The 115,343-nt window shown below is 45.2% G+C and carries 105 protein-coding genes and 3 pseudogenes (2 of these 108 running past the window's edge); 60 read left to right on the plus strand and 48 right to left on the minus strand.

Translation table 11 applies throughout. The features are described 5' to 3' along the window. Positions 1–1,031 carry the 5' portion of a carbohydrate porin gene (locus NL644_RS06800; RefSeq protein WP_167427859.1) on the minus strand. The gene continues 343 nt to the left of window position 1, outside the view, so only the first 1,031 of its 1,374 coding nucleotides appear in the window; the start codon lies at positions 1,029–1,031; its stop codon lies off the left edge, out of view. A gap of 584 nt (positions 1,032–1,615) precedes the next feature. Next, on the minus strand, positions 1,616–1,756 hold the full coding sequence (locus NL644_RS06810) for a hypothetical protein (RefSeq protein WP_181869518.1): 141 nt from the start codon (positions 1,754–1,756) through the stop codon (positions 1,616–1,618). Between the two features lie 208 nt (positions 1,757–1,964). Between NL644_RS06810 and NL644_RS06815 the strand changes: the two genes are divergently transcribed. After that, on the plus strand, positions 1,965–2,309 hold the full coding sequence (locus NL644_RS06815) for a hypothetical protein (protein WP_053809279.1): 345 nt from the start codon (positions 1,965–1,967) through the stop codon (positions 2,307–2,309). A gap of 109 nt (positions 2,310–2,418) precedes the next feature. Here the strand turns inward: NL644_RS06815 and NL644_RS06820 are convergent, their stop codons facing one another. The 5 genes and pseudogenes from NL644_RS06820 to NL644_RS06840 form a co-directional block, all read right to left on the minus strand. Then, positions 2,419–2,760, minus strand: a complete 342-nt coding sequence (locus NL644_RS06820; RefSeq protein ID WP_253658209.1) for a hypothetical protein — start codon at positions 2,758–2,760, stop codon at positions 2,419–2,421. Positions 2,761–3,087: 327 nt separating this feature from the next. Further along, positions 3,088–3,807: pseudogene (locus NL644_RS06825) on the minus strand (beta-ketoacyl-ACP reductase). A 300-nt stretch (positions 3,808–4,107) separates the two neighbouring features. Then, entirely contained in the window at positions 4,108–4,902 is a 795-nt protein-coding gene (locus NL644_RS06830) for a metal ABC transporter permease (protein WP_053809276.1), read from the minus strand. Positions 4,903–4,905: 3 nt separating this feature from the next. Continuing rightward, positions 4,906–5,832, minus strand: a complete 927-nt coding sequence (locus tag NL644_RS06835) for a zinc ABC transporter substrate-binding protein (protein WP_114323398.1) — start codon at positions 5,830–5,832, stop codon at positions 4,906–4,908. Beyond that, on the minus strand, positions 5,822–6,964 hold the full coding sequence (locus NL644_RS06840) for a hypothetical protein (protein ID WP_114323399.1): 1,143 nt from the start codon (positions 6,962–6,964) through the stop codon (positions 5,822–5,824). Before NL644_RS06840 ends, NL644_RS06835 begins: the two co-directional genes overlap by 11 nt. A 206-nt stretch (positions 6,965–7,170) precedes the next feature. Here NL644_RS06840 and NL644_RS06845 point away from each other — a divergent pair, with 206 nt between their 5' ends. Continuing rightward, positions 7,171–7,842: a cupin domain-containing protein gene (locus tag NL644_RS06845; protein ID WP_147269929.1), complete on the plus strand. Its 672-nt coding sequence runs from the start codon at positions 7,171–7,173 to the stop codon at positions 7,840–7,842. 73 nt (positions 7,843–7,915) lie between these two features. Here NL644_RS06845 and NL644_RS06850 read toward each other — a convergent pair whose 3' ends face one another. Beyond that, positions 7,916–8,155 carry a YdcH family protein gene (locus NL644_RS06850; protein WP_005392770.1) on the minus strand — a complete coding sequence of 80 codons (240 nt, stop codon included), beginning with the start codon at positions 8,153–8,155 and terminating at the stop codon, positions 7,916–7,918. A gap of 232 nt (positions 8,156–8,387) precedes the next feature. Here NL644_RS06850 and NL644_RS06855 point away from each other — a divergent pair, with 232 nt between their 5' ends. Next, positions 8,388–9,425, plus strand: a complete 1,038-nt coding sequence (locus tag NL644_RS06855; protein ID WP_253658210.1) for a DUF4382 domain-containing protein — start codon at positions 8,388–8,390, stop codon at positions 9,423–9,425. 114 nt (positions 9,426–9,539) lie between these two features. On the opposite strand, the gene NL644_RS06860 is transcribed toward NL644_RS06855, so the two are convergent. Continuing rightward, positions 9,540–10,409: a GyrI-like domain-containing protein gene (locus NL644_RS06860; RefSeq protein WP_006741415.1), complete on the minus strand. Its 870-nt coding sequence runs from the start codon at positions 10,407–10,409 to the stop codon at positions 9,540–9,542. Positions 10,410–10,534: 125 nt separating this feature from the next. Here NL644_RS06860 and NL644_RS06865 point away from each other — a divergent pair, with 125 nt between their 5' ends. Then, positions 10,535–11,683, plus strand: a complete 1,149-nt coding sequence (locus NL644_RS06865) for a PLP-dependent aminotransferase family protein (protein ID WP_253658211.1) — start codon at positions 10,535–10,537, stop codon at positions 11,681–11,683. Between the two features lie 412 nt (positions 11,684–12,095). Further along, positions 12,096–13,124 (plus strand): hypothetical protein, encoded by a 1,029-nt coding sequence (locus NL644_RS06870; RefSeq protein WP_253658212.1) that lies wholly within the window; start codon positions 12,096–12,098, stop codon positions 13,122–13,124. Between the two features lie 106 nt (positions 13,125–13,230). Here the strand turns inward: NL644_RS06870 and NL644_RS06875 are convergent, their stop codons facing one another. Beyond that, positions 13,231–13,557 (minus strand): DUF4156 domain-containing protein, encoded by a 327-nt coding sequence (locus NL644_RS06875; protein WP_025592803.1) that lies wholly within the window; start codon positions 13,555–13,557, stop codon positions 13,231–13,233. Between the two features lie 195 nt (positions 13,558–13,752). Between NL644_RS06875 and NL644_RS06880 the strand changes: the two genes are divergently transcribed. Further along, positions 13,753–14,463, plus strand: a complete 711-nt coding sequence (locus NL644_RS06880; RefSeq protein WP_253658213.1) for a lipoate--protein ligase — start codon at positions 13,753–13,755, stop codon at positions 14,461–14,463. A 63-nt stretch (positions 14,464–14,526) separates the two neighbouring features. On the opposite strand, the gene NL644_RS06885 is transcribed toward NL644_RS06880, so the two are convergent. Genes NL644_RS06885 through NL644_RS06895 form a run of 3 tightly spaced genes read right to left on the minus strand, consistent with a single transcriptional unit; the run spans position 14,527 to position 18,224 of the window. After that, positions 14,527–15,564, minus strand: a complete 1,038-nt coding sequence (locus NL644_RS06885; RefSeq protein ID WP_253658214.1) for an HlyD family secretion protein — start codon at positions 15,562–15,564, stop codon at positions 14,527–14,529. A 1-nt stretch (position 15,565) separates the two neighbouring features. Next, positions 15,566–16,882 (minus strand): glycosyltransferase, encoded by a 1,317-nt coding sequence (locus NL644_RS06890; protein ID WP_172605941.1) that lies wholly within the window; start codon positions 16,880–16,882, stop codon positions 15,566–15,568. After that, on the minus strand, positions 16,869–18,224 hold the full coding sequence (locus NL644_RS06895; protein WP_253658215.1) for a diguanylate cyclase: 1,356 nt from the start codon (positions 18,222–18,224) through the stop codon (positions 16,869–16,871). The genes NL644_RS06890 and NL644_RS06895 overlap by 14 nt, the downstream gene beginning before the upstream one ends. Positions 18,225–18,942: 718 nt before the next feature. Between NL644_RS06895 and NL644_RS06900 the strand changes: the two genes are divergently transcribed. Continuing rightward, a complete protein-coding gene (locus NL644_RS06900; protein WP_253658216.1) occupies positions 18,943–20,511 on the plus strand; it encodes a DEAD/DEAH box helicase in 1,569 nt (522 codons plus the stop codon). A gap of 105 nt (positions 20,512–20,616) precedes the next feature. On the opposite strand, the gene NL644_RS06905 is transcribed toward NL644_RS06900, so the two are convergent. Then, positions 20,617–23,496 (minus strand): amylo-alpha-1,6-glucosidase, encoded by a 2,880-nt coding sequence (locus NL644_RS06905; RefSeq protein ID WP_253658217.1) that lies wholly within the window; start codon positions 23,494–23,496, stop codon positions 20,617–20,619. 220 nt (positions 23,497–23,716) lie between these two features. Between NL644_RS06905 and NL644_RS06910 the strand changes: the two genes are divergently transcribed. Next, the gene (locus tag NL644_RS06910) at positions 23,717–24,628 is read left to right on the plus strand and encodes a LysR family transcriptional regulator (RefSeq protein ID WP_253658218.1); all 912 of its coding nucleotides are present in this window, start codon (positions 23,717–23,719) and stop codon (positions 24,626–24,628) included. Here the strand turns inward: NL644_RS06910 and NL644_RS06915 are convergent. Beyond that, on the minus strand, positions 24,581–25,516 hold the full coding sequence (locus tag NL644_RS06915) for a LysR family transcriptional regulator (protein ID WP_150917013.1): 936 nt from the start codon (positions 25,514–25,516) through the stop codon (positions 24,581–24,583). The two genes, NL644_RS06910 and NL644_RS06915, sit on opposite strands and share 48 nt — an antisense overlap. Positions 25,517–25,732: 216 nt before the next feature. Here NL644_RS06915 and grxB point away from each other — a divergent pair, with 216 nt between their 5' ends. Next, entirely contained in the window at positions 25,733–26,362 is a 630-nt protein-coding gene (gene grxB / locus NL644_RS06920) for a glutaredoxin 2 (RefSeq protein WP_114323411.1), read from the plus strand. Between the two features lie 10 nt (positions 26,363–26,372). After that, positions 26,373–27,497, plus strand: coding sequence for an alkene reductase (locus NL644_RS06925; protein ID WP_005387029.1), 1,125 nt, complete (start codon positions 26,373–26,375; stop codon positions 27,495–27,497). An 83-nt stretch (positions 27,498–27,580) separates the two neighbouring features. On the opposite strand, the gene NL644_RS06930 is transcribed toward NL644_RS06925, so the two are convergent. From NL644_RS06930 to NL644_RS06940, 3 genes are read right to left on the minus strand one after another with little or no spacing between them, the layout of a single operon-like run. Then, a complete protein-coding gene (locus NL644_RS06930) occupies positions 27,581–28,639 on the minus strand; it encodes a zinc-binding dehydrogenase (RefSeq protein WP_253658219.1) in 1,059 nt (352 codons plus the stop codon). 4 nt (positions 28,640–28,643) lie between these two features. Further along, a complete protein-coding gene (locus tag NL644_RS06935) occupies positions 28,644–29,156 on the minus strand; it encodes a 2,4'-dihydroxyacetophenone dioxygenase family protein (RefSeq protein ID WP_005479856.1) in 513 nt (170 codons plus the stop codon). Positions 29,157–29,196: 40 nt separating this feature from the next. Then, positions 29,197–29,958 (minus strand): SDR family NAD(P)-dependent oxidoreductase, encoded by a 762-nt coding sequence (locus NL644_RS06940; protein WP_114323413.1) that lies wholly within the window; start codon positions 29,956–29,958, stop codon positions 29,197–29,199. A 131-nt stretch (positions 29,959–30,089) separates the two neighbouring features. Here NL644_RS06940 and NL644_RS06945 point away from each other — a divergent pair, with 131 nt between their 5' ends. Continuing rightward, positions 30,090–31,091 (plus strand): AraC family transcriptional regulator, encoded by a 1,002-nt coding sequence (locus NL644_RS06945; protein WP_114323414.1) that lies wholly within the window; start codon positions 30,090–30,092, stop codon positions 31,089–31,091. 63 nt (positions 31,092–31,154) lie between these two features. Here the strand turns inward: NL644_RS06945 and NL644_RS06950 are convergent, their stop codons facing one another. From NL644_RS06950 to NL644_RS06960, 3 genes are all read right to left on the minus strand, one after another. Further along, positions 31,155–32,432, minus strand: coding sequence for a TRAP transporter large permease (locus tag NL644_RS06950; RefSeq protein WP_005392736.1), 1,278 nt, complete (start codon positions 32,430–32,432; stop codon positions 31,155–31,157). Then, the gene (locus NL644_RS06955) at positions 32,429–32,986 is read right to left on the minus strand and encodes a TRAP transporter small permease (protein ID WP_047008059.1); all 558 of its coding nucleotides are present in this window, start codon (positions 32,984–32,986) and stop codon (positions 32,429–32,431) included. Before NL644_RS06955 ends, NL644_RS06950 begins: the two co-directional genes overlap by 4 nt. A gap of 132 nt (positions 32,987–33,118) precedes the next feature. Then, positions 33,119–34,552, minus strand: coding sequence for a PLP-dependent aminotransferase family protein (locus NL644_RS06960; RefSeq protein WP_104973447.1), 1,434 nt, complete (start codon positions 34,550–34,552; stop codon positions 33,119–33,121). Between the two features lie 273 nt (positions 34,553–34,825). Here NL644_RS06960 and doeA point away from each other — a divergent pair, with 273 nt between their 5' ends. From doeA to NL644_RS07010, 10 genes are all read left to right on the plus strand, one after another. Continuing rightward, entirely contained in the window at positions 34,826–36,013 is a 1,188-nt protein-coding gene (gene doeA / locus NL644_RS06965) for an ectoine hydrolase DoeA (RefSeq protein WP_005392731.1), read from the plus strand. A gap of 54 nt (positions 36,014–36,067) precedes the next feature. Continuing rightward, positions 36,068–37,075, plus strand: a complete 1,008-nt coding sequence (doeB, locus tag NL644_RS06970) for a N(2)-acetyl-L-2,4-diaminobutanoate deacetylase DoeB (protein ID WP_006741395.1) — start codon at positions 36,068–36,070, stop codon at positions 37,073–37,075. Between the two features lie 332 nt (positions 37,076–37,407). After that, positions 37,408–38,421, plus strand: coding sequence for a TRAP transporter substrate-binding protein DctP (dctP, locus tag NL644_RS06975; protein WP_005392727.1), 1,014 nt, complete (start codon positions 37,408–37,410; stop codon positions 38,419–38,421). A gap of 103 nt (positions 38,422–38,524) precedes the next feature. Continuing rightward, positions 38,525–39,004 (plus strand): Lrp/AsnC family transcriptional regulator, encoded by a 480-nt coding sequence (locus NL644_RS06980; protein ID WP_006741393.1) that lies wholly within the window; start codon positions 38,525–38,527, stop codon positions 39,002–39,004. A gap of 155 nt (positions 39,005–39,159) precedes the next feature. Further along, positions 39,160–40,680 carry an NAD-dependent succinate-semialdehyde dehydrogenase gene (locus NL644_RS06985; RefSeq protein WP_114323415.1) on the plus strand — a complete coding sequence of 507 codons (1,521 nt, stop codon included), beginning with the start codon at positions 39,160–39,162 and terminating at the stop codon, positions 40,678–40,680. Between the two features lie 41 nt (positions 40,681–40,721). Further along, positions 40,722–42,128, plus strand: coding sequence for an aspartate aminotransferase family protein (locus tag NL644_RS06990; RefSeq protein WP_053808062.1), 1,407 nt, complete (start codon positions 40,722–40,724; stop codon positions 42,126–42,128). 86 nt (positions 42,129–42,214) lie between these two features. Continuing rightward, a complete protein-coding gene (gene eutB, locus NL644_RS06995; protein ID WP_114323416.1) occupies positions 42,215–43,189 on the plus strand; it encodes a hydroxyectoine utilization dehydratase EutB in 975 nt (324 codons plus the stop codon). A gap of 14 nt (positions 43,190–43,203) precedes the next feature. Then, positions 43,204–44,163, plus strand: a complete 960-nt coding sequence (locus NL644_RS07000) for a cyclodeaminase (RefSeq protein WP_253658220.1) — start codon at positions 43,204–43,206, stop codon at positions 44,161–44,163. 56 nt (positions 44,164–44,219) lie between these two features. Further along, on the plus strand, positions 44,220–44,996 hold the full coding sequence (locus NL644_RS07005) for an Asp/Glu racemase (protein WP_114323418.1): 777 nt from the start codon (positions 44,220–44,222) through the stop codon (positions 44,994–44,996). Between the two features lie 47 nt (positions 44,997–45,043). Continuing rightward, the gene (locus tag NL644_RS07010; protein WP_006741387.1) at positions 45,044–45,565 is read left to right on the plus strand and encodes a DUF2058 domain-containing protein; all 522 of its coding nucleotides are present in this window, start codon (positions 45,044–45,046) and stop codon (positions 45,563–45,565) included. 95 nt (positions 45,566–45,660) lie between these two features. On the opposite strand, the gene NL644_RS07015 is transcribed toward NL644_RS07010, so the two are convergent. From NL644_RS07015 to NL644_RS07025, 3 genes are all read right to left on the minus strand, one after another. Then, positions 45,661–46,275, minus strand: a complete 615-nt coding sequence (locus tag NL644_RS07015) for a LysE family translocator (RefSeq protein ID WP_114323419.1) — start codon at positions 46,273–46,275, stop codon at positions 45,661–45,663. Positions 46,276–46,353: 78 nt separating this feature from the next. Next, positions 46,354–46,746, minus strand: coding sequence for a ribosome recycling factor family protein (locus NL644_RS07020; RefSeq protein ID WP_048624767.1), 393 nt, complete (start codon positions 46,744–46,746; stop codon positions 46,354–46,356). Positions 46,747–46,749: 3 nt separating this feature from the next. Then, on the minus strand, positions 46,750–47,619 hold the full coding sequence (locus tag NL644_RS07025; RefSeq protein ID WP_237284855.1) for a LysR family transcriptional regulator: 870 nt from the start codon (positions 47,617–47,619) through the stop codon (positions 46,750–46,752). Positions 47,620–47,724: 105 nt separating this feature from the next. On the opposite strand from NL644_RS07025, the gene NL644_RS07030 reads away from it, so the two are divergent. Beyond that, positions 47,725–48,981 (plus strand): adenylosuccinate synthase, encoded by a 1,257-nt coding sequence (locus NL644_RS07030; RefSeq protein ID WP_253658221.1) that lies wholly within the window; start codon positions 47,725–47,727, stop codon positions 48,979–48,981. Positions 48,982–49,352: 371 nt separating this feature from the next. After that, positions 49,353–50,417 carry an L-asparaginase 2 gene (gene ansB, locus NL644_RS07035; protein ID WP_161446258.1) on the plus strand — a complete coding sequence of 355 codons (1,065 nt, stop codon included), beginning with the start codon at positions 49,353–49,355 and terminating at the stop codon, positions 50,415–50,417. Between the two features lie 84 nt (positions 50,418–50,501). Here ansB and NL644_RS07040 read toward each other — a convergent pair whose 3' ends face one another. Beyond that, positions 50,502–51,338, minus strand: a complete 837-nt coding sequence (locus tag NL644_RS07040; RefSeq protein WP_005392709.1) for a pyruvate, water dikinase regulatory protein — start codon at positions 51,336–51,338, stop codon at positions 50,502–50,504. Between the two features lie 251 nt (positions 51,339–51,589). Between NL644_RS07040 and ppsA the strand changes: the two genes are divergently transcribed. The 4 genes from ppsA to tyrS all read left to right on the plus strand — a co-directional run bounded on the left by ppsA (position 51,590) and on the right by tyrS (position 57,253). Further along, a complete protein-coding gene (ppsA, locus tag NL644_RS07045) occupies positions 51,590–53,962 on the plus strand; it encodes a phosphoenolpyruvate synthase (protein ID WP_006741382.1) in 2,373 nt (790 codons plus the stop codon). A 170-nt stretch (positions 53,963–54,132) separates the two neighbouring features. Next, complete coding sequence (locus NL644_RS07050) at positions 54,133–54,912, plus strand: lipoprotein (RefSeq protein WP_005392707.1); 780 nt, start codon at positions 54,133–54,135, stop codon at positions 54,910–54,912. Positions 54,913–55,105: 193 nt separating this feature from the next. Beyond that, entirely contained in the window at positions 55,106–55,912 is an 807-nt protein-coding gene (locus tag NL644_RS07055) for a response regulator transcription factor (RefSeq protein WP_046876144.1), read from the plus strand. An 81-nt stretch (positions 55,913–55,993) separates the two neighbouring features. Then, positions 55,994–57,253 carry a tyrosine--tRNA ligase gene (gene tyrS, locus NL644_RS07060; protein WP_253658222.1) on the plus strand — a complete coding sequence of 420 codons (1,260 nt, stop codon included), beginning with the start codon at positions 55,994–55,996 and terminating at the stop codon, positions 57,251–57,253. A gap of 78 nt (positions 57,254–57,331) precedes the next feature. Here the strand turns inward: tyrS and NL644_RS07065 are convergent, their stop codons facing one another. Continuing rightward, positions 57,332–57,691, minus strand: a complete 360-nt coding sequence (locus NL644_RS07065; protein WP_181869521.1) for a DUF6559 family protein — start codon at positions 57,689–57,691, stop codon at positions 57,332–57,334. Between the two features lie 112 nt (positions 57,692–57,803). On the opposite strand from NL644_RS07065, the gene NL644_RS07070 reads away from it, so the two are divergent. The 5 genes from NL644_RS07070 (at position 57,804) to NL644_RS07090 (ending at position 64,884) form a co-directional block, all read left to right on the plus strand. Further along, complete coding sequence (locus NL644_RS07070; RefSeq protein WP_005392703.1) at positions 57,804–58,685, plus strand: LysR family transcriptional regulator; 882 nt, start codon at positions 57,804–57,806, stop codon at positions 58,683–58,685. A 104-nt stretch (positions 58,686–58,789) separates the two neighbouring features. Continuing rightward, entirely contained in the window at positions 58,790–59,872 is a 1,083-nt protein-coding gene (locus tag NL644_RS07075; protein WP_181869522.1) for an efflux RND transporter periplasmic adaptor subunit, read from the plus strand. A 10-nt stretch (positions 59,873–59,882) separates the two neighbouring features. Further along, positions 59,883–62,945 carry an efflux RND transporter permease subunit gene (locus NL644_RS07080; RefSeq protein WP_114323424.1) on the plus strand — a complete coding sequence of 1,021 codons (3,063 nt, stop codon included), beginning with the start codon at positions 59,883–59,885 and terminating at the stop codon, positions 62,943–62,945. Beyond that, positions 62,942–64,444: an efflux transporter outer membrane subunit gene (locus NL644_RS07085; protein ID WP_114323425.1), complete on the plus strand. Its 1,503-nt coding sequence runs from the start codon at positions 62,942–62,944 to the stop codon at positions 64,442–64,444. The genes NL644_RS07080 and NL644_RS07085 overlap by 4 nt, the downstream gene beginning before the upstream one ends. A 185-nt stretch (positions 64,445–64,629) precedes the next feature. Beyond that, complete coding sequence (locus NL644_RS07090; protein ID WP_046875806.1) at positions 64,630–64,884, plus strand: hypothetical protein; 255 nt, start codon at positions 64,630–64,632, stop codon at positions 64,882–64,884. Between the two features lie 101 nt (positions 64,885–64,985). Here the strand turns inward: NL644_RS07090 and NL644_RS07095 are convergent, their stop codons facing one another. Then, a complete protein-coding gene (locus NL644_RS07095) occupies positions 64,986–67,394 on the minus strand; it encodes a glycoside hydrolase family 2 protein (protein ID WP_114323521.1) in 2,409 nt (802 codons plus the stop codon). Between the two features lie 304 nt (positions 67,395–67,698). Here NL644_RS07095 and NL644_RS07100 point away from each other — a divergent pair, with 304 nt between their 5' ends. Then, positions 67,699–69,285 carry a BCCT family transporter gene (locus NL644_RS07100; protein WP_005392697.1) on the plus strand — a complete coding sequence of 529 codons (1,587 nt, stop codon included), beginning with the start codon at positions 67,699–67,701 and terminating at the stop codon, positions 69,283–69,285. Between the two features lie 62 nt (positions 69,286–69,347). Here the strand turns inward: NL644_RS07100 and NL644_RS07105 are convergent, their stop codons facing one another. Continuing rightward, positions 69,348–70,076, minus strand: coding sequence for a UTRA domain-containing protein (locus NL644_RS07105; RefSeq protein ID WP_085569182.1), 729 nt, complete (start codon positions 70,074–70,076; stop codon positions 69,348–69,350). Between the two features lie 210 nt (positions 70,077–70,286). Here NL644_RS07105 and NL644_RS07110 point away from each other — a divergent pair, with 210 nt between their 5' ends. Genes NL644_RS07110 through NL644_RS07135 form a run of 6 tightly spaced genes read left to right on the plus strand, consistent with a single transcriptional unit; the run spans position 70,287 to position 75,547 of the window. Continuing rightward, a complete protein-coding gene (locus tag NL644_RS07110) occupies positions 70,287–71,354 on the plus strand; it encodes an ABC transporter substrate-binding protein (RefSeq protein WP_104970226.1) in 1,068 nt (355 codons plus the stop codon). Between the two features lie 12 nt (positions 71,355–71,366). After that, positions 71,367–72,191 carry an alkaline phosphatase family protein gene (locus tag NL644_RS07115; protein ID WP_114323426.1) on the plus strand — a complete coding sequence of 275 codons (825 nt, stop codon included), beginning with the start codon at positions 71,367–71,369 and terminating at the stop codon, positions 72,189–72,191. Next, positions 72,188–73,078 (plus strand): ABC transporter permease subunit, encoded by an 891-nt coding sequence (locus NL644_RS07120; RefSeq protein ID WP_114323427.1) that lies wholly within the window; start codon positions 72,188–72,190, stop codon positions 73,076–73,078. The genes NL644_RS07115 and NL644_RS07120 overlap by 4 nt, the downstream gene beginning before the upstream one ends. Positions 73,079–73,080: 2 nt before the next feature. Continuing rightward, the gene (locus NL644_RS07125) at positions 73,081–73,869 is read left to right on the plus strand and encodes an ABC transporter permease (protein WP_114323428.1); all 789 of its coding nucleotides are present in this window, start codon (positions 73,081–73,083) and stop codon (positions 73,867–73,869) included. Next, positions 73,866–74,885 (plus strand): ABC transporter ATP-binding protein, encoded by a 1,020-nt coding sequence (locus NL644_RS07130; protein WP_005373862.1) that lies wholly within the window; start codon positions 73,866–73,868, stop codon positions 74,883–74,885. Before NL644_RS07125 ends, NL644_RS07130 begins: the two co-directional genes overlap by 4 nt. A 2-nt stretch (positions 74,886–74,887) precedes the next feature. Beyond that, on the plus strand, positions 74,888–75,547 hold the full coding sequence (locus tag NL644_RS07135; protein ID WP_253658223.1) for an HAD family phosphatase: 660 nt from the start codon (positions 74,888–74,890) through the stop codon (positions 75,545–75,547). A 514-nt stretch (positions 75,548–76,061) separates the two neighbouring features. Here the strand turns inward: NL644_RS07135 and NL644_RS07140 are convergent. From NL644_RS07140 to NL644_RS07160, 5 genes are all read right to left on the minus strand, one after another. Beyond that, positions 76,062–76,910: a hypothetical protein gene (locus tag NL644_RS07140; protein WP_048624752.1), complete on the minus strand. Its 849-nt coding sequence runs from the start codon at positions 76,908–76,910 to the stop codon at positions 76,062–76,064. A gap of 4 nt (positions 76,911–76,914) precedes the next feature. After that, positions 76,915–78,135: a hypothetical protein gene (locus NL644_RS07145; protein WP_114323430.1), complete on the minus strand. Its 1,221-nt coding sequence runs from the start codon at positions 78,133–78,135 to the stop codon at positions 76,915–76,917. Between the two features lie 338 nt (positions 78,136–78,473). Then, positions 78,474–78,740, minus strand: coding sequence for a hypothetical protein (locus tag NL644_RS07150; RefSeq protein ID WP_046873807.1), 267 nt, complete (start codon positions 78,738–78,740; stop codon positions 78,474–78,476). Between the two features lie 342 nt (positions 78,741–79,082). Beyond that, positions 79,083–82,235, minus strand: a complete 3,153-nt coding sequence (locus NL644_RS07155; RefSeq protein WP_046873808.1) for an efflux RND transporter permease subunit — start codon at positions 82,233–82,235, stop codon at positions 79,083–79,085. A 13-nt stretch (positions 82,236–82,248) separates the two neighbouring features. Then, positions 82,249–83,406 (minus strand): efflux RND transporter periplasmic adaptor subunit, encoded by a 1,158-nt coding sequence (locus NL644_RS07160; RefSeq protein WP_006741362.1) that lies wholly within the window; start codon positions 83,404–83,406, stop codon positions 82,249–82,251. A 518-nt stretch (positions 83,407–83,924) separates the two neighbouring features. Here NL644_RS07160 and NL644_RS07165 point away from each other — a divergent pair. Both NL644_RS07165 and NL644_RS07170 read left to right on the plus strand, forming a co-directional pair. Next, entirely contained in the window at positions 83,925–85,442 is a 1,518-nt protein-coding gene (locus NL644_RS07165; protein ID WP_046873810.1) for a phospholipase D family protein, read from the plus strand. 89 nt (positions 85,443–85,531) lie between these two features. Continuing rightward, complete coding sequence (locus tag NL644_RS07170) at positions 85,532–86,119, plus strand: bifunctional 2-polyprenyl-6-hydroxyphenol methylase/3-demethylubiquinol 3-O-methyltransferase UbiG (RefSeq protein WP_253658224.1); 588 nt, start codon at positions 85,532–85,534, stop codon at positions 86,117–86,119. Positions 86,120–86,152: 33 nt separating this feature from the next. On the opposite strand, the pseudogene NL644_RS07175 reads toward NL644_RS07170, so the two are convergent. Next, positions 86,153–86,437, minus strand: a pseudogene (locus NL644_RS07175) (ASCH domain-containing protein); the annotation flags it as partial. A gap of 200 nt (positions 86,438–86,637) precedes the next feature. Here NL644_RS07175 and NL644_RS07180 point away from each other — a divergent pair. Both NL644_RS07180 and NL644_RS07185 read left to right on the plus strand, forming a co-directional pair. Next, positions 86,638–87,483 carry a tetratricopeptide repeat protein gene (locus NL644_RS07180; protein ID WP_005392681.1) on the plus strand — a complete coding sequence of 282 codons (846 nt, stop codon included), beginning with the start codon at positions 86,638–86,640 and terminating at the stop codon, positions 87,481–87,483. Positions 87,484–87,496: 13 nt separating this feature from the next. After that, positions 87,497–87,892 (plus strand): DUF2391 family protein, encoded by a 396-nt coding sequence (locus NL644_RS07185; RefSeq protein ID WP_005373896.1) that lies wholly within the window; start codon positions 87,497–87,499, stop codon positions 87,890–87,892. 9 nt (positions 87,893–87,901) lie between these two features. Here NL644_RS07185 and soxR read toward each other — a convergent pair whose 3' ends face one another. Beyond that, positions 87,902–88,333 (minus strand): redox-sensitive transcriptional activator SoxR, encoded by a 432-nt coding sequence (gene soxR / locus NL644_RS07190; protein WP_005392679.1) that lies wholly within the window; start codon positions 88,331–88,333, stop codon positions 87,902–87,904. 201 nt (positions 88,334–88,534) lie between these two features. Here soxR and NL644_RS07195 point away from each other — a divergent pair, with 201 nt between their 5' ends. The 5 genes from NL644_RS07195 to fusA all read left to right on the plus strand — a co-directional run bounded on the left by NL644_RS07195 (position 88,535) and on the right by fusA (position 95,248). Further along, positions 88,535–89,743 (plus strand): MFS transporter, encoded by a 1,209-nt coding sequence (locus NL644_RS07195; protein WP_253658225.1) that lies wholly within the window; start codon positions 88,535–88,537, stop codon positions 89,741–89,743. Between the two features lie 156 nt (positions 89,744–89,899). Then, positions 89,900–90,781: a LysR family transcriptional regulator gene (locus tag NL644_RS07200; protein WP_253658226.1), complete on the plus strand. Its 882-nt coding sequence runs from the start codon at positions 89,900–89,902 to the stop codon at positions 90,779–90,781. Positions 90,782–90,882: 101 nt separating this feature from the next. Continuing rightward, positions 90,883–91,887, plus strand: coding sequence for an N-acetyltransferase DgcN (gene dgcN, locus NL644_RS07205; RefSeq protein WP_253658308.1), 1,005 nt, complete (start codon positions 90,883–90,885; stop codon positions 91,885–91,887). A gap of 50 nt (positions 91,888–91,937) precedes the next feature. Then, on the plus strand, positions 91,938–92,930 hold the full coding sequence (dgcA, locus tag NL644_RS07210; protein WP_253658227.1) for an N-acetyl-D-Glu racemase DgcA: 993 nt from the start codon (positions 91,938–91,940) through the stop codon (positions 92,928–92,930). Positions 92,931–93,223: 293 nt separating this feature from the next. Next, positions 93,224–95,248, plus strand: a complete 2,025-nt coding sequence (fusA, locus tag NL644_RS07215) for an elongation factor G (RefSeq protein ID WP_253658228.1) — start codon at positions 93,224–93,226, stop codon at positions 95,246–95,248. A gap of 75 nt (positions 95,249–95,323) precedes the next feature. Here fusA and NL644_RS07220 read toward each other — a convergent pair whose 3' ends face one another. Next, the gene (locus NL644_RS07220; protein ID WP_053808086.1) at positions 95,324–95,518 is read right to left on the minus strand and encodes a hypothetical protein; all 195 of its coding nucleotides are present in this window, start codon (positions 95,516–95,518) and stop codon (positions 95,324–95,326) included. 210 nt (positions 95,519–95,728) lie between these two features. On the opposite strand from NL644_RS07220, the gene NL644_RS07225 reads away from it, so the two are divergent. Continuing rightward, positions 95,729–96,523, plus strand: coding sequence for a phosphotransferase (locus NL644_RS07225; RefSeq protein ID WP_005392672.1), 795 nt, complete (start codon positions 95,729–95,731; stop codon positions 96,521–96,523). Here the strand turns inward: NL644_RS07225 and nqrM are convergent. From nqrM to NL644_RS07240, 3 genes are read right to left on the minus strand one after another with little or no spacing between them, the layout of a single operon-like run. Beyond that, positions 96,501–96,710, minus strand: coding sequence for a (Na+)-NQR maturation NqrM (nqrM, locus tag NL644_RS07230; RefSeq protein WP_005392671.1), 210 nt, complete (start codon positions 96,708–96,710; stop codon positions 96,501–96,503). The genes NL644_RS07225 and nqrM overlap by 23 nt on opposite strands. A gap of 1 nt (position 96,711) precedes the next feature. Beyond that, positions 96,712–97,227, minus strand: a complete 516-nt coding sequence (locus NL644_RS07235; protein ID WP_114323438.1) for a NifB/NifX family molybdenum-iron cluster-binding protein — start codon at positions 97,225–97,227, stop codon at positions 96,712–96,714. Beyond that, the gene (locus NL644_RS07240; protein WP_114323523.1) at positions 97,224–97,514 is read right to left on the minus strand and encodes a DUF134 domain-containing protein; all 291 of its coding nucleotides are present in this window, start codon (positions 97,512–97,514) and stop codon (positions 97,224–97,226) included. The genes NL644_RS07235 and NL644_RS07240 overlap by 4 nt, the downstream gene beginning before the upstream one ends. 502 nt (positions 97,515–98,016) lie before the next feature. Between NL644_RS07240 and NL644_RS07245 the strand changes: the two genes are divergently transcribed. The 4 genes from NL644_RS07245 (at position 98,017) to ompV (ending at position 101,935) form a co-directional block, all read left to right on the plus strand. Continuing rightward, positions 98,017–98,916, plus strand: coding sequence for a proline/glycine betaine ABC transporter permease (locus NL644_RS07245; RefSeq protein ID WP_046873819.1), 900 nt, complete (start codon positions 98,017–98,019; stop codon positions 98,914–98,916). Next, positions 98,909–100,138 carry a glycine betaine/L-proline ABC transporter ATP-binding protein gene (locus tag NL644_RS07250; RefSeq protein WP_243328053.1) on the plus strand — a complete coding sequence of 410 codons (1,230 nt, stop codon included), beginning with the start codon at positions 98,909–98,911 and terminating at the stop codon, positions 100,136–100,138. Before NL644_RS07245 ends, NL644_RS07250 begins: the two co-directional genes overlap by 8 nt. Positions 100,139–100,394: 256 nt before the next feature. Then, the gene (locus NL644_RS07255; protein WP_046873821.1) at positions 100,395–100,931 is read left to right on the plus strand and encodes a copper resistance protein NlpE; all 537 of its coding nucleotides are present in this window, start codon (positions 100,395–100,397) and stop codon (positions 100,929–100,931) included. A 227-nt stretch (positions 100,932–101,158) separates the two neighbouring features. Beyond that, positions 101,159–101,935 (plus strand): outer membrane protein OmpV, encoded by a 777-nt coding sequence (gene ompV, locus NL644_RS07260; RefSeq protein ID WP_005392665.1) that lies wholly within the window; start codon positions 101,159–101,161, stop codon positions 101,933–101,935. Between the two features lie 75 nt (positions 101,936–102,010). On the opposite strand, the gene NL644_RS07265 is transcribed toward ompV, so the two are convergent. The 3 genes from NL644_RS07265 to NL644_RS07275 all read right to left on the minus strand — a co-directional run bounded on the left by NL644_RS07265 (position 102,011) and on the right by NL644_RS07275 (position 105,517). Next, positions 102,011–103,678: an ABC transporter substrate-binding protein gene (locus NL644_RS07265; protein ID WP_199804215.1), complete on the minus strand. Its 1,668-nt coding sequence runs from the start codon at positions 103,676–103,678 to the stop codon at positions 102,011–102,013. Positions 103,679–103,837: 159 nt separating this feature from the next. Next, complete coding sequence (locus NL644_RS07270; protein WP_005373936.1) at positions 103,838–104,452, minus strand: outer membrane beta-barrel protein; 615 nt, start codon at positions 104,450–104,452, stop codon at positions 103,838–103,840. 180 nt (positions 104,453–104,632) lie between these two features. After that, positions 104,633–105,517, minus strand: coding sequence for a LysR family transcriptional regulator (locus NL644_RS07275; RefSeq protein WP_005392662.1), 885 nt, complete (start codon positions 105,515–105,517; stop codon positions 104,633–104,635). A gap of 94 nt (positions 105,518–105,611) precedes the next feature. Here NL644_RS07275 and NL644_RS07280 point away from each other — a divergent pair, with 94 nt between their 5' ends. Continuing rightward, a complete protein-coding gene (locus tag NL644_RS07280; RefSeq protein WP_005392661.1) occupies positions 105,612–106,508 on the plus strand; it encodes a DMT family transporter in 897 nt (298 codons plus the stop codon). Positions 106,509–106,570: 62 nt separating this feature from the next. On the opposite strand, the gene NL644_RS07285 is transcribed toward NL644_RS07280, so the two are convergent. The 4 genes from NL644_RS07285 to pncB all read right to left on the minus strand — a co-directional run bounded on the left by NL644_RS07285 (position 106,571) and on the right by pncB (position 110,260). Beyond that, positions 106,571–107,350, minus strand: coding sequence for a methyltransferase domain-containing protein (locus NL644_RS07285; RefSeq protein ID WP_114323442.1), 780 nt, complete (start codon positions 107,348–107,350; stop codon positions 106,571–106,573). Positions 107,351–107,520: 170 nt separating this feature from the next. Continuing rightward, positions 107,521–108,039, minus strand: coding sequence for a glycine zipper 2TM domain-containing protein (locus NL644_RS07290; protein ID WP_005392659.1), 519 nt, complete (start codon positions 108,037–108,039; stop codon positions 107,521–107,523). Positions 108,040–108,253: 214 nt separating this feature from the next. Then, positions 108,254–108,613, minus strand: coding sequence for a hypothetical protein (locus NL644_RS07295; protein WP_005373947.1), 360 nt, complete (start codon positions 108,611–108,613; stop codon positions 108,254–108,256). 336 nt (positions 108,614–108,949) lie between these two features. Continuing rightward, on the minus strand, positions 108,950–110,260 hold the full coding sequence (gene pncB / locus NL644_RS07300) for a nicotinate phosphoribosyltransferase (protein WP_114323524.1): 1,311 nt from the start codon (positions 110,258–110,260) through the stop codon (positions 108,950–108,952). 299 nt (positions 110,261–110,559) lie between these two features. Here pncB and NL644_RS07305 point away from each other — a divergent pair, with 299 nt between their 5' ends. Genes NL644_RS07305 through NL644_RS07315 form a run of 3 tightly spaced genes read left to right on the plus strand, consistent with a single transcriptional unit; the run spans position 110,560 to position 112,360 of the window. Continuing rightward, positions 110,560–111,285 carry an NUDIX domain-containing protein gene (locus NL644_RS07305; RefSeq protein WP_005373953.1) on the plus strand — a complete coding sequence of 242 codons (726 nt, stop codon included), beginning with the start codon at positions 110,560–110,562 and terminating at the stop codon, positions 111,283–111,285. 33 nt (positions 111,286–111,318) lie between these two features. After that, positions 111,319–111,972 (plus strand): isochorismatase family protein, encoded by a 654-nt coding sequence (locus NL644_RS07310; RefSeq protein WP_114323443.1) that lies wholly within the window; start codon positions 111,319–111,321, stop codon positions 111,970–111,972. A 31-nt stretch (positions 111,973–112,003) separates the two neighbouring features. Further along, positions 112,004–112,360: a VOC family protein gene (locus NL644_RS07315; RefSeq protein ID WP_114323444.1), complete on the plus strand. Its 357-nt coding sequence runs from the start codon at positions 112,004–112,006 to the stop codon at positions 112,358–112,360. Between the two features lie 3 nt (positions 112,361–112,363). Here the strand turns inward: NL644_RS07315 and NL644_RS07320 are convergent, their stop codons facing one another. Both NL644_RS07320 and NL644_RS07325 read right to left on the minus strand, forming a co-directional pair. Next, on the minus strand, positions 112,364–113,104 hold the full coding sequence (locus NL644_RS07320) for a DNA-binding transcriptional regulator YciT (RefSeq protein ID WP_006741337.1): 741 nt from the start codon (positions 113,102–113,104) through the stop codon (positions 112,364–112,366). Between the two features lie 91 nt (positions 113,105–113,195). Then, positions 113,196–113,626, minus strand: a pseudogene (locus tag NL644_RS07325) (VOC family protein). A 193-nt stretch (positions 113,627–113,819) separates the two neighbouring features. On the opposite strand from NL644_RS07325, the gene NL644_RS07330 reads away from it, so the two are divergent. The 3 genes from NL644_RS07330 to NL644_RS07340 form a co-directional block, all read left to right on the plus strand. Beyond that, positions 113,820–114,293: a peptide-methionine (S)-S-oxide reductase gene (locus NL644_RS07330; protein ID WP_147269930.1), complete on the plus strand. Its 474-nt coding sequence runs from the start codon at positions 113,820–113,822 to the stop codon at positions 114,291–114,293. Between the two features lie 300 nt (positions 114,294–114,593). Then, positions 114,594–115,034, plus strand: a complete 441-nt coding sequence (locus tag NL644_RS07335) for a PTS sugar transporter subunit IIA (protein WP_005436338.1) — start codon at positions 114,594–114,596, stop codon at positions 115,032–115,034. Positions 115,035–115,045: 11 nt separating this feature from the next. Further along, positions 115,046–115,343, plus strand: partial view of a fructose-specific PTS transporter subunit EIIC gene (locus tag NL644_RS07340; RefSeq protein WP_114323446.1) — the 5' portion only. It continues 1,103 nt past the right edge of the window; 298 of the gene's 1,401 nt are visible here — the first part of the coding sequence; the start codon lies at positions 115,046–115,048; its stop codon lies off the right edge, out of view.

Here is a 115,343-nt window from a genome sequence, read left to right on the forward strand (position 1 = left end):
AAGCGATCTTGGCTGTGTTCTGCTAGCAACGCAGGTGCTACACGCCAGTTGTCGCCGATGCGTGTTACACCATAACTGAACAAACGTACGGCTTTTGCGTCTTCTAGCAAATCACCGTTTGAACCAATGCCTTTAAGTTCCGCACCCAGTCCATCACCCATCAAAATACCAGTTTTAGAGAAGCCTTCACTCATGCCAAAGAAGGTATCGCCATGGTAGGCAAACATCGCATGTAAACCTTTGTCCGCTGCACCTTCTACGCGATCATTGTTATCAGCAGACGTCATGCCGCTCAGCATCAATTGCCAATTACCAAAGCGGTTGTTCATTGTCGCGATATAGTTTTCAACATCCGTTGACGAGCTATCAATCTCACCAAAATCACGACCATAGATCGAGAAGTTTGCTTGCCACGAATCACTCATTTGGACGTCATACACGCCAGCACCAGTACCAGATAAGAAAACGATATCCGAGTCAAAGAAGTGAATGTCAAAGTTATCACGGTCAAATCGTTTACCTGCCCAAAACGTTGCGTCAGCAAACGCACTTGATTCAGAGAACATGCTCAACTTGTTTAGCTCAGCATATACCTGACGAACGTTTAATTGACTCTCGCTCGCCGTCCATTCGTTATTGGTTTCCGTACTATCTGCCAACATGATTCGGAACAAAGCGCTGGAGCCATCATCTGCAAAGCGTTTGTGAATAAGGTTTGCTTCCACATAATGATCATCCTCAACCCCTAATCGTCCAATTGGAGCGCCAATAGCACCAGCTGCCGTCATGTAAGGACCAGTACCCACTGCACCATTCAGATCATCATTAATGAGCAGCCCGGAACGAGCGTAGCCATGAAACTCAAAGCTTGAGGCTTTCTCATTTGCTTCTGTGGATACTTTTTCTGTCTGTTCAAGTCTCTGTTCTAATTCATTAATTCGCTTTTCAAGAGCGTCAACATCTGTTGTTGCGAATGCAGGTGCAGTAACCAGCCCAAGCGCTACTGCCATCGTCAAAGTGTGTAGTTTCATTTCCATAGTCTCACGTAAATTTATACTTAGGTTATTTGCAAACGTTCCCAAGAAAAATTGCAAACTTATGGTGACTTTAAATGTCCATCTAAAGCCTGAATTTCAGAGCGCTCAGATACAGAGCGTCTCTACCACTTTTGTCAATGGGGCGATAATATATAAAATTTTCGGGAACGTTACCGCAAGGAAGCGAATTTGTTACTTGTATCACGTTCAATTGTGTTACTTACATAAAAATCATTAACCAGCGCACAGTTAAATTATTCGTTCTAGCGGAATTAGTTTGAAGATATCAGGTTGTGAATGGGAATTTGATGTTCGCTTGAGGGAATGATAATCACTCACTTCCCCAATCTACTTGGTGACGACGCACCTCTAGAAGATCAGCGGCTAAGCTTGAAAGTGACTAAGAGCGAAGCGGATCTCGATACCTTGGTTCAAACGACATAAAAGGCTTTTAACGCCCTGTTGAGGTGATCAACGCAATACTGATGCTGCCGCATAACACCTCAACCACTAAAACCAATGTATAGTGAAAATGCCACGCGTTGCAAATCACTCTAAATGCTTTGTTATGTGCTAATTTAATGCAACCACTTGTTATTTAGTACCTTATAACTTGAACTAATTAGTAGCATTGTTGGTGGCATTGTGCTGTCTGTAGGTACAGGAAAAATCACATCGTATACCGCAACTTCTACTGGCTCCATTTGGTTTGCCTTCATGTAATCTTCAGCGGCCCCGTCTTCAACCTCTTTACGATCGTTAGAGTCAAACGCCCTAACGTGAAGAAACTTCTCTTACTCTACTAAGGTCTTTGAAACATCTTTCTTTATTGAATACTCCAACAAGACTGCCGTTTCAATCAATTTTTCTCTCTAAAACAACGTGTTAAAATAGCTGATTATACAACGCATTAATTATGGGGATGAAATGAAAATATTTGTTATTCTGGGTTTAATTGCAGTAGCGTTCTACTTTTACACCAGTGGCGATGAAGACAAAATTAATAATCTTAGATCTGTAGAGTTCAGCGCCAAAAATAGGATTCTGACGATAGCAATAGATGATGATAGAGACTTGCAAACAAAAATCAGAGTGGACGATAAAATAGAAGAAGCTGTGCTCCTTAATCAGGTGATAGATAAAGGCAAGTCAATCTACGCCGACGGTAACTATCTTTACCAAGGCCGATGCCAACACGTTCAATTAGAATGGCAAAAAGGTGAGTTGTTCTTACCGAAATACTACAAGGTACTTTTGAATGAAACCTGTTAAAAAAGTTAGTGTTAACACACCCACTTTTTCCTAGTTTGTTAACCAAAGATATATGCTGTTGTCAGAGGGCTTTGATATGACTGATTTGCTAGGTAAGTTAGCGTAGGATTCAGAACATCATTTGGTTCTCAATTTCTTGCATGGCAATAGCGCGGCCAACTTCGAGAATCCATCGAATCATGCTCGTTGGACCACCGCCAACTGCGTACTCTAGACTAGCGTTAAAAAACGCTTCTAGAAGGCTCAAAGCTTCGAATACCTTAAGAGCACCCTCATACATGTGATAGTAAGTATAAGCTACTTCATCGGTAAATCTAAAGCCTGAAGGCGGTCTAAATATAGTACAGTTGTTGCCATAAATATTACGATTCCCGATCTTACGGAATAGCTCCATAAGGCGCAAAAACTCTGCATCTGCCTCTTCACCTGAAACTGAGCTCTTAGCTTTCACCATCTCTACTTTTCAGCAAAGCTAATACTAATACCAATCACATCATCGTATTTCAGATAGGTCATTTTTAACGGTTTTAAAAACTTCTTCGAGCATTTTTATTCCTTATTTTTTTGGGTTAAGTTGTTCTAGAAAGTTAAAAACAATTACGTCGAGATTTGTAACAAGCGCTGTCTGTATATACAGTAATTTTATAAAGAAAGTTGCGATAAAACGAGCTAAATTGGAATGGGGCAAAAACGCGCCAGCAGCGCAATTAACGTTACCCAACAAAACGCCCTTCACATAAGTAAAGGGCGTTTGTTATTTGATGTTTTGATTAGCGAGTTATAACACCAACCCACCATCAATCTTGAGCACTTGTCCGGTTATAAACGCACTTTTATCAGACGCTAGAAACGCAACGCCATTCGCAATGTCTTGCGCCGAGCCCATGCGTCCCAGAGGCGTTTTACTTTCCATCATTTAAATGACTTTTTCAGGCAAGCTCTTTGTCATGTCGGTAGCGATGAAACCTGGAGCAACACAGTTGACTCGGATTTGAGCGCCTTTTCTTGCTAACTCTTTCGCCCAGCCTTTGCTCATCGCTATCACGCCACCTTTACTCGCGCCATAATTACTTTGACCAATATTGCCATCCGTTCCCACGATAGACGAAATACTGACAATACTGCCTGCGCCTTGCTCTAGCATGACAGGTGCAACGCGCTGGGTGAGTAAAAACACCGCTTTTAGGTTCACGTCGATAACGCTGTCCCAGTCTTGCTCTAACATGTCTGGCAGCAGTGCATCTCTCGTTATCCCGGCGTTGTTGACCAGAACATCAATGCGTTGATGTTTCGCGACGATGCGGTCGACCACTTCACTTACCGCTGCGGCCTCACAGAGATTCACTTGATAACTTGAAAGGTTTGGCGACTGACTCCACTCCACAGGCGAGATATCTAGTCCCACGACGTGGAATCCATCTTCGAGTAATTGCTCGCAAATGGCCTGCCCTATACCGCGAGCAGCCCCTGTAACGACGGCGACTTTTTCGTCTTTCATCTTGGTCTTCCTTAAATGTTGAGAGTACAAATTCGCTTGTATCCCTAGCGTTTTTTGTTTTTATGCCTAGTCGCGCTACAGCTGCGCTTCTCATACGCTGGGTCTTTTATATCTTATAAAAACTATAGAAACAGTCTGGGAGTCGGATATGAACGAATCAAGGCAACTTGATGACTATGGCAAGATCAACTTAAGAAAGTGTGTTGGAAGGAGCAAAGTTACACGATTGGAGGACTTGGATAGAAAAGTATTGATCTGATGACTCAAATACTACTTCATCAGACCAATATTACTTGTCTCTTAATCTCTTACAAAAGCTGGTTTTGTTATTTTCACCAGAAAAGGTTGAAGCAAAAGATTAAACAACATTCCAGTAATAAACAGGGTGATCACAATACTCGCACCACTTGGTAAGTCGTAGCGAGCCGATGCGGCAATACCCGATAAAATCCCAACAATACCGATGCTGATACTGGCGACAAAGAATCGAGTTCCCTTCAATGCTGCCGCACATAAAGCTGGAATAACCAACAAAGCAAATTCTAAATAAATGCCGGTTAACTTGACCGTAATGGGCATCAGGATAGCAAAGATCAGATAAAAACCACTACCACACATAAACGCAGGTTTTAACCAAACCAATAGCAACATCGCAGCGGTAATGAGTGCCAAAGGCCAAACGTCTGCCCAAGTCGCCCATAACAGTTGCCCATTAAGAATGCCTTGAATAAAGTCTCCGCCGTGTGGGTCTTTGCTCACCAGCAGGATCGCCAGCGATGCAGACACCACAAACAAGCTGCCAATCATGGGCTCTAAATGTTGCTGGTATCGTTTCTCCATTAAGGCAATCAAACCGCAAAGCATCAAAGACATAACCCAAGGGCCAATCATTTCACCAAAGAATGAGCCTGAGAACAGCGCGTATTGGCTCAACCAGTAGTGGCTTAGTGCGGCCCCCAATGCCGCAACTTGCGCCACCGCCAAATCTATAAAGATGATCTGACGATTAAGAACTTGTTGCCCCAGAACGATGTTGCCAACTAACGCAATTAAGCCACACAAAACCGCAGGTAAAAGCCATGCATAATCTGCCATGACTTAGATCTTCACTGGAACGGGTGGCACTAACACATCCAGTAAATCATCAATGACCTGATCGTACATCTCATCCAAGCTTTCACCCTCAGAAACGGTCAATGGCAGTTGAATCACAGGTTTGTCAGTATGCTCCTGCAACCAGTTCGCTGGACGCTGATCCTGATGAGAGGAGTAAACAATCGCATCAAAACTGTCGGCATCTAACTTGGTAAGTGATTGCAGGTGAGATGTGGTCGGTGAAATGCCCGGTTTAGGTTCGAGATCGGCAATCTGCTTCATTCCGAGCCAATCGTACAAATAACGATACGTCGCGTGATAACCGACAACTTGCTTACCCTTTAAAGCCGCGCCTTTCTCATTCCATTCATTGAGCTTTTTTTGCCACTGCGCGCGAAACTTCATACCATTCACTTGGTAACTTTGCGCGTTGTCGGGATCAATCGCTTTTAAGCGCTCAGTTACTTTACGAGATAATGGAATCATGTCATTTGCCGCAAATTGAACATGTGGGTTTCCGTGCGCATGAATGTCCCCCATGCTGCGGTCAACATGATCATGAGAGTCCAACATACGCACGAAATCGGTCGCATAAATCATGCTTTGAGCACCATTTTGAACGGCACTATTGCCACTTCGATTTTGAAGCATCGGCAACCAACCTACCTCCAACTCAGCGCCAGAGCACATCGCCATGTCAGCTTGGCGCATCTTGGCAATTAAAGACGGACGAGCTTGAACATAATGCGGATCTTGCTTAGCCGTGGTTGCTGAGTAAATGGTGGCGTTTGGGGCATGACTTTCAAGAAAAGCTTTCCATTCAGGCTCACAAACGAAAATGTTGAGAGCCAAAGCAGGCGAAGAGATGATGGCAGATCCCGCCGCCATCATCACTAAACTGCATTTACTTATCGCAAGTTTAGAACGCATGTGCACCGTGCGCTCCAAATGTCATCACGTATTGCAGAGTAAACACGTTGTCTGTTTCGCTGTCTTGGTTATCAATGCGAGTGTATTGCGCACGGATCGTACCGAAATGAGAAGAATCCCATGCGATCATCGCATCCATCTCTTTATCATTCAGTGCTGTGAAATGCATATGATCGCCGTGTGCGTGGCCATCATAGCTTTCTGCTTCGCCGTAACGTAGGCCTGTAGACCAGCTTGGGTTGAAGCGATAAACGCCCGAAACATAGTATGCGCTTAAGTTGTCTGGTGACTCTGCATCGTTCTTGTATTTGCTGTCTACTACACCGTCTAACAACATGTATTCCGCAGATAGCGTGAAGTTGCTGTACTTGTAGTTACCATCTGGTGCCCACTTCCACACAAAATCTGCGCCGTATAGGTTCGCACCCGTTACAGCCGCAGCGTGGCTGTGGTCATGTTCTTCTTCGTGACCATGACCATGGTCGTGATCTTCGAATTCTTTAACTTTGCCATTTTCGTTACGCAGGTAACTTAAACCAAACTGCCAACTTGAAGATTCAGAGAAATCATTACCAAGCTTCATCGTTGTCGTGTAAACACCAACTTTAGAGCCATCTTCAACAGAAGACATCTTGTTGCCGCTTAATGCTTCTACACCAAACTTCACGTAAAGATCGGTTGGCAGAACGATGTTTGCGCGTACACCGTCATCATAGTAATGCGAACCAAGGAAAGTACGGTAAGCAATTGGGCGTTCAACGAAACTGTCAGTGTGCATGTGTTGATTGTTGAGGTAACCGAAGTCAGATAGGAATCGGCCTGCGCGCACGTTTACACCGTATGGCAATGCCAAAGTTTCGATGAATACTTCTTCAAGCTCTAATTCTGTCTCATCGCCATGACTTTCAAGAACAGCGGTCAACGCACCGTGAAACTTATCGTCAATATTTGATGATAAGTTCAATTCCGTATGGCCTAGGCCAAAGCCTTCTTCGCGCTCAGAATTATGACGTTGACCATCTTGGTAGTAGCCATCAACAACAACACCAATCTGTGGGTTCGATAATGTATCGGCAAAAACAGGGGACGCAAAAATGCTACCGATCGCGAGAGAAACCAATTTCTTATTCACTACTTCTTTCCTTTTGTTATGTTATAACATTTAATTTGCGATGTTATAATATAACAATTATCATTACACAAGCAGAAATTTAACTCGGTTCCGACTGCTAGCTCGTATTCAATCCCTGATTTTGACTATCAACAAGTGAATCAATTGATGTTTTTTATACGTATACTATTGAGAGTCAATCATTAGATAAGTAATGGAATTTCAGTATGTTGAATATGGATTTCTCGAAAAGAATCGTGATAGAAACAGGTGAACAGGAGTGGATCGCCAGCCCTTCCAAAGGCGTGTGGCGTAAACCTTTGGAAAGAGAAGCCAAAGAATCAGGGCACACCACCAGCGTAGTGAAGTATGAGCCAAACTCGCACTTTTCGACTCATCCTCATCCTCACGGAGAAGAAATATTAGTGCTCGAAGGAGTGTTCTCTGACGAACATGGTGACTACCCTGCTGGAACCTACTTGCGTAACCCTCCTGGAAGTCAACATGCGCCCTATAGCAAAGAAGGCTGTGTGATTTTAGTTAAACTAAATCAATTCAATTCTGATGATCTTGAAACAGTTCGCATCAACACGAACAAAGCGAATTGGTCACCTGGCATTGGTGGGCTGAAAGTCATGCCATTGCATGATTTTGAGCATGAACATGTCGCATTGGTTAAATGGCCGAAAGGCGAGAAGTTTCAAGCACACCGTCACTTTGGTGGTGAAGAAATTTTTGTGTTATCGGGGGAATTTAAAGACGAGCTAGGAACCTATCCTCCCTACTCTTGGATACGCAGTCCACATATGAGTGAGCACTTTCCTTTTGTAGAGCAAGAAACGATCATTTGGGTAAAAACAGGCCACCTTCCACTCCAAGCTCCTGCTCAGCAACCCTAATGTTGGAATACTTGGCATCGTCCCTTGAAACTAAAATCGGCTCGTAGATTACGAGCCGATGATCATTGCGTCGCTAAGAGCCCATAATTCTCGAGTGGAGCCAATCTTTGAGCTCAGCTCGATTATGTTTTAACACGTTCATTTCGTGATCATCAATCGGGCTTCCTTGCAGTTCTAGTACGCGGATTTCCTTATCTAAAGCATTGTAGTTTTTAACGGTTTCAGCAAATGATGCATCGTTTTCGGCAAGCTGAGTAATGGTATCCAAATGTTCTGGGAATTCATGAGTTAATGAGTGATTTTCACCTAACATAGAGACCTCTTGGCTAGAGTTATTGATGTATATCTCCGCTCATTTTTTGAGCGACACATTCTTAACCATAGCACTTCATTGAGCACAATATCGTCGATTTGAGCACACTTTTACTGAACGTCTTAATGATGGTTCATCGCTGTTTTCGACCCGGTAACTCCGCTCGTTGTTATTCTGTATTTTGTCAATAATAAGCTACATTTAATACACTTCTCATAAAAAGGTACATCTAATGAACAGCATGAAAATTGGCCTAATCAGTGCATCAATAGCCGTTGCACTTATTGGCTGTAATTCAGACAGTGACTCTGTCAGTACAATGACTCCTGTTACTTTGTCTGTATCAGATGCCCCTATTGATGACGTATCAGAACTGGTGATCACATATAACAAAGTTGCATTTCTTCCTCTGGATGGTGGCACACCACAAGTATTCGATGTGTATAAAACAGACGAAGAAGGCAATTTGGTCGACGAAGATGGTAACCCCCTTCCCGAAGGTGAAGATCCACTCCCACTAAGTGTTAACTTACTCAATTTCCAAGGCAGTGACGCGCAGGAATTGGTGGATGATGAACTGATACCAACTGGTAATTATAAACTCTGCGTGTTTGCTAATGATGGCGATCATCCAAACTACCCATCGTATGTGATTGACGAAGCGACAGGAAATCAAATCCCACTGACCGTCAAAGGTGATGGTGCTTGCCCACAAGGTGTCGGAAAGGATCCTGACTCTGGAGTACTGTTCTTTAACAACACCTTTGCAGTCAACCCTGACAATAATGAGTTCGTAGTTGAATTTGATCTGCGCCGTGGCTTAAAAGACGGAACAGGCCAAAACGAAGGCTACAGCATTCAACGCACCTCCGTCACTTTAATTAACACGGTCACAACGGGGGAGATTCAGGGTGATGTCGCAACATTGACCTATCAAAGCTGCGAAACGGATACCCCAAGCGCAAATGGATATGCGCACGCGGTCTACTTATATCAAGGAAATATCGCTGAAGAAAACATGGGGCCATTTGCCGGCGCAGAAGGCCAAGCAATGCCAATCGCAGCAGCGAACGTGGTTCAAGACGTTGATGATGCAAATTACGAGTACGAATTCGGTTTTGTAGAACCTGGTACTTACTCGGTCGGCTATACCTGTACGGCAAATGACGATTCTGAAGAAGGTATTGTCGCTGGCGAAAATTTCAGCATTTATCAATCAACTAGCGGACTTAACGTATCCGTTGGTACTGATACAGATGCAAACTTTTAAGATCCTCTAGAAATGGCAGAGTCAGCACAAGCTCTGCCTTTTCTTCATAGCGTTCTTGGTCAGCTCTTTGCTCACCACAAATCGACTCACAAGATAATACGTTCGTTTTCATCCTTAGAAGAAGCTAATGGGCAGATAGAAATCCAGCTCAAACGCCTCATCATGGCTGAGAAAATGATTTTTATGATAATGGACGTAAGCTGGTGTAGAACGCTGTTTAAAGCCAGAGTTAGGCAACCACTTCTCTAGTACCATACTCAGTTGAGGAAGAAGCTCACCATATACTCCCGTTAAGCGAAAGACGGCATGCAAACCACCCGGAATCGTCATTTGATTCACGACGCCGCGCACTTTGAGCGGCGTATCAATTGCCATACAAGCCACATAACGACACTTGTCGAGTTCGACCCAAGCAGGGTTGGAGTGATGCAAACCATATTGAACCGAAAAGTCCCGATTCTCAGAACTTGCCCACGCCTTCAAAATCAGCCACGCATTGCGAATGGAACGGCTATAACCCTCATGTCGCACATACGCCGCAAAGCGTTGTGGGACCTCCATAATTTTGGGTTCTGGCAACTCGCGTTTCGCAACCCGATGATAACCCGCAGCCACTTCCGGATCTTTTAGATACGGCTTTTCTGCGACTTGTAAATCATGCTTTCGCCATGCACCAGGAGACATAGCGAACGTTGCTTTAAACGCTCGGCTAAAAGAAGATACCGAGCTAAAGCCGCACTTGTTAGCAATGTCTAACACCGATGAGCTGGTATCAAACATCAGTTGATTGGCGGCGTATTCCATTCTTGTACGGCGGATATATTGATGGATAGACTCCCCTACCACGTCTTTAAAAATACGATGGAAGTGTTGTTCAGAATAGGCTGCTACATCTGCTAGCTCTTTAGCCGATAACTCTCTGCTAATGTCCTGATGAATGTAAAACAGCACGTCATTGATTCTGGAAACTTGTTGATGGCTCACGGAGTAAACTTTCGCTCAAATAGCATAAATGGACATATTTAACAGCATAAATGGACACACCAAGATTGGCAATTTACCTATACTATTTCTGACATAAAAAAAGACAATTACGAGAAGCACAGCACATGGAAATAGCACAGTCATTACAACAAACTAAGTCATCCTACATTCGAGAGATCCTCGCAGCAGCGAGCGATAAGAACGTCATTTCTCTTGCGGGTGGCTTACCGGACGAAAAAACCTTCCCGATCGACTTAATGAAACCGACGCTCGAAAACCTCGCGAACATGCCAGAGGTGTTTCAATACGGCGCAACAGCAGGCTACGCACCGCTACTTAACTTTTTGACCGATTATTACCAGCTGCCAGAATCTCATTTGGCGATGATCACAACGGGCTCTCAGCAAGGGCTAGATTTGATTGCGCGTGCGTACGTGAATCCGGACGATAAAGTGGTGATGGAAGCGCCAAGCTACCTTGGTGCTATGCAAGTATTCGGTTTAGTGCAAGCCAACATCGTGACCGTTTCGCAAACCGAGTGTGGCCCAAACCTTGAAGAACTCGAGCAATGTTTTGCCACGCAGCAACCAAAAATGTTCTACGCCGTACCTGATTTTCACAACCCAACGGGCGTATGCTGGGCGCTAGAGACTCGCCAAAAAGTTGCCGAGCTTTGTATCCAATACGACGTTGCATTCATTGAAGACGCACCATACCGAGAGCTGCGTTTTTCTGGTGAAGCACTGCCGCTGGTTTCGGATTTCTGCCCGCAGCACTCCATCGTGTTGCGCTCTTTCTCCAAAATCGCCTCACCAGGCTTGCGTATTGGTGTGGTAACGGGCAAACGCAGTTACCTTGAGCCACTCATCAAAATCAAACAAGGTGCCGATCTGCACTCTAGTATTCCAATGCAAGCTTTGCTGCATGGTCTACTGCAACATGACAACTTCGAAACGCACATTTCAACCATCTGTGCGCTTTACAAATCGCGTTACGATGTCATGTTTACTGAGCTGCAAAAACAGCTGCCGGAAAGTTGCGTACTCAAACCTGTCGATGGTGGTATGTTTGTCTGGGTAGAAATTCCAGAATGTGACACGTTCGAACTTGCGAAGACCCTTCTCGCAAACTGGGTTGCTGTAGTGCCAAGCCCGGTATTTTATCCGGAAGGTTCAAAGGTAAAAGCCGCTCTGCGTCTTAACTATACCAATGCCACACCAGAAGAACTGACGACTGCTGTCACTCGACTTGCGGATGTACTCAACGCTTTGTAATTAAGCGCATGCGTTAGAATCTGCCTTTGAGATTCGAAAAAGTCTCAAAGGCAGCATCAAAAAAGTTCCCCAAAAAAATTTATATTTTTCTCTCAAATCAACTCTCTACAGTAAGTGCCTGTTTTCTCTTGATCCTCTCACTCATATAAAAATGAGAACCTAATCACGTATTTGATGGTTAGAAAAGTTACGTCTATCTTTCAAACAAAAGACATCAACTTCGCAGCATTAATGTTCTCAATTTCAGACACTTTACTCAGTCGTGGCTTAGCGATTGAGAAAACGACTAGAAAGCATCTGCGGGCATACCCACTACGAAGGATTGACCAGAACCATTCTGAATGTCGCGAGCCAGTCTTTTGATTGGCAATTACGTCAGTGAATCGCACCAAATGACAGAGGGGTTATCAGGATGAACACTCGAACCACGACAGGACTCGTCACCACTGGCTGGTCCGTTATCTTTTCACTTTTTACCGCATTCGCCGCGTATGCGAATACGTCTCCAAACTGTAGTGATGTTTTAGCGGGCAACACAACTGCCGTATCGCAAAAAATGGTGGTTTTACTGGGCGAAGACATCACTAAATCCAACCGCATCACCACAGTGATTCCAGCCGAAAACAATCCATTTGTGACCGAAGCACTGGTCTCGGTTTCCAACGATGTGTCACCCAATGGACGTTTGCCACAAAAGACATTGGAAGAGATCAGAAAAGTACGCTCAGATTTAGAAAAAGCCGCACAGGAAGTGAGTCGATTACAAGGTACTTTTGAAGTCGCATTTGTTAGCTTGATTGATGGTTACTGCCAGTTCTCGAACCACGAACTTACTCAGCATGCCAAAATCGACTTTGACCATTTGGAAGGTCTCACGTTGTATTCAATCCCCGCTTTGTTAGCAATGGTGGATCAATCCTACGCCATGGCAGAAAATAGAATTGCTAGCGAGCAGGAACAGTTAAGCAACATCGAGAAAGAACAACAGAGACAGAAACAGCAAGCCAGTGCTGCCGCAGCAGCTCGTTACCAAGACGGTAACGTGTTGGTGAAAGTCGAGAATTTTGATGGCTCTAATGTGACGTTTTCCGTCACTAACGTCGGTTCACAAGGTTCATTACAGCCAAACTTCAACACGTTTAATGCCTATCGCACCGAAAGCGGAGAGCTAGTGTATAAATCGGAGTCTTTGTTGAACTTAGCAGATACTGCGGGTAACACGCTTGAAACCATGGGGATCGCAGAGCTCTCATCACGAGGGGGAAACAACTTGTCAATCTCTCCGGGTGAAACCCGAAAATTCGTCACCAGTATCGCTTCAGAAGTCGCACCACACACACAGTTAAGCTTGGAGTTCCCGGCCAAAGTATTAAATACCGAACAGGACTTCACGCTGTCGTTTTCTGACACGACGGCAGTGGCTACAGCGAACGTAAATTAACTGAAAAGCGCTCATCACAACGCGCACAGACGTAAACTTGTTGTTTGGCAACAAGCTCAAAGACAGGCACATTTCGCCTGTCTTTTCTTTCGGAAAAGTAAAATTATCACTGTTTGCACTTATAAGCATTAGCAAACATAGTAACCGATGTGGAGAAGTCCAACGGCTCATATAAATACAATGTATCTGCGCCCAAATCTGCCGCTTTGATGCGCATTTGGTTTAACGTACCCCAAACCATGTCTTTATCTGCGTGCAGCCAATAATCATAAAAGTGCCCTTCCGAGCCAATTACCGTTCCCATTAGCTCGCAGTTTTCAATCGCATTCACGTTGTCCCAAAGCACTTGGACTTGCTCAGATTCTTGGGTCGGGAACGTCACACATCCCGTCAATGATGCCGCTAACGCAAGACACATCACTCGCTTTTTCATAGTCATATCGCCTAAAAATTATTTAGATGGCGGATTTTATGAATTGCTTATGTGATGACCAACAAAATATTTCTATCGCCCCTTTAAATAGAAATAATGGAAGCGAAGAAAACTCTAAAGGCAGCGTATACCGCTAGTAATCACATGGCATCTAAGATAAAACAGTAGCGATAATATACGGATGAGGGATAGAGTTTGGTTTCTAAAAATAAGCTAATTCGCTATACGGCTACGGAAGTCGCTGATGCATTTGAAAAAGAAGATGAGCTCATTAAACAAGTTCAGTCCAACCAACTCTCGCAAGTGCTATTACTTTGGCAAGTAAAAAGCCAGACGCTCGTGCTTCCCGCAGGTAAAAAGTGGCCTATTTCTAACGAGTTAGAACATGCGTTAAATGCGTCTGGCTGGAAACTCTTTTCCCGTAAAACTGGTGGTGCCCCCGTCCCTCAAGTACCGGGTATTATTAATCTATCCCACATCTATCACTGGCCAGACGGTGAGCCTTACGACATCAAGAAAGCGTATCTCGATTTGTGTGCGATATTAACGGTTTTCTTTAAACAGCTCGGCGTGAAAGTGGATGTTCATGCTACGCCTTATTCCTACTGCGATGGCGAGTACAACCTCAACATTGGCGGGCAAAAAGTCGTGGGAACCGCGCAGCGTGTTTTACTTAAAAAAGGCGGCGGACAAGTGGTATTGTCACAAGCATGCATTCTGATTGATGCCGACGTCGAGAAGATTGTCGAACCAGTACGAATGTGTAATCAGCTTTGTGGTCACAGCGATGATATTCGTGGCGATGTCCACACACCGCTCTTCAATCATATACCCGACCGCCTCTCGATAGATTCACTCTTTCAGCAACTGACTAGCGCGTTTTTAATGCATGCTAAAGGCGACTAAAGGCGCGTTAACAACCAAAAAAGAAAAGGAGCTTTCGCTCCTTTCCTACTCAATCAACCAACGTTAAAAGCGAACTTCCACTTCGACCCCTTCAATCCATCGACTTTTTTCCAACGGCTCATCAAAGCTCAGTGTGACTTTTAAATAGGCTGGCTGCCCTTCAAATGGGCTTTGAAGTTCTGAAGGCAATTTGTTCACAACCTCAACTGGCTTCGATACCGTCGCTCTAAACTTTCGACCATCAGGAAATACGACTTTTGCTTTGGTTTCCATATTACTGTATTCGAGGTATTTAGGATTTAGAAAAGCCGTAATTTCAGGTGTCACGTTGCGAGCAATCGTGAGCAATGGCGTATTTTCCGATACATTTTGCCCCTCATGCACATGAATATCGAGTACACGACCGTTCATCGGGGAACGGAAGGTGAGATCTTCTTGTTGAGCACGCTTTACTACCAGCTCACGCATTAAAGAACGATACTCTTGTGTCACTGGACCAGCTAACTCTAACTCTTCCAAGTTACGCATCGCATCCACATAAGCAATTTTCTGACTGCTTAACTGATTGCTCAGTGAGTTATTCACACTCACAATAGCGGCGTAATCCACCTCAGACACTTGCCCTTTCTTTCTGTAAAGGTCGTATTTTTTCTGAATATCACGGACCTTCTTCAAGCCTTCAGCTGAGCTTTCAATAGCACTTTTGTATAGCTCATCAGTACTTTGCACCTGATTTTTAGACAGTTTCACCAGCTCATCTTTAATGAAATCAATCTCTTTATTCAACGCATTATCTTTTAACAACAGCAGCGCTTGATCCTGATTCACTTCCGTACCGACATTCACAGGCACTGGCCCAACAATGGCAGAGCGAGTTGCCGTCACCGTAAGTGGATGTGACGTGATAATGGCAGGCGCCGTCACTAACACTTGCGTTCTAAACAAGTAATAAGCCATAAACAAAAGCGGACTGATTACAATCGCTAAAATCAAGTACCAACGGAGACGATAACCGCCACGCTTTGCCTGTCCGTAGACGACTTTCATCCCGTTCTCAGACTGCGGTTTGTTTTTCTTATCTAAGTGAAAGTTAACTTTCATACTAAAACTTTTTACCTCGCTTCAATACCCACCAAGGTGCCATACTCGACTCTTCATGACTTCTCCTCACAACTTCATTAACCATTGAGAAAGCGGTAATCAAACGCATGAAAAACTGGTAGACAGGGTAAAGAAATAACCATTTCGCTGACTTCAAATCCTCTTTCTTTCTCTCTGATACAAGCCCAATGTAGACAACAAAAATCAGAGCAGATAAGAAGAGGTAGACAAAATAGAGCATTAGCATCAACGCCAATACAAATTTAAGTGGATAGACAATCACCATGTACACGCTAAATATCACCACAAGCAGCGGCAATAAAACGTTTTGAATCACGCCATAAGCCAAAGTGAATAAAAAGTTCCCCCAACCAAGTAGCCGTGGAGACAACCCTTCATTGTGTTTACGCAAAAACAAAAACAATAAATCGCCATCCCAACGCAGCCGCTGCAATACCAAACCTTTCAACGTATCTGGCACATCAGTATGGCCGATGGAGTGCGTCGAAAAAGCCAATTTATTATCAGGGTAACGACGTTTGTATTGCTTCAAGCGCATGGTTAAGTCGAGATCTTCTGCAGTATGCGTATCCCAGCCCCCCACTTGCTTAAGCAGGTTCTTCCGAAACGCTCCGAAGGCGCCAGAAATGTTATTGAGCACTCCCCATGTCGCCATCCCCGTTTTACCGGCTTGCATCGACAGCATGTACTCCAAGGATTGCATTTTGGTCAACAAGTTGGCGTTATGGTTGCGAACTCTTAATGCACCGCCGCTCGCAATCACATTTTTATCCGCAAACTGTTTCATCATGGTGAAGACCATGTCGTTATCGAATGACGTATCTCCATCCACGTTAATGACGATTTCACCACTAGCCATTGATAAGCCGGCATTCAGTGTTGATACTCGGCCTCCTCGTTGCCATTTTGGCAACACGCGCACTTTACGATTACGAACGCCTGCATGCCTTTTCTCACCATTTAACGCGGCTTGATAGGTATCTTGGTTTTGTACCGCCCCATCAACCACAGCAAGTACTTCAATATGACCTGGGTAAACTTGCTCAACTAACGTATCGATAGTGATCCCAATCGCGTCACCTTCACCATAACAAGTAATAACGAAACTCACTGAAGGGAACTGTTTTAATTCTGGATCTTCTTGCGCATATGACCAACGAAATATCCCTGTTAGCACCAGCAAATATAGAGGTAGCTCGATAATGATCATGACGGGAAACAGCAATAGCCATAACTCTTCATTGTGAAGTAGCATGCCTCGAAGATAGTCGAGCAGAACGAGACTATCTTGCAGCATAAATCTCACCCATCAGCGATTCCATCCAAACAGAAACACCGTCTTCGATGATCGGATCGGGCAGGTCCCAAGCAAAGACATCCAACTCAAACTCTTCGTCTTCAACAAGCTCACCCAGATCCGATAATTTTTGCTGTAAAATGGACAGGCTCGCGTTGGTCGTATTTGGCATTAGGACAAGCAACACATCCTGTTTGTACTGACAACAGATATCGGTATCTCTAAACAAGCCGCTAAGACGACGCGTCAGTTGATCCATCAATGAGAACAATTTTGCATCGCCATATTGCTTACCGTATTCATCGATCGTCGGTAAATGCAGTCCAAGTAGAAGGTGCTGTTCTTTGTGTCTCAGCGCGACTTTATTTAACCATGCAAGCAAATTTTGGAAAAAGCTGACTTCCACTTTGCCTTTGATCGAGAGCTCAGGAGCTTGAATGGACTTGCCGTGTTGGAAAATGTATTCACCCACTTCACCAAGTCGATATTGGTAAATTTTCCGGACAACAAGCTCTTCGACTTTGATCTTTGAGTCACAACTTAAACATTGACTGATCGTCGCCGCTTCAACAAATAAACTGGAGCAACTATTACAAACGTGGTTTTCAAGCGGGCGATCATAATCAACGCCGATATGGCGCAGCTGAGTCAAACATTTGGGGCACTCGAGCTTTCCACGGCGCTGAAAGCTGTGTTGTTCACCAACATGGCCACAAGTGAAACAGTGCAAAGAGCTTTGAGAGTCGATATCGATGCTGCTGCAATCCGGGCACACCTCTACATAATTCAAGTGTCCGCTGTTGCAATGAGAACAAACACGAATTCTATCGATCAGCACTTCCGCTTCTAATACTCCGCGACCTTGCTCTGAGAGCACGTATCGATAAGTCGAATAAATATCAGGAAACAACATATCTATGATTGGGTACGAATAAACCGACATAGACTCTAAACTTTTTAAAGCAGTCACTCTTCGCTGACGATTGACCCCAAGCCAACCAATCAAAGGATCTAACACTTCCGGTTCATCAATGGCATCGAGCTTGCTCTGAATGGATCGCCAAATTTTTATTGATTCTCTAGCTTCAAAGACACCGTCGGTAACGCATCGAGAATAAGGGGTTTCCACGGAGACATAAACCGCCCAAGACCAACGCCCTTTCTCCTGATAAAACGCTTTCAGAGCAGTATCTATTTGGTGTGGATCTTGATAAGCAATACACACCATGCCACCGAGTCCCGTTGCCACCTCATCAATATGATTAACCAAAACCATATCTTCAGCTAACTCACTGACAGGCTGTTCACCAACCCAGTAGAAATTGTTATTTATTGACGACATTTTATTAGTTCTCACAACCACAAAATTAATTCATAACATCAGAAATATAGAACTTGCAGTAACAAAGCACTCTAGGTAGACAAGCCTTGCCACCGTTAAATACAACAATAGAACAAATATTTAGAGAGCTTTAACTCAGGCAGTAAAAGCAGAAAGATCTCTGAATAAAGTGTGAAGGAGGCCGTGAGTAGAGAAATCGGATAGCAAAGCGCATAGTACAACCTTTTGTTAGCAAGCTGGGATAATAGTGCGATTTGATGCTGAATGAGATCCTTGCATTCACATCAAGCTCATTGTTTTATATCAGTCGATTCCTTTCTGCTCAGCATTTAACCATACCGTTATGTGTCAAATCTGAGACTTGGTAATACTTTACTAACTAATTTCCATTAAAATTGAGTGGCAAAACACTGAATAACATTCAATCATTCTGATTATTTATCAAACAAGTATCTTTAAGCCGTTTGAGTGATTAATAATCACCATTTGTCTCGCTGTTTTTTCCGAAAGAACACGTAACACATTCAAACTACAGAATGAATCTACGTCACTTTTCTATGCTCTTTTTTGTTCAAAAAAGAAATGAGATCCAGTTCAAATATTTATCCATAACAGAATTAGTTGAAGCCAGCGCGTAAAAGCCTCAGAATGTCGCACTTTTCGTACCGATTTGTTTTCGGCGCGTTGTTATCTAACTCTACAATTGAGAATCATACATATGGGTTTTACCTCTTTAGGTCTATCTGCTCCAATCCTTAAAGCTATTCAAGAAAAAGGCTACGACACCCCTTCGCCAATTCAGGCAAAAGCAATTCCTGCTATTTTGGAAGGGAAAGACGTAATGGCAGCAGCGCAGACTGGTACAGGTAAAACTGCAGGCTTTACGCTACCGATTCTTAAGCGTTTATCGAATGGCCCTCGCGTTCGTGCTAACCAAGTTCGTGCACTTATCCTGACGCCAACGCGTGAACTTGCGGCTCAGGTGCAAGAAAACGTGTTTATGTACGGCCGTCATCTTCCACTAAGCAGTGCGGTTGTTTTTGGTGGTGTGAAGATCAACCCGCAAATGCTGCGTCTTCGCAAAGGTGCGGATGTGTTGGTTGCGACACCAGGCCGCCTGATGGATTTGTACAACCAAAATGCAGTGAAGTTCGACCAACTGGAAGTGCTAGTACTGGACGAAGCAGACCGCATGCTGGATATGGGCTTTATCCGTGACATTCGTAAGATCCTAGCACTACTACCAAAACAACGTCAGAACCTACTGTTCTCGGCGACTTTCTCGGATGAAATCCGCGACCTTGCGAAAGGCTTGGTGAACAACCCGGTTGAGATTTCCGTTAACCCGGCAAACTCGACGGCGAGAACGGTTGAGCAAAGCATCTACCCAGCAGACGTGAAGAAGAAAGCACCGATGTTGGTTAAATTGATCAAAGACGGCGATTGGAAGCAAGTGCTGGTGTTTACGAAAACGAAACACGGCGCAAACCGTCTGGCGAAGTTCCTGATCGAACAAAATCTACCTGCTGCTGCCATCCACGGCAACAAGAGCCAAGGCGCGCGTACCAAAGCACTGGCGGATTTTAAATCGGGTGAAATTCGTGTGTTGGTCGCGACGGACATTGCTGCGCGCGGTATCGATATTCCTCAATTACCACAAGTGGTGAACTTTGAGCTACCTAAAGTGGCAGAAGACTACGTTCACCGTATTGGTCGTACTGGCCGCGCGGGCGAAGTAGGTAAAGCGATTTCACTTGTATGTGCGCTAGAAGCATCTGAGTTGTTTGCGATTGAACGTTTGATTAAAGAAGTGCTACCACGTAAAGAGTTGGAAGGTTTTGCGCCAACCAATGTAGTGCCAGAATCCAAACTGGATACTCGTCCAATCAAACCGAAAAAACCTAAGAAGCCGAAAAAACCAAAAGCGCCAAATGCTGCGGGTGAAAACGCTCCAGCAACCGAAAAGAAAGCAGGCAATGGTGCAAACAAACCTAAACGTCGCTTCAACGGTGGTAACAACGGCAACAAAAACAGCACCAATCAAGGTGGTGCGGGCAAGCCTAAAGGCAACCGTGAAGGCCAAGGTCGTACAAACAGTAAACCAGATGACCGCAAACCTAACGGCAACAAGCCAAATGGCAATAAACCGAATGGAAATAAACCAAACGGTAGTAAGAGTGGCAACGCTGGTAAACCGTCAGGTAACCGCAAGCCAAACAATGCTAGGCCTGCAGGAAACAAACCGTCAGGTCAGCGCCGTAAGCCTCGTCCGCAAACTGCAAACTAACCTGTAAACGGCCTCCGATAGCAAATACAACAAAGCCGCTGATAATCTCAGCGGCTTTGTTTTTCTTAGAACACAGTTTTTAGAACGCAGCTTTGTTAAAACAGCCTACATTAAAGGTGTGATTCGAATATCTGCGATTTGAGCTTCGTTCTTTTCACCCTCAATACCACCAGCGTAGATGTAGGTTTCATTCGATGTGAGGTAACTCATATTGAAGTGGTCCTTCAGCGCGATCTGATAGGTTTTCCCCTGCTCCAACGCCACTTCAATTGGCGTTGAGTAACGCATACCTTGGTTTTCACCAATATGGCCCATCTGCAAGTAACCTTGACCAACCACTTTACCTGCATCATCCAATACCTCTAACAATTTCACGGTGTTCGTAATGCCAGTATTAAGTTGCCCTAGGTTATTGTTGTACCAAGCATCGAACTGGTAAGTGCCCGTTACAGGAGCTGTAAACGACTCTGCACCCTTTACGATGCCACTGTCTTTGCTCACCGTAACCACTGAGACATTGTCTTTGAGTGGCTGATATTCGCCAGCAAGTTTGATGCGGCTCTCTTCACCGACACAAACTGGTTGGCTTGGGTTAGAACGGAAGCCTTTATCGTTAATGCTTTCAGCCAAATAACAAGCAAAACCTGTTGGCGTATCGGAATAAGATTGAGCAATCACGTTCTTTTGAATCAGCTCGCCATTGCGATACAAGTTCACGTTGTACTTGCTCGTCACGTCAATCGAAACCGAATTATCAACGCTTTTTACTACCAGTTTTGGCTCTTGCGGAGAATAAACGCGGCTGTCTTCACTCACATACGGTTTCACACCAGAAACTAAAGTAATGCTGCTATCTACATTCACAAGCGCGCCCAGTGTCACGTGGAAATGCCCCTCTTCGTCCATCGTGACATTTTCAACTGGGTAGTAGCCTGTTTCATCTTTGCTTACTTCAGGCAAGTCAATCGTTACCGAGTAGTTCTTTCCTTTGAAGGCAAAGTTTTCCAACGTGATTTGTTCAGACTGAGCCAACAAGTTATTGCGCACCCAACTTGTGATAAATGGCTTCACTTCCAACTTACCTGTTTCGGTATGGATGCCAAATAGGGTCTCTACCACCATGTTCAAGTAGCCACCCACAGACCAAAGCTGACGCTGAGAGTTAATCACTGGGCCATCCAAGCTTGGATCTTCACCATGATCACTATGGATGATGAATGACTTACCAGAAAGCCACTCTAAGTTTTCCATGTTGGATAAATTGGTCGCTGTACCACGAACCAACGATTGAATGGCATTGTTCGCCGCTGCCACGTTTTGTGTTTGATGCGCGGCGCGCAAGCTGTACGCGGTAACAAATGGCCAAATTGCGCGGTTATGGTACACAGGCACGTCCGGTTGTTGAGGGAAGTAAACCGGCACGCCAAACTCACTGTGTGGGTAATTGGCCATGATTTGTTTCGCCTGCGCATCACTTGCCACACCACTGATGATCGCAAGCGCTTCGCCCAACATGTCGTATTTGTCGACCGCGATGTCTTTGCCATTGTCAAACAAATAGCTTACGTACATACCGCGTTCGGCATTCCAAAACTGCTCGTTGATAGCGTTTTTTAACTGCTCAGCCCAATCGGTGTATTTGACCGCGTTGGTTGAATCGTACTTCTCTGCCAACTTAGCCGCGAGCTGAATCGCGCGGTAGTGAACCACGTTTGTCGATAACGCTTTGCTGCTACCAATCGCATTGACATCGTTTGGCGTCCACGTTGAATACGTTTGCTCACGCCAATCGAGGAATGATTGCTCACCAGTGTATAAACCAGATTTCGCATCAAAAGCCGCCAGGCGATCGGCTTCAAGTGTATTACTGATAGCTTTATATGCGCGCTCAGCAAACTGGTTGTACTCTTCTCCATCCAATGCCGAAAGTAAGCGTTCTGCACCAAGCGCCCAAGTCGTGCGGTCGGTACTGATTGGCCAGCTACCGCCAGTGCCCGTGTCTTGCACAATCTGCTCGCCATCGTATTGCTGATCGGTCGTATCGCGGAAAGCGGACAATTTGAAATTCAAACCATTTTGCACGCGAGTTGGATTCATCAATGCAAGCGAAAGGTCTGCTGCGTACGCCAAATCACGCGTCCATACGTAATGCCACTTCGCGCCCGTCTCAAAAACTTCCGCTTTGATTGGGTTGTTGTAGTTGTAATTGCCGTCTTTGATTTCAGAAACGGCAAGCTGGTCTAGCTCTTTCATCGTCAACGCAAACAACGCGTCAAACGCGACATCACCCGACACCACTCGCGGCCCTGTTTGCTCATTAATCACTAAGCCTTGGTCGAGCGCATCACGCAATTCTGTCGTCGTTGAAATACCAAATTCACGCAGCTCAGCTTTAGGATCTTTCACCGAGAAAATCACGGTATCACTCGAGTCATCGTAATTGGCGAACAGTTTCACTTCTTTGCTCTGATGTCCTTCATGCACCATTGCAGGGTCGAGAATCGCATCAGAGTAGTATTTTTCCGCTTCTTCTTGCGTTGCTTTCGTCACAGTCATTGTCGCGCGACTTTCATTGGCAAAGCTCACAGAAAACTTGTAATACCCTTTGTCTTCAAACGTGATCTCAGAGTTACAATCATCATTCATACACGCTTCATTCGTGTCTGGTTTTGGCAGGTACTCCTGAGCTTTATCGAACGCCGCGGGCTCCTCAAAATAGGTGTATTGGATCTGCCAACCCGGATCAGCAATCTTGAACTGATTGCTACCTCGAGCGACGCGCAGTACGGTTTCGTACTCGTTATTACCCAAATAGTTTAGCTTGGCGTGCTCTGCCGTGCCCCAATCCCCATTTAAACCACGTAAATACAAGTCGGCTGAAATAATTGGTTTGTCGACCGGCACAGGCGCATCAGAGGAATCTGACCCACACCCAGCAAGACCAATACAAGACGCGACAGCAAGCGCAATAAAACTCGGTTTCATGTTCATCCCTTAGATTGTTGTTTTGGCGACAGTCTAAAGAACACCCTTTTGAGGGGAAAATAGGAAGTCAGGAGCGAGCTATAGATAACATCTATACGTCAAACCCCAACAGTGATGTAGATCTATGAAATGCGCATAATTTCAATCAAATGAGATTACAGATTTGTGATTTATAAATGAAATTGTGCAAAATACCCCTCGTTCTTAGAGGGGAAAGAAAATGGACAAATCTCTGCAGCAATTTTTACTGGTTGCACGCTGCCAAAGCATCAGCGCTGCGGCAAGAATGGCAGGGTTAAGCCAGCCAACGGTAACAAGCAATTTAAAGAAGCTGGAAGAGAATCTCGGCGTGACGCTGTTTGAACGTCATCCTAATGGCATGGTGTTGACCGAATACGGACGCATCCTCTATCGCCATAGCAACGCGATGCAGCATGAATACAACCAAATGATGCAAAGCATTGATGAACGGAAACAGTACCAAGTCGGAAAAATTAAAATGGGTACTGGCGATGCGTGGTGGCCGCTGTTCGTCAAACAAGCACTCAATGACCATCTGACCAAGCAGCCATCGGCATCTACGCACGTCGAACTTGGCAATCACTTAGGCTTGATGGATTCATTAATCAACGAACAGATTGAATTCTTCATCGGCCACGAGATTGTCGGCTTGTCGTCTAAATGCGATGTTACGTTTATTCCGCTATTTCAAACGGTTGATGCCTATTTTGTTTCCCCAAACCACCCACTTCTAGGGAAAACCGTCACCGAAGAAATGCTGCACGAATACCCCGCTCTTTCGGTCACTTATGACGCAAAGAAATTCGCTCACGTCATCGATAACCCAATCCCAAAACAAAATGAACGCGAAAGGCAGCAACTGGATGACCGACCGACTTACGAAGTGGATTCTCTGCTCGCCAGCATTGATGTACTGAAAGAAAGCGTCGCGGTGATGTCTTATACCCGCCATCTGCAACCGTATTTGGAATCCTTTGGCTTACGATGCTTAACCATGGAAAACGAACCAAACCCTGGCACCGTCGGGATTTATCGCCACCGCCGAGAAACCTCGGAATCGCATCTAGATCTGATTGCTGGTATCACTCAGCGCGCTAAATTGCTCAACTAGAAAGTCCAAAAACAGGCGAACTCTTTTCGGTTGATATTGGCGGCTTTGATAAATGACATGCAAATCCGCTTCAGCGCCTTGCGAAAAGGCGCTGAAGTTTTTCATATACCCATCCAAAACCGTTACTAAACGTTGTTGTTTTAGGTCTTGCTGAATATCTAAAATCGATTTCAACGCAATCCCCGCACCGTCCAACGCCCATTGTCGAATTACTTCACCATCATCAGAAAAGCGCTTTGGCGTGACCGTGATCGTTTGGTGAGACTCTTCATCTTTAAAGTGCCACGTTTTTAATTCTTCATTGCTGCGCACCATCGCTAAGCAGCGATGATCCGCGAGATCTTGTGGGCAGTTTGGGATACCTTGCTTCGACAAATAATCAGGTGACGCGCACAGCACACGTTGACTCGACGCCAGCTTGCGCGAAATGAGATTGCTGTCCGCTAACTCGCCGTAACGAATCACTAAATCGAGCCCCGATTCAGCCAAGTTCGACAAATTGTCATTAAGATAAAGATAAGGCGTCACATCCGGATATTGCTCAGAAAAAGCCGACACCATCGGCGAAATAATTTGTTTGCCAATATCTCGTGGAGCTGAAATTTTCAACGTTCCGCGCACTTGCGAAATACCCGTTTGCAGTAAGTTTTCCGTCTCTTTCACGCTATCAATGATGTTCAGACAAGCTTGATGGTACATTGCCCCTGCGTCCGTGAGTGATACATGGCGTGTGCTTCGGTTGAGCAGCTTTACGCCATAGCGTTCTTCTATCGCTTGCAACCTTGCCGTTACCGTCGCCGGAGATAAACCTAACTCCCTTCCCGCCGCCGCCAGACCTTGATGTTTAACGATGCTGACAAACAACGTCATATCCGAAAACTTATCCATCTTCGCACCCTTATTATTTGGAAAAACTGAATAATCAATTCAGATATTACCCAATTATCAAATTAAGTCGAATCCATATACTGACCCTATCGACATTGTTTAGACCCAGAACGTTATGTGACAGGGAAAAGTTAAACGCCGTAAAGCTGTATTCGGCGTCACTGTGTTCAACGCACAACAACACGCCCTGCCCAGCCAAGAGATAGGAAACAAAAAATGAAACTGTACATTTATGAACATTGCCCCTTCAGCGCCCGCGTCCGTTTTGTTGCAGGCATGCTGAATATTCAGCTCGACGTCATCAACATCACGTATGACGACGAGAGCACCACCACAAACATCATCGGCGCAAAACAAGTTCCTCTTTTGATCAAAGACGATGGTGAAGCCATGGCGGAAAGCTTAGACATCATCAACTACTTCCTTGAATTGGCATCTTCCAATGAAAGCAGCCAACCCTCAGCACCGGTTTTAGACTGGCAAAAACAAGCGTTTTTACCGCTACAAAAAGTCGGGTATCCGCGTTGGTCAAACATGACGTTACCGGAATTTGCAACAGAAACCGCTAAACAAGCATGGCGTGCAAAAAAAGAAACCGAAGCGTTAAATTTTGAAGCTTTGATTAACGATACACCTGCGATTGCGAAAGAAGTCGCCGCTTTGATAGAACAAACCAAACCCTTGCTCAACCTAAGTTCAGAAAAGCAAACGTCACTGGTTGATCAAGCCATTATGTTTTCCATTCTACGCGGCTTTTTCAGTGCGCCCGAAGTGCAATGGGATCCAGCCGTACTTCACTGGATGGCAACCGCTCGTAAAGCGACCAACGTGCCAGTACTTATCTAAGGAGCGCATCATGAAACAAAGAACAAATAAGCTGTTTGAACCAGCTCAACTGAAAGCGTTGTCACTACAAAACCGCATTGTCATGGCACCAATGACTCGCGCACGCACCACTCAGCCGGGCAACATCCCGAATGAGATGATGGCAACGTATTATCAACAGCGCGCTTCTGCCGGGCTGATCATTTCCGAAGCCACACAAATTTCGGACGATTCTCAAGGCTATTCGTTCACACCTGGCGTTTACACCGATGCGCAAGTGGCGGGCTGGCAAGGTGTGACCCAAGCGGTCAAATTACAAGGCGCAGCGATGTTTTGTCAGCTATGGCATGTGGGCAGAGTGTCTCACCCAACATTCCAAAATGGTGAACAGCCTATCGCACCATCTGCGCTCGCTCCGGTAGAGACGCAAGTTTGGATTGCAGATGAACAAGGCAACGGCAATATGGTCGATTGTGTTGAGCCACGCGCCATGACACAAGCGGATATCAACCGAGTTGTCGGTGATTTCGCGAACGCAGCCAAACGCGCCATTGAATCGGGTTTTGATGGTGTAGAAATCCACGGCGGGAATGGGTATCTGATAGACCAGTTCTTAAGAACCAATTCAAACCATCGAACAGACAACTACGGCGGTTCACGAGAAAATCGTATCCGTTTTCTTATCGAAGTAGTGGATGCAGTTATCGCCGCTGTTGGTGCGCATCGAGTTGGAGTGAGATTGGCACCATTCATTACGTTTAAAGATATGGACTGCCCAGATATCGTGCCAACGATCTTAGAGGCATCAAAACAGCTACAGGAGCGCGACATTGCCTACTTGCACTTGTCCGAGGCCGATTGGGCCGATGCACCAACGATTCCCGAGACGTTTCGAATCGAACTTAGAAAGCGCTTTCGCAACGCTATCATTGTCGCAGGTCGCTACAATCCTCAGCGAGCAAACGAAGTGTTAGAGAAAGGCTACGCGGATCTTGTCGCATTCGGACGACCATTCGTAGCAAACCCAGACTTAGTCTCTCGCTTGCAACATCACCATCCGTTGGCAGAACTCGATGGCTCAACGTTGTTTGGCGGAAACGAACGAGGCTACACCGATTACCCTGCTCTGCAACAGGAATGCGCAGAACAGGCCTAACAAAAAAAGCCCCAACCTAGCTGCTACGGTTGGGGCTGTCACCAAACTAAAATTAGTTTTGGCTGGCTTAAGCTGGCTAAGAGTTAAATCACTTCTAACGCGCCGCTGCGCCAAGGTTCGATAACGACTTTGATGTGATCATTTGGCGTCATTAACTGTCTAAACGCATCTTCCACACCATCGATTCCCACTTTGGCGGTAAGCATTTTCTGCCAAGGCAACTTGTGTTCGGCAATCGCTTGAAGGCATTGCTCAAACTCTTGCGGTTGGTAGTAGTAAGAGAATCTCAAATCGAGCTCTTTTACCGTCGCGTACGCGTAGTTAATGGTTGCTGGAGCCGTATGAATGCCTGATACAACGATTCGAGATCGGGCAGGAGCACGGCGCATGAAATCATCAATCAAAGTATGTTTGCCAACACACTCATAAATGACCAAACGTGAATTCATTGCATACTGTGCCCCGACTGCGATCTCGTCCTCCTTGTTCGGGTTGATCAACCGATCTGCGCCAAACTCGCTGGCAAGTTGCAGCTTCTCTTCCTGAAGATCAACCGCAAGAATGTTACTCACGCCGCGTTGTTTGAGCGCTGCGATCACCGCCAGCCCTATAGAGCCACAACCGACAACCAGCGCTGTTTCTTCCGTTTCGATTTCACTGCGATTGACCGCGTGCAAACCGACCGCCAGTGGTTCGGTCAATGCCGCCGCCTCAGACGGCATTCCGTCTGGGACAGGTAGCAATAACGCTTCATCAAGCAGGAAGTACTCAGAGTAAGCGCCATAAGTACCCGGAGTAACACCAACGCCCGCGCCATTTTGGCTGAGCAACATCGGCACAGACGTGACTCGGCTACCAACGGGCAACGTTTGCTGCGTATCGGCACCGTATTCGGCAATTTCCGCACAGAATTCATGTCCCAACATCACTTGAGCGTGCTCACCTACTTCATCAGGCATCAACCCGAGTTGGTGGAATACATCAAACACCTCATCCGCGTGTCGAGTAATGTGAAGGTCGGAGCCACAAATCCCACAAGCAAGGCTGCGAACCAACACTTGTCCTGCTGCGGGCTGGGGTATTTCGACTTGCTTCAGGTGGACACTACCATCCTGCATTACGATACTGTTCATCTGTTGCATGGGGTTACTCCGCTAGCTCATCGCTGAGGCCAGCAATCGCACCCGGTTTGATGTAGCGCGCGGTGAAGCCTTGTGCTTTCGCTGTTGCAATAACAACTTGCTCAATCCAACCCGCGTCCATGATATTGATGAAGTTACCTTCTTCGTCAAAGTTAATGTTTGCACCTTGGATCACCATAAATCCGTCGGCACCGCCTGAGCTTTCAGGGCAGTGGAAGGTGTGAATCGAACCGCCTGGTTCATATAAGTAGCTGCCAGCGGTTTGGACTTGGTCTGGATACTCGATGTAGTGCCAAGCGCCACTCAGGGTATAGAAATGCACCACACCTGTGTGGTAGTGCTTAGGCAGAGTGATACCCGGTTTGAATTTGGCGCGAACCACCCAAGTACCGTTTTCTGGGTCTAGAAACAACGGGTAAACATCAACACCCGGTAGCGCGTCTTTGATGATCGACTCTTCATTGGTATTAAGAGTTAATAGGAAATCTTGATGCTGAATAACTTCTGGTAATGACATAACTTACATCCTCGCTATTGCTGTAATGTGGCGTGCTCGCCTATCCCATGAGTGGGTACTTAAAATTCTCGAAACCGTCAGACGCACTGACGGTGCAGCCGTTGATACAGTTGGCTTTCTCGCTGACCAAAAACGTCACCACGTTGGCGATTTCTTCTGGTTGAGTGAAGGTTTGGCGCATCTGCTCTTTACGGATGTGATTCCACAGGCCAATTTCGTCGTATTGTCTTAACATCGGAGTATCAACACGTCCCGGAGCGACGGCGCAAACACGAATACCCAATGGTGCCAGTTCTAATGCGGCGCATTTGGTCATCATATCGACCGCCGCTTTACTGACGTTGTAGGTAAAAGTCATCTCAGACGCCATTCGTGCGTAAACAGAAGAAGTATTGAGGATCACACCCGGTGTGCCTTGTGCTTGGAATTGTCGTCCAGCGGCGAGAATGCCATAGTAAACGCCGTTTTGGTTGACTTTAGAGATAGGCTCAAAGTCGGCGATAGGATCATGTTCAAGCAGAGGTTTCGGTGCGCCGATACCTGCATTGTTGACCATGATGTCAAGTGAGCCAAATTGTTCGACCGCGTACCTCACCATGGCTTCGACTTGTTGGTAATCGGTGACGTCCGCAACAAAGGTTTCCAACTGCTTAGAGCCAAAACTTGCGTACATTTGCAGTGATTGCTCTGAAATATCGACAGCAAGCACTTTGGCTCCTTGCTCTCTTAGCTTTGCAATAATAGCTTGCCCAATTCCACCCGCAGCGCCAGTCACTATGGCAGTTTTATTGATAAGTTCCATACAGCTTCTCATCCATGCGTTGTTGTTATCGAAATGTAACTTAGATCAACTCACTGGCACTCACTTGACCTTTTACGAAGTAAATTTGATATATTGCGACTTACAACCTGTTAACATTTAAAAATCGAGACATGTATATCGTACGAAGTGGCGCTGCCGATAAATTTGATAGCTTGGTTTCAGAATTAGGTCAGAATCCGCAAGAGATAATGGCCGCTGCTGGCCTGTCTGCCGCGCAGTTTCGCGATCCCGATACGTATCTCGCTTATCCAAGATTGGCTGAATTGCTGGAGGAAGCGGCTGCTCGTTGTAAGCAACCGTTGTTTGGTGCGTTACTCGCCGAGCGCCAAAACCTGCAAAGTTTAGGCGATTTGCCGATGCTGGTTTCTCGTGCTGAAACGGTCGGTGATGCATTGGCGCGGGTGAATGATTATCTCTATTTGCATTCGTCAGGCGTTACTCTCAACATGACGCCACAAGATGATTGGGTACGATTGTCGCTCAATATTGATGTGAATAGTGACCGCGGTATTGCGCAGTTGATGCAGCTAAGTGTGTCACACTTAGCCATGTTTATCGCCAGTTTGCTCGATATTGAAGCAAGCCACTTCGCGCTACATTTGACTCAACACGCAACATTGGAAGTAGAGCAAAGCAAGTTTGCCCAACAGAACAAACTGCGTTTTGGTGATAAGTTTGACGGTGTATTGCTCAAAGCCAACCTGCTCAACGCTAAGAATCACCAAGACGAAGACGCACTGAATCGCCACTTTCAACAGCACCTCAAGTATTTGCAAACCCGCTATCCTAACAATCTGAGTGATCAAGCAGCGAATATGATTGGTCGTTTGTTGTCGACCGGAGAATGCAGCGTGGAGCGCGTTGCAAGAGCATTAGACCTGCATCCGAGAATGCTGCAAAACAAGTTGAAACAGCAGGAAACAAGTTATCGACAGTTGTTACAACAAGTACGACAGGATTTCGCCGAGCAGCGTTTAAGTGAGAATATTCAGAGTATTACCGATATCGCATTGCAACTGGGCTATGCAGAAACTGCGGTATTCAGCCGCCACTTTCGCAGTTGGACAGGAAAGTCGCCCAGCCAATGGAGACTGGAGAACAGGATAAGTTGAACCAGTTTGAGAGCATAGATAAAAAGCCGCTGATATTCAGCGGCTTTGAGCGTTTAGTCGATACTATCGAAACGCTAGATCACGTAAGAAAAGTGAAATCGAAGGGAAGAAAATCAGCATCACGGAGACCAAAAGCAAGATGAACACAAACGGTGGTGTCCCGCGAATCACTTCCACATAAGGACGTTTAAACACGGCAATCGCGGTAAAAATATCACAACCGAATGGCGGCGTTGCAGAACCTATCGCTGCTTGCAAGGTCACGATGGTGCCGACCAGTACTGGGTCAATGCCAGAGGACTTAATCACAGGTGCAAAGATAGGGATCAAAATCAGCATCACTACGATTGGATCAACGAACATACAACCAATAAAGAACGCAATTGAAATAACGACCAGTAACTCGGTTTGCGAAAGATCATTAATCCCGATCATACCCAACAATTCTTGCGGGATCTGGGCAAATGAAATTACCCAAGAAAAAGCAGCCCCTGCTGCGACTAAGATAAATACCACCGCGGTAACCATGCCCGTAGAAAGCGCGATTTCGCCAAGCTCCTTCCATTTCACTTTACGGAAGATAACCATTTCTAATAACACAGCGTACAACACCGAAACCGACGCCGCTTCGGTAGGGCTAAATACTCCAGCATAAATACCGCCAACAGTAATGATCGGAAAACCAAATGGTAAAACCGCTTTACGTATTGTGGTCCAACGTTCTTTCCAGCTGGCTCGCGGGGCATTTTCTACAGAGCTTTTACCTGCATAAAAATAACAGTAGGCAGAAAACATCAATAAAATCACGATCGCCGGTCCAATACCAGCAATAAACAGCTCAGCAACCGATGTTCCAGACACCACACCATAGATGATCATACCGATACTCGGTGGAATAAGGAGCGCTAAGTCAGAGGCGTTAATAATCAAAGCCAGAGCAAAACTGTCTTTGTAACCATACTCCAACATTTTCGGTCGCATAATAGAGCCAACAGAAACAACGGTGGCTTGTGTAGACCCCGATACCGCACCAAACATCGCACAGCTAAGCGATGAGGTGATCGCCAGACCGCCACGAACGTGCCCAACAAACGCCATTGCGACATCTAGCAAGCGCGTTGCTGCCACGCCTCGGGTAATAATTTCTGCCGCGAGAATAAACATAGGCACAGCGATCAACGCAGCGGGTTTGATGCCAGCAAGCATTTGCTGGATCATAAAATCTGGCCCCAAGCCAAGAAAAACAATAAATCCCAACATGGTCGCCGCTAATAGCGGTACCAACATCGGAAAGCCAAAAGCCAACAACGTGATCATCGTTGCAACAAGAGCGGTCGTCATAGCGCTTTCTCCTGCTTAGTGGCAGAGCCGATGCCATCTGGTCGAGATGAGCGTGAAAGCTTTGTCAGCGTTATGAAACGTTTGATATGGCGACCACCCACACGCGCGAACTGAACCGTGCTAAAGAAAAGGCCAATCGGTGCGATTAAGTACACCCAACTCAAAGGTACTTGCATTGCAGGAGAAAGACGCCCCATTTGGCTCACCTTGCCAATGTATTGCCACGAATACCAAGTTAGTACCGCCACCAATGCAGCGGTGAGTAAATAAATAATGCCGTTGGCTAAAGTTTGTATACGCTTTGGAAGCATATCGGTAAATGCCGTCATACGGATATGGCGAGATTGGCGGGCAGCATAACTGCAACCAATAAACGTGACGGCGATAATGAGGAAATAATTGAGTTCTTCTGAAAAGTAGATGCTTTGGCTAAAGAGGTAGCGCCCTAATACGTTAGCAATTGAGTTCAACGCAATAAGAAGCACCGAGCCAATGAGCAGTGCCGCCTCCGCTTTCTGTATATATTTATCTAGCCACTGAAAAATCCCTTTCATCCGCGCTGCTCCTGATCAACAAAAATGTTAATGAAACGTTATCTTTTTCATGACAATCAAGTCAATCAGGTGAATAAGAAAGATTTTCTGAACTTGGCGCTTTCGCAGAAAAAATTGGTCAGAGCATACTGCTCAGACCAAAAAGTGAGAGGTTGGAGGGTTTGTATCGAGAATTTCTGCAATAACAGACAACCCATGCTTGATGTAGCCTCGATTAGTCTCTGCTCCCAAACTGATTCGCACGTAAGGCATTGGCTGATTAGTATCGAGAACAAAAGGTTTATACCCCGTGATCTGCACCCCCGAACGCTTAGCCGAAGCGACCAGATCATCACTGCTCCACTGCTCAGGTAACCTCAACCAAATGTGCTGACCATTCGGGTGTGAGCTATAAACATGCCCTTCTAAAGTGGCTTTTGCTATTCGCTGGCGCTTGGCAAATTCATTGACTTGAAATCGAATAAGTCGATTTAATGTACCGTTCTCGATCCACAAATGAGCGACTTCAAACGGTAGCGGGGTCGCAGACCAACTCGTCGCTGCTAAACGGCCAATCGCATGCTGTAAAAAATGACGTGGGACCGTTAAATAGCCCGTACGCATACCTGGCGCTACGACTTTGGTTAAACTGGTGACATAAAAAGCCTGCTCGGGTAACAGTGCGGCGAGAGGTGGGACACGATTCGGCTCTAGTGCCCCATACACGTCATCTTCAATCACGTAGATCTCATACTGCTTCGCAATATTTGCTATCGCCTCTCGGCGCGAAATGTCCATATGCGCACTATTCGGATTGGCCATGCTCGGTGTGCAACACAGCGCCTTGATTGGCTTGTGTTTACATGCCCATTCAAATGCATCCGGCGTGATACCAAACTCATCCATCTCAAGCGGTTGTAACTTAAATCCAAGCATTCTCGAGCGAGAGATCAAGCCATGATCGACTAAGTGGCCACAAGCGACTAAATCACCGTGTTCAACAACGGTGCTTAAAGCCAAGGTCAAGCCATGGCATGCACCATTTGTGAGTAATATTTGATCGGTACCAACGTCTAACCCTTGGCTACTGAGAAATCGCGCTCCGGACTCAATATGATGAGGCTGACCTGTTACTGGCTTTGCTTTACTGATCAAACTGCGATTGTTTGTTTGCCCAGCAATTTCCATTAACGCCTGATTAAAAAGCGTAATGTGGCGATCGGTTACTACCGGATGAGCGATCGACATATCAATTTCATCCGGCGTTTCTTTCATCTCTTGCGTCAGCATGAACTCCGTGTCCGTGCTTTCATCCACAAAGCCTGATTTTACAAACGTACCATTTCCCACCCAAGACTCGAGCGCACCTTTTTTCTCTGCATAACCATATGCATGGCTGACGGTTTGTACGCTCACGCCAATTTGCTCCGCAAACTCACGATGTGTGGGTAGTCGAGTACCGGGTTTTAGGTAACCACTGCGGACACATTCGACAAGATAATTGCCAATGGAGATGTACTTAGCGGTGCCTGGGCGAATGATCGGGTTCAAAGAAATTGTCATGACACAATATTTTAATTGATTCATTTTTAATGCTCATTGTAACTTCAATTTAACAAATGGCGAGTTTTTAGCCATCAAATGCGGTGTAATGCACAAAAATGAGCCACAATTGTAATGATTGACATGAGAAATATAGATTCAACAAACATGTTAAATGGCATCGTTTAATCCAAACCCAGCCGCAGTGGTGAGTTGCAATAGTTTTTAAACGCAGGTCTGGCTGACCTGGTGGAAGGTAGAAATACCTCAACGTCTCCGAAGGCCCATAAGGCGTCGGATTTTTAACAAGGAGAAAATATGAGAGGCGTTGCTTTGCATTTTACACTGGATGAATTCCAGGACCGATTAACAAAAGTTCGGCAGTCGATGGAAGAACGAGAGTTGGATGTCCTTATCATTCACGATCCTTCTAACATGGCATGGCTGACTGGTTATGACGGTTGGTCTTTTTATGTCCCACAATGTGTCGTTGTAGGATCATCTGGCGAGCCTGTTTGGTTTGGGCGCTGCCAAGATGCCAATGGGGCATACAGAACTGCGTATATGTCGGCAGAAAATATCACCTACTACCCAGACCATTATGTGATGAACCCACCATTGCACCCAATGGATTTTCTGGTAGAAGCGGTACTCGCCCCACGTCTTTGGGATCGCGGCCGTATCGGTGTGGAAAAAGATAACTATTACTTTAGTGCCACCGCTTACGAGTCACTCACCACGCACTTACCGAATGCTCAACTTCTCGATGCAACCGGGCTAGTCAATTGGTGTCGCGCCGTTAAATCTGATCAAGAACTGGCTTATATGTACCGCGCAGCTCGCATTGTTGAAAACATGCATCGCGTCGCGTTCGATATGATCGAGCCAGGATTGCCGAAACATCACCTTGTCGCCGAGATTAACCGCCAAGCAGTACTTGGGCATGAAGATCACTTTGGCGATTACACCGCGATCGTACCGCTTTTGCCATCTGGTTCTGATGCTTCTGCACCTCACCTAACGTGGGACGATAGACCTTTCAAAAAAGGCGAAGGTACTTTTTTCGAAATCGCTGGGGCGCATCGCCGTTACCATTGCCCACTCTCTCGCACTATTTTTCTTGGGGAACCAGACGACAAATTCAAACGTGCAGATGAAGCATTAACTTTAGGTCTCGAAGCAGGCTTAGAAGTCGCAAGACCAGGCAATACTTGCGCCGACATCGCCAACGCATTGAACCAAGTTCTGGATAAAGCAGGATTCTCACGTGAAGGCGCCCGCTGTGGTTACCCAATTGGTCTGAGCTACCCTCCTGACTGGGGCGAACGAACCATGAGCTTGCGAGACACCGATAAAACCGTATTAAAAGAAGGCATGACATTCCACTTTATGCCGGGGCTATGGTTTGAAGATTGGGGGTTAGAAACCACCGAAAGCATTGTGATCACCCGTGATGGTGCAAAAACACTGTGTGATTTTCCACGCCACTTATTTGTTAAACACTAATTTTTCAAACCGTAAGTTCTGTTGAACTGGGCTTAAGAACAAAAAGGACTCGATATGCAAAAGAGCTCGATCACAGCCACCGTAGACTTTGACCGAGAAGGCGTGCAGCACGGCTTTTTAGCGCTGCCCTATTCCCATGATGACTCCGCTTGGGGAAGCATCATGATACCTATCACCGTGATAAAAAATGGTCACGGGCCAACGGCGCTGCTTACTGGCGGTAATCACGGTGATGAATACGAAGGCATCACCAGCCTGCTAAAATTGGCAAACTCGCTGCAAGCAGAGCAAATACAAGGTCGCGTCATTATTGTGCCAATGATGAACTTACCTGCGGTACAAAATGCCTCGCGCACATCGTCTATCGATAAAGGGAATTTAAATCGCAGCTTTCCCGGAAACCCTGTAGGCTCAGTGACCGAAAAAATCGCGGATTACTTTACTCGTTACTTAGTACCCATGTGCGATTTTGCGTTAGACATTCATTCAGGTGGTAAAACGTTAGACATCGTGCCTTTCGCCGCAGCCCATCGCCTCGACAACCTCGATCAAGAAGAAGCATGCATCTTAGGTGCAAAGCTGTTTGGCGCACCTTACACCATGATCTTGCTCGAAATGGACGCCACCAGCCTGTACGACACCGCAGTGGAATCTCAAGGCAAAATTTTCGTCACCACAGAGCTCAGAGGTGGCGGAACCAGCACTCCAGAAACCATCGCTTATGCCGACCGTGGTATTCGTAACTTCTTGCGTTTTTCGGGCAACTTATCAGGTGATTACGAAAAACCAACCCTGCCAACTAGGTTGCTTGATATGCCCGATGCAAGTTGCTACGTGCAAAGCCAGCACAACGGTATCACCGAATACTTATTTGAGCTTGGCGATACCATCAAACAAGACGATGTACTGGCAAGAATCTATTCAACCGAGCGTACAGGGAGCGACCCAATCGAATACAAAGCGCAGCGCAGTGGGATTTTTGCTGCACGTCGTTTCCCTGCCATGGTCAACATTGGTGACACGGTCGCCGTAATTGCCGAAGACTGTGGCGAATTAAACTAACTCTTACTAGGGCGTATTGACCTTTCGCGGTTAAATTTTGTTCGAGGTAAAATCGTTTTAGGCGCGGCAAAGACTATGCAGCCTAGTCATTCTAAGCAAATGGTCTTCAACAAAGCATAAAACGATTTTTGCGGGGGCGCCTAGCTCGAACCCTTCGGGCAGCCTTTGTGGTTCATTTCTACTGCGTTATCGGCTTTTTATGCAGGCCACCCACAAATCGCTGCAAAAATCAGCTCGAAAGGTCAACACGCCCTAAACACGACACAACATCGGGTCTGGTGTATCACCTGCCGTTGGTGAATTGACTCACAAACTGATTAAGGAAGAAATGGATGAATCCGATGAAACACAGCTACCTAACGAGTGCCGTACTGATCGCTGCCAGCTTTGCCACCAGCAATGTTTATGCAGAGACGTGGAAATTCGCTCTAGAAGAAGTCAAAGGCTCGGTGCAAGATGCTTATGCGCAAGAGTTTAAAAAGCGCATCGAAAATGCAACCGATGGCGACGTCACAGTGGAAGTCTATCCATACGGTACATTGGGTCAGTCAGAAGATCTTACCGAGCTTACTGCGAACGGTATTATCCAATTTACCAACGCATCGCCAGGTATTTTTGGTTCATTCGTGCCCGAAATGCAGGTTTTCTCCATCCCTTACCTTTTGTCGCAAGACAATGATGTGAATAAAAAAGTGCTGAGTTCAAGCCCTACTATCTATGACACACTCGGCGGAAAGCTAGAACAGAAAAACCTCAAACTTCTCACTATGTATCCAGAAGGTGAAATGGTGTGGACGACCAACCGTGAGATTCGTTCTCCAAAAGATTTTGATAACTTCAAAATGCGCGTGATGGCATCGCCAATGCTGGTTGAGGCTTATAAATCGTTTGGAGCCGACCCTACGCCTTTACCCTACTCAGAAGTCTATGGTGCTCTGCAACTTAAAATGATCGATGGTCAAGTAAACCCCGTTTTTGCTATCGAAGAAATGAAGTTCTACGAAGTGAACGACTACATGATCTGGGCAGGACAGCAACAATTTACTACGACTGTCATTACCAACAACAGTTGGTTCGAAACCCTCCCACAAGCCCGCCAAGATCAGGTCAATAAAGTCATCGCTGGTATGACTGACTTTATATTTGAAAAACAGGATGAGTTTAACCAAAAACGTCTTGATCAAATTAAGCAAGCCAAACCAGATATGCAGATGATAAAACTCGACAGTGACGAACGTGCAGCATTTAAACAAGCTTCTATGCCAATGCGGGACAAATACATCGAGCTTACAGGCGACAGCGGTAAAGCAGTGCTGAGCTCACTGGAACAAGAGTTCAATCAATAACAGAATCAATAACAGAAAAAGGAGTGGCCTTCGGGCCACCTTATAGCGGTTGACCAATCATCAACTATTCTGAACTGATTGGTATTTTACAGGGAGACCAATTATGCGCCTCGATCGCTACGACGTAAAAATTCTACAAATACTTCATGACAATGGCCGTATTACCAAATCTCACCTTGCCGAGGCCATTAACCTATCTGTGAGCCCTTGCTGGGAGCGAGTCAAAAAACTGGAAGAAGCAGGCATCATTGAAGGCTACGGGGCAAAAGTAAATACCGATGTTTTGTTCAAACGAACGTCAGTCATGGTTGAAGTTACGCTCAAAGAGCACAGCGCCCAAGCGTTCAAACGTTTCGAGCAACTGGTTCAACACTCACCAGAAGTCACTGATTGTTATGCCACAGGCGGCGGTGTCGATTACATCCTCAAAATTCAGTCGGAAGATATTGATCAATATCAGCGGCTTATCGACAACTGGTTAGAGTCAGAAGTGGGCATTGAGCGCTACTTTACTTACATCGTGACGAAAACAATCAAACGTGATGCAGGCACATTAGAAGTGAACCAAAACGCCTTGTTCTAAAAGGGAAAACACGCTTAAAAGACGACCAGAAAAATCACCATATCTAACGGTGTGGAAAAGAAATTTTTGATGGTTTAAACCTCGGCATCAGAAATTATTTCGGTCACTTCTCCATTACAGTTTAACTATGGACAACGACGCTGGGAGAAGGACTCATGACAGCACTGCACAGCTTACATGCTGAGGAATTAAAAGCCTCACACGACATGATGGCGATAATGAAAGACGTACGTTTGGTGAGAGGTTTAGCGTACGTAAATGGCAAATGGGTAAGTGGTGACCAATTTCATCCGGTGGATAATCCAGCGGATAGTACGGTCATCGGCTACATTACCAAGCTATCTCAGCAACAACTCTATCAAGCGATTGATGAAGCCGACCAAGCCTTTCGTCAATGGCGAAAAATGCAAGCAGAAGAACGCGCTGAAATTCTCATGCGTTGGCACGATCTGATTTTAGAATCAAAACAAGATCTTGCTCGTTTGATGGTTATGGAGCAAGGCAAAACATTAGGTGATGCTTTGGGTGAAATCGACTACGGCGCATCCTTTGTTCGTTGGTTTGCAGAGGAAGCACGCCGCAGCTATGGCGAAACCATCCCAAGTCATATTCCGAATGCGCAACTATCGACGGTACGCGAGCCGATTGGTGTCGCAGCTCTGATTACACCATGGAATTTTCCTAATGCAATGGTCACCCGTAAAGCCGCCGCAGCATTAGCGATAGGCTGTCCAGTGCTCATCAAACCTGCCAGCGAAACGCCTTTTTCCGCATTGGCCTTGGCAGAATTAGCAGACCGAGCCGGCTTTCCACCTGGTGTATTTAACGTGATTACTGGCGATGCGGTGATGGTGTCACAAACCTTGTGTCACTCCGATAAAGTCAAAGCGCTCTCGTTCACAGGTTCAACTCGAGTGGGTAAGTTGCTGCTGCGCGACGCGGCACAAACCGTGAAGAAGTGCAGTATGGAGCTCGGCGGTAATGCCCCTTTCATCGTGCTGCCAGATATGGATGTCGAGCAAGCAGCCAAAGCCGCCGTGGATGCCAAGTTTCAAACTGCAGGACAAGACTGCTTGGCCGCAAACCGTATTTTCGCCCCCGAAGATAAGTACGAAGCGTTTTTGGAAGCGTTTGCCAAAGAAATGAGCCACATCGTTTTGGGCAATGGTTTAGATGAAAAAACCACCATGGGGCCGCTGATCAATCGCGCTGCGGTGGATAAAGCGCATGATTTGGTGCGTGACGCACTCGACAAAGGCGCGCGATTGGTAGCGGGATACCACCAGCCCGTACCAGGCGAAAACTTCTTCGCGCCGACATTGCTAGCCGATGTCACCCCTGATATGGCGGTGTATCGCGAAGAGAATTTTTGTCCTGTGGCAGGCGTATTGCCTTACCAAGACTTAGATACCGTGATTGAAATGAGCAACGACACTGAGTACGGCTTAGCTGCCTATGTTTATGGTCACGATATTCACCAAATTTGGCGCTGCATGCGTGGTTTGGAATTTGGCATGGTGAGCGTGAACTCCGTCAAGATGACTGGCCACCCTATCCCATTTGGCGGTGTGAAACAGTCAGGGCTTGGACGAGAAGGCAGTCGCCACGGCTTTGAAGAATACAGTGAAATCAAATACTGCTGCTTAGGCGCTTTACCAACCGTCAGTGGCAGTTAAGGCACGAAATATGGATATCCAATTATTCGAGGAGAAGGATCATGAGCAACAAAACCCAACAACTTTTAGAGATCGACCGTCAGAGAGTATTTCATGCCTCAACCCACCTGAAGCAGTATGCGGCTGGGGAGCTTTCGGGAAGAATTATCTCGAGCGGAAGCGGAATACGCATCACCGATTCAGAAGGCATCGAGCTGATAGACGGCTTTGCCGGGTTGTATTGTGTGAACATTGGCTATGGCAGGACTGAAATGGCCGATGCTATTTATGAACAAGCCAAAGAGCTGGCGTACTACCATACTTACGTCGGTCATACCAACGAAGCACTAGTGACACTGTCAGATCGCATCATCAAAATGGCGCCTGAAGGCATGAGTAAAGTCTACTACGGCATGTCAGGCAGTGATGCGAACGAAACTCAACTTAAGTTGGTGTGGTATTACAACAATGCTCGTGGTCTACCAGAGAAGAAAAAAATTATCTCCCGTGATCGCGGCTACCATGGCTCAAGTATCGCTTCGGGTTCAATGACAGGGCTACCTCTGTTCCACGCACATTTTGATTTACCGCTTGAGCGCATCAAGCACACCATGGCGCCGTATTACTATCGCCGTGAAGACGAGAGTATGTCTGAGCTTGAATTCTCTCAATATTGTGCGGATCAACTCGAAGCGATGATCTTGGAAGAAGGCCCAGAAACGGTCGCAGCGATGATTGCGGAGCCAGTGCTCGGTACTGGTGGTATTGTGCCACCACCAGAAGGATACTGGCAGGCGATTCGCAAAGTACTCGACAAATACGATGTACTCTTGATTGCGGATGAAGTGGTCTGTGGCTTTGGTCGCCTCGGCTCCGATTTTGGTTCGCTGCACTACGACATGAAACCGGATCTCATCACGGTAGCGAAAGGATTAACCTCAGCGTATCAACCGCTGTCTGGCGTGATCGTGGGTGAACGAGTTTGGAGTGTGCTAGAAAACGGTACCGACCAATGGGGCGCTATCGGACACGGTTATACCTACTCCGGTCACCCAATGGGAGCGGCAGCCGCGAACTGCAACCTCGATATCATTGAACGTGAAGGCTTGGTGCAAAACGCAGCCGAGGTCGGTGCTTACCTGCAGCAACGTATGGCGGAGACGTTTAACGATCATCCATTGGTCGGTGATACTCGTGGCGTTGGCTTGTTGCATGCGTTGGAGTTTTCTTCAGACAAACTCCGCCGAGCACACTTTGATCCAAACTTGAAAGTGGGTCCGCAAATCGCGGCGGCCTGTTTAGAGCAAGGCTTAATCGCTCGCGCCATGCCACATGGTGACATCCTCGGCTTTGCTCCACCGCTTATCGCAAATCGTAATGACATCGACACTATTGTCGACAAAGCGCACCAAGCGGTCAATAAAGTGATGGATAACCTCGTCACGTCTAAACAGTGGCAGCCAAAATAGCCGCGAATTAACCAACTCACAAACCTACCAATGATTACCGCCCCCTCTGACCAAATTAGAGGGGGCGGTCCTAAGAGACGTACTACATGGAAACACAAGCAATCTTTGCCGCAAAGAAAGCGATTAACGGATTAGTCAGTCGCACACCATTACTTCACTCACCACTGTTATCGCAACAATATCAATGTGAAATTTGGTTAAAACTGGAAACACTACAACCTATTGGTGCTTTTAAATTGCGTGGAGCGACTCATGCCATGAACAAACTGAGTGAGGAACAAAAACGACATGGCGTCGTCACTTGCTCTACTGGTAACCACGGCCGTGCCGTGGCTTATGCTGGGCAACGACTAGGAGTCCGCACCGTGATTTGTATGTCCAATTTAGTGCCACAAAACAAAGTCGACGCAATTAAAGCATTAGGCGCAGAAGTTCGAATTGTTGGGCAAGCTCAAGACGACGCGGAGCGAGAAGCATTGAGGCTAACAGAAGAAGAGTCGATGACCTATCTCTCACCATTCGAACACCCAGACATCATCGCCGGACAAGGGACCATTGGACTAGAAATCATTGAAGATCTTCCTGATGTCGACGTCATTTTCGCCGGGCTATCTGGCGGCGGATTGATTGGTGGTATTGGCTTAGCCGCAAAATCAAACAGCAGCAAAGTGAACGTGTATGGCGTTTCCATGGACAAAGGCGCAGCGATGGTAGAAAGCATTAAAGCAGGAAAACCAGTACAAGTTGAAGAGCACGAATCGTTTGCTGACAGCTTAGGTGGCGGCATAGGTTTAGACAATCGCTATACCTTCAAACTCGTGCAAGAAGTCATGGATAAAGCGTTTTTAGTCAGTGAACACAACATCGCCAAAGGCATGGCAGATATTTTCGATGCAGAAAAATTTGCCGTAGAAGGCGCGGCCGCAGTGGGGCTTGCCGCCATTCACCAGCATCAACTGGACTTACGCGGTAAGAAAGTCGTTTTGGTGCTCAGTGGAAAAAACGTCTCTTCAGACACTTTTGAGACGGCATTAAAAATTGGCCGCCAAGTCAAAGAATAACCGAGGTCGTGCGAATGAAAATCTATAATAAATCTCAGATAGAGCAAGTAACTCAGTTAGATCTTAATGCGTTAGCGGCCGTGGAAAATGGCTTCAAAGCGCTTGGGCAAGGCAACGTCACCATGCCTCCGGTTCTTAGTATGGCAATCGAAGAGCATAACGGCGAAGTGGATGTAAAAACGGCGCATATCAAAGGTAATGAGCGCTTCGCGATAAAAATCAGCCCAGGATTTTTTGATAACCCAAAACTGGGACTACCCAGCCTAAATGGTTTGATGGTGCTCTTTAGCGCGAAAACAGGGCTGGTTGATAGCGTATTGTTTGACGAAGGGTATCTAACCGACATTCGTACTGCTCTCGCCGGCGCTATCTCCGCGAAATACCTGTCGAACTCAGAAGCATCCAAAATTACGGTTATTGGCAGTGGGCTTCAAGCAGAACTCCAAGTCGCTGCGATAAAATTAGTTAGGCCAATCTCCCAAGTGAACATCTGGGCAAGAGACAACACAAAATCGCAGGCTTACAAACAACGCATGGAGCAACGATACGATCTATCCGTATCTGTACACCCCTCTATCCAGCAAGCATGCCAAGAAGCCGACATTATTGTCACGACAACGCCATCAAAAGAACCTTTGCTGAATTGGGAAGATATCCCATCAGGAGCACACGTGATCGCTATGGGTTCAGACAGTCCTCATAAACGTGAGCTTGCCACCTCAGTCATCCTAAATGCTGAGCATCTGGTGGTTGATCGAATCAGTCAGTCAGAATCACTTGGCGAATTACGCAGTGTAGACAAACCGCTCACCCGTAGCCTAGTCGAACTTGGCGACATCATTTGCGGCAAGCACCCCTACTCAAGGCGTATTGACGATGTTTCGGTATGTGATTTAACGGGAACTGGCGTTCAAGACACCGCAATCGCTGACTATACCGCTCAACAACTCACCAGCATTCAATCCACGATGTAACTTATTCCCTGTGACTTTCGCGGTGGGCAACCACCGCACTTTTTGAGGGCCGTAACATGCCAGAGCTCTGTACGTTTCAATCTTTAACCACTCAGTTTGAGTTTTCGGCGGATGTCTCCGCTTATCAACGTTCAATCGGACTCATTCAACTCGCGACCGACTATGTGCTAGAAAACGAATGGCGCGAGCATTTACCCGCAGATGTTCGCTTATACACTTCACGCTTTCTCACCACAGGTACTGTCGATCCTCTGCACTTAACAGACATGCAAAACAGTATCCGCGAGTGTGTACGCACCATCGTGCCAATGTGGCCAATCAACGTCATGGCGTTTGGCTGTACGTCAGCTAGTGTGCTCATTGGCTCCGATCAAATCACTGATTTAATTCGTCAAGAGAGACCCGAAGCCATAACAACTAACCCTTGGCAAGCCGCACTGAGAGCGCTTGAACACCATCAAGCTCAAAGAATCGTTATGCTGACGCCGTATACCAATGACGTCAATCACCCACTTTATGAGTCCATGACCGAACATGGCATTGACGTTCTGGCCTTTGGGTATTTCAATCTCGACTACGATCCCCATATCCCAACCATTGGAGGGCAAGACGTAGAAAATGCCTTAGCGCAGCTGCTTGAGTCGATTGATTGCACTGTGGACGCGGTATTTATTTCATGCACGAACATGCGAGTCATGCATCTACTGCCTTATTTCTCAAGCCGCTTTGGTATTCCTGTACTAAGCTCCAACCAAGTGATGCTTTGGGACGCATTGCGTTTGCTTGAGTCCGATAATTTCTCCGACGTGTCATCATCGCCCTTTCCTTGCTGATAAGGACTCGCTAAAATGCACAAAATTGCGCACTAACTGGATGAAACATGGCAAAACTTACCCTTCAAGAACAAATGCTGAAAGCTGGCTTAGTTAATGAAAAGAAACTAAAGAAAGCGAAGAAAGGCTCTAAAAAATCACGCGTTCAAGCACGCGAAGTAAAAGCGGCGGTTGAAGAGAATAAACGCCAACAGTTAGAGCGTGATAAACAATTGAGCGAACAGCAAAATGCCGAGCGTTTGAATAAAGAGATCAAAGCGCAAATCAATCAATTGATTGAGATGAACAAGATCGACTTAAAAGATGGCGATATTAAGTACAACTTCACCCATGGCACCTTGGTTAAGTCACTGTATGTTGATGCTCTCATCCGTGAACAGTTGATTAAAGGCATTCTAGCCATTGCTATTGTCGGTGAAAGCTACGTTGTCATTCCACGCGGAGTAGCAAATAAAATTGCTCAACGTGATGAATCCGTCATCATCGAACAGAAAGAACCAGAATCGGACATTCCAGCAGAAGACGACCCATACGCAGATTTCGTCGTGCCAGATGACTTGATGTGGTAACAACAAACAATAGATGCATCAACGAAAAGAGCCGCTGATATAACATCAGCGGCTCTTTTTTTAATAGAAAAAATACGCTACAGAAATGATGTGCGTTATTGCTTACTTAGTAGTAAATTCACACCAGATGCGGCTAAAAACAGCGAACATCCGCGATTAAAACGTTTCGCCATTTTTGGATTTGAGAACCAATGTCTAAGGTACAAACCAAAAATCGCGTAAATTGAAATGGCGACCATTTCTAATATCAAAAACGTGGAGCCAAGGGCAAAAAACTGCTCTTGAACGTTAGCGTTCACATCTACAAACTGCGGCAAAAATGCAGTAAAAATAAGAATCGCCTTCGGGTTGCCGGCGGCAAGCGTAAACTCTTGTTTCGCAAGCCCTGCATAGTTGCGTGAGTTAGTTAACTCAGAGAGCGGGCTCGATTCCGAACGCCAAAGGTTGAATGCAATCCACAATAGGTACAACGCACCCACCAGCTTTAACGCTAAAAACAGCATTTCTGATGTGTACAAAATCACTGCGAGCCCAGAGGCAGACAACGCGATCATGCCAGAAAATGCCGTAATACGCCCTAAACTAGCGACAAACGCGGCACGAAAACCGTAACAACGCGCATTATTCATTGCCAATAAGTTGTTTGGGCCTGGAGTCATATTCAGAGCAAAGCAAGCGGGAATAAAAAGGAGGAGCTTCCAAATATCCATGATAAAAAATGGCCTTAATTTTTAGTAATAGCCCGCACCGTAACATTGGCTGCTAGAATGAGTAAATAAAATTCTACGCTAGAGCATTTCCGCTTCAAACCGAGCTGCTCTGGCTTGCGCAATCGTACAGTGCGTTTCTGTCATCAACTCCGCCAAGGTGATATTTGGGTTTTGCACCACCAACCGAATCAGTTTTTCTTCCAACGGTTCCAGTTTGTCCTGATGAACGGATAACCCTTTCTCCAACTTATTCATCACAAACCTTAGCTCTTCACACTGTCCTGCTTTTAGCTGATCAAGTAACGCTTTTAAGTTCAAAGCTTCTCCAGAAACTTGCCAATGACGAGAGCGCCTAACTCGCTTAACGTCACACCCACAATCCGCCGCAATGACTTTAATGCGTTTAGCATTCTCACCGCCAATGCGATGAATCAGAGAGGGCAGCGAAACAATAATGTCGTCATCTTTCATCCGTTACTCTCCCACCACTGACACATTCTCTCCAACCCAAGTGAGTAGCTGTTTGGCGGCTTTGGAGAGCACCTGATTTTGGCGCACAATGTAGCCGAAATCGGTGTTTGGAAAACTAGGCAAAGGCGTGACTTCTCGGGAAAGCGTTAACTTCGGATCAAGAGAGAAATCCGGCACAATGGCGGTACCAAATCCTGCTTCTGCCCAGTCGATTTGTGCTTCCACACTGCCCACTTCCATCACGCGATGCTTCGGCAGATTTAACTCAGGTAAAGACGCATCTATCAGCTCACGGGTTCGCGTGTCGTGCCCTAGCAGAATCAACGTCTGGCTCTCTTTTCGATTGTCCTGCCACTCAAAAATGTTATCGCCAAACGCACACCAATGAATCTGCGTGAGAGGCGTAAAATGCAGCGGTTGACTCTCTTTTTGTGCGATAACAAAGCCGATATCGGCACGCGCACTTTTCACCAAATCCACCGCTTGAGAAGACGTGGTATTGAACAATGCCAAGTCGATACCCGGGTATTCACTTTTGAATTGCTGAAATGGTTTGATAAGCAGTAAACGTGAAACAATATCGCTCGCCGCAATAGAAAGCGTCCCCTGCGTAAGATCGTTGATGGCATTGAGATCCGATTGGCAAATTTGCAGCTCATTAAGCATCCGCTGCGCCGTATCTAACAAACGCTTCCCCGCTTGCGTCAACTGCACAGGATTTCGCTCAATCAATTTCGTGCGCGTGGCCTGCTCCAACTGCTTGATATGCAAGCTGACGTTCGGTTGCGTCATGTGCAGCTCCGTCGCTGTTTTGCCAAAATGTTTTACCTCTGCAAGAGTTACGAAGGTTCGCAGCCAGTTCAAATCTAACATAGCCAATTCCGATATGAAATTATTATCAAGTTAATGAGTATAATTAATTTCTCTTATTATGGCGAACACCTTAAGATTTTTGCATCTGTTTTTGGAGATTAAATTATGTCGTCTATCGTTGTTGTGGGTGCAAACTGGGGTGATGAAGGCAAAGGCCGCATCGTTGACTTTTTGGCAGAGCAAGCTTCTGCGAGCATTCGTTTCCAAGGTGGTAACAACGCGGGTCATACCGTGGTTAACGACCTAGGTACGTTCAAGCTGCACCAGCTACCAAGTGGCGCTTTCAACCCAGACTGTTTGGCAGTATTAGGTCCGGGTATGGTTATCAGCCCTGCATTGCTGTCTCAGGAGATTGCGGAAGTTGAAGAAGCGGGCGTAAAAGTGAATATGTGCATCTCTGATCGCGCAACACTGTGTCTACCTCTACACGCACTAGAAGATACGCTAGAAGAACAACGTTTAGGCGACAAAGCATACGGTTCAACTCGTCAAGGTATTGCACCTGCGTACGGTGACCGCGTAATGAAGAAAGGCATTCTTGTTGGTTGGTTGAAGCAACCAGAAGTATTGGTTGAACGCCTTCAATTCATGATGGATTGGAAACTGCCGCAACTGCGTGCGCTTTACCCGACGTTCGAGTTCGAGCAAACCGCGGAAGAAATGGCGAACTGGTTGCTAGAGGTGTCTGCACCTTGGCGCGATTCAATTTGCAACGTAACGCTTCCTTTAAAAGAGCTACAAGCAAAAGACAAAACACTATTGTTCGAAGCGCAGCTTGGCGCGGGTCGTGACCTTGTTTACGGTGAGTACCCTTGGACAACATCTTCTAACGTTGTATCAATGTATGCGGGTATCGGCAGTGGTCTTCCAGCACTTCGTCCTGAACGCGTTATTGCGGTTGCAAAAGCATTCAGCTCATCAGTAGGTACTGGTACGTTGATCACGGCAATGGAAGAGCAAGATGCTTTCCGAGAACTTGCAGGCGAGTTCGGTGCAACTACAGGTCGTCCGCGCGATATGGGTTACTTCGACGCAGTCGCTACGAAGAATGGCGTTGAACTGCAAGCCGCAACTGAAATTGCACTAACGAAAGTAGACTGTTTGACTGGCCTTAACGATCTGAAAATCTGTGTTGGCTACGAAGGCGACCACAGCGAAAACCCAATCTGGCCTCAAACGGCATCTCTTGCGCCAATCTACGAGAAGATGGAAAGCTGGAGCGAGGACATCACAGGTTGTCGTAAGTTTGAAGAGCTTCCAGTAGCAGCACAGAAATACGTTCTACGAATTGAGGAACTGATGGGCGTACCAGTAAAAATGGTCTCTGTGGGTCCAGGCCGTGAACAAATGATTATGCGATAAGATGTGAATTAACACATCATTGGCAAGCGGCTTTTATCTGTTCCGGGGTAAAGCCGCTTTTTTTTTACACTGTAAACTTTGAAGAAATTGCACTTCTCAATTCGTGTTTAGTAACCTAATCGCGCCTCCCTTCCCTCTTTATTTATCAATCAATAGATTAGAGCATATAACGCATTGTGCACGTTATTAGTACATCTCACTTGTTAAAGAAGCACGTTATTTAAGTTAATTGTTTGAATTAATGTTCTTTAACTGATTGCTTGATCACGATCTTCATCTGCAATTTGTTGAACTAGTGCTCAAAAAATCTAACCCGCTGTTTTTAGGATAGATGAGTTCCCCAACATCCAACCTAACAGCAGGTGATTCCCATGACGAAAAATCTTTTCCGCCTCAGTACGATAACTCTCGGTTTATGCATCAGTTCGTTCTCTTTTGCGCAATCCGATCTTCCGAACATTAAAATTCTTGCCACTGGCGGCACCATAGCAGGCGCAGGTCAATCTGCGACAGAGTCAAACTACACAGCAGGTAAAGTCGGCGTTGAATCATTGATTTCTGCGGTACCTAGCATGACCAACATTGCCGATATTTCCGGAGAGCAAGTAGTCAGCATTGGTTCACAAGACATGAATGATGAGGTATGGCTTAAATTAGCCAAACGCGTCAACGAACTGCTCGCTCAAGATGATGTTGACGGTATCGTCATCACTCATGGTACTGATACGTTAGAGGAAACCGCTTACTTCCTTGATCTTACCGTCAAGAGCAAAAAGCCAGTCGTGATCGTCGGTGCAATGCGTCCTTCCACCGCAATGAGTGCTGATGGCCCAGTTAATTTATACAACGCCGTCGTGACAGCCACCGATGAAGATTCTGAAGGGCGCGGCGTGTTAGTCGCGATGAATGACACTATATTCGACGCGCGAGACGTAACTAAAACAAACACCACTTCCGTCAGTACTTTCCAGTCACCTAACTTTGGCCCTATCGGTTACATTCATAATAGCGATGCCAAATATCAACGAAGCCCAGAGCGTAAACACACCACAGAAACACCATTCGATGTATCAAAACTTAACACACTACCTAAAGTAGGTATTGTTTATAACTATGCAAATGCGTCGAGCTTACCAGTCAAAGCCTTTGTTGATGCCAAGTTTGACGGTATTGTAAGTGCTGGTGTGGGTAATGGTAACTTGTACCACACGGTCTTTGATGAGCTAGAAAAAGCGAGCAAAGATGGCGTTGTTGTTGTAAGGAGCTCCCGAACGCCTAGCGGCTCAACCACTTTGGATGCTGAAATTGATGACGACAAATATGGCTTTGTTGCCTCAGGCACACTAAACCCACAAAAAGCACGTATCTTACTGATGCTGTCACTGACTCAAACCAAAAACTATCAAGACATCCAAAAGATGTTCCAATACTATTAAATCATTCTGTGTAAGGCATCTTTAGATGCACAAGAGGAGGTGTTACTCGCCTCCTCTTGCACACGACGATGTTGGCGCCCCTGGTTAACCAAACAAACGGCGCTTCATTCCTGCTTTTTCCAGAATACGCGTAGTAATTTCCTCAACAGACAGAGAGGACGTATTGATGTATGGGATCGCCTCTCTTCTAAACAACGCCTCTACGGTGTCTAGCTCCAACTTACACTGCTCAGTACTGGCGTAATCACTTCCAGACAAACGATTCTCACGGATTTCAGTCAAACGTTCAGGGTCGATAGTAAGCCCGAATAATTTATGACGATGGATCTCAAACTCAGGCAACAAGCGCATCATCTTCACGTCTTCCGCGATAAATGGGTAGTTCACGACACGCAAACCAAACTGCATCGCCATATATAGGCTGGTGGGGGTTTTTCCGCTGCGCGATACTCCCAGCAGGATGATATCGGCTTGTTCCAACCCTTTTAGCGTGATGCCATCATCATGCGCCAATGTATATTCAATGGCCGCGATACGGTCGAAATAAGTATCGGAATCTTTCCCCACACTGCGAGAACGCTGCAACTTGGGTTTTGGTGCCATCTGAATGTCGTCTTGCACTTTCTGTACAATGCTTTCCAACACATCGTAGCTGTATGCAGGCGCTTCCAGCAGCATTTCACGTACGTCTGGCACCACGATAGAGAAAAACACCAGAGGTTTGACGCCATTGCGTTGGTAGGAAGTTTCAATTTCTTTTACAACGTCAGCAACTTTGTCCTGGCTTTCTACGAACGGAAAGGTTTTTTCGTTAGGAATGAACGGAAATTGACCGAGAACAACATGCCCTAATGTCTCACATGTTATCGCCGTACCGTCAGAAACATAGAACACATCACGACTTTGGTTATTTATTTGCATTTCTGTTTAATTTTTCAAAATCTTTTGAGTAGGATGGTAAACATAATATTAATAAATCAGTTTGGCTTTCAGTTAGGTTCACCACAGCTTTAAAAATTCTTTTGAATTTTTTTCAGCCAGAACGTAATCGTTTGCCTTTGATATCAATCTAAATGAAGCAATGTATGGTCAACGTGTAATAACAGCCAACATGCGATTGTTTAGAGCGATTTAAGTCCCCCTACTAAGCTGCAATGTTTCTGGAGAAAGACATGCAAAAGAACACCCTCTGGTTCAATGGCCTATCCATGGATGATGTCGACAAAGTCGGCGGTAAGAATGCTTCACTTGGCGAAATGGTTTCTAACCTAGCGAACGCAGGCGTTTCTGTACCAAATGGTTTTGCGACAACCTCATACGCGTTTAACCAATTCCTTGACCACGAAGGTTTGGATGAGCGTATTCACCAATTACTTGATGAACTAGACGTTGAGGATGTGGAAGCTCTGCGTAAGACAGGTGCAACCATCCGTCAATGGGTATTAGAGGCCCCTTTCCCTGCGGACCTTGAACAAGAAATCCGTGAAAACTACCAAGAACTGATTGAAGGCAACCCTGAGCTTTCAGTCGCAGTTCGTTCATCTGCTACGGCAGAAGACCTGCCTGATGCCTCTTTTGCTGGTCAGCAAGAAACGTTTTTGAACGTGAAAGGCATCGACGCAGTACTAGAAGCAACTAAGCACGTCTACGCTTCTCTATTTAACGACCGTGCGATCTCTTACCGTGTACACCAAGGTTTCGATCACCGTGGTATCTCGCTATCGGCGGGTATCCAACGTATGGTGCGTTCAGACAAAGCTTCTTCGGGTGTAATGTTTACGCTTGATACTGAGTCTGGTTTCGACCAAGTTGTCTTCATCACCTCTTCATGGGGCCTAGGTGAAATGGTCGTTCAAGGCGCAGTAAACCCTGATGAATTCTACGTTCATAAGCCAATGCTTGAAGCAGGTGAGCACCCGATCGTTAAGAAAACATTTGGTTCTAAGTTGATCAAAATGATCTACTCTGACAACCAAGAGATCGGCAAACAAGTTGATATCGTTGATACTTCTGATGAAGAGCGCAACACATTCTCACTGAACGACGAAGAGATCAAAGAGCTCGCCAAACAAGCGATGATCATCGAGAAGCACTACCAACGTCCAATGGACATTGAGTGGGCAAAAGATGGCATCGACGGCAAGCTGTACATTGTTCAAGCGCGTCCTGAAACCGTATGTTCACAAACGGAACAAAACGTGATTGAGCGCTACGAGCTACAAAACAAAGCAGATGTTTTGATTGAAGGTCGTGCAATCGGTCAACGTATCGGTAAAGGTGCAGTACGTTTGGTTGACTCTCTGGACCAAATGTCATTGGTTCAAGAAGGTGATGTGTTAGTTACAGACATGACTGACCCAGACTGGGAACCAGTGATGAAGAAAGCTTCTGCTATTGTTACCAACCGTGGCGGACGTACTTGTCACGCAGCAATCATTGCTCGTGAACTTGGTATTCCTGCAATCGTTGGCTGTGGCGATGCGACAAGCAAACTGACTGATGGCGCAACAGTGACCGTATCTTGTGCAGAAGGCGAAACAGGTTACGTTTACCAAGGTGAACTTGAGTTTGATGTAAAACGCTCTTCTGTTGATGAACTACCACTACTTCCGACCAAAGTGATGATGAATGTGGGCAACCCAGATCGCGCATTCGACTTTGCTCAGATTCCAAACGAAGGTGTTGGCCTTGCTCGTCTAGAGTTCATCATCAACAAGATGATCGGTATTCACCCGAAAGCATTACTTAACTTTGATGCGCAAAGCGATGAGCTAAAAGCAGAAATTAAACAGCGCATTCGTGGTTACAAAGATCCTATCGATTTCTACGTGAGCAAGCTGACTGAAGGCATCGCGACTATCGCTTCTGCTTTCTGGCCAAAACGCGTCATCGTTCGTATGTCTGACTTTAAGTCGAACGAATACAGCAACTTGGTTGGTGGTAAAGCCTACGAACCGCATGAAGAAAACCCAATGCTCGGCTTCCGTGGTGCGTCTCGTTACATTTCTCCAGTGTTTGAAGATTGCTTCGAGTTAGAAACTCAAGCTATCAAGCGCGTTCGTAACGAAATGGGTCTGAAGAACGTTGAAATTATGATCCCATTCGTGCGTACACCAAGCGAAGCTGCATCAGTGATAGATTTGCTAGCGAAGTTTGATCTGCGCCGTGGCGACCAAGGTCTGAAAGTCATCATGATGTGTGAGCTGCCATCCAACGCCGTGCTTGCTGACGAGTTCTTGAAGTACTTCGATGGTTTCTCTATCGGTTCAAACGACATGACTCAGCTAACGCTTGGTCTGGACCGTGATTCTGGCGACGTGGCACATCTGTTTGATGAGCGTAACGCAGCAGTGAAAATCATGTTGAAAATGGCAATAGACGCAGCAACCAAAGCTGGTAAGTACGTGGGTATTTGTGGTCAGGGCCCATCAGATCATGAAGATTTGGCGGAATGGTTGATGGAGCAAGGCATCAGCTCTGTTTCACTAAACCCAGACACCGTTATCGATACTTGGTTACAGCTCGGTAAAGTTAGCAGCAAGTAACGCGCTAAAAACTCAAGCCCTCACACTCCCCTTGTGAGGGCTTTGTTATTCATACGTCATTTCGCAATCAGTTCGTGATTCCTCTCTCAAGATCGCCATTTAGTCAATTTCATTATCAAAGTCTGATGACCTAGAATGAATGATGTATCGACAACTCCAGAGAGAATTTGATGAAAAAGTCTATCGCACTCATTACCACATTGATGCTCCTAGCATCTCCCGCTTACGCAGATTGGGATGATATTTCCAACAAAATGTCTGAGCTAGGCGAAGCGGTTTCTGATACTGCGCAAGATGCTTGGGACGATACCAAAGCCTTTTCAAAACAAGCGTGGCAAGATTTCACGAACTGGTCCGAGGAAGCAATCAATACCGCGGGCGAGTGGACAGAAGCCAGTATTGAGAAAAGCAAAGAATGGATAGATGCAGCCGACAAGAAAATTGATGAACTGATGGAAGGCGACACGCCAGAAGAAGCTCGCCAAGCCGTAGACTTAATGGCGGATAGTGCTTTACTCAAGTTGTTTAATGAAAAGCCGGAGGCCAAAGCCATTTACGACAACGCTTACGGCTACGCGGTCTTTGATTCTCGTAAATTGTCTTTGTTGTTTCACACCAACTCAGGGTCAGGTGTCGCAGTCAATAAGGAAACAGAAAAACGCACTTATATGAATATGTTTGGTTTGGGCGTTGCACTTGGGGCTGGCGGCAAATTTTACCAACAAGTGGTTCTGTTTGAGAGCAAAGAAGATTTTGATACGTTCGTCAACGAAGGATGGGAGGCCACAAGTGAAGCCTCTGCTGTTGCGGGCGAAGATTCAGAGCAACTTTCAAAACAATTTAACAGCGGCGTCGCCGTTTATCAGTTGAATGCAAAAGGCTTGCTCATCGATGCCAACGTGTCTGGTTCTAAATATTGGGTTAACGAAGAGCTCACCAACTCGCAGTAACGCATAGCAACTAATCGCTTAAACAGAACGGTTGTTATGCGCCCTTATCAATAAGTTAACGCAGCTATGACTCCTCAAAACTGAGTACTTGTGCAACTTTCTCATGGGAAGTTACCAGAAGATGGTGACTTCCCTTTCTCGTTGGATGGCTTTTCGTTATGCTTGCCCAAAACCATCTGCGATTCGGTATCCCATGCCTGACAATAACTTTAATAATCTGCTGGCAGAAGCAATTTCTGCTCTTAATACGCCTAACTTTACTCCTAAGCTTATGCGTGTCATTCGCACTCTTTTTCATTTTGATTGCGCGGTTATTTTAGGTTATCGAGAAGGTAAACATCCTATTTATCTCTACGACTCGATTGAGAACGAGCGAGAATTACTTTTTCAACGCTACCTTACTGACTCATTTCAAAATGACCCTTTTTTTCTCAAACTAAACGAGACAAAGCAACAAGGCGTATTTACGCTCAAAGACGTAGCACGCAAAGGCGTTGATTTTACTTCCTACTGCGAACAGTTCTACCATCAGACAGGGTGGAAAGACGAACTGAGCATGCTAGTCGAAGTCGAACCTGGCCGTTGGGTCATGTTGTACTTCGGGTATATGAATGATGGAAAATACTTTTCTCAACAGCAAATCAATAAATTAAAGCCCTACTTCCCGATAATTCAATCGCTTTGTCAGCAGCATTGGAAACAAACGGAATTTACCTTTTCTGAGCCTGTTTTTGCACAGAGTGCTTATTCTGGCAGTATGCGATTAGCCATTGAGCAAGCTTTAGCAACGTTTGGCGTAGAATCACTCACCCGTCGCGAGCAAGAGGTGGCTTCGCTTCTCGCTCAAGGGTTTGACACCAAAGAAATTGCCGCGCGGTTACACTTAGTTCAAGGCACGGTCAAAAATCATCGAAAGCGCATTTACTCGCAATTAAATGTGTCTTCATTGAGTGAGTTATTCCAGCTTTTCCTCAATCACCTCATTCTCCATTCAAGATAAAAAACTGTCCCTTAAGGGATATATCGAGAAAAGGTGTCGCGTTTTAGTCTGAATGTAACAACCACCAAGACAGACAAAAGAATGACGACACCATTACTGCAAGATTTACAAGATCGTGGCTTGATTGCACAAGCCAGCGATTTGGAAGAAATTCAGACACTTCTCTCACGGCCACAAACCGTTTACTGCGGCTTCGATCCTACAGCAGGCAGCTTGCACATCGGCCACCTTGTGCCTTTGATCATGCTTAAGCGCTTTCAAGATGCCGGACACCAAGCTGTTGCCTTGATTGGCGGTGCAACGGGCATGATTGGCGACCCAAGCTTTAAAGCGACCGAGCGCAGTCTGAATTCTTCAGAAATCGTCTCAGGTTGGGTTAACGATCTTTCTAATCAAATTCAGCAGTTGATGAATCACCAGCTGACCAAGCCGATGATCATGGTGAACAACGCTGACTGGATGAAAGCGATCAATGTGATCGACTTCTTCCGTGATGTGGGTAAGCACTTCTCGATCAATACTATGATCAACCGAGAATCGGTAAAACAACGCCTGCAACGACCTGACCAAGGCATCTCCTTCACCGAATTTAGCTACGCTCTGCTGCAATCGTACGATTTTGCCGAGCTAAACCGTCAATACGGTTGCCGTCTGCAAATCGGTGGCAATGACCAATGGGGAAACATCGTCAGCGGGATCGATTTAACTCGTCGTCAAAATGGTGAGCAAGTATTTGGCTTAACTCTGCCGCTGATCACGAAATCCGATGGCACCAAATTTGGCAAAACCGAAGGCGGCGCAGTATGGCTAGATCCTAGTAAAACCTCACCTTACGCCTTCTACCAGTTCTGGATTGGCGCAGAAGACGCCGACGTTTACCACTTCTTGCGTTACTACACGTTCTTGAGCTGCGAAGAAATTGCCAGCATTGAAGCGCAAGACCAAGCAAGCCAAGGCAAGCCACAAGCACAACGTATTCTCGCTGAAGAAATGACGCGATTTGTTCATGGCGAAGACGGCCTATCTAGTGCCGAGCGCATCACTCAAGCACTGTTCAGCGGTAATGTGCAACAACTGAGTTTGGGTGAATTAAAACAGTTGGAGTTAGATGGTTTACCAAGCATTGAGAGCACACAACAAGATTTGGTTGAGCTATTGATTGAGTCGGGCTTAGCAAGCTCGAAACGTGTTGCACGCGAACACATCAGCAACAACGCCATCAGTGTAAACGGTGAAAAAGTGTCGGCTGATAACCCGAGTTTAAGCTTCCCACTGTTTGACCAATACTGGTTACTGCAACGCGGTAAAAAGCACTTCTGCCTCGTAAAGCGTACCGCTTAACAAAGCATTGGAGTGACACCTCACAAGGCAAAGTGATATAGCGAGTTAACTGACAAGACTTTATAAGGTTAGCTCGCTCTAGTATCGGCTGTGCATACCAAAATGATGAGACATTCCATCTTCCATTCGGCCGCCTTTCCAGCCACCAGCACCGAATAAATTAAGCACATCTTGAGCGGTATAATCGGCACCAGCAAAGAAGTCATTCGCCACATCAGAGCGGATGGCTTGCAACTCTGGTTGATTTTCCAAATCAAGATCTTGCGGATTCGCGAACAGCGCCAACGCAATTTTTTGTTGGCACGAGCTTAACTCGCTGGTGCTCGTCTTTACCTGACCGACGGAAAAGTACTCACGACTGCCGTATCCCACCACCAATCTGGTACTCATTAGCTTAATCACTTTCTTAATGCGGCGACGTTGTATAAATCTCAACATGTTGAAGCCCTTATTTATATTTCGATAATTAATAATAAGTTTTGTATACCACACATCAATACTCTAGAGTGTCAGGGTTTAGCACGGCGCTCAAAGAGTATGGAGTTCAAGAGTGAAAATTGACGATCTAAAACTGTTCACCAAAGTCGTCCAACTTGGCAGCTTTACAGCGGCAGCCAATGCTTTGGACTTGCCACGAGCAAATGTTAGCCGACGCATTGGAGAACTGGAACGTTACCTCGGAACGCAACTTTTTCACCGCACCACTCGCAGCCTTTCGCTGACAAACAAAGGCGATGCCTACTACCAAGATCTGCAAAAAGTGCTCACCTTACTTGATTCGGCAAACCAGCAAGCCAGTAACGAAAGCATCGAGGTCAGAGGCAAAATCAAACTTGGCCTTCTGCCAGAAACCTATGAACCTCTTCAACCCATTTTGTTTGAATTTCAGGATCAATATCCGCAGGTTGAGCTCGACATTCGCAATATCAACAATGGCTTTATTGATATGTTTCAGCAGGGGTTGGACATCGCGCTGCACGGCGGCATGCTGTTTGATTCAGACATTGTCGCCAGAAAGATCTTAACGCTAGACCGATGTGTCGTTGCCTCACCGAACTACCTTCAAACTCACGGCACGCCCGCTACATTAGAAGAGTTGAGCGATCATCAGTGCATTTGTTTTCGTTGGCCAAATGGCAATGTCGACAACCTTTGGCACTTTCAGGAACAAAACGTAGCGCTCAAACCGAAACTCATTTCCAACAACATCGGCTTTATCAAAAGCTCCACAGTGCTAGACCGCGGCATCAGTTATATCCCAAAACTGTTGGTAAAAAATGAGCTCGAATCCGGTGCATTGGTGCAAGTATTGTCTCAATATGCCGTCACAGAAGAAACGGGGTGGTTACTCTACCCTAAGCCGAAAACGCTGAATCAAGCTAGCCGGCTACTTATTGAACATTTGTGCAATAAAATTCCAAAACTTTTGTAATTTACATTTATTGTCATAAAATTCGTGACATTGAATCATGCACACGCATGATTATCTGAACATCTGTGAATTATAAGATGGCGCCGAAATTATGGAGCCATCTTATGAATCATCAAATCAAAACCGCCGCGCTGAGCACTATCGCGCTCTCTCTACTCGGCTGTAATCAAGCTCAACCTCAGATTGAGGAGCCAAGCGCATCCAGACCCGTTCAAGTAATTGAAGTCAACGAAAGGAATGAAGAACTCAACAAATCATTCAGCGGGATCGTAAAAGCAAAAGAAACCGCCTCACTCTCTTTTCGTGTACCTGGCACCGTGGAAAGCGTGTTCGTAAATAAAGGCAGCTTGGTAGAAAAAGGCCAAGTCATTGCCACGCTGGACAAGCACGATTACCAAGTCTCACTAGAAGAATTACAAGCACGTATGTTAGAAGCACAATCAGCACACAAACTCGCGAAAGCCGAGTTAAAGCGCGTAAAACAAGCAACTTCTGATGATGCCATTGCCAGCGTAAACTTAGACCGAGCCATCAGCAGCTACGAACGTAGCCTCTCAGCCGTCAAAGTGGTTGAGAAAAACATCCAACGTGCAAAAGATGCCCTACGTTACACCACTCTACGTGCGCCATTCACTGGCATTGTTGCCGACGTTTCTATTGATCCACATGAGCAAACCTTGCCGGGCGGCAGTGTTGTGTCAATTCAGCAAGAAGGCAACTGGGAAGTCGACATCGACGTGCCGGAAAATATGATTGCGCAATTCGCACTAGGTCAGCCAGCATCGTTGACTTGGTATGATTCGGAGCAATCCTACCGAGCAACCGTGGCAGAAATCGCGCCGAAAAAGCACCTGCTCAAACAAACCTATACCGTCACGCTAGACATCGATTCGATTTCCAGTGCGCTATTCAACGGTAAAGCAGTCACGGTAAATACCGCTCTCAACACCAGCCACTCAAGCCATTGCTTTCCTTACTCTGCTATTTTGGGTGAGAAACAAACTCTGCACGTGAATGTGGTTCGTGATGCGGTTATTCATTCAGAGCCGGTCAATCTTGACTCTATCGACGCATACCAAGCGTGTGTGACCGGAAGTTTTGAGCAAGGCGATTATGTGGTGATCAGCGGTAGCCATTATCTGAGCGAGGGCGATGCCGCCCCAAACCTGACCATCAAGACGTTGTAGGTGCGAATCCATGATCAATTTAGCTGAATTCGCGATTCGCCAACGTAAGTTCGTTCTGTTCTTTATCGTATTGAGCGTGATCGCTGGCATCTATTCTTACTTCGACTTAGGCAAGTTGGAAGACCCGAGCTTTACGGTAAAAACTGCGGTAGTCGTGACCCTTTATCCGGGGGCGTCTGCCGAAGAAGTCGAACACCAAGTCACCGATACCGTTGAAACCAAATTGCAGGAAATGGCGGAGTTGGATCGCTTGCGCTCATTGTCTCGCCCCGGTTTATCTATGGTCTTTGTTGACCTCAAAGAGAGCCTTAATTCCAAAGCACTTCCGCAGGAATGGGACTTATTGAGACGCAAAGTAGACGATGTAAAACTGCAGTTGCCTTCCAGCGCGCAGATCAGCGTAGTGCAAGACGAGTTCTCTGAAGTCTACGGCATGCTTTTCTCTATCCACAGCACAGATGCTGCACCAGAAGAGTTGCGTCGCTACGCCGAAGAGCTGCAACGCCAAATCAAAGCCGTCGACGGCATCAAAAAGATCGAGCTACACGGCGTTCAACCTCGCGTTGTACATATCGATATGCCAGATGAGCGCCTGGCTCAATATGGTTTGTCGATCGCACAAGTTTGGAACCAACTGAGCACACAAAACAGCACGTTCGAAGCGGGAAAATTCGATGCAGGTACAGAGCGTATTCGTATTGCGCAAACCAGTGAGTTTCAGTCTCTAGAAGACATTCGCAATTTAATCATCAATGGTGGCACCGGAGAGTTTGGCTCGGGATTGATTCGTCTTGGTGACATCGCCGATATCACCATGGGTTATCAAACACCAGCATTGGCAGAAAACCGCTACAACGGAGAGCCCGCTGTCACCTTGGCGGTGAGTCCAGTTCAAGGCATTAACGTGGTGTCACTTGGCGATACGATTCAAGACATCATCGCTAACTACCAAGCAACGCTGCCGCTGGGTGTCGACATCTCGACCGTTGCTTATCAACCTGAAGAAGTACAAAAGTCTATCGACGACTTTGTTGGCAACCTGCTTGAAAGTGTCGCGATTGTTTTTGTGGTGTTGTTGGTTTTCATGGGCTTTAAGAGTGCAACCATCGTTGGCGCAAGCTTGCTCCTGACTATTTTGCTCACGCTTGTATACATGAACATCGCCAGCATCGATTTGCACCGTGTCTCGCTAGGTACGTTTATCCTCGCACTGGGCATGTTGGTGGATAACGCCATTGTGATCACCGATATGATGATCGCCAAGCTCAACAAAGGTATCGAGCGAACTCGCGCCGCGATTGATTCCGTCAAAGAAACCGCCGTGCCACTTTTAGGCGCAACTGTCATCGCGATTATGGGCGCAAGCCCAGTATTGTTCTCCAAAACCGACTCCGCCGAGTTTGCAAGCTCTGTGTTCTACATTGTGGCATCGTCACTGTTGCTTTCATGGATCGTCGCGATGACGTTTACGGTATTAATGGCGTGGATGTTCATCAAGCCAAAAGCTAACAGCGAAGAGACCAAACCGAGCCGTTATAAACAGTTGGTATTCTGGACGGTGGACAACCCGCGTAAAGCATTAGCCGCTTTGGTTCCGCTGATTTTAATCACAGCCGTGGCAATCCCGTATGTGGCCGTGAACTTTATTCCTCAGTCGGATCGCTCAATTGTGTTTCTCGATTACTGGCTACCCAATGGTGCCAAGATAGAACAAACCTCGGCAGACATGCGCAAAGTTGAAGAATGGTTGGTCGCACAGCCAGAAGTGGAAAGTATCTCTAGCTATGTCGGCACCAGTGCACCGCGCTTTTCGGTAACGGTAGAACCTGAGCCGCTCGACCCTGCCTACGGGCAGATTCTGATCAACACCAAAGACTACGAGAGCATCAGTCACTTGGTAACGCGTGGTGATGATTGGCTGAAAGAGGCGTTTCCGGATGCCGAACCTCGCTTCCGAGCGCTGAAGCTGGCAACCAAAGATAAGTTCGCGGTTGAGGTGCGTTTTTCTGGTCCGGATGAAACCGTATTACATCAACTAGCGGCAGAAGCGAAAACGATTTTTGCTTCAAACCCAGATGCAAAATACATTCGCGATGATTGGCGCCAAGAAAGCAAAGTGCTCAAGCCGATTCTAAACCAAGACAAAATGCGTCAAGCAGGCATTAACCGCGCCGATGTCGCTTTCGCGCTAAAACGCGCATCAGACGGCATGCCGCTCGGACAAATGAACCTGAATGATGAGTTGATTCGAATTCAGTTACGTGGCACATCGCAAAACATGGCGTCACTAGAAACGCTACCTGTGCGCTCGCTACTTGGCTTTAACAGCGTTCCGCTTGGTCAAGTGGTGGATGGATTCGAACTGGTTACCGAAGAGAGCATGATTTGGCGACGCGACCGCGTGAAAACCATTACAGTTCAAGCGGGTGTGAGCCGAGACTCCACACCAGCGAACGTTAGGAATGCCATTAAAGATCAGGTTGAAGCCATCCAACTTCCGGCGGGTTACAGCATGGAATGGGGCGGCGAATATTACGATGAAGACAAAGCGGTCACCGACATCATGAAGCAGCAACCAAAAGCAATGCTGATCATGGTGATCATCCTAGTCGCGATGTTCAACGGCTTTAAGCAGCCAATCATCATCCTCGCAACGCTACCACTGGCAGCATCAGGGGCCGTGTTTGCTCTGCTTGGATTCGATAAACCATTTGGCTTTATGGCACTGATCGGAGCCATCACTCTGACCGGGATGATCATCAAAAATGGCATCGTACTAATGGATCAAATTGAGCTCGAACGCACAAATGGCAAGAGCTTGTCTGACGCGATCAAAGAAGCCACGGTCAACCGTACTATGGCCATTTCTATGGGTGCGTTAACGACCGCTCTCGGCATGATCCCGCTGCTGTCAGATCTGCTGTTTGACCAAATGGCGGCAACCATCATCGGAGGCTTGGCGGCCGCAACCATATTGTCACTGTTTGTCATGCCGGCACTGTATCGCCTTGCTTACAAAGAAAAAGCACCATCCACACAAACCAACGCTGAGCTAGAGGAGGCGTCATCGTGAAAAAATTCATTCTAACGCCTGTCGTTCTAGCCCTAAGTTTAGCGGGCTGTGCAGTGGGGCCAGACTACCAAGCACCGACCACCAGCATGGCAGAAACCTACTTGAACGCCGAAAATGCAGGGTTGAGTACCGATTCACAACCCGTTGAGTTTTGGTGGACTAAGTTTCACGATCCGGTGTTGAATCAAATGGTTCAAGACATGCAGAGCCAAAACATTCCGCTGAAAGTGGCGGCCGAGCGGGTGAAAATGGCCAACAATTATAAAACCATGGTGGAGTCATTCAAGGTACCGACAATTAATCTCGGTGCGGGTTACATGAACTATCAGTTCAGTAAAAATGACTCTTCACTCGGTCCGATATTGAATCCACTCAGTGATTCCGTGTCGGGTCTGCCACCTCAAATTGGTAACGTCACCCTAATGGATAATCAGCACGATGGCGTATTTGCAGGCGCGAGTATAGCTTGGGAGGCTGATCTGTTTGGGCGCATCGACCGCCAAGCGAACGCGGCGCAAATTCGTCTCGAACAAGCTCAAATTTATCAAAACGGCTTGAACACGGTGATCACGGCAGATTTGATTCATAACTACTTGCAATACCTAGGCGCAAGCGAGCGCCTTGAGTTAGCAAAGTCGAACTTAGAAGATCAACGACGTACACTCGACCTCGTCGAGAAAGTCGTGCGCAGCGGCTACGGTTCTGATCTCGATTTAGCCCAAGCAAAGGCCACGCTTGCGGCGATGGAATCGCTCGTTCCGCAGTTAGAGATTGCCCAACAAGCGCACAAACATCGTTTAGCAGTATTGCTTGGTGAGCCGCTAACGCAAGTCGAAATCCGTCTGTCTAAGCAACATAGTGTACCTGTCATGCAAGACATGGTGCCGGTCGGTTTACCTTCCGATCTGTTGAAACGTCGTACCGATATTCGCTTAGCCGAGCGCGAAATGGCCGCGCTCAATGAAGAGTTAGCAGCAAGCGTTGCTGATCAATATCCGAAGTTCTTTTTGACGGGTGCTCCGGGGTTGTCTGCGTCAAGCTTTGACGATCTTTTCAGTAGCGATTCTTTCGGTTGGATGGGCGCGGCAGGCGTAAGCTGGAACTTGTTCGATGGGGGTCGTGGCGAGGCAATTGAAGCCATCAACCAAGCGCGTTTTGATTCGGCGACATTGTCTTATCAACATACGGTCGAGGCGGCTTTGGCAGAAACCGAATCCTCGCTGTTTGCTTATGGTCGCAGCCAAGAAAATCAGCGTCGAATCGATGAGGCATTGAAAGCCACCAATAACGCCGTCAACAAAGCTAAGTCACTGTACCGAGCTGGCTTGATTGATCACTTATCGGTTTTAGATGCGCAACGTCAGCAACGCATGATGCAAGATCAGCAAGTCGCGGCAAAGTTACAAACCGCACAAGCTACGATTGCGCTCTACAAATCACTTGGTGGTGATTGGACGCTACAACCAGAAGCACAACCCGAAACGAATGCCAAAGGTTAGGTTTCTTACAAGCCTCACACCTTTGCATCATAACGGATGCCGTTAAATCGGTTAAAAAGAGGCCACTTAGATGGCCTCTTAGTTTGTGAGGCAAATATTTCTACCACCTATACCCTCTCTCGGTTGTATAATGCATGCTCTGAAATATTTTGTTACGTTACCTCGGTAACACCTGAGATTACAACATGAACAACAGCAGATGGGTCGGCTTTATAGGCGGCACGATTGTCTTACTTAGTACCTTTATCCTCTTCGGATCTTCCGTCCATGCTGCTTGGTACCGAATCCCTGCGGAAGCCATTCATGGTATCGCCTTCACTCTGGCTTTTGGTTTAGGGTTAAACAGCCTACTGGCGTACGCGACGGCAATGCTTACTCTCGCAGCGCTATTCTACATAGGTTTTGTTGTTGGCTACCGTATTCATCAGAAACTTAAATAAACTTCTGTCTCAACCTGAGCTTAATAACGGATACTTAATAACTAAAAAGGGAGCAAAGGCCCCCTTCTCAGATATCAGCATATAGATTTTCTATGCCCGTTTTAATCATTAAGGTGGTATACCCTCAACGACTGTTGCATGCCGAAAACATCATCACCTAAATACTCAACCGTCATTGGAACGTTGGTCAGCAGAGTAAAACTGGAGTCACTGAACCTGCCATCAACATCACTTTCCAAATGAACAAAAAACGTAGGCTTGTCAGAAATCAATGTAATTTGGCTTCCTTCAATAGAGACATCAATATTGGCTTTTGCCATAGGCAAAGTTTTCAGCTCATGAGTGCAAAACCATGTGTTGCTTATTCTGTCTTCACCGATTTGCGCTTCAACATAGAAGAAGCCTGACGTAAGTTCATCCTTCTCAACCGATTCATTCAATTGCCACAAAATCGTATTGCTGTCTGCTATGACCGCTTGTTCTAAGCTCCAACATTGCTTTTCTTCCCCTTGCCAATCTACCCACTTGAGCAGTGCGTTGACGCTTGCGGGCTCTTTGGCATCATTGAGCAAATGCAGGCTCAACTTGCCTGTATGCTCGGAAAATACCAAATACTGCGGCGCAAAAAAGCGTTTTGCATGGTAGTGCAACTGCTTCCAACGACCACTGTATTCCAAGCTAGACCAAGAACTGACAGGCCAGTTGTCGTTGAGTTGCCAATACAACATGCCGCGACAAACTGGAGAAATGGCGCGCCAATGATCGCACGCAGTTTTGATCGCGATTGCCTGCTGAACTTGGCTTAAATACAGCATGTTCTCGAATCCAGAAGGAAAACGAAAATAACGCGTGAACATCTCTGTGATGATACTGTTACCACGAGGATTCTTCTGATGTTGTTCAAAGGTTAGGGACGTGATATTCCAATCTTGCTCCGGGACAAACTGCTTAACTTCTGCAAAAGATGGCCAAGATTGAAAACCAAACTCAGAGCAAAAACGAGGATTCACGTCAAGGTAGGCATTGAATGATTTTCCTGAGTGCCAAACGTCCCAAAAGTGCATATCGCCTTTACTATCATCATGCCACGCGTCACCGAAATCCAGTTCACCATTACACGGGGAACTTGGCCAGAAACGGCGAGCGCTATCTTGTTCGGTAATCACCTGCTCAATCATGCGGTTGAGGCGATCGTAGTTAACCGTGTATTTGACTTTATTGTGCTTGGATTCTTCATACCAACCAATGGCACCAATCACTTCATTATCACCACACCAAAGTGCTATTGATGGGTGCTCCTTAAGCCTCGAGATTTGGTATCGAAGCTCATCTTCGACCTCTTTTAAGAAGTCATTATCAGATGGATACAGTGAACATGCGAACATCATGTCTTGCCACACCAACAAGCCGAGCTCATCACACAGATTGTAAAAGATCTCGCTCTCATACTGACCACCGCCCCATACCCGAATCATGTTCATGTTAGCATCAACCGCACTTTGCAAAAGGTTGCGATAACGTGTTTCGCATTCTCGCCCCGGCATTGCGTCAACAGGGATCCAGTTGGCACCTTTGGCATTAATTGGTACGCCATTGACGATGAATTCCATCGCAGAGCCATGTTCATCAGCTTGGTTATTTAGGGTTAACTGACGCAAACCAACGTTGCGCGTTAACTTTTGCTCTCTGCAAGAAATGGTAATGGGGTAAAGATAAGCTTCGCCATAACCTGATGGCCACCAGCGTTGAGGGTCCGAAATGTGGAACTGGCAATGATAGTGACCACTTCCTTTTGTTTGAATGCATTGACGCTCGCCATTAAATTCAACCATCATTTCATGGCGTTGACTGTCCGTTTCCACTTCAACTACTACATCAAGAAACACACTCCCATCGGCTTGCCAATGCTGCTCTGTCGAAAAGCCTTTGAGCCAAAGCTCATTCACAATGTCGATTTGAATGGGGTCGTAAATACCCGATACCATCAAGCAAATGCCCCAATCCCATCCGGAATGACATTGCGTTTTTCGGATCAAATTCATATGCGGAATTTGATTATTTCCCATTGCGGAAGGGATTGGGAAAGGCAATTTTTTGGCGCGTTCCACACCTTCTATATCGACTCTGGCGAATTGAACAAGAACAGTATTTATGCCCTGTTTTAAATAAGGTTTGATATCAACTCGTTGTTGAGTAAACATGTTGCTGCAAGTTAGTGCTAGCTCACCATTAATATAGAAAGTTGCCAAGGTATCGACACGAGTTAGCGTCATCCAAACTTGCTTGGCAGACAACGTAAACGCGTCGACTTCAAACTCACGCGAGATATGCCACTCACACTCTTCAATCCAACGAACTTTGTTTTCATTATCGGCAAAATAAGGTTCCGGAATGCGCTCTGCTTGCAAAAGCGCCGAAATATTATCGCCCGGAATAGACATTGGAATTTCAATATCGGGACGCTGTGGCGAGGTAAGTAACCACTGTCCATTAAGTTCGAAGTGAGCCATTGAGTAAACCTCAGTTTGGAGAAGAAACATGTTTGCTCAATGTAATCCTGAGTAATCCATGCAAAAACAAGGGAAATGTTATTTACATACGAAATGCGGTGCACTTCACGTAAAAACACTTTCCTTTGATCTCTACCCAAAAATCAGCAACTTGGCTAACCTGTTAAAAATTAATCGAAATCTAAGGTTATATTTGCAACTTCGACATGTTAACATCATCGGCTTTTTGAACATCCTCACACTTTTCGTCGAAACGATGTGAGGGGAAATGCACGGCTTCATAGCCCTAAAAAGCGAAGTAATTATGTCAAATATGACGAATGCCGCCTCCCACACAGCGCCTATTCAGGATGCTGACTATTCTGCTATTCATCCCCCATCTCTGCTCAAGCGCCTCGAACTCACCAATCCTGTCTTTTGGTTAAGTGGTAGCTTCCTCACTCTATTCGTTTTACTTGCCCTAACGAATACCGACTCTCTAACCGCAATGGTTAACACCGGCTTCGGCTTTGCTACTAAATATTTCGGAGCTTACTGGCAAGTACTGCTTCTTCTGAATTTCCTTATTGGTTTGGCTCTTGCGTTTGGTCGCACTGGTTATGTGCGTCTAGGTGGTCTAGCGAAACCTGATATTGATAACTTTAAATGGTTGTCAATTGTACTCTGTACCCTACTTGCAGGTGGTGGTGTGTTCTGGGCCGCTGCTGAGCCTATCGCGCACTTTGTGACTGCCCCACCTTTATACGGTGAAGCCTCACCGAAAACTGCCGCAATCAATGCTCTATCTCAGTCTTTTATGCACTGGGGCTTCTTAGCTTGGGCGATCCTTGGTGGCCTATCTTCCATTGTCTTAATGCACTTGCATTACGATAAAGGCCTGCCTCTTAAGCCGCGTACTCTGCTTTACCCTGTGTTTGGCGATAAAGCCATTAAAGGCTGGATTGGTGATGTTGCTGACGCATGTAGCATTATTGCCGTAGCAGCAGGAACAATCGGCCCTATCGGCTTCTTAGGTTTACAAATTAGCTACGCGCTAAACTCATTGTTTGGCCTGCCAGATACGTTCGTAACGCAAAGCATGGTTATCATGGCAGCGATCCTGATGTATACCCTTTCCGCACTAAGCGGTTTGAGCAAAGGTATTCAAATCGTCAGTCGTTACAACATTATTTTGTCTGTGCTGTTAATTGGTTACATCCTGTTCTTTGGACCGACAAGCTTTATTGTTGATGGCTACGTACAAGGCGTTGGTCGCATGGTAGATAACTTCTTCCCAATGGCGCTTTACCGTGGTGATACGGGCTGGCTAAGCTGGTGGACAGTATTCTTCTGGGGTTGGTTTATCGGTTATGGCCCAATGATGGCGATCTTTATTGCTCGTATCTCTCGTGGTCGTACAATTCGCCAATTGATCATGTCTATTAGCATCGCAGCACCGCTGATTACTTGCTTCTGGTTTAGTATCGTTGGCGGCAGTGGCCTTGCGTTTGAACTTGATAACCCTGGCTTGATTTCATCTGCGTTTGAAGGCTTTAACTTGCCTGCAGCACTGCTAGCGATTACGGGTGAATTACCTTATCCAATGATCATTTCGGTTCTGTTCCTGATCTTAACGACAACATTTATCGTGACGACGGGTGACTCAATGACTTACACAATCAGTGTAGTAATGACGGGCTCAACAGAACCAAACGCAGTGATTCGCTCATTCTGGGGCTTGATGATGGGTATTGTCGCTATTGCGCTTATCTCAATGGGCTCTGGTGGTATTTCTGCATTGCAGTCTTTCATTGTAATTACCGCCGTGCCTGTGTCTTTCATTTTGCTGCCAAGCATTTGGAAAGCGCCTGGCATCGCAAGTAAAATGGCAAAAGAGCAAGGCCTCGTTTAAACCGCCTCTCTAACCAATATGCGAAAAAGAGCCCTTCATTGGGCTCTTTTTAATTCTGCGCTTTATCCTACGCTATCAATACGAATCATCACGGCGTCTGGACGCCAATACTCGAATTCGCAGTCCATTAATTTGCCATCTTGTTTGTAGTTTACCCGCCGAATTTTCAGAACGGGTTGTCCTTCAGCCAAGTTCAACGCTTTAGCGACATGAGCAGGTGCTGACGTTGGAATCACATCAAAACGAGAGCGCTTTGTTTCGTAACCATACTTCTCGCGATAAATACCCGTCAGGGACATGGTGAGGTTCTCAGACAATATACCCTCAAACAGTGCCGCTTTGAGCACGTTCTCAACAAACAATACCGCTCGCCCATCAATAAAACGTAACCGTTCAATCACATAAATTGGGGTAATTCGCTCAACCTCTAACGATTTGGCATACTCACCTGCAGCCATTTCACTTCGTACGTTGAGTAACTTGGTTTCTGCAATACGATGCTGCTCTCGAATCATTTGATGGAAGTGAGAACGAGACAACGGGTTGTAACAGATACGCTCCGGAGATACATACCAGCCACGACGCTCTTCTCGGTAGATCAGGCCTTCAGTTTCTAAAGACACCAATGCATCTTTGATAGTGATTCGAGTCGTAGAAAATAGTTCACTGAGCTCTCTTTCTGATGGCAATTTTTGTCCTTCCGACATGATGCCGGAAAGAATCTGCTGCTTTAAGCTGCTTCTAATTTTTCCTAATTGGGTACCAAATTGTCCGGTGCCTGTCGCTCTCATTCTGATCTAGTCCAACGATAATTTGATGAACAACATAAGGCGTGTAAGTAACAAAAATATGACATTAATCAACAGAACACATATTGAGCGTATGAAATATAAGTGCCATAGAAATTAATAAAAACTGTCAAATTACTTGCGCTAAATCGTCACATTCCATCCATAGCATACAAAGCGAACTTACTGACCTAGTCCAGAAGGATGGAGACAATGAAAACTTTGCTAAGTCGTTCAATTACTGCACCAGCGGCAATCATCGCGGTAACGCTTGCAGCACCAACAGTAGCGAAAGAAGCCGATATTGAGTCATTGGTTACCGCAGCACAAAAAGAAGGGGCGGTTTACAGTGTAGGTATGCCTGACAGTTGGGCGAACTGGAAAGACACTTGGGCTGATTTAAAGTCAAACTACAACCTTAAGCACCAAGACACGGATATGAGCTCGGCTCAAGAAATCGCAAAATTCGAAGCTGAGAAGAAAAACGCGACCGCAGACATTGGTGACGTAGGCTTTGCCTTCGCACGTGTAGCGGTTAAAAAAGGCGTCACTCAGCCATACAAACCAACAACTTGGAATGACATTCCAGATTGGGCAAAAGACAAAGATGGTCATTGGGCACTTGCTTACACTGGCACTATTTCTTTTATCTCCAACAATAACCTCGTAAAAGACGCGCCAAAAACGTGGGATGACCTATTAAAAGGCGACTACAAAGTGACCGTAGGTGACGTCGGCGTAGCAGCACAGGCAAACAACGCGGTTCTCGCCGCAGCGTTCGCCAACGGTGGGGACGAATCCAACCTCAAGCCTGCGCTCAAGTTCTTTTCTGAACTCGCGAAGCAAGGTCGTCTTTCATTTACCGATCCGAACATCGCCAACCTAGAAAAAGGCGAAGTGGAAGTGGCGATCATGTGGGACTTCAATGCGTTGAACTACCGCGACAAAATTGACCGCGACCGCTTTACAGTGAGCATTCCTCAAGATGGCTCTGTGATTTCTGGTTATACAACCATAATCAATAAATACGCGAAGAACCCTAATGCAGCAAAGCTTGCTCGTGAGTACATCTTCAGCGATCAAGGGCAAATCAACTTAGCAGAAGGTTATGCGCGTCCAATTCGAACTAACATCACACTGCCTCAAGCAGTGCAAGACAAGCTAATTGCTAATGACCAATACAGCAATGTTCACCCAGTGACTGACTTCTCAGCTTGGGAAAAGTCCGCACGTAAGCTGCCACGTCAATGGCAAGAAAGTGTCTTAATCCACCAGCAATAAGAGTAAGTAGTTATGAGCAATAAGGTCATCCTTGTTGTTCTAGATGGACTGAACTATCAGGTAGCCCGTGATTGCATGGGCTACCTCAATGGTCTTCTAGAACAAAGTCGTTCCCAACAAGAAACTCGCGCAACGCTTTATCCTGTGCAGTGTGAGCTGCCCTCTATGTCTCGCCCACTTTATGAGTGCATTTTAACGGGCGTTCGCCCTGTAGAAAGCGGCATCGTAAACAACAATATCGTTCGTCTATCCAAACACGATTCCATTTTCAGTTTGGCAAAAGCCCAAGGAAAAGTGACCGCTGCGGCTGCCTACCACTGGGTAAGTGAGCTTTATAATCGCACACCATTTGAACCTGTTCGCGATCGTTTCACGCATGATGAAACCCTGAATATCCAGCACGGCTGCTTTTACCATTGGGATCATTATCCTGATGAAGCCTTGTTCCTGGACGCAGAGTATTTACGTCGCAACTATCAACCTGATTTCTTATTGATCCATCCGATGAATATCGACGATACAGGACATAAGTTTGGCCTAGACTCTCGCCAATACCGCAATTGTGCGCGAGGTGCAGACATTATTCTTTCCAACTATATCGATCAATGGCTTGCTGATGGGTATCAAATCATTGTGACCAGCGATCATGGCATGAACAACGATCTTTCTCACGGTGGGATTTTACCTGAAGAGCGAGAAGTTCCCCTGTTTGTCATTGGTGATAAGTTTACCCATCAAGATTGTCATATTAAGCAAACTGATATTTGTGGCACCGTTTGTCAATTGCTAAACCTTGACCACACGAAGCCATACACTCAGGAATTGTTAGCACTATGAGCAGTTCTGTCCTCTCCCCAAGCTCCAACGAATCACGCTCAAATTTGGCAAGTACTTGGTTAAAGCGCTTTAAGCCAGCCATTTGGTTGGTGCCTTTCGCGCTGTTTTTCTACCTATTTCAACTCGCACCGATGATTTGGGTACTGTTAAACAGCTTTATCTACGATGGCGAGTTTGCCTTCGATAACTACATTGAAGTGCTCGACTCCGCCTTTATGATGCAGGCGTTTGGCAACAGTTTGTGGTTAGCTGTATGGTCGAGCATTTTTGGCTTAGCCATTGCGACTTTGTTGGTCTCTTCTCTACGCAGAGTCGATTCTAAAGTCCGCGACGGTGTGATTGCGTTTACGAACATGAGCAGCAACTTTGCAGGCGTACCTCTGTCATTCGCTTTTATTATTATTTTAGGCACCAATGGGGCAATTACCCTTTTGCTCAAACAGTATGGCTTACTCGGTGATTTCGACCTTTATGGTAAATGGGGCCTGCTGGCCATTTACATCTACTTCCAAATCCCGCTGGCGGTGTTGTTGCTCTACCCTGCGTTCGACGCGCTGAGTGATGATTGGCAAGCGGCCGCAGCGCTACTAGGTGCCAAAACATCGCAGTATTGGGCGAAAATCGCTCTGCCAGTGCTCTCACCAGCCTTGTTCGGTACCTTTATTATCTTAATAGCCAACGCGATTGGCGCATATGCGAGTGTTTATGCGTTGACCTCCGGTAACTATAACGTCATCACAATTCGAATCGCGAGTCTGGTATCGGGAGACCTGTTCCTTGAACCTAATCTCGCCGCTGCAATTTCGGTGATTCTAATGGCGTTACTTGCCTTTATCACAGTGATTAACCAATGGCTCATTTCGAAAAGCTATGCAGGTAGGAAGTAGTCATGCACAACGTTAATACTCGATTCCATAAAACGGTGGTTTATTCCATTGTTGGGATCATGCTCATCCCGATTTTAGCGACCTTTGTCTATTCGCTTTCATCACGCTGGGGCGCCACGGTGCTTCCGGATGGTTTCACTTTTGATTGGTACGTTAAATTGCTGACCGACCCACGTTTCTTGCAAGCGTTTAGGCGTTCGCTGTTTATTTGTATTGCTTCGCTAACCCTCAGTGTGATTCTGGTTCTGCCAGCGATATTCGTGGTGTTTTACTACTTTCCGAAGCTCGATAAGCTCATGAACGTATTGATTTTGCTACCATTCGCTGTACCACCAGTCGTGTCGTCCGTCGGCTTGCTTCAACTTTATGCTGACAGTGAAATATCTCTTATCGGTACCCCTTGGATTTTAATAGGCACTTATTTCACCATCGCGTTACCGTTCATGTATCGTGCGATTTCCAATAGCTTCGAAGCAATTAACCTTAATGATTTAATGGACGCGGCACACTTGCTAGGGGCAAGCACAACCAAAGCGTTTTTGATGGTCATTTTACCTAACCTCAAAAAAGGGCTGATGGCATCGCTTTTCCTTTCATTTTCATTTCTATTGGGAGAGTTTGTGTTCGCCAATATTTTGGTCGGCACACGTTATGAAACCTTGCAAATCTACTTGTATAACATGCGTCAGACAAGCGGCCACTTCACGTCTGCCTTAGTGATGACCTACTTCCTATTTATTTTTTTCCTGACTTGGTTGGCAAGTCGTTTCAGCCGAGGAGTCAAACAATGAGCTACGTCACTGCGAAAAATCTGACTAAACGTTTTGGTGATAACACCGTATTTGAGGACATTCACTTTAACATCGAGCAAGGTGAATTCATTACGCTTTTGGGCCCTAGCGGTTGTGGTAAATCGACGCTACTTCGCAGCCTTGCAGGGCTTAACCCTGTCGATGGCGGCGAGATTTGGGTAAACGGAGAAGATATCACGCATCAAGTCCCGCAAGAGCGTGGTATTGGGATGGTCTTTCAATCGTATGCGCTGTTTCCCAATATGACCGTTGAAGGCAACATTGCATTTGGCTTAAAAATGAAAAAGCTTGCGAATGATGATATTCGACGTGAAGTAGCTAAAGTCATCAAACTGGTGGATCTGGCAGGTAAAGAAAAACACTATCCACATCAACTTTCTGGCGGTCAGCGCCAGCGTGTCGCACTCGCCCGAGCGTTGGTGGTGAAACCTCGCATATTATTGCTTGATGAGCCACTTTCTGCGCTTGATGCCAAAATCCGCAAACATCTTCGTCAGCAAATCCGAGATATTCAGAAAGAGATGAATCTCACCACTATCTTCGTAACTCATGACCAAGAAGAGGCGATGATTATGTCTGATCGTATCTTCCTAATGAGTAAAGGGGAAATTGTTCAAGCAGGAACACCTGAAGAAATTTATACTCATCCTGCTAACGAGTTTGTGGCCGGTTTCATGGGGCACTACAACCTTGTAGAAGCCAATAAAGCCAAGCAACTCTTCAATATTGATACCGAATGGAAAGTAGCGATTCGCCCAGAGTCTATATATGTAAAAGAGCAAGGTCGTCAATATGATAGCCACATCTCAGCGCCACAAGTAGGTACGATCACCAACCACCAGCTTCTAGGTAATGTTATTCGCTACCAAGTGAACGTTGAAGAGTGTGAGCTCACTGTTGACTTGCTTAACCGCTCTTCAGAACGCTTACTAGCGAATGGCAGCCAACTAGAGCTACTCTTTAACCTAAACGAAATTCAACCAGTGAGAGCCTAAACATGTCCAAACCTTTGTATGTTTTTGATATGGATGAAACCCTAATAAACGCTGACTGCGCAATGATTTGGAACGAGTTTATGGTTGAGAGAGACATCGCGACTGATCCTTTATTTATTAAGGAAGATCAGCGTCTAATGGCCTTGTACTCTGAAGGCAAAATGGACATGGAAGATTACCTAGCGTTCTCCATGAAGCCACTAGAAAACATGCCGATTGAAGAAGTAAACGCCTTGGTTGAAGAATGTGTTGAAAGCCATATTCTGGCTAAACAGTTTCCTCAAGCCAAAACCCTGATTGAGCAACTGTCTCGTGATGGTATAGATATGGTTATCATCTCTGCCAGCGTCACTTTTTTGGTGGAAGCCGTTGGTCGCCGTCTTAATATTCCAACCGCACTCGGCATCGATTTAATCGAGAAAGACAACCGTTATACTGCTGAAATCGACGGTGTCCCTAGTTATCGTGAAGGTAAAGTCACGCGCTTAAAACAGTGGCTAGAAAATCAGCTTGAGCCTTATTCTGAAATCCATTTCTATACCGATTCAATCAACGATTTGCCTTTATGTGAATACGCAGATTACACCTACCTGGTAAATCCATGCCCACGCCTCAAAGAACACGCGAATCGATCACATTGGACGCTATTACGTTGGAATTAGCCTTCGGTCTTTATAGCAATAAAGGGCAGCGAACTGCTGCTCTTTTCCTTTAATTGTCTGGTTATACGTGAACTCAAATTTGAGACCATCGAAAAACAAACACACCAGTAACAAAATGGCGTAAGCCATGTCGAATTATTAAAAATAATGAAGATTTAGCAGTGTGATATGACAAGATTTATATAACCAAAATGGATAAAGAAAGGGCCATCTATATCTCATGATGTATTCAAATTCGACAGTCAAGCATTCCAGGAACAATAGAACAACATATTCACAATCCAGACTAACGATAATGAAAACATTGATTGAAGAATTAACATTTTAACAATCATTGCAACAATGTTAACTTTAGCTCCGTTGGTCGCGCTGGTGGTAAGCCTCTCACCAAGCCTATTGTCAGTTTTATATGGACGTTCGACCACCTCCAAAATGAATAGACACCCAATTTGGTGCCCTTTTTTCGCCCGTGAAAGCATTCTTCGCGGGCTTTTTTCTTCCTACTGAAATGGGCTTAATCTGCGTTAGTTTCTTTGCTCAATATCTCTGTCTTGCCAGCCGCATACGATTCTATAACCGGAGACAAGTCCAGTAATTCCAATACTTTTTTTTCAAAAGTTTCATCAGCACTTCTCACCCAATCTAAAAATTTCTGCTTGGCAAACATCGATTCGTACGTATACCAAAACTCGATGCTCAGGTAGAATTCATTTTTTATGGGTAAATTGTATACTCTTCGTAATTCACTCTTATACTTAAGATTACCTTCTGAGTATTTTGAATATTTATTTTTTCCAACTTCAACTAGCTCACACTTTATTGGTGGATAACCACTTAAGAAACCTCTAATTAAATATTCTTCTTTTTCTCTTTTTCGGCCTTCACTTTCTGGAATTTCTCCCCATTGTTTATTCGCACGCTTAGTCAATTCTTTCATCAAGTCTGTATGATAACCCCTCATAGAGCCTTCACTTTGCTCAGAGGCATGATAAAAATCATAATATTCTCTCTCTAAAAATGAAGACAATTGACTAATATTATTAATATCTTCTTCAGCAGATTTAACCCGTAGCCTAAGATATAACCCACCTTGTTTGTTAATAGGAAGTAAAGGGTTTAATATTTTTTTCTGAAACAAAAAATATACTGTAGCTAACTTTATAAACCTTTCATGCCTCTCTACTTTTGATTCAACATCGAACTGTTCCAAATTAACAAGATCCTGGTATACATGTCCTTCATATATGTTGTTCGGACACTCAAATGACAGCACTAAGTCATCTATCTGGAACGCATTATGTAATAAGTTAGAGAAATCCGGCTTTCCTCTAAAACCATCTTTACACATTTTAATAAAACTCATATGTCTATCTCTTACTTTTTAAATATGTATCAACATCTTTTAAACGTTTACTAGCCATGTTAGTACCAGACATCATTAGCTGTCGTCGATAAGATTCAACTCCAAAATAGGGTAATGTATGCGGACTTTCAGTTACCTCTCCATTCATTACCAGCCCCAAGAACTTACAACAGCGAACAAGACTACTTGTCGATAACGGGGTTTGTCTCGCTGCAATATTTGGCACTATATCAAAAGGATTAGTTCTGGTTTTTGCGTAATTAACTTTCAAGCCAAGCTGCTGTGCATTTTTCCCTATCTTCGTTGTATTTGCTCCCCCTGCATGCACAACGATTTGTTGATTCAATAGTCTTAAGCTCGGGTTCTTTTTTCTAACATACTCAAGAGCAGAGTTAAAAATAATGGCACCTTGGCTGTGCACTGTCCATTTTACTTGCTTACCCTGCTCTGCACATTGTTTCATTACTGCTGCAAGGTGTTGAGCATTGTGTGAAGTAAAACGAGTTTTGTCGTAAACACATTCAATGAGATCTAATTTTGCATGATCTGAAGGGTTGTGAAATAAAGTATATTCGGTCGGTTTGTCTTCTTTATAAGCTACCTGCGTATGCACTCCCATCAGTGTCGCGGCTTTCTGATAGCCATTCAGCATTCCATTTACCGAAGCATGAAGCGTGTTAACTTGATGTGTAGAACTTGCCTTAGCGTGATCCCACTCAGCCAAAAGCAACTCCGCTTCCTCGCGACTTTGTGTTCCATCGTATTCACCTCCTCTACCCTCTATTTTTTTTACATGGTACATCTGGGTTCTTTGTTCTGGATGTCTTGCGATATCCTTGCCATGTAATCTTTCATCAAAAGCAATATCATGAATTACAACGTTTCCATCTCTAAGCATGCAAGTTAATAGGTAATGGTAATTTTTAAAGGGATATCTGGTCCGAAATATTCGAAACAATGGATTGCGTTTGTGCCTCACTACAGACGGTGCACTTGGGTTCGATGAAAGAAAATACATTTCTTTGATCACTTGCTTTTGATCATACTCATTTAAAGACGCAAGCATAATGAGAGATTGTCTTGATAAATATAATTTTTTATTACTAAAGAGTGCAGCTGAAAGTCTAACTTTTCCATGTAAGAATTGTTCAATTTCATTAACAGACTTATTATTTAACCCTATGTAGTCAAAAGCCTCTTTCCTTTCAATAAACTCCCAAGTCATTACGAACCCCTATTCAAATAAAAGTGAGACATATACTAAGGTATGATGAAGGTCAAAAAGGAGATCGGATCTTTTCTAAATTTTAAATATCTAACATCACCTCCAGTTTACTGAAATCTACACTTTTAAAAGTTACATCCGCTCCATCCAGCGATCGCTCATCAAACACGTCAACTATTGATAATAAACTTGAGGATCTGAGCTCCACCTGTGAAATGAGAAACAAAAAAGCCAGCCTTAAAAGGCTGGCAAGTAGAGCAACAAGGTCAGTGCTTACTGCTAACTAGCACTGAACTCGTATTGGATTCATTTTCGTCTGTTAGTCTCTTTATCGGCGGTTATGACTTGCTTGCTTTCTCTTTGTGGCACGTTACCTTTACTAACTGTTCTTGCTCATCTTTAATGTTTTTCACGATACGCTCATCGCGTGCGTGGATGGCATCCATATTCATTTGCTGAATATCTGCTACAGCTTCATGCTTCATTTCAGAAAAGTCCTGACGTAAATCTGAGCTCCACTCCTCTTTGTCTAAAGTGTTAGCAGCAGCGATTGGTGATGACATTACAACAATAAGACTTAGAGTAGATAGAAATACGCTTTTCATAATAAGCTCCTTGAGGATTAGCAGTTCGTTTTAATTACAATTTATATATTGCACATACGATGCCAACTTTTATTTTGTTATTTTTCAATAACTTAACCAAGCCCATATATTCATCATTATCTCCATCTGGTAAATTTCGCTAACCAAGTGTTAAATTAACCAAGAGAATCAAACACGCAAAAGGTATTCATAAAAAGAATAACTTATCAGGAGATTTTCTCGCTGTTCTTTCATCGAATAAATTACGTAACAACCCACTCTAGAACTGCTTTGAATCAAAATACAGAAATAAAAAAGCAGCCCGAAGGCTGCTCCTAATCGTTAACATCAAGCTTGTTAACTCTATATATTTACTTCAACGCTCGACGTCACTGGCGACTTTCTGAAACGATTGATAAAGCGATGAATAAACCCCTTAATCGATCTGAAAATATTTTTAATATCTTCAAGCATTAAATACAAACAAGGCACCAGCACTAAAGTCAGAACCGTTGCGTACAACACCGCAAAGCCCAAAGCTACAGCCATTGGTATGACAAAACGCGCCTGCAAGCTCGTTTCAAACATAATCGGCAATACACCCGCAAACGTCGTTATTGAGGTGAGCGTGATCGCTCGAAAGCGTGCACAGCCCGCTTCAACCACCGCTTGTTTGATGTTCATACCCTTTTCTCTCACTTGGTTTACGTAATCTGTCATAACTAGAGAGTCGTTGATAACCACGCCAGCAGCGGCGATCAAACCAAATGTCGACATCATACTGATATCCAAACCTAGCCAGAAGTGGCCCCAAATCGCCCCCGTCAGACTAAATGGAATGACTGACATTACAATCAAAGGTTGGGTATAACTTTTTAACGGTACGGCTAACAAGATGTAGACGATGATCATGCCTGCAATAAAGAACAGAATCTGTTCATTACGCTGCGCTGCCTGCTCTTCAATATCACCACCCAATTCCGTTTTCACACTCGGGAAGACTTGCTTCATGTCCGGTAAGATATTGTCGTCGATGACCTTCACGATTTCTTGAGGTTCAACCAATTCTTCGTCTATCGAACCATAGACATAAACGGTTTGATACCCGCCTTCACGTCGAATGCTACTCACGCCCGGCTGCTCGTTGATCTTCACCACATCACCCAGCATGACCTTCTTACCTGCTGGCGTGGTAATCACAGCGTAACGTAATGATGAAAATGCTTCACGTGTCAGTTGCGGGTAACGCACCATAACTTTGATTTCTTCACCATCACGAATAAGACGCTGTGCTTCACCACCGTAGAAGCTGCCACCCACTTGCTCTGCGATCATGGTGAGATCCAGTCCGAGATCGTACGCTACAGGCGCAAGAGAAAGGAGCACTTCTTTGCTTCCTGAATCAATAGAAGATGAAATATCGTATAGCCCTTCTTCCTGCTGTAAACGCTCTATCAAGTAACGCCCAGCCTCGTTCAATTCATTAATATTAGAACCAAACAGCAAGTAACCAAACTCATCTCTGTCACCGCCACCCGCGCTCTGCTCGCGGATTTTGATGCTCTTCATTCCAGGAATAACTGGCATAGCTTCACGCCAACGTCGAGCAAGTTCAAATGTATTGAACGGGCGTAATTCCTCATCAACCAATGGCACTAAAACACGGCCTTCGGTACGGCTTCGGTTGTACGAAAGCACATCACGAATCATGCCTTGACCATGTTCTGCGATGGTCTCTGATTCAATTTTTTGCATCACACGTTCGATGGTCTTAAGAGCGCTGATTGTTTGCTCACTTGAAACGGTATCGTTCATTTCAATAGTGATCGCAGGATAATCAGTAGGCACTTTAGGGTTAGGGATCACCCGAACATAATTCGCGTTGACCAAAGCCGCACTGATCAGCAGTAAACCGCAAAACACAGCAAACACTGTCCAGCGCCAATGCGTACATGTCGTGACAAAATTACGATAAGTGCCGTTTACAAAGCCAAAAAAGCGTTGGTTAAATCGGTCACGCCAGCCACCAGGTTTAACTGGCTTAAAGTGGGTATGTGCGAGGTGAGCAGGAAGGATTAACTTTGATTCAATTAAACTGAAGATCAAACAAAGAATCACAACGCCCGCAATACCATAGAAGAAAGCACTGTCAATACCGCTAGACAACAAGAAAGGGGCAAACACGGCAATTGTGGTTAAAACGCCAAAAGTAGCTGGCGTGGCAACACGTTTGACACCGCGAACCACATTTTCGACGCCACCACCTTTTTCTTCAATTTCGCTGTAGGCGCTCTCTCCCATCACGATGGCGTCATCGACAACAATACCGAGCACCATAATGAAGGCAAAAAGAGATACGATGTTTACCGTGATCCCTAATGCAGGCATCATCATCACCGCGCCAAGAAAACACACTGGCAGCCCAATCATTACCCACATTGCCAAGCGAAATCGCAAGAAAATGGTCAGCATAATCGCCACTAGAGCAGCGCCTTGCAGCAAGTTTTTCAACATCATATCGAGACGACCATTTAAATAATAGGTCGTATCCACTAAGACTTTGAGCTTAACGTCCTGCGGCAATGTCTTGTTTTTTGCTTCGATATAATTACGAACAGACTCGGCAACAGGGATAATGTTCTGATCACGAGTCGCTTCAACAGACATGTAGATCGCATTTTGCCCTGAGTACTCAAAGTAGCGCTCTTCTTCCGTAAAGCCATCTTTGATCGTGGCGATATCTTGCAGTAAAACCTTCGCACCATTTGCGCCAAGCTTTACAGGAATATTCCTAAACTCATCACCACGGTAGTACTGATTTTCAATCCTTACTGCGATCATCCCTGAGTTTGTTTTGACTTCGCCCGCAGAAAAGTTGGCAGAATAACGACTGATCGCGCTGCTGATATCGCTCAACGTCAAGTCGTATTTACGAAGAACGAGTGGATCAACTTCAATCGCTATCTCTTCCTCTGGTGCACTCAAATACACCAACATGACATTTTTGAGTTGAAGTAATTCATCCTCGACTTGCTTAGCAATGGGTTTGAGCTCTTCAAGCGGTCGGTCCCCAACTAACCCCATTTCGATTACATCTTGGCGCCACTCAACTTGGTAGACATTGATCGGTTCCATACCGGCAGGTAAGTTGGATAAAGTATCAATGCGTTGATTTACATCATCCAAGACACGCTTGATATCAGCATTAACGTCTACCTCGATAGAGACATACGCGCTACCTCTAGAGGCCGTTGAGACCGTTTTTTTAATCCCGGTGACATCTTTAATCGATTCCTCAACCTTAACGAGAATACTTTCTTCAATTTCTTGAGGTGAAGCGCCAGGATAAGTCGCACGAACATCAATGTAGTTCACCTCAATGTTCGGAAACATCTGCCTTTGAATAAAGAGAAAACTCACCACACCCATGATGATGATGAACACCATCAAAAGGTTGGCAGCGACGGGGTTATTCGCAAAATAGGCAATTAAGCCCTTTTGTTTAGTATCTTCCATGACAAACTCCTACTTACTGTACGACGGTTTCGGAGTCGTCACTCTTTTTTGCGATTTGTACCGCCATGCCTTTTTGAGGGTACTCCGGCAAGGTAAGTACCAACTTATCACTTTGCTCTAAGCCTTCCCCCACAAGTAAAAACTCACCTTCTGCTCTCAAGACCGTTACCGTCCGAGGTTGAAGTTGATTCTCACCATTCACTACCCATACCGTGCGATTTTTGACTAATTCCTGTGGCAGGCGATAGATATGCTTTAGCTCCTTACCTGTGAAACTCACTTCAACGTAGGAGCCAAATTTAATTGGAGGCTGCTGATTATCAATACCATATGGGTCCGCGATTTGAATGACCATGTTAATCATTCGGGTAGCGCTATCAATCATGCCTAAATCACGAACCACTCGACCTTCTCTAGTGGTAGAAAACACACCTTGCTGCGTTACTGTCGCAGTGAGCTCACCAATGGATTCGGGTAAAAATGCACTATCAAAACCGGCAATTGGTACGTGCACCTCCGCCACTTCAATGTTGTTTAGCGTGGCAACTCGAGAGCCAGATGTGACAAATTGACCAACACCAATATCACGCTCAACAACCAGCGCATCGTAAGGTGCAACGACTTTGCAATTTTCTAAATCTCTTTTTGCTCGTTTGAGTGCCGCCTGAGCCGACTTCACTTGCGCTTGCGCGCTCAAAACGTGAGGCTTACGTAAATACAGGTCTGTCACTTGCTTATCGCTCAGTCTCTTGGCCTGGCGTTTTGCCACTTCCGCTTTGGCTTGCTCCTCAATCAAGCTCGCACGTGCGCTAGCTAAATTGGCTTCGGCTTGCAAAACCGACGCTTCGTAGTTGTCACTTTCAATCGTGAACAGCACTTCTCCTCGTTTCACGATCCCACCCGTTACAAAATTAGGGTGCCAACTTATCACTTCACCACTGACTTGCGCGGAAAGGTGTGTTTTTTCAAAAGGGACTAACTCACCATGGCTGGTTATCACCACTTTATGATCGGTAGGAAAAAGAGAAGAAGCCTGAACGGTAGGCTCTGTAATGGCATCTTTGGTTGACTCTTTTTCCGGAGCTGTCGCGGCGATTGCGGCATATCCTGCATAAGAGCCACCAACGACAACGAAAGGTAAAAGCCAACGTAATACGGGTTTTGCTAACATCGAAAATCCTTTTTTATTGTTGTTTTCATCACCATGCTTTTATTAAATCTTTGACTCCCTGTAAGCATGATGGTGAGGGAATTACATTTGAATAGACGTCAAAGCAGCGCGTACCTTGCTTTTTCGGTTGCTAACTACAGAGTTATTGCCAATTCAAAGTTAATAAAATTAACAAAAAATTAACCAACTTCGCAAGTTGCCCTGACTTAACTCTTCTTTTGAATAGCAAGGGACGTGCCAGGCATTTATTTATTAAAATTCAAATAGTTATTATCACTCAACTATTTTAACCAGTGTGCTATTGGTCATAATCACCAGATATTAGTGATTATGACCAATTCAGACACAATCATAATTAAAATAAATGATTATCTGCGTTCAAAAAGGTGAACTTAATCCCGAGAACATGACAATTCATTGATTAATAGCCCGTTATCAAACCTTGTTGGATGCACGCTGCGGCAACTTAGGTCTATAATTTCCGATAAGTAACACTCTGTAAGACAAGGAAATGTACTTTGTTACATACACTCGCTAAGCTACTCTTCCCTTCTTTATTCACAATTTTATCGGCATGTTCATCCGTGTCATTGAACGATCCCAGTGAAAAATCCACTAGCTTCCAACTTGGGTATCAAGGTGACTCCGTGCTTGCACAGTACTTTGAAGCTTACGGGAAAGACCCAAAGTCAATAACTGGCTTTTCCCCGTTAAATCAAGGACACGATGCCCTTCTTGCTCGCACCTCTTTAATCGAGTCCGCACAAAAAAGCCTTGATCTTCAATACTATATTTACCGTGGTGACGAAACGAGTCAGCTAATAACGTGGCGCTTGTATGAAGCTGCAAAGCGTGGAGTCCGAGTAAGGCTGTTGCTTGACGATATGCAAAAGCGAAACGATGACGTGATGGCTGCCCTCAATGCACATCCTAATATCGAAATCCGCTTATTCAATCCGCATCAGTATCGCGACTCCCGCTGGTTCGCTCTTGCTAGCGATTTTGAACGTCTTAATCGTCGTATGCATAATAAGTCTCTGATTGCAGACAGTGTTTCTGCCATTGTCGGGGGTAGGAATATCGGCAATGAGTACTTTTCTTTTGAATCACAGGTCGAATTTGGTGATTTTGATCTACTGCTCTATGGTGAGGCGGTACAACAAACTGCAGATCAGTTCGACCTCTACTGGAATAGCGCCTATGCGATACCAATGGAATGGATAACACCGGACTCACAGCAAATTACCGACCTGGCGATTCAAAAGCAGGTCGACAAACTCCAGCTAGAGGAAAAGTTCTCAACCGGCCGTTATGACTTCACTAAACTGGATATGTACCAAGCTCTCAAACAAGGCAATCTCAAGCTCTACTGGGGAGAAGCAAAAGTATGGTTTGACTTACCCGATAAAGTTGCGACCCGAGAGAGCCAACTTATTGATAATTTAACGGAGCTGGTTAAAAGTGTTGAACATTCATTTGTTCTTATCTCCCCCTATTTCGTCCCAACCGAAGTCGGCACTCAAGCATTGAGTAACGCGGCCAAGCGAGGTGTTGATATCACGATAGTGACCAATAGTCTCGCCTCTAACGACGTGTTTGCCGTGCATGGTTGGTACGCAAAATATCGAACAGACCTACTCGAAGCTGGGGTCAAGCTATGGGAAGTAAAAGCGAGCGCGAAACTCAAAAGCAAGTGGAGCCTCACGGGGAGCAGCAGAGCAAGTTTACACGCAAAAGCAATGACGATTGATGACAAAACGCTGTTTGTTGGCTCGATGAACTGGGATCCACGTTCAGCCGCTTTGAATACCGAAATGGCCGTTGTTATCGAACAGCCAGAATATGTGCAAATGTTTCTAGAACAACTGCCGAATCAATTGTCGAATAACGCCTATGCCTTAACTCTGCGCGACGGAGACATTGTCTGGACTGACATAAAAACAGGCAAAGAATATGATTCTGAACCAGAGGCCGGAGTATGGCGAAAAATGGGCGCTTGGTTCTCCGGCATATTGCCAATTGAAGATCAGCTATAACAATTGCCAATGTTTCAAAACCTCCCCGATAAAGCAATACAAGAATGGACACTAGATTTGGGGAAACACAATAAATACAAGGAAGTTCAATGTCAGCACAATGGAACGAGTACTATCAGAAAATTTTAAACCAACCTCACCGCCCAAACGTGGAAAATGCCTTAAACCTACTGAAACTCGAGAGCAAAGTCGCTCTTGATATTGGCTGCGGAATAGGTCGAGACAGTCACTTCCTCCTCGAACAGGGGTTTAACGTTCACGCATTTGATAGCCATGAAGATGCAGTAAAAACTTGTTTAACACGCTTTGAAGGCCATAAGCGTTTCTCAATTTCACAGTGCTGTTTTACTGAGTTTGACTACCCTCAATGCAGCCTAGTTATCGCGAATGCCAGTTTGTTCTTTTGCCCGGACGAAAGCTTTGAGCAAGTTTGGACCAAAATAGACAGTGCCTTACAACCTGGCGGTATCTTTTGCGGTGATTTCTTAGGAGTAAAAGACTCCTGGGTTGCATCAGAAATGCATCCGAACATTACCGCATTAACGAAAAAGGAAGTGGAAAGTTTATTCGAGGATTACGAACTCATTTCATTGAATGAAAGAGATGAAGACGGAGCCACGGTAGTCGGAAGCCCAAAACACTGGCACATGTTTAGTGTGACCGCTCGCAAGCGCTAAAAGCGGTCTCTCAAGAAAGCAGCACTTCAAATCAGTGCTGACATCAGTAATTCGTATCACACAAACGGGGTCCCCGTTCCAATTCGTGACGACTTGTAAATGGCCCACTTGTGGCATGCTTTCGCCATGCTCTCGATACCAAAGCTCCATACTGCAAGAGGCGGTTTTCTGTCCAATTCGAACCAAATCGGCGCATACGTTGGCGTTGTATTCATCGGCACAATAATAGTCAGCACTAACTGATGGTACGGCTGCTCTTTGTTCTGGTGACAATAATTTTAGATACTGCTCTAAGTGATCCTTAGCTCGCGCGTCCATGCTCACTCCATTAATCATAAATTCGCAAGGAGGATAAAAGATATCACGGCAAATAACCACCAGGAACAAACTGAAAAACAACAAGAATATGACTTTTACGTAGACGACAATTATTTCTTTTGTAATAACTTTGCTAAACGTTTGTGCTATTTGCTATTGTTGCATGGTCTATCTGTACTCTTCTCGTGAAAGGACGTTTTATGCGCTTATTTATTGGTATTTTTTTCTCGCTGATACTTGCCTTGCCGACGATGGCATCGGACGAAAAGTATTCAGAATCGGATCTGTTAGATAGACCATTAATGGAACGCTATATTTTAGATGAGCTAAAAGCACTGCGTCAGGACTATCAGAGCCTAGAAAAACGAATGATCACAGAGATCACCGACCGCGAGCTGACGGTTGCGGATAAATCGTTGAACTATGCCAACGTGACCGTAACCTACTTCTTCTACATCATCGCAGGTGTCGCATCGCTGATCGCCTTTGTAGGCTGGCAATCTCTGCGTGAGTTTAAACACAACACCAAAGAGATGGCGGATAAACGATTAGAAAAGATCGCCCAAGAATACGAGAAGAAATTTGTAGCACTGGAGCGAGATTTAAAACGCAAAACTCGAATTATCAGTGAAAACAATAAAGAAATTGAGAAAATCAACGAGATCCATAACTTATGGTTGCGTGCGCAAAGCTCACAAACACCAGAGCAACGTATTGAAATCTATGATGAGATCTTGCTGATTCGCCCAGGTGATTTAGAAGCGTTGACTTACAAAGCAGACGCCGCGATGGAAATCAACGAATACCACTGGGCACTGAGCATCTGTAACCGCGTACTTGAAGTCGATTACACCAATGGTCCTGCACTGTATCAACGTGCTTGTGCATACTCTCGTCTTGGCATTGAAGAGCAAGCCATTGAAGACTTGGAACGCGCTATTGAATACAGCCCATCTATTCGTGATTTGCTTGCCGAAGAGCGAGACCTCGAATTGCTGCATGGTAACGAGCGCTTTGAAAAGCTCTTACACCTAGCAAACGAATAATGGAATGAACAGCATGAGTAGTCACTTTAACTTAGAAGACGCCAGCCAAGTGTTGGTTGGCGCTTTTGCCCTCGCCGTCCCCATCTCTTTTTCTGAAGAGGCGTGGCGACTGGGTGAAAGCTTGCCAATGGCAAACCTGCTCATGCTGTTAAGCCTTTCTGTCATTTTCCTCAGTTTTTTCGCCTATCAAAGCGTGTTCCAAAGCCACATCAAAAATCGCGTATCCATTTTTATTTTTCGTGTGGTTATCGCGTACCTCATTGCGGCCGTTGTGGTGGCGTTAGTTCTTTTCTGTCTTGATAAGCTGCCACTAATGAATGAGCCTTTGGTTGCGATAAAACGGGTCATCGTCATCACAATGCCGGCGTCAATGGGTGCGATTGTGGTGGACAGTTTCGACAAAGAATAGGAATAACACCTACTCTTCTAACGTTAAGTTAGAACCCGAGTGGTCTTTGCCTAACACATCTTCTGGGTTTCGCAGTGCGCAGGTTTCTAACGACAAACACCCGCAGCCAATGCATCCGCCCAAATCGTTTTGCAGGGCTTTGAGCTTTTGAATTTTTTGCTCCAACTGTTCATGCCAATGGCTCGCCATGACTTCCCATTGCTGTTTGTTTGGCGCTTGATGTTTCGGCAGCTCATCTAGCGCATGTTTGATTTCTTCTAACGACAACCCCACTTGCTGCGCCGCTTTAATCACCGCAACACGGCGCAAAACGCTGCGGTGGTAGCGGCGCTGATTGCCTTGATTTCTCCAGCTCGAAATCAGTCCTTTTTGTTCATAAAAATGCAGGGCAGAGACCTTCACTCCGGAACGTTTTGCCACTTCTCCTACGCTGATTTCCATCCTTGACTCCCTGTGTGTCAATTTTGTTAAAAAAATGCTTTACCTCAAGTTTACTTGAGGTTTTAAAGTTGCACCATCTTAATTAACGCTAAACCTAGATGGTCTCGAAATAATGCGTTCGGAATGAACAAGTTGGTCGACAAACACAGCACCGTTATAGGTCAACGTTTTGAAATCCAAAGGGAACTTGAGGCAAACATAATGAAAAATAAAACTCAGCCGTACTTAGCAGGCCGCTTCTTCGACAGTATCTCATCTGGCTTGTTCATGATGGCACTGCCATGGGTCATGCTTTCCGATCCCAAAATGGGCACATTCGTCGCTTTAGTTTCTCTGAGCTGCACCGCGATTTCTTTTCTAGCAACGCCTTTCTTTTCCACTTTAATTGACCGACATTCACGCAAAGTACTACTCGTGCTCAATCAATGGATTCAATCGGGTATGGCTTTGGTGGTGTTCATTGCTTATTGGTTAGGGTTTGAGTCACACTGGTTGCTGGCTTTTGCGCAATTGGTGTATTGGGTTTCGAGTAATTTTGCATGGACGACCAACAACGCCTTCACTCAAGAAAATTATCAGCATCACGAATACGCAAAAATTTCGGGGCAGCAAGAAATCGTAATGCAATCCACGACCCTAGGAGCTGGTGCGTTGGGTATTGTTTTGCTTGAAATGTGGGGAATGAAAGAGTTTGCTTTGTTTGCAGCCAGCGCATCCGCTTTGGCGGCGATGTTTTATATTCTGACGCCGTATACCCAACAATTAAGGGCATCAAAATCTGTTGCTTTCATCGCACAACTCAAAGAGAGCAAACAAATATTCCGTCTCGAACCCCGCTTTTATGGCTTTATTCTGCTCTCTTGTCTCTCTTATCCTGCATTGACGTATTTGAGCAAATTGGTGCCGATTTGGTTTTCTGAACAAGGCATCTCTGGCGATTGGTTTGCAGGGTTCAACATCAGTTTTGGCCTCGGCTCGTTGCTAACCGGCTTTATTGTCACCAAAGTGCTAAGCCGAGCCTCCCATAGCCACATTATGTTTGCTTCGATGGTCATGGTATCTCTTGCGTTTATCGGGATGAGTTTTGCAATGAGTCCTCTCATAATCTTGTTGTTTACGGCTCTGTTTGGTGTGTTTAACGCGCTAAATCGCATTGCGAGAGTCAACTGGATGCATCACACCGTAGCGGTTCATCAACGTGGTCGTGTTGATGGCGGCATCAGCATGTTTTCCACCACCATTCAATCTCTCAGTTATGTATTAATCGCGATGTTGAGTCATTACGAACTAACACAATACGGTTTTGCAATCGCAGCTGTTGTCATGGTGTTAGCAGTGGTATTGATGGGATTACTCAGCCGAGACGTCGAGCCGTTTAACGACCAGCCCCTTCATGCAGCGGCAAAGTGATGCATAGAAATTGAGAAGTTGAGAAATTGAAAAAGTGAGATAAGAAGATAACCAACATCGTCTTCCTAATTTTCTACACCAGTACTTTTTTCCTCTATCGCTCATCAGCAAGGTTGGGTATTCTGAGGCGACCAACATGAGCAGAAGGAATTCGCAGTGAACTTAAGACAATTGGAAGTCTTTTACGCCATTATGCAAGCAGGAACGGTGTCAGGCGCGGCTCGCTTACTGCACGTTTCCCAACCTAATGTCACTCGAGTTCTCGCCCATACAGAACAACAACTGAGCTTCGCTTTATTTGAGCGTGTAAAGGGACGTCTCGTTCCCACTCAAGAAGCCAAAGCCTTATTGCCAGAGGCAGAAAAGGTCTATCAACAACTCGGACAATTTCGCTCTCTGACCAACAAAGTCAAACAGGGAACTCAACATTTACGAGTCGGTGCCCCGCCTGTTTTGGCTGCGCACTTGTTAGCGCCGACTGTCGCGTTGTTGTCGAAAGAGCACGGCATCTCCTTTGAGCTCTTAACGGCCAATCGCGATGAGCTGTGCTCCGGGTTGCTGAAACATGAATTGGATGTCGCCATCGCGTTCGGTGAAGAAACACCACCAGCGATCATGGGGCACGTGTTATTGAAAGAAAACTTAGCACTGATCGCTCCTAAAAGCGCAGCGATACCCGCAGAAAAAGTCGTTATTTTAGAAGAACTCATCAGTCACGATTTACCCATTATCGGTTTAGATAGCCGAGACCCTCTGGGCTTATTGCTGCATCAAACCTTATCGGCGCGTGACGAGCATTATCAACATGCCATCACCGTACGCAGCTACTCCGCGGCGGCTGAACTGGTGAAACACCAAGCAGGGTTCGCCATTGTAGACCCATGGACTGCAAAACAATATCGCCAAGATGATGCCGTTTCCGTGCATGCTTTGGAGCCAAACATGTCCTTCTCTGTCTCTATTTTATTCGCAGAGCACACTCCTCAATCCATTGCGACAAAGCAGTTTATCACCGCCCTAAAACAACAGATGATTTAGAGGTATAACTTGAAGTTATATCTGCCCAACAAATAAGCATTCGGTTTCCTAAATCAGTCTGGCTACATTAATGAGCAATAACGATGACGAAGGGAACCATCATGCAAATTGCTCAACCTTACCTACTCTTTCTTGGCGATGTAACCGATCCACTCGCAGCAAAAACTGCGCGTGGCATTTACCAATGGCGACCTGAGATTTGTCTTGGCCAAATCCGCCTGACGCCAGAAACCGTATCACTTGGTTTAACCGACATGACACTACAACAAGCGCAGCAGCAAGGAGCAAAAACGCTGGTGCTTGGCACAGCAAACCCGGGGGGAGTCATTCCCGAAACTTGGCAAGCTACCTTACTTGAAGCGGCAGAAATGGGATTTGAAATTGCATCGGGCATGCACCAACGTTTGGCGGAATTTGCTCCTCTTGCAGATCTAGAACAACGCGGATTAACCAAACTATATGATGTTCGCCATTATGATGCCCCGCTCAAGGTCGGCAATGGCAAAGCTCGCGCAGGCAAGCGAGTACTTACTGTAGGAACAGATTGCTCCGTTGGCAAAATGTACTCTGCCCTTGCCATTGAACACGCATTAAAGCGTAAAAACTGTCGCGCAGAGTTCAAAGCAACGGGTCAAACGGGAATTCTCATCGCAGGCAGTGGCATTTCAATTGATGCCGTAGTTGCCGATTTTATCTCCGGCGCAGTAGAAGCGATCAGCCCCGACTTCACCGACCACGATTGGGACATCATCGAAGGGCAAGGTTCGTTATTTAACCCTTCGTTTGCTGGCGTAAGTTTGGGCTTACTTCACGGCGCACAAGCGGACGCTCTGGTACTGTGCCATGAGATTGGTCGCCCGCACATCCGCAACTTACCACATGCGAGTTTGCCAACCATTGAACAAACGATAGAAGCGAATCTGGCCGCTGCTCGCCTCACAAATGCAAAAGCTCAATTAGTGGGTATTTGCTTAAACACTTCGGCGATCAGCGAAGAAGATGCAGCCCAGCTATGCCAGGATTGGAGCGACAAATATCGGGTGCCCGTCACCGACCCTGTGCGTTTTGGCGTAGATGCGGTTGCAGATAGGCTCCTTACGATTTAAGAAACATTTACGGTTTAGAAAATAACTGCGGTTTAGGGAAAACTAGTGAGATGAAAATTCATGTAGAACCCGTCACGATTGCTATGGCGACACCATTTCGCATCTCTCGCGGCAGTCGGACAGAGTGCCACGTAGTCCGCGTGACAATTGAACACCGAGGCATGATCGCCCAAGGAGAATGCACGCCATACCCTCGTTATGGTGAATCAGTTGAATCGGTAATTAAGGCGATTTCTCACGCCGCGCATGAACTGCAAAGTTTGTACGCCAAAGGTGACGCTGATGTGATGGCTCTCAAAAGCCAGCTTCAATCGTTATTGCCCGCAGGAGCGGCAAGAAATGCGTTGGATTGCGCCCTTTGGCATCTTCTTGCGCTTTTGAGCCACAAGCAACAAGTTCACGACCTCTTTACGTTACCTGAGGCGATTGTGACGGCGATGACGGTTTCTATCGATACGCCGCAAGCGATGGCAAAACAGGCGCAAGCTTACCTTAGCCAAGGCGCAAAACTGCTAAAGGTAAAACTGGATGGTGAAAACGTGATTGAGCGCGTTGCAGCAGTACGCGATGCCGCACCGCACACGCAAATTGTCTTAGATGCGAATGAAGCGTGGCAAAACCTCGACCTCGCGACGGTATTTGATCAACTCGAACCGTTTAATATCATCATGATCGAGCAACCGCTGCCACAAGACCGTGATGACGTACTCGCCAGCATTCCGCACCCCATTCCACTTTGCGCCGATGAAAGCTGTCACACCAGAGAGCAATTGCATCAACTGCTTGGCAAATATGAAATGGTGAACATTAAGCTAGATAAAACGGGCGGGCTCAGTGAAGCATTATTGCTGGCCGACGATGCAAAAAAACTCGGTTTTAGCCTCATGTCCGGTTGTATGTTGGGGACGTCGCTGGCGATGCGTGCTGCGTTACCCATTGCTGCTCAGGCGAGCGTTGTCGATCTTGATGGCCCGGTGTTGCTCGGACAAGATATAACGCCGAGCTTAGTTTATCGCGACGGCGAAATCGTTCTTTCCAAATAGCCTAAACAATCCAGAGGTTTTGCTCCAAAAGTCAGAACCTCTGAGTTTATGATCTCGATTAAAAAACAATCAGCCCCATCATGAAATAAGTCACATAAATTATATGGTTATTACGGCATGCTAAGATTACAGTAGTCCAATAAGGTGGTCTTATGCATCGAGTCATCCGGAAAATGACATGGAAGACGAATAGGCGGTAATCCCGCCCTACTCCAATGCAGTGCGTGGGTTTCTCTAACAACCCACTTCCTAGCAATTCGTAGGTTTTTCACGCCATCTTGCAAGGAGGCTCTATGCCTATAAACAAAATACGCAATATCGCTTTCGTCGGCCAAACCGGGACCGGTAAAACCACGCTGATAGAAAAACTGCTCTTCACCTGCGATGCCACTCACCATTTAGGCAGCGTAGAAAAAGGCGATACCGTTACCGACTTCGACCCTCAATCCATCCAATATCAACACAGTATTGAAGCAACGCCAGTCGCACTGCGCTGGAATAAACATCGACTCAATATCATCGACACTCCGGGACAAAACGAGTTACTTGGCCGTACGATCAGCGTTTTTCCTGCCGTTGAAACATCCGCCCTTGTCATCGACCCTCAAACACCACTAAACCAAACTTCCGATCGCTTATTTACCTTTGCTAAAGAGCAGCAAAAATGTCAGATGATCATCATCAATAAGCTCGATAACCACGGTCATCAGTTAGAGAGATTGATGGAGAACATCGTTGAGCATTTTGGTGACCACTGCTTGCCGATCAACTTACCTTCGGCTGACGGGGAATCTGTAGTTGACTGCTATTTCGAACCAGAATTGGGACGAGAAACCTTACTTGCAACGGTAGATGAAGCTCATGAGACCTTGATTGACCAAGTTATCGAAGTCGATGAAGAACTGATGGAACTGTATCTGGAACAAGGTTCCGAACTCACCGCAGAGCAACTGCATGATCCGTTTGAAGAAGCACTGAGAACTGGACATGTTATTCCGGTCTGTTTTGTCTCAGCACAAACCGGCGCGGGCGTCGAGCTTCTGCTTCGTACCTTGGCGGAGATCATGCCCATGCCAAACGAAGGTAACCCTCCTCTATTGGAAAAGAACGGCAAAAAAATCAAAGTAAATTGCGAAACTTTAGAGCACACCGTCGCACACGTGTACAAAGTCAGCGTCGACCCATATATGGGAAAACTTGCCTACTTACGTGTGTATCAGGGTGAAATCAATGCGGGCAGCCAGCTTTATATTGGCGAAAGCAACAAGGCATTTAAAGTTGGGCACTTATATCAACTGCAGGGCAAAGATAGAACCGAGATCCCTCGCGCGCTTGCCGGCGACTTCTGCGTTTTAGCCAAAGTGGATGATCTCGAATTCGATTCAATCGTTCATGACTCTCACGAAGAAGATGGTGTTCAACTCAAGACGTTGGACCTTCCTGACTCCATGTATTCTTTGTGCTTGAAGCCTCTTAAGCGTGGAGATGAGCAAAAATTAGGCGATATACTGAATAAAATCGCCAGTGAAGATCCTTCGCTGCGCATCGAACATCGCGCTCGCACCAACGAAACCATCATCAGCGGCCAAGGGGAGTTTCACCTCAAAGTCGCATTAGAAAAGATGGCTAACGTGTACAAACTGGACGTCGAAACCTGCCAACCAAGCGTAGAATACTTTGAAACCATCACCAAGCCTGCCGAAGGGCATTATCGACACAAAAAACAAAGTGGCGGTGCAGGCCAGTTTGGTGAAGTGCAATTGAAGGTTCGTCCACTCGAACGTGGCGCTGGATTTAAGTTCATCAACAAAGTGGTGGGTGGCGCCATTCCAACCGCGCTTATTCCCGCGGTCGAAAAAGGTATTTTACAAGTACTCGAAGAAGGGGCGATTTCTGGCAACCCAATCAAGGATGTGGAAGTCACCGTTTATGACGGTAAATATCACTCCGTCGATTCAAAAGAAATTGCGTTTGTCATCGCAGGTAAGAAAGCCTTTTTAGATGCGATCAACAACGCTGATCCTATTGTGTTAGAGCCCATTGTCCAAATGGAGTTACACGTCCCAACCACAAACGTCGGTGACGTGTCTGGGGATTTGTCAGGTAATCGAGGATTAATAGAAGGCACCGAACCGATTGATAGCCAATTCACGTTGTTGAAAGCCAAATCGCCAGTAAACGAGTTGCAAGATTACGCTCGTCGATTGCGAGCTATCACGGGTGGTGAAGGCAGTTTTAGTATGACTTTAAGCCATTACGAGCCCGCGCCACCAGCAGTGCAAAAACAAGTCTGCCAAGGCAGTGCTCAACAAGGTTAATTCCCTACGATTAAAATCAATCATACAAATAAAAAAGCGCCCTCATTTTGAGGGCGCTTTTAGGTAAATTAAAATTTATTTATCGAGAGACAAACCGATCTGACTGATTTTGCTTTCAAACTCTTCGATGCTGTTCGCTTTGTAAGTCGGAGCACCGTTAAAGTAGCGCGGTTTCTCTGGCAGCATCGCATTTTTCAGCTCTTGTTCTTGGTCGATATTGTCATGGTAAACCGTTACACGATTTGGAATATCCTGCTTTATTACAGCCATATTGGTTCTCCTTGTTTAAATCGAATATTAAGCGTAGAACGTGGTTAACGATGCGTAAAAGCCACTGTGCAAAATTTAGACACCAGCGACAATTTTATACTCAAACCATTGCAATATTTTGTTTCAATGTTCTCTTTAAGTATTCTTGGAGCACACACCTTTCGCGTTTAAGGTAAGTGAAGATTCCACCATCAAAAGACAGGATGTCTCATGTCAAAGCAAGAGCTTAACCAGATGGGCAGTGCCAAAGTTTATCTGGTAGAAAAACACGGCATTTCATTCATTGAAAAGCAACAGGTAGAACAGGTTGAGGTCGCTTTTTATCAACACCAGGCTAAACCATTCAATGAACTTGGCATTCTTGTCCCTGAGCTCATTGATTACGATCACCAACAAAATACGTTACGAATCGAGTATATCCCGCACTCTGTCAATCAAGAATTCCTGCTTGAAGAGCCCCGCGTGATAGAACAACTAGCTAAAATACATAGACTATCTCCGACATCAGATGGTGTTTATCATCCTCATCAGTGGACACAACCAGCCACTTCCCAAGCTTTAAACACGCTCAAACTAGACGCAAAAACAGAGCGGTTCTTTTATCAGCTACAAGAGCAATCCGGCCCGCTTTTCAACGCCAAAAATTTGATCTCTGGAGACACCAATGCCGGGAACTGGGGGCGACGAGATAATGGCGATTTGGTGCTGTTCGACTGGGAACGTTTTTCGACAGGGCATATCGCGATAGATTTAGCACCACTAGTCAAAGGCATGGGCACATTCGAAGATTATCTTGGTGTGGCGCATACCTATACCAAGACGGCAAAGCAAGGCGATGCGAGTAATTTAGCAAGAACGATTGCAATAGCTAAAACGTGGATGGTGGTAGAAGTGGTGAATATACTGGTCTCGAGACAGAACCCTCAGACCAGTAAATACATTGACTGGTTTAAACAAACCTTACCGAAATGGGCAAAAGATCTTAGCGCTCAGATGACGAATTAGGTTCGGATATTTGATACAAACGTCTTTCAGGCTCGGCACAAGAGGTTTCACAATTGCACACCTTATCAACACCGACATTATTCAATCCGCCACAACTCCCTTGAATACGCTTGTTGTGGAAAATGACGCCAAGCGACATCAACAAAATGATTGCGAGAAAACCAAGAAAGGTAAATAACCAAACCATATTAACCTGCCTTATTAGCCATCGTCTTTAGCCTAAGTATAGCAGGGCGAGATGTCACTTTAAGTAGCCCTGCTGGTGCTTTCGGTCTTGCCAGCAAGGAGGGTTTGGATTTTTTGCCACCACAACCACAGGAACCACAACCGCCTTTTGACTTGTGAGCATTTTTCTTATGATTGTTTGAGGGACGACCTTGAGACGGCTCAATGAGAGGCTCTCTTGGAACCGCAAGTACATCTTCCAGTGAGCTACGGGTAGAAAGCCTGAATACTTGCGTGCCACTACGAAGTAATTTGGCTAGTGCGCGTTCACCGATATTTCGTACAAGTACAGCATCCACATTGTACTCTTGCAGAGACTGAATTAACTGAGACTTCGCATTGCAACCTGCTTGTGGCATCGAAGCAATGTTCGCTAAGTTTTTTAGCATACCGTCAGTATCAGAATAAATAGCAATATATGGTGCTTTAACAAAGTGGTTTGCCACCCGCTCACCATCATTAGGAATAGCATAAATCATAAGTTTGACCCCTCATCCGGAAAAACTAATGCATGACCTTCAACTAAACTTTTTGCGACTTTCAATCTTGCACTTTTTACTGTGTTACCAAAAGTTTGTCTAGAGACGCCCATCTGTTCAGCAGCATGCTGCTGGCTAAGACCCTCTAAATCGGCCAAACGCAGTGCTTCTAGCTCTTCTGGTAATATGGCGACTTGCTCCAACTGATGAAATGGCACGCCATTGGGTTTGAAACAATGGTGTGCAGCACGTCCGCATATTCGTCTTTCTATCTTTGGTCTTGCCATCATTATCCCTCGAAAACACAGGGTCAAATTACGCCTTAAACTGGCATATGCCAATAACATTTTTAGCATATGCCAATAAACTAAGTTTGCAAAAATCGACACGATAAATACGTAAGACATCAGGATTAATTAGATATCTAAGAATTGACAAACTTTGGTGACAAACGAGCAAAAAGATCAATTCTAATTATCTAGATAATAAAAACGTTAGTTTGCGCAGACTTTTCATACAAATACGCGCTAATGTATTCATTTTATTGGAGAAGAAAAACTATAATCCGATCAAATCATTCATTTGAACACTAATGATTATTTTATTAAAAGAGTGTCTCCCTAAGTAACTATAAAGTGCAGGTCGACTGCATTGAAATGAGCCTAAAGGGTAAAACAATAGATGGAGGACCTATCGAACCACCAATCATTACTTGGTCTACGATCCCAGCCATTCTTGCTGAATCACGTCTCTTGAGGGCACCTAGATATATCAGAAAAGGAAGTAAATATGTCTGACTCGAATTGGCTCAGCGAATTCCCAGAAATGGATCGCTCTGATCTTAGAGCGATTCGCAAAACACTCGATGGCGCCTACCGAGATTTCTCTCGTGAATATGGTGAACTTATCGAGTCTCTCTTTGATCCGCTCCTTTCATTTCTTGTCTGGTTTGAAAAACTGCTTATTTCAACACCTTGGGTCGTTGTTTTAGGCGTCTGCACCGCCCTCGTTTATGCCGCTAGTCGCTCTTGGAAACTGGCCATCGCATGTTTTGGCTCACTTATCCTGATTGGCTACTTCGGCATGTGGGAAGACACAATGCGCACGCTCAGTATTATCACGGTGTGTACCATGCTGGCAATCACACTCGGGATCCCTATCGGCATCGCTATGGCGCGCTCTAATCGTATTCAGTCAGTTGTGACACCATTACTCGACGTCATGCAGACCATGCCGGCATTTGTGTACCTCATCCCAGTTGTGATGTTACTCGGGATCGGGAAAATTCCTGGCCTCATCGCAGTAGTGATCTACGCGATTCCACCTGTTATTCGTTTAACTAATTTGGGTATTCGTTTGGTGGATAAAGAAGTGTTGGAAGCAGCAACTGCATTTGGAGCCAGCAGTAAACAGCGACTTTTTGGGGTCCAACTTCCGCTCGCAATGCCAACCATCATGGCAGGAATCAACCAAACGATCATGATGGCACTGTCGATGGTCGTCATCGCATCGATGATTGGGGTAAAAGGTTTGGGCCAGCCCGTTCTTAAGTCGATTACCAATCAATATTTCACTCTTGGTCTTTTAAATGGTCTAGCCATTGTCGCTCTAGCGATTCTTTTCGACCGCGCTTCACAAGCGTATGCGAAACGCACTCAAGCCCATCTAGGAGATTTAAAGCATGACTAGTCCACTTATCGAAATCAGCGGTCTGTATAAAATCTTCGGCCCCAAACCCAACAGCGTGATTGAGCGCGTCAAGTTGGGACATAGTAAAGAACACGTGTTGGCGGAAACGGGCCACACGGTCGGGCTAAAAGACATCAACCTCCAAATTAAAAAGGGCGAGATTTTCGTCATCATGGGTTTATCCGGTTCAGGAAAGTCCACCATGATTCGCCACTTCAATCGCCTAATCGATCCAACCATGGGACAGATTTTGGTGGAAGGGGTAGATGTCATGCAGCTTTCTAACAAGGAGTTAGAGCAGTTTCGTCGTCATAAGATGTCGATGGTGTTTCAACGTTTTGGCTTATTGCCCCATCGCACTGTTATCGACAACATCGCTTACGGTTTGGAAATTCAAGGAATAAGTAAAGAAGCGCGCTTATCAAAAGCAAACGAATGGTTGGATACCGTTGGATTAACGGGTTATGAGAACCAATACCCCGCTCAGCTATCAGGTGGTCAGCAGCAACGCGTAGGCCTCGCGCGAGCATTGGCAACCAACGCCGAAATACTGTTAATGGACGAGGCATTCTCAGCGTTGGACCCACTGATTCGGAGCGAAATGCAGGATCAGCTGGTAGAGCTGCAACAGAAGCTGCACAAAACCATTATTTTCATTACTCATGATTTAGATGAAGCACTGCGCCTTGGCGATCGCATTGCGATCCTTAAAGACGGTGAGCTTGTGCAACAAGGTTCACCAGACGAAATATTGCTGCATCCTGCCGATGAGTACGTTGAAGCCTTTGTAAAAGACGTCAATAGAGCGCGAGCATTGACGGTTGAGACTGTGATGCAGCCACCTTCATATCGCATTGCCGCTAAAACCATTGAAGAAGCGCTCAGTGAGATGAAACGTGTTAAACGTAATTATGCTTATCATGTGACCGATGCAGGCTATCAAGGCGTGATAACGCAACAAGGGTTACTAGACGCGACTAAGTTAGCTCAAACCCCAAGCTGGGATGATGATATCTATGAAGAAGTGCCTATCATCTCTCCCCATTCAGCCATTGAGCAAATATTGACTGAAACCATGTCGTGCGAATACTCACTGCCCGTTGTCGATGAGCATGGTCATTTGAAAGGTGAACTAGAGCGTCGTACTGTTGCTGATCTATTCGCTTATGAAGACAGCACAAAACGAAGCACCTCACGTTCAAACATCTATAAGGCCTCTTAACTGATTTAATAAAACAGCTCACAGCAATGTGGGCTGTTTTCACTATCTCTGCCCCCACCCCTCTAGATATTTATTTGTAGACTCAAGCTTGATATCCCAATCAACATTTACATTGTTCTGATTTTCTTGACAATTTCATGCTCATATTCGGTTTTATTGACATAGACAGATCATTCTATTGCTTTTTGATGACGCAAATACCTGATAAATGTCTACTATTACTCTCATACAAAATCTTGATTTAAAGAGGGATAAAATGAAAAAAACAATGTTGGCACTAACAGGCGCGGTAATCATTCTTGCAGGCTGTCAAGATGAGAAACCTGCCGAAACAAGCGCAGTTGAAGTACCTCAAGCGACGGAAACTGAAGTCACCACTAGTGCAGAAGTTACTACAGAGACAATTGACACGCTGCCAGTAGCAGAAGAACAAGTCATCACTGAAGAAACATTTGTAGACTCTGAGCATAACGCACAAAATGCCCTGGACTGGAACGGCACATACAAAGGTACGCTTCCATGTGCGGATTGTTCAGGTATCGACATGACCATCACACTAAATCAAGATGGCACTTACGTACTTGAAGAAAGCTACCAAGACAAAGAAGACGGTCAGTCAAAGTCTGAAGGCCAATTCACTTGGGATGCAAACGGCAGCATCGTAACGTTGACAAACGAAGATGCGCCAAACCAATACTTTGTTGGTGAAAATGTACTTATGAAGCTAGACATGAATGGCGAAAAAGTAACAGGTGACCTAGCACCGTTATACAACTTAACGAAACAACAATAAGTTCGTATCGATACCTGATAAATAATCTAAATCCGAGCTACCCCAGCTCGGATTTTTCTTTCCATCGACGGCGGTTGTCTTTCTTATCTTTCTTATCTTCCTTCTCTGATCTTACATTCCGCTTCTTATCCTGATGGTTCATTACATTTCCATACGCTTTGCTGATAGAGGCTTACAACTTCATTTTGTACAGTGTTCAAAACAAATCAGAACAACTCGGAAAAATGATGAAAAAGACATTAATTGCACTACTAACTCTGACTGCTGCTGGTTCAGCGGTTGCTGGTGATACTTATATTCGTAACGGTAACATCTACAACAATGAAGGTGGCTGGAACGCGGAAGTCGGAGTGGCTCATGGCAGCGATCTTTTCAAAGATCAAAAATACAATACAGCTCCAATTCTAAATGGCGGTTACCATGGTGACGACTTTAACGCCGATCTAAGTGGCATTAACTACCGCTTCTTCGGTAACACCAATGAATTAATCAACATGAGTGCTTACCTTGTTGGCAGTGGTGTCATGCGTGACGGTGATATTGCAAAGAGCCTGAAAGGCACGGATAAACGTCGCTTTGCTGTCGATTTAGGTTTGAACACTGACTTTACGTTAGATCAACACAATGTGATTTCAACATACCTTCAACATGATATCAGTGGTGCTTACAAAGGTTACTTAGCGGGTGCGACTTACTTCCACATTATGAACTTCGGTAGTGTTGATTTTGTTCCTTTTGCTAACCTAACTTATCAAAGTGAAGACTACGTAGATTACTACTTTGGCGTAAAACAACGCGAAGCAAATGCAAACCGCAAAGCGTACAAAGGTGATTCAACAGTAAGCTATGGTTTAGGCTACAAGCTAGTCATGCCAATCAACGATAACTGGCAAGTGAGCCAAATGACACAATACACTCGCCTAGGCAGCGGTATCAGCGATTCCTCGATTGTTGATAGTGCAAATCAATGGGTTGTTGGTGCGAGTGTGTCGTACAACTTCTAACTCTACATTCCACATAAAGCCATCATTGCGATGGCTTTATGTATTCATACTCTATGCTCACCGTATCGAAATATGCTAGTTAGAGTGAGCGATCCAGAGACGATGCAAATCGCTATAACCCGTATTTTTCACCTGAACACCGCGCACTTGCTGTGTTTTTGTCACCTCTTCATAGCCAACAAATAAAGGCAAATAAAGATACTGCTCTCGTAACGCTTTTTCTACACCTAAAAGAGATTGTAAAGATTGAGCATTTGTCATGGCTTCGCGAAGGTTTTCTCGATGGATCAACATCTGGCTTTGATCAAAACTAAAACGCAAACCTGTTGCTATCGATAGCCATTCAAATACGCCATACTCAAACGGCGCTTCCATGACTTCTTCAATTAGGAGCAAGTCCGCTCGATGTGATACGACTTCAGGAAAACTAATGTCATCAATAATGACGATCTCTAGCTCTAATCCCGTCGCACGAATCACACGGTGCAACCACTCAGAGTGACGAATTAAACTTGGTATCGTCCAGATTGGCTCGGCTAGCGCTACTTTACCCTGTAGCTTAGGCGTCACAACAGCCTCTGCGATTAGTAAATCTTGCTCTTGAGTCGCTAACTGAATGCTGTCAACGGCACTTTGCGCCTCATAGATTCTCTTTTGCGCATTGATGTAATCGGCGAGTTGATACCAATCTTCTTTTGCGAGATTAGAGTCCGCGCGTTCACGATAGGTCAAATATGAAAATGCGCTGATTTTTTCCACTTCAACGTGATCAGAGGTTTGGTTAAAACTCAACATATTCAGGGTTTTAACATCACCATGAGACAGCGTAATTTGGTCTAACAATGCGCGCGCTGAAAAATATTCTTTGTGTGCTTGAAGAAGCATACTCTCTTGGTTCCAACCACTGATTTTAAATGGTCCGGTGCCTATGTGGTAAGAATAACCAGAACCGAAAGAAACAACATCTCGACAAAGAATAGAAGCGTGAGGAGTGGCTAGCATATATGGAAAAAACATGTTCGGATGTTTCAATGTAATTTTTAAGCAGCTCGATGTTTCGGTAATCACACTGTCAATACATTGCCAGAGCTCGTGTACTGGTCCTTTTATTTCCTTAAGTCTTTCTATGCTCCAAACAACATCTTGTATGCTGAGAAGTTCGCCATCGTGACGATATATTCCAGGTCTCAACCATAACGTCATCACATTGCCTTCCATTTTCCACTCATGTGCTAGCGAAGGCTCAATGCCACCATTGGAATTTTGAGTCAGCAAAACATCATAAACACTTTTCGCCACATGCAGTTCAGTATGACGATAAGTATTCGCAGGATCGACCTTAGACACCCAAGGGTAAGAGGAGATCAAAATAGCATTATTTGACTCATTCAACTGGTTCACTTTTTCAGAGGCAATCGTCAACGCCCTGACAGCACTTTGGCCGAACCAATCGATAAGTTTTGTTATCGAGTTCATTCTTCCCCGACCAAGCTCCTCAACCAAAAATTCGGTCATCGCTTGTTGAAGGGAAATAGTAATATTCAGACGGCTGGCGTTACTTCTGCCAATTGCAGGTTTCCAATCTACCCAACCGTAAGTGGCAAGCTTTTTCATCACAATAGAAACATTGCGTCTTGACGTACAAATTACCACTTCAAGCTCAGACAGCGTAACGAAGTGATATTGATGAGGTTCAAAGTGCTTTAACAGTAGATCCAGATACCTAAGATTGACATCGTTCACAAAGATTCCTAAGAGTTATTCCAAAGCAAAAAATAGCACAGGACGCTTAGCAACTAAACTTCCTGTGCTATATCTAAACATATTCAAAGCTTGGACTCAGCTCGACCAACAGAAGTCAAAAACGTGTACTAAGCCAAGAGGTAACTTGAATAAGTATTCTTAGAAACGGTAACTCATACCTACAGAGAACACGTTGATGTCAGCATCAACCGTTACTTTTTCATTACCAAATTTCGCAATGTCTAGCTCAGGCATCATGTATTCCCATTCAACTTGCAGAGCAAAGTTTTCTGTAATAGCGAACTCTGCGCCTAAACCGTACATGCCTGTCACAGTGCTGTCAGAAATGGTGGTATGGCCTGCGCTACCGTCAATCACAGAGTTGCTAATTTTGAATTCAGCATTGAAGTAAGAAAGACCAGCTTTAGCAAAAAGGTTGAAACGATCACCAATAGGTAGAGTCGCCTTTGGTTGAATCGATAGATACTTCATATCACCAACAGTAACAACTTTGCCGTCTAAAGCGTCGTAGCCACCAATGGCTGCTTCTAGAGAAATGTATTCGTTGAATTTGTAACCACCAAATACTTTACCTGAAAGGCTTGAGTCATCTTCAAGTTTAAGCTTAGTGCTAGCGTTGGTACCACCACCATTGATAGAGCCATTAACATCACCAAACGATGCTTGACCTACCGATGCGCCAACGTAAGGAGCTGCGTTTGCAACAGAACATGTTGCTAGAAGGGCTGTCATTAGCCATGTTTTTTTAAACATTGTATTTCACTGCCTGTTAATTATTGAGGTTGTGTTTTGCCCATCCTTAAGCACGTCATGCTATCCATTTCACTCGGTTTCAAAACCAAGTTGATGTTAATGAATAAAAACTCAATAAAACATGAAATATTTAAACACAACTTTGCCACTTTATTTCTTAATTATGACAATTTAGTCATTTTACAAGCACTGTTGCTTCAACCAATTGGTGAGTTTGATGATTTCCGCCTGCTTGGCTCGGCTCTTTTTATGAATAAAATAAAAGCTGTCCCCCGTCTCTAATCCATGAGAAGGGATATACACCAAATCATGCGCTTTATCTCTTTCATTGAGCATAAAATCATTCGCAAATGCGATGCCTTGGTCATAACGTGCAGCCTCAATTGCCAGCAACATATGACTAAAATGTTGAACATCGACATCTTTCGGCAAAGTGTAACCACCCGCTCTGCACCACTCTGCCCAGTCTTTTCCTCTCTCACGATAAATAGAGTCTGTTGACAAAATAGGATATCGCCAAAGCGCTTCTGGAATGGGTTGATCTTGTAACTCTTTCCAAATTTTATGGCTGCATACCGGATACAGCGTTTCCGCGTATAACTTCACCGACATATAGTTGCGCTTTGGCTTCTCTACCGTGATAAAGCAATCACCAACGCTATCTGTCTGCTCAGGATCACCAACAACCATATTGAGTGTCAGATCGATTTCCGGATGTAACCGCTTAAAATCAGACAAACGCGGAATAAGCCACTTTACGGCAAGCGAGCTATAAATCGCTAAACGTATGCTGCCTTTGTCCCCTTCTCTCACCTTTTGGCTGGCCATCGCAATAGAGCTAATTGCCGGGCTAATATCCTCTAAATAACGAGCACCAGTATCCGATAAAGAGAGCTTTCTTCCTTGACGAATAAATAATGACTCGCCCAAATAATCTTCCAATAATCGTATCTGATGACTAACGGCACTTTGCGTCACATTGAGCTCTTCAGCCGCAAGCGAAAAGCTAGAGTTTCGAGCGACAGATTCAAAACAGTGAACCGCTCTGAGTGGTGGCAATTTCATTATCTAAAAATCTCATACTTAAACTAATAAATATCACTTCACTTCATCCTATGACATCACCTACTCTTTGGCAAAGAAAGAGGAGAGGAAATAAGTGAAAGTTACATCGGTCGGCGCAGCTATGCTGCTATTAATTGTTGGGAATCTCATTGCGGTGCTTTCGGACTCTTTAATTAAAAGTGTCGGAAATGAAGTGCCTATTTTTCAGTTTGTCTTTTTCCGACAAATTTCCGCAGTGCTTTTCCTACTGCCTGTCTGCTTGCTGACAAAAAAGACTCATTTTCTTGAAGGATTTAAATGGCATGCTGTCCGCGCTCACGTGTGGTTGCTTGGTGCTATATTTATGGTTTTGGCGATTTCATCTTTACCGCTCGCAACTGCGAACGCAATCTTCTACGCCGCGCCATTGATCATGTTGCCGCTTGCAGCAATCTTTTTTGGAGAACAGTTATCTAAGCAATCGGTCGCCGCTGCGATAATGGGCTTTGCCGGTGTATTGGTCATCATTCGTCCAGACCAAATCGATTGGGCAGCGATTTCAGCTTTAGTTGTTGCAATTACTTTAGCAATCAATAACTTGCTCATTCGAAAACTGCCAAAAAATCAGTCTGTGATGCAAACGCTATTAATGACAAACTTGGCAGGTATTCCCGTGGCTTTCTTACTTGTTCTGATCGAAGCGGAACCTTGGGACTGGAGTGCTTTCCCTGTCGCTGCTGGCTCAAGTTTGTTCATCATGATTTATGCGGCAACATGTGTGATCGCTTACCGCTCGATTGATAGCAACAAAATTGCCAGCGCTGAATACAGTGGCTTAATTGGTGCCGTGTTTGTGGGATTAATCTGGTTTGGAGAAGTGCCAGACATATTTATGGCTATAGGAACAATAATGATTGTTGTGCCGCTGGTTTGGCTTTCTAAACGAGAACGTCGCAAGAAAAAGCTGCAAGCTCAACAAGAGCGAGAGCAACAAGAGGCGCACGTTACTTAAAATCGCGCTCTATCTCAAAGACTAAAAAACCGAGTCGTAAGTGCTCGGTTTTTTATGTAGCTCTAATCCATTCTGATGTAAGCGACCACATGAGATAAAAACTGCCTTGCAAAACGATCATTAAACCGGATGCGATATTCATGATCGGCTTCCGATACTAAACGCCAACCTTCAGCAAAGTACTCTTTGATATCATCGACCGCTTCGTCTTCATTTTTGATGTGTTTCGCGTTCCACTGATAAGTGCAAGAGACAACCATCAGCCCGCCAACCTTGGTGGCTTCTTTTAGAGCGTTGATCACGCTAAGTGGCGACTCACATTGATCAACCACGTTCAAACATACGACTAAATCAAAGCTAGACTGGAGAGTATCGTGCTCAAAAGGTTGGTTAATCAGCGTCAAATCAACATGAGCACATTTTTGCACGATATCTCTATTCTCTACTTCTAACGTGTTTATGGTGTTCACATCGTGCAGATAAGTTAACTCGACCCGTTGTTCTTCTATTAAAAGCTGCTTAAAGCCATCTATTAACCTATTTGAAGGCTCAACCAGCGTCGCTTCTTTAAGGCTAGATAAGCGTTGCACTAACTCATAATAGTTTCTTCCCAGCGCCGCCCCAACCTCAAGTAGGGAACACGGCTGAACGCCGCTCTCGAGTGCCGTCTGCGCAATAAAGTCAGCGACTTGGGAACAATGTGGTGATGACAAAAAAGAGAGTGGGACTTGTTTTGAGCGACTGGTTATCGTCTCGATCTGCTTATCTTCGATGAACTTGTCGAACCATTGCGCTTCGAAATAACCAGCTAAACCACGATCGGTCAGGTAAAAATCTTCCATGTTTTTTCCGTTCGTACTTTTAGAAAAGTGATTGTATCGAACGCTGAAATTAACTGGTAATTCTGGCTGCACATTCCCGTGGGAAAATAGATGAAAACACCGCTTATGTGAAAAAGCCCTTTCGTCTCAAAGATAAAAGGGCTTGTTAATTACTTCGGTTGAGGAGCTAGTTATTGCGGAAGAACAACTTTGCCATCTTGAATTGGGAACGTTTTTGTCGCTGGCTTGCTCGCTAAGCGAACCGTCGTTGGCGCACCTGAAACTTCATAAGTGACATCGTAACCCACTACTTTTTCAGATGTTGTGTATTCTGTGTGGCACTGCTTTTTCGTCGTTGTCACTACATCGCCTTGTTGCACGTTCTCCTGAATCTTACGACCCGTTAACGCACCAGCGATCGTACCAGCTGCAGTTGCAATCACTTTACCTGAGCCGCCACCGATTTGATTACCCAATGCCGCGCCAGCTGCTGCGCCGCCGACCGTACCAATTATCTTATTATCGTCCGTAGGGGCAACTTGCTCCGTTACTACCACGTCTTTACATACTTGGTGTGGATTTTTCACAGTTTCAGTCACCGCTTCAACCAAAGTAATGTTTGCTTGGGTTGGAGCTGGTGGCGTTTTGTCTTTACAGCCTGCTAGTACAGCAACAACTGCCGTTGCAATTGCGATAGATTTCATATTCATGATTTACATCCCAGTATGGTTTGCTTTGATGAGCGGTATAGTAAATCGCAATTAGGAAATCACATCAGGCGAAAACAAACCCTCTGTCATTAACGAGTAAAGAAACGCTGTTTTATAAAAGGTACGTCAAGAAACACTCAACAGAATGTCAACTGAGCTAAAACCGTATCATTACTGATTATGATTAGGCTTGATTAACCTATGAGGCTTATTTTTAAGCCAAGCTTAAAAACAGTTCGTCGTCGGTTAAATACTTATGACGGTGACTCAGGTTACGCACGTGCATAAACATAAAATCAGGAAAGCCAGGAGCAATAATGTTGTTTGGTTCCCAGCATACACCGCCAACAAACACATATCGCCCTTGCTTGTCATCTTCGTGAAGGGGGTTATTAAGAGGAGAAGAAAACTCTGCGCGGCAACCTTCAACCACACAAACAATTTGTCCTTTAAAAAGGCCGATCACGCGCTTAACAAGATTTGCCTTGATGCCACATTTCCATGCCTGCCGAGTTGCCATCTCATAGCCATATTTTCGGATCGCTTTCTTTTGCAAATGTACTACTAGGTTCATTTTGACTCCTGATTCAAGCAATTACGCGAAGCCCAAAGTCATAAAAGCAGATAGACGTCTATACCCGAGTGACCTCATGGTACATGGGAATAAACTACGTGATTAGACTGAGTTTAGTGTCTGATGAAAATACACCCTCCACGATGCTGTAACGTATCGATTTACATCAATCATAGGCACATAGCACATCAAAAAAAACAACTTCATTTTCGAGTGCTTTCCTACGCTGTATCTGGTTACTTCTGAATATTACTATAACGAAATCACCCTCTACGTTTGTCTATATAAATTTGTCGTAACGATAGAGGGTGCTTATCAAGGATGGGAGGATAACGCCTACGCGTCGATGAGATAGTTTTGACCTTCAGTTTCTAGACGATCAATCAGTTTACGACACTCATTTAAATCAAGAGGTTGCTCGAAGCGGCGCTTGAGGTTCATCAAAAAGAAGATATCTTCACACATGGCTTTCTCAGGTTCGTCACTGATTTTTGCGACTGGTGAACCATTGCACGTGACCATTTTGATCACGATAGAAAGTGGCTGGTAGGCTTCACCCGCTTTATTGACATAATCACCCATATCATTCGCAAGAAAAGTACCGATACCAAAACTCACCTGAATACGTCCTTGGAAGTACTCGCAAATATCTAACGCTTGTTCGAAGTTAAGTCCGTCTGTAAACACCAGCGTTTTTGTTAACGGGTCTATATTAAGCGACTGATAGTGTGCAATCATTTTTTCACCCCAGCTATAAGGGCAACCACTATCGTGACGTACACCGAAATACGCGTTACTTAGCTCTTCATCAAAGTCTTTAAGGAAGGCATCGATACCAATCGTGTCGGTAAGTGCAATACCTAGTGCACCGTTAAACATTTTTTGCCAACGTTGCAAAGCCACTTTTTGCGAATCTCGCACATTCACCAGAGCTTGATGGCCCATAAACCATTCATGAGCAACGGTACCGATAGGCGTTAAATTCAGTTCTTTTGCTAAGTGGTAGTTGCTTGTTCCTGTCAAACATTCCGGCACTTCCTGGCACAAATATTCCAACATGGTGCGCTGAGCTTGAAAGGAAAAACGTCGACGCGTCGACATATCAGAAAACTTAAAGTTAGTGATGTTACGACGTTTTAGCTCGGATTTTAGGTACCGAATTTTCTCTTCTAAGACGGTGGTAAATTGCGCTACAGGGATATCTGACCAACGCTGACGGCTACGAACTTCAGACACGATGCTCATGATGATCGTTTCGTACAAAATAGTCTCTCGCCACAAACCATTGATAGTAATGCGTAACTGGCTTGAGCCATCAGCCATGGCTTTATTATGGAAAGAGACATCACTTTGTGGATTGAAACAGAAATGGCGCAGTGCATCAACAAAGTCAGGATTCAGGTAAGGCGCGACACGCTTAATATATTCGATTTCTTCTTGCGTAAATTGAATGTCTTGCAGTTTAAGAACTTCTGCTTTTACCTCTGGTAGCAGTTCAGAGAGATCTTCCTCGCTACGCACAATAAATTTGTATGACACCATCGCATCAGGGTAAAGCGCTGTTACTGCGCTCATCATATTGACTTTGTAGACATCAAAATCCAAAGCGCTTTGAATGATGCGGGAAGAAAATAGTTTGGTGGTCATTAGGTGCCCTTCTACACGCCCTTCCTGGGTATATAACTTTTTGTTACTAACTAATTTGCGTAAACAATAAACACCCATCTATAGTTTGTCAACTTTTGTTACTAACCACTCATTTTTATAAGGTTTTTCTGTCTAGAATTCGCACACAGATTGTGAATAAGTCAGATTTATTCGTAGATTTATACTCAAGGCGTATTATGAAGCACTACCGAAAACGTTTCGCACAACTCGTTACTTACCCATTGATTGACCACTTGTTATGCGCTAGATTACTTACAAATCAATATTAGGACCCAACCATGATCGTATCTGTCGACATTATTCCATTCAGGCTATCAGGCTGTGCCGATAAGGGATTGGAAGTGTTGTTGATTAAACGTTCAAATCCAAATCGGCCATACCATGGAGTCTGGGCACTACCGGGCGGATTTGTCTTTGATAAAGACTTAACCAGTGAAGGAGGACGCCCGGCCGATGAAAACTTTGAGGCGGCGCGTCGCCGAATTTGCCGCGAGAAAATCCATACTTACCCTCGTCACTTTAGTGAAGCTTTTATCGACGGCGATCCCAAGCGTGATCCAGAAGACTGGAGCTTAAACATTACGCACTACGCCTTGGTCGATCGTAACAATGTAGAGCAAATCAACAATGCAGGTGTACCAGAGTGCCAACTTAAATGGTTTTCGCTACAGGCTATACTCAATGGAGAAGAGACTCTCGCGTTTGACCATCAAAAAACCATTGAAAAAGCGTGGCAGAAGCTTCGTGCATCCATTGAATACACATCGGTTCTTTTGTTTGCATTAGACAAAGAGTTTTTGGTTGCCGACATCATTTCTGCTTATCAAGAGTTTGGTATTGATATTAGCCGAATGACGATTAAGCGCCGCTTGATAGATTCAGGCGTACTAAAACCCACCAATAAAGTCGCTTCTACCAACAAAGGCAAAGGTGGAAAACCCGCAATGGTATATACGCTGACCAGCGACGAAGTAACCTTTTTTCAAAACTGTTTGCGTGGATAAACGCAGGTAATCAGACAGACAAAGGAGTCTGCCATGACTGTTCGAGTAAACTATCAAACTACAGCAGTGATCGACGTTGATCCAGAGAAAGGCTTTAGTGAGTTATGTCCAAATGAACTACCCGTTGCAGGTGCGTTGGAAATCGTACCGGAGCTTCTGAGTAATCATGCCAAAGGCCGATTAAAACTGGTGAGCCGTGACTTGCACCCACCGAAAGCAAAATGGGATGCAGAAACACCAGCCAACATGCTTGAACCCGTCGGTCTACCCAATGTGGATATAAAATGGAACCGCCATTGTGTGCTTGGCACAACAGGTTCTGAACTGCTAGACGGTTTACCACCTGTTTTGGACTATGATTTTCAAGTTAATAAAGGCATGGATCCTGATGCGCATCCTTACGGTATTTTCTTCCATGATATTGCCGATATTAAAACGACAGGCGCACATGAATTTCTAAAATTCAACGGGATTGATACCCTAGTGATCGGTGGTCTCGCGCTAGATTTTTGTGTGAAGAAATCCGTCATGCAAGCACTGGATCTTGGCTACAATGTGGTGGTCAACCTTGCTTCAACTCGCGCAGTGCTGCCTGATAATGTTGAAAATGTGCTGACAGAGCTCAAGGATCAAGGCGTATTATTTGTCGAAAAAGCGGATGACATCATCGTAGAAAAATTCGCCTAGAGGCATGAAACAAATGGATAGGGATTTCACTATGCATCAACATGAAAAATTGAATTACGTTGAATTTGGTTCCACCAATATTAACGCTACAAAACAATTTTTTGAGCGTACCTTTGACTGGACCTTTATCGATTATGGTCCTGAATACTCTGCATTTTCAGGACAAGGGTTAGATGGCGGATTCTTCAAATCTGAGTTTGTAAACCAAACCGCAAATGGTGGCGCACTTTTAGTGTTTTATAGCTCAGATATTCAGGCCACGCAGGCAAAAGTAGAACAATGTGGTGGAAAAATTATCCGCCCTATTTTCGAATTTCCCGGCGGCTGCCGATTCCACTTCACCGAACCAAGTGGAAATGAATTCGCAGTATGGTCGGAGAGCCATTAGTACTTACCCCAACACCACTTCCACACCTAGCTTTTTGATTTGCTCAAGGTCGCTTTTCGGAGCGGCTTTGTCGGTTAACAACACCGATATTTCGTTGGTATTGCCAATTGAAGAAGGATAAATCTGTCCAAATTTACTGGAGTCCGTCAGTACGATGTTACGTCTATTCTTTGCCAGAATGGCCTCTGCGATGTCGGCACGCATCATGTCTCGGCTAGTAAAACCAGTGTCTTGGTGAAATCCGTCGATACCCAAGAAAGCCGTGCTGAAGTGAATGTTCTCAATACAGAGTTTGGTGAGCGGGCCAACCAAGCTCTCGCCTTGATGCTGATACACACCACCAAGCAAGATAATGTTGGCTGAGGTGTTACGGATGAGATGGGCAATGTACGCCGATGGGGTAATGATGGTCACATCGCCGCGTTCAGCTAAAGTGCGAGCCAGTAATGCGTTTGCACTCCCACCTTCAATCAGCACTGTCTCACTTGGCGCGACCAAGTCTGCCGCTTTATTTGCAAGTGATTGTTTAATATCGAAACGGACTTCTAATCGGGTATCAATATCATCACTTTGCAATGCGGTAGCTGCGCCGTGTACGCGCTTTAGATAGCCCTGTTGCTCCAGAAAATTCAAATCCTGCCTGATGGTCACGCCCGACACGCCGATAATGTCAGAAAGCTCCGTGACTTGAACGCGTTTACGATCATTCACTAATTGCAGGATTTCATTTTGTCTTGGGTTCACAGGCTCGCTCCTTATTGATGAGCTTGCAGTATACGCCCGAATACTTTCATATGAAAGCAGCCTGTGAACGATAGAAATAAGCGAAGCTGCGTTACACCGTAAGCTCTAGACGGTTGCCATCCGGATCTAATACGCAGCTTTCGTAGTAACCATCACCCGTTTGTCTCGGACCGTCGATCCATTGGTAGCCATCATCTACTAAGGTTTTGGTTAATTGATCCATTGGTAGCCATCATCTACTAAGGTTTTGGTTAATTGATCCACCGCCTGCTCTGATCCTAAAGCGAAGGCAAAGTGTGCTAATCCTGTTATCTGCATCGCATGAGATTTTTCACAAGCGGTCACACCTTCCATCGACATCAACTCCAATCGTGCACCACTTTCAAACGAAAGAAAGTAAGATGAAAACTGCTTAGTTGGGTTGTGGTATTTATCGTTAGACATCGCGTTAAAATATTTCTCATAGAAGGCTTTTAACTCTTCCAAACGTTCTGTCCAAATCGCGATATGTTCAATTTTCATTGGGATTCCCCTTAGCTCTTAACTGCGCTCAATCTAACGAGGAAAAGCAGCACAAAAAAGAGAGCAAATCACCACCGAGTTGTTCCTGTTTTATGTCCGAACTGCTCATCGATGAGTCATTAAATCTATGGTTGGAGTTGTGTTTGAGCGAAAGTGATGTCCATAATGGCGCAAAGTTTTACAGGATAAAATGATGGAAGAGATTTACTTCGCAGGCGGCTGCCTTTGGGGCGTGCAAGAATTTATGCGCCACCTTCCGGGCGTAATTGGCACCGAAGCAGGACGAGCAAATGGCACGACGGATAACACTCAATCCGAATACGATGGTTACGCAGAATGCGTGAAAACCCAATTCGACCCTGAACAAGTTTCGGTTGAAACTTTAATGGGGTATCTGTTTGAGATCATCGACCCGCACAGTGTTAACAAGCAAGGTGAAGACGCAGGTGAAAAGTACCGTACCGGTGTTTATAGCCAAAACGAGCAACACCTAACGATTGCTAAAGCGTTTATCGCAGCAAGACCGGATGCCGATAAAATCGCCGTAGAAGTGCTGCCACTCACAAACTACGTGCCAAGTGATGATGAGCACCAAGACCGACTCACGCGCTTTCCAAATGACTACTGCCACATCCCGTTAGATTTGCTGCATAAATATAAAAATTAATGGCCAGCTTTTATCGCTGTTTCTATTATCTCAAAACTAAGAGGCGCAACGCCTCTTTTTGCATCCTAACCAGGGCTATTGATCCTCCTCCAGTTCATTTTCATGTCTAGTTATTTATTTCAAAATAACTGGAATATAAATCACATAATAAATTTTATAATATTCCGCATTATTAATGACGGCTATCACACTTAAGATTGAGTGATACAAAAGTATAGTTATTGGTTTTTTTTTACTATTTCAGAAAACCGTAACATTAATTAAATTTGCCTCATTACTTCAGTACCAATGAGTCAAAAAATGATTACAGAACTAACAAACGTCAATTTAATTAAAGGCAACCTTCAAGCAAATAATAAAAAAGAAGTCTTTGAAGAGCTAGCGCAAATGCTATTCGAAAATAATCGAATAAGCAGCAAAGAGGCTTTTTTAACCGACATCGAAGCACGTGAAGCATTAAGCGTGACTTCAATGGACGGCATCGCATACCCACACGCAAAAAGCAAAGCGGTGACAGAGCCTGCAATCGCTGTTGGCGTAAAGCGCGAAGGCATCGAGTATGGCGACGAAGAGGGAGTAAAACCAACCGTATTCTTCATGATTGCTTCACCTGATAACGGTGCCGACCACCATATTTATGTTCTTCAAGAATTATTCGGAAAATTTAGCGAAGAGTTTATTGAAGATATTCATAACGCAAAAGACGAAAACCAAATACTAAATATTTTAATTAATTCATAAGGCGTGAAATTATGAGTACAATCACAGCTCAAGCTAGCAATAATAGCGATTTCAAAAAACTCCTAAGTACCATGAAAGGTCACCTTTTATTCGGTACTTCTCACATGCTTCCATTTATCGTTGCGGGTGGTGTACTACTGGCTCTGGCGGTAATGGCATCCGGTAAAGGTGCGGTTCCTGCAGACGGGTTATTGGCTGATATTTCTAATATCGGTATTAAAGGTCTGGTGTTGTTCCCAATTATTCTTGGTGGCTTCATCGGTTACTCAATTGCAGACAAACCAGCACTAGCGCCAGCGATGATCTCTT

This window comes from Vibrio sp. Y10_XG_PY6 (genome assembly GCF_024181795.1).
GTDB classification, from domain to species: domain Bacteria; phylum Pseudomonadota; class Gammaproteobacteria; order Enterobacterales; family Vibrionaceae; genus Vibrio; species Vibrio diabolicus.

Bases quoted from the DNA above. Each gene is read 5' to 3' on its own strand.
- NL644_RS07155 (WP_046873808.1), bottom strand. From the start codon at position 82,235: ATGGAAGATACTAAACAAAAGGGCTTAATTGCCTATTTTGCGAATAAC.
- NL644_RS07100 (WP_005392697.1), top strand. From the start codon at position 67,699: ATGTCAAATATGACGAATGCCGCCTCCCACACAGCGCCTATTCAGGAT.
- NL644_RS07235 (WP_114323438.1), bottom strand. From the start codon at position 97,227: ATGATTTATGCTATTCCTAATGATGGTGAGCGGGTGGCAAACCACTTT.
- NL644_RS07315 (WP_114323444.1), top strand. From the start codon at position 112,004: ATGCATCAACATGAAAAATTGAATTACGTTGAATTTGGTTCCACCAAT.
- NL644_RS07010 (WP_006741387.1), top strand. From the start codon at position 45,044: ATGGCAAAACTTACCCTTCAAGAACAAATGCTGAAAGCTGGCTTAGTT.
- NL644_RS07195 (WP_253658225.1), top strand. From the start codon at position 88,535: ATGAAAAATAAAACTCAGCCGTACTTAGCAGGCCGCTTCTTCGACAGT.
- NL644_RS07255 (WP_046873821.1), top strand. From the start codon at position 100,395: ATGAAAAAAACAATGTTGGCACTAACAGGCGCGGTAATCATTCTTGCA.
- NL644_RS07080 (WP_114323424.1), top strand. From the start codon at position 59,883: ATGATCAATTTAGCTGAATTCGCGATTCGCCAACGTAAGTTCGTTCTG.
- NL644_RS06900 (WP_253658216.1), top strand. From the start codon at position 18,943: ATGGGTTTTACCTCTTTAGGTCTATCTGCTCCAATCCTTAAAGCTATT.
- NL644_RS07310 (WP_114323443.1), top strand. From the start codon at position 111,319: ATGACTGTTCGAGTAAACTATCAAACTACAGCAGTGATCGACGTTGAT.
- NL644_RS07285 (WP_114323442.1), bottom strand. From the start codon at position 107,350: ATGGAAGATTTTTACCTGACCGATCGTGGTTTAGCTGGTTATTTCGAA.
- NL644_RS07125 (WP_114323428.1), top strand. From the start codon at position 73,081: ATGCACAACGTTAATACTCGATTCCATAAAACGGTGGTTTATTCCATT.
- NL644_RS06910 (WP_253658218.1), top strand. From the start codon at position 23,717: ATGGACAAATCTCTGCAGCAATTTTTACTGGTTGCACGCTGCCAAAGC.
- NL644_RS07185 (WP_005373896.1), top strand. From the start codon at position 87,497: ATGAGTAGTCACTTTAACTTAGAAGACGCCAGCCAAGTGTTGGTTGGC.
- nqrM (WP_005392671.1), bottom strand. From the start codon at position 96,710: ATGGTTTGGTTATTTACCTTTCTTGGTTTTCTCGCAATCATTTTGTTG.
- NL644_RS07025 (WP_237284855.1), bottom strand. From the start codon at position 47,619: ATGTTAGATTTGAACTGGCTGCGAACCTTCGTAACTCTTGCAGAGGTA.
- fusA (WP_253658228.1), top strand. From the start codon at position 93,224: ATGCCTATAAACAAAATACGCAATATCGCTTTCGTCGGCCAAACCGGG.
- NL644_RS06865 (WP_253658211.1), top strand. From the start codon at position 10,535: ATGGAAATAGCACAGTCATTACAACAAACTAAGTCATCCTACATTCGA.
- NL644_RS06980 (WP_006741393.1), top strand. From the start codon at position 38,525: ATGCGCCTCGATCGCTACGACGTAAAAATTCTACAAATACTTCATGAC.
- NL644_RS07020 (WP_048624767.1), bottom strand. From the start codon at position 46,746: ATGAAAGATGACGACATTATTGTTTCGCTGCCCTCTCTGATTCATCGC.
- dctP (WP_005392727.1), top strand. From the start codon at position 37,408: ATGAATCCGATGAAACACAGCTACCTAACGAGTGCCGTACTGATCGCT.
- grxB (WP_114323411.1), top strand. From the start codon at position 25,733: ATGAAACTGTACATTTATGAACATTGCCCCTTCAGCGCCCGCGTCCGT.
- NL644_RS06915 (WP_150917013.1), bottom strand. From the start codon at position 25,516: ATGGATAAGTTTTCGGATATGACGTTGTTTGTCAGCATCGTTAAACAT.
- NL644_RS07130 (WP_005373862.1), top strand. From the start codon at position 73,866: ATGAGCTACGTCACTGCGAAAAATCTGACTAAACGTTTTGGTGATAAC.
- NL644_RS06950 (WP_005392736.1), bottom strand. From the start codon at position 32,432: ATGACGACCGCTCTTGTTGCAACGATGATCACGTTGTTGGCTTTTGGC.
- tyrS (WP_253658222.1), top strand. From the start codon at position 55,994: ATGACGACACCATTACTGCAAGATTTACAAGATCGTGGCTTGATTGCA.
- NL644_RS07055 (WP_046876144.1), top strand. From the start codon at position 55,106: ATGCCTGACAATAACTTTAATAATCTGCTGGCAGAAGCAATTTCTGCT.
- NL644_RS06925 (WP_005387029.1), top strand. From the start codon at position 26,373: ATGAAACAAAGAACAAATAAGCTGTTTGAACCAGCTCAACTGAAAGCG.
- NL644_RS07335 (WP_005436338.1), top strand. From the start codon at position 114,594: ATGATTACAGAACTAACAAACGTCAATTTAATTAAAGGCAACCTTCAA.
- NL644_RS07140 (WP_048624752.1), bottom strand. From the start codon at position 76,910: ATGAGTTTTATTAAAATGTGTAAAGATGGTTTTAGAGGAAAGCCGGAT.
- NL644_RS07065 (WP_181869521.1), bottom strand. From the start codon at position 57,691: ATGTTGAGATTTATACAACGTCGCCGCATTAAGAAAGTGATTAAGCTA.
- NL644_RS06895 (WP_253658215.1), bottom strand. From the start codon at position 18,224: ATGTCGTCAATAAATAACAATTTCTACTGGGTTGGTGAACAGCCTGTC.
- pncB (WP_114323524.1), bottom strand. From the start codon at position 110,260: ATGACCACCAAACTATTTTCTTCCCGCATCATTCAAAGCGCTTTGGAT.
- NL644_RS07105 (WP_085569182.1), bottom strand. From the start codon at position 70,076: ATGAGAGCGACAGGCACCGGACAATTTGGTACCCAATTAGGAAAAATT.
- NL644_RS07240 (WP_114323523.1), bottom strand. From the start codon at position 97,514: ATGGCAAGACCAAAGATAGAAAGACGAATATGCGGACGTGCTGCACAC.
- NL644_RS06810 (WP_181869518.1), bottom strand. From the start codon at position 1,756: ATGAAGGCAAACCAAATGGAGCCAGTAGAAGTTGCGGTATACGATGTG.
- NL644_RS07245 (WP_046873819.1), top strand. From the start codon at position 98,017: ATGTCTGACTCGAATTGGCTCAGCGAATTCCCAGAAATGGATCGCTCT.
- NL644_RS06955 (WP_047008059.1), bottom strand. From the start codon at position 32,986: ATGAAAGGGATTTTTCAGTGGCTAGATAAATATATACAGAAAGCGGAG.
- ansB (WP_161446258.1), top strand. From the start codon at position 49,353: ATGACGAAAAATCTTTTCCGCCTCAGTACGATAACTCTCGGTTTATGC.
- NL644_RS06960 (WP_104973447.1), bottom strand. From the start codon at position 34,552: ATGAATCAATTAAAATATTGTGTCATGACAATTTCTTTGAACCCGATC.
- dgcN (WP_253658308.1), top strand. From the start codon at position 90,883: ATGCAAATTGCTCAACCTTACCTACTCTTTCTTGGCGATGTAACCGAT.
- NL644_RS06890 (WP_172605941.1), bottom strand. From the start codon at position 16,882: ATGCTGCAAGATAGTCTCGTTCTGCTCGACTATCTTCGAGGCATGCTA.
- NL644_RS07290 (WP_005392659.1), bottom strand. From the start codon at position 108,039: ATGAATATGAAATCTATCGCAATTGCAACGGCAGTTGTTGCTGTACTA.
- NL644_RS07145 (WP_114323430.1), bottom strand. From the start codon at position 78,135: ATGACTTGGGAGTTTATTGAAAGGAAAGAGGCTTTTGACTACATAGGG.
- NL644_RS06870 (WP_253658212.1), top strand. From the start codon at position 12,096: ATGAACACTCGAACCACGACAGGACTCGTCACCACTGGCTGGTCCGTT.
- NL644_RS07170 (WP_253658224.1), top strand. From the start codon at position 85,532: ATGTCAGCACAATGGAACGAGTACTATCAGAAAATTTTAAACCAACCT.
- ppsA (WP_006741382.1), top strand. From the start codon at position 51,590: ATGCAAAAGAACACCCTCTGGTTCAATGGCCTATCCATGGATGATGTC.
- NL644_RS06855 (WP_253658210.1), top strand. From the start codon at position 8,388: ATGAACAGCATGAAAATTGGCCTAATCAGTGCATCAATAGCCGTTGCA.
- NL644_RS06990 (WP_053808062.1), top strand. From the start codon at position 40,722: ATGAGCAACAAAACCCAACAACTTTTAGAGATCGACCGTCAGAGAGTA.
- NL644_RS06935 (WP_005479856.1), bottom strand. From the start codon at position 29,156: ATGTCATTACCAGAAGTTATTCAGCATCAAGATTTCCTATTAACTCTT.
- NL644_RS07180 (WP_005392681.1), top strand. From the start codon at position 86,638: ATGCGCTTATTTATTGGTATTTTTTTCTCGCTGATACTTGCCTTGCCG.
- NL644_RS07115 (WP_114323426.1), top strand. From the start codon at position 71,367: ATGAGCAATAAGGTCATCCTTGTTGTTCTAGATGGACTGAACTATCAG.
- NL644_RS07225 (WP_005392672.1), top strand. From the start codon at position 95,729: ATGTCAAAGCAAGAGCTTAACCAGATGGGCAGTGCCAAAGTTTATCTG.
- NL644_RS06850 (WP_005392770.1), bottom strand. From the start codon at position 8,155: ATGTTAGGTGAAAATCACTCATTAACTCATGAATTCCCAGAACATTTG.
- NL644_RS07005 (WP_114323418.1), top strand. From the start codon at position 44,220: ATGCCAGAGCTCTGTACGTTTCAATCTTTAACCACTCAGTTTGAGTTT.
- doeA (WP_005392731.1), top strand. From the start codon at position 34,826: ATGAGAGGCGTTGCTTTGCATTTTACACTGGATGAATTCCAGGACCGA.
- NL644_RS07120 (WP_114323427.1), top strand. From the start codon at position 72,188: ATGAGCAGTTCTGTCCTCTCCCCAAGCTCCAACGAATCACGCTCAAAT.
- NL644_RS06985 (WP_114323415.1), top strand. From the start codon at position 39,160: ATGACAGCACTGCACAGCTTACATGCTGAGGAATTAAAAGCCTCACAC.
- soxR (WP_005392679.1), bottom strand. From the start codon at position 88,333: ATGGAAATCAGCGTAGGAGAAGTGGCAAAACGTTCCGGAGTGAAGGTC.
- NL644_RS07095 (WP_114323521.1), bottom strand. From the start codon at position 67,394: ATGGCTCACTTCGAACTTAATGGACAGTGGTTACTTACCTCGCCACAG.
- NL644_RS07015 (WP_114323419.1), bottom strand. From the start codon at position 46,275: ATGGATATTTGGAAGCTCCTCCTTTTTATTCCCGCTTGCTTTGCTCTG.
- eutB (WP_114323416.1), top strand. From the start codon at position 42,215: ATGGAAACACAAGCAATCTTTGCCGCAAAGAAAGCGATTAACGGATTA.
- NL644_RS06945 (WP_114323414.1), top strand. From the start codon at position 30,090: ATGTATATCGTACGAAGTGGCGCTGCCGATAAATTTGATAGCTTGGTT.
- NL644_RS07220 (WP_053808086.1), bottom strand. From the start codon at position 95,518: ATGGCTGTAATAAAGCAGGATATTCCAAATCGTGTAACGGTTTACCAT.
- NL644_RS07090 (WP_046875806.1), top strand. From the start codon at position 64,630: ATGAACAACAGCAGATGGGTCGGCTTTATAGGCGGCACGATTGTCTTA.
- NL644_RS07000 (WP_253658220.1), top strand. From the start codon at position 43,204: ATGAAAATCTATAATAAATCTCAGATAGAGCAAGTAACTCAGTTAGAT.
- NL644_RS07295 (WP_005373947.1), bottom strand. From the start codon at position 108,613: ATGAACCTAGTAGTACATTTGCAAAAGAAAGCGATCCGAAAATATGGC.
- NL644_RS07160 (WP_006741362.1), bottom strand. From the start codon at position 83,406: ATGTTAGCAAAACCCGTATTACGTTGGCTTTTACCTTTCGTTGTCGTT.
- NL644_RS06905 (WP_253658217.1), bottom strand. From the start codon at position 23,496: ATGAAACCGAGTTTTATTGCGCTTGCTGTCGCGTCTTGTATTGGTCTT.
- NL644_RS07305 (WP_005373953.1), top strand. From the start codon at position 110,560: ATGATCGTATCTGTCGACATTATTCCATTCAGGCTATCAGGCTGTGCC.
- NL644_RS07150 (WP_046873807.1), bottom strand. From the start codon at position 78,740: ATGAAAAGCGTATTTCTATCTACTCTAAGTCTTATTGTTGTAATGTCA.
- NL644_RS06940 (WP_114323413.1), bottom strand. From the start codon at position 29,958: ATGGAACTTATCAATAAAACTGCCATAGTGACTGGCGCTGCGGGTGGA.
- NL644_RS06835 (WP_114323398.1), bottom strand. From the start codon at position 5,832: ATGCGTTCTAAACTTGCGATAAGTAAATGCAGTTTAGTGATGATGGCG.
- NL644_RS06815 (WP_053809279.1), top strand. From the start codon at position 1,965: ATGAAAATATTTGTTATTCTGGGTTTAATTGCAGTAGCGTTCTACTTT.
- NL644_RS06845 (WP_147269929.1), top strand. From the start codon at position 7,171: ATGTTGAATATGGATTTCTCGAAAAGAATCGTGATAGAAACAGGTGAA.
- NL644_RS07050 (WP_005392707.1), top strand. From the start codon at position 54,133: ATGAAAAAGTCTATCGCACTCATTACCACATTGATGCTCCTAGCATCT.
- NL644_RS07275 (WP_005392662.1), bottom strand. From the start codon at position 105,517: ATGAAATTGCCACCACTCAGAGCGGTTCACTGTTTTGAATCTGTCGCT.
- NL644_RS06875 (WP_025592803.1), bottom strand. From the start codon at position 13,557: ATGAAAAAGCGAGTGATGTGTCTTGCGTTAGCGGCATCATTGACGGGA.
- NL644_RS06830 (WP_053809276.1), bottom strand. From the start codon at position 4,902: ATGGCAGATTATGCATGGCTTTTACCTGCGGTTTTGTGTGGCTTAATT.
- NL644_RS07110 (WP_104970226.1), top strand. From the start codon at position 70,287: ATGAAAACTTTGCTAAGTCGTTCAATTACTGCACCAGCGGCAATCATC.
- NL644_RS07030 (WP_253658221.1), top strand. From the start codon at position 47,725: ATGTCGTCTATCGTTGTTGTGGGTGCAAACTGGGGTGATGAAGGCAAA.
- NL644_RS07040 (WP_005392709.1), bottom strand. From the start codon at position 51,338: ATGCAAATAAATAACCAAAGTCGTGATGTGTTCTATGTTTCTGACGGT.
- NL644_RS07250 (WP_243328053.1), top strand. From the start codon at position 98,909: ATGACTAGTCCACTTATCGAAATCAGCGGTCTGTATAAAATCTTCGGC.
- NL644_RS07270 (WP_005373936.1), bottom strand. From the start codon at position 104,452: ATGTTTAAAAAAACATGGCTAATGACAGCCCTTCTAGCAACATGTTCT.
- doeB (WP_006741395.1), top strand. From the start codon at position 36,068: ATGCAAAAGAGCTCGATCACAGCCACCGTAGACTTTGACCGAGAAGGC.
- dgcA (WP_253658227.1), top strand. From the start codon at position 91,938: ATGAAAATTCATGTAGAACCCGTCACGATTGCTATGGCGACACCATTT.
- ompV (WP_005392665.1), top strand. From the start codon at position 101,159: ATGAAAAAGACATTAATTGCACTACTAACTCTGACTGCTGCTGGTTCA.
- NL644_RS07330 (WP_147269930.1), top strand. From the start codon at position 113,820: ATGGAAGAGATTTACTTCGCAGGCGGCTGCCTTTGGGGCGTGCAAGAA.
- NL644_RS07075 (WP_181869522.1), top strand. From the start codon at position 58,790: ATGAATCATCAAATCAAAACCGCCGCGCTGAGCACTATCGCGCTCTCT.
- NL644_RS06930 (WP_253658219.1), bottom strand. From the start codon at position 28,639: ATGCAACAGATGAACAGTATCGTAATGCAGGATGGTAGTGTCCACCTG.
- NL644_RS07135 (WP_253658223.1), top strand. From the start codon at position 74,888: ATGTCCAAACCTTTGTATGTTTTTGATATGGATGAAACCCTAATAAAC.
- NL644_RS06885 (WP_253658214.1), bottom strand. From the start codon at position 15,564: ATGAAAGTTAACTTTCACTTAGATAAGAAAAACAAACCGCAGTCTGAG.